General features: G+C 49.6%; 114 protein-coding genes and 3 tRNA genes (1 of these 117 cut by a window edge). 63 read left to right on the forward strand and 54 right to left on the reverse strand.

Annotated features, from left to right (window positions below):
- The 7 genes from Q8P05_02945 to Q8P05_02975 form a co-directional block, all read left to right on the forward strand.
- Positions 1-656: PD-(D/E)XK nuclease family protein (locus Q8P05_02945; GenBank protein ID MDP2666431.1), on the forward strand; the 656-nt coding region annotated here is incomplete at its 5' end.
- A gap of 294 nt (positions 657-950) precedes the next feature.
- Positions 951-1,289, forward strand: a complete 339-nt coding sequence (locus Q8P05_02950; protein ID MDP2666432.1) for a hypothetical protein — start codon at positions 951-953, stop codon at positions 1,287-1,289.
- Between the two features lie 114 nt (positions 1,290-1,403).
- Complete coding sequence (locus tag Q8P05_02955) at positions 1,404-1,859, forward strand: hypothetical protein (protein ID MDP2666433.1); 456 nt, start codon at positions 1,404-1,406, stop codon at positions 1,857-1,859.
- Between the two features lie 515 nt (positions 1,860-2,374).
- Positions 2,375-2,446: transfer RNA gene (locus Q8P05_02960), tRNA-Ala, on the forward strand.
- Positions 2,447-2,618: 172 nt separating this feature from the next.
- Positions 2,619-5,594 (forward strand): DUF853 family protein, encoded by a 2,976-nt coding sequence (locus tag Q8P05_02965; protein MDP2666434.1) that lies wholly within the window; start codon positions 2,619-2,621, stop codon positions 5,592-5,594.
- Position 5,595: 1 nt separating this feature from the next.
- Entirely contained in the window at positions 5,596-5,898 is a 303-nt protein-coding gene (locus Q8P05_02970; protein ID MDP2666435.1) for a hypothetical protein, read from the forward strand.
- Positions 5,899-5,948: 50 nt separating this feature from the next.
- Positions 5,949-6,275, forward strand: coding sequence for a hypothetical protein (locus Q8P05_02975; GenBank protein MDP2666436.1), 327 nt, complete (start codon positions 5,949-5,951; stop codon positions 6,273-6,275).
- A gap of 282 nt (positions 6,276-6,557) precedes the next feature.
- On the opposite strand, the gene Q8P05_02980 is transcribed toward Q8P05_02975, so the two are convergent.
- Entirely contained in the window at positions 6,558-9,452 is a 2,895-nt protein-coding gene (locus tag Q8P05_02980) for a penicillin acylase family protein (GenBank protein ID MDP2666437.1), read from the reverse strand.
- Between the two features lie 121 nt (positions 9,453-9,573).
- Here Q8P05_02980 and Q8P05_02985 point away from each other — a divergent pair, with 121 nt between their 5' ends.
- Positions 9,574-10,809: a hypothetical protein gene (locus Q8P05_02985; GenBank protein MDP2666438.1), complete on the forward strand. Its 1,236-nt coding sequence runs from the start codon at positions 9,574-9,576 to the stop codon at positions 10,807-10,809.
- 401 nt (positions 10,810-11,210) lie between these two features.
- Positions 11,211-11,765 carry a hypothetical protein gene (locus Q8P05_02990; GenBank protein MDP2666439.1) on the forward strand — a complete coding sequence of 185 codons (555 nt, stop codon included), beginning with the start codon at positions 11,211-11,213 and terminating at the stop codon, positions 11,763-11,765.
- A 70-nt stretch (positions 11,766-11,835) separates the two neighbouring features.
- Here Q8P05_02990 and Q8P05_02995 read toward each other — a convergent pair.
- Positions 11,836-11,918, reverse strand: a tRNA-Ser gene (locus Q8P05_02995).
- Between the two features lie 108 nt (positions 11,919-12,026).
- On the opposite strand from Q8P05_02995, the gene Q8P05_03000 reads away from it, so the two are divergent.
- Positions 12,027-12,575, forward strand: a complete 549-nt coding sequence (locus Q8P05_03000) for a hypothetical protein (protein MDP2666440.1) — start codon at positions 12,027-12,029, stop codon at positions 12,573-12,575.
- 24 nt (positions 12,576-12,599) lie between these two features.
- On the opposite strand, the gene Q8P05_03005 is transcribed toward Q8P05_03000, so the two are convergent.
- The 4 genes from Q8P05_03005 to Q8P05_03020 all read right to left on the reverse strand — a co-directional run bounded on the left by Q8P05_03005 (position 12,600) and on the right by Q8P05_03020 (position 14,747).
- A complete protein-coding gene (locus Q8P05_03005) occupies positions 12,600-12,962 on the reverse strand; it encodes a PIN domain-containing protein (GenBank protein MDP2666441.1) in 363 nt (120 codons plus the stop codon).
- Positions 12,955-13,176, reverse strand: a complete 222-nt coding sequence (locus Q8P05_03010; protein MDP2666442.1) for a hypothetical protein — start codon at positions 13,174-13,176, stop codon at positions 12,955-12,957. Before Q8P05_03010 ends, Q8P05_03005 begins: the two co-directional genes overlap by 8 nt.
- A 63-nt stretch (positions 13,177-13,239) precedes the next feature.
- Positions 13,240-14,289: a hypothetical protein gene (locus tag Q8P05_03015; GenBank protein MDP2666443.1), complete on the reverse strand. Its 1,050-nt coding sequence runs from the start codon at positions 14,287-14,289 to the stop codon at positions 13,240-13,242.
- Between the two features lie 173 nt (positions 14,290-14,462).
- On the reverse strand, positions 14,463-14,747 hold the full coding sequence (locus Q8P05_03020; GenBank protein ID MDP2666444.1) for a 50S ribosomal protein L44e: 285 nt from the start codon (positions 14,745-14,747) through the stop codon (positions 14,463-14,465).
- A gap of 55 nt (positions 14,748-14,802) precedes the next feature.
- Between Q8P05_03020 and Q8P05_03025 the strand changes: the two genes are divergently transcribed.
- Both Q8P05_03025 and Q8P05_03030 read left to right on the forward strand, forming a co-directional pair.
- Positions 14,803-15,690, forward strand: coding sequence for a hypothetical protein (locus Q8P05_03025; GenBank protein ID MDP2666445.1), 888 nt, complete (start codon positions 14,803-14,805; stop codon positions 15,688-15,690).
- A 3-nt stretch (positions 15,691-15,693) separates the two neighbouring features.
- The gene (locus tag Q8P05_03030) at positions 15,694-18,012 is read left to right on the forward strand and encodes an AAA family ATPase (protein ID MDP2666446.1); all 2,319 of its coding nucleotides are present in this window, start codon (positions 15,694-15,696) and stop codon (positions 18,010-18,012) included.
- A gap of 51 nt (positions 18,013-18,063) precedes the next feature.
- Here Q8P05_03030 and Q8P05_03035 read toward each other — a convergent pair whose 3' ends face one another.
- Positions 18,064-18,792 (reverse strand): hypothetical protein, encoded by a 729-nt coding sequence (locus Q8P05_03035; protein ID MDP2666447.1) that lies wholly within the window; start codon positions 18,790-18,792, stop codon positions 18,064-18,066.
- A gap of 76 nt (positions 18,793-18,868) precedes the next feature.
- On the opposite strand from Q8P05_03035, the gene Q8P05_03040 reads away from it, so the two are divergent.
- From Q8P05_03040 to Q8P05_03050, 3 genes are all read left to right on the forward strand, one after another.
- Complete coding sequence (locus tag Q8P05_03040) at positions 18,869-20,335, forward strand: DHH family phosphoesterase (GenBank protein MDP2666448.1); 1,467 nt, start codon at positions 18,869-18,871, stop codon at positions 20,333-20,335.
- A gap of 14 nt (positions 20,336-20,349) precedes the next feature.
- The gene (locus Q8P05_03045; protein ID MDP2666449.1) at positions 20,350-20,901 is read left to right on the forward strand and encodes a hypothetical protein; all 552 of its coding nucleotides are present in this window, start codon (positions 20,350-20,352) and stop codon (positions 20,899-20,901) included.
- A 170-nt stretch (positions 20,902-21,071) separates the two neighbouring features.
- Positions 21,072-22,622 (forward strand): sulfatase, encoded by a 1,551-nt coding sequence (locus Q8P05_03050; GenBank protein MDP2666450.1) that lies wholly within the window; start codon positions 21,072-21,074, stop codon positions 22,620-22,622.
- Between the two features lie 109 nt (positions 22,623-22,731).
- On the opposite strand, the gene ispE is transcribed toward Q8P05_03050, so the two are convergent.
- Together ispE and ispH are read right to left on the reverse strand one after the other, a co-directional pair.
- Entirely contained in the window at positions 22,732-23,625 is an 894-nt protein-coding gene (gene ispE / locus Q8P05_03055) for a 4-(cytidine 5'-diphospho)-2-C-methyl-D-erythritol kinase (protein MDP2666451.1), read from the reverse strand.
- 13 nt (positions 23,626-23,638) lie between these two features.
- Positions 23,639-24,652: a 4-hydroxy-3-methylbut-2-enyl diphosphate reductase gene (gene ispH, locus Q8P05_03060; GenBank protein MDP2666452.1), complete on the reverse strand. Its 1,014-nt coding sequence runs from the start codon at positions 24,650-24,652 to the stop codon at positions 23,639-23,641.
- A gap of 229 nt (positions 24,653-24,881) precedes the next feature.
- Here ispH and Q8P05_03065 point away from each other — a divergent pair, with 229 nt between their 5' ends.
- The 4 genes from Q8P05_03065 (at position 24,882) to ispD (ending at position 27,853) form a co-directional block, all read left to right on the forward strand.
- A complete protein-coding gene (locus Q8P05_03065) occupies positions 24,882-25,496 on the forward strand; it encodes a hypothetical protein (GenBank protein MDP2666453.1) in 615 nt (204 codons plus the stop codon).
- Between the two features lie 152 nt (positions 25,497-25,648).
- Positions 25,649-26,839, forward strand: coding sequence for a 1-deoxy-D-xylulose-5-phosphate reductoisomerase (locus tag Q8P05_03070; GenBank protein MDP2666454.1), 1,191 nt, complete (start codon positions 25,649-25,651; stop codon positions 26,837-26,839).
- A 4-nt stretch (positions 26,840-26,843) separates the two neighbouring features.
- Complete coding sequence (locus Q8P05_03075) at positions 26,844-27,119, forward strand: hypothetical protein (GenBank protein ID MDP2666455.1); 276 nt, start codon at positions 26,844-26,846, stop codon at positions 27,117-27,119.
- A complete protein-coding gene (gene ispD / locus Q8P05_03080; GenBank protein MDP2666456.1) occupies positions 27,119-27,853 on the forward strand; it encodes a 2-C-methyl-D-erythritol 4-phosphate cytidylyltransferase in 735 nt (244 codons plus the stop codon). The genes Q8P05_03075 and ispD overlap by 1 nt, the downstream gene beginning before the upstream one ends.
- Here ispD and Q8P05_03085 read toward each other — a convergent pair.
- Positions 27,846-28,028 carry a hypothetical protein gene (locus Q8P05_03085; protein MDP2666457.1) on the reverse strand — a complete coding sequence of 61 codons (183 nt, stop codon included), beginning with the start codon at positions 28,026-28,028 and terminating at the stop codon, positions 27,846-27,848. The genes ispD and Q8P05_03085 overlap by 8 nt on opposite strands.
- Here Q8P05_03085 and Q8P05_03090 point away from each other — a divergent pair.
- The 3 genes from Q8P05_03090 to Q8P05_03100 are packed head-to-tail and all read left to right on the forward strand — an operon-like array spanning position 27,960 to position 29,758.
- Positions 27,960-28,397 (forward strand): NUDIX domain-containing protein, encoded by a 438-nt coding sequence (locus tag Q8P05_03090; protein ID MDP2666458.1) that lies wholly within the window; start codon positions 27,960-27,962, stop codon positions 28,395-28,397. The two genes, Q8P05_03085 and Q8P05_03090, sit on opposite strands and share 69 nt — an antisense overlap.
- Before the next feature lie 4 nt (positions 28,398-28,401).
- The gene (gene ispF / locus Q8P05_03095; protein MDP2666459.1) at positions 28,402-28,893 is read left to right on the forward strand and encodes a 2-C-methyl-D-erythritol 2,4-cyclodiphosphate synthase; all 492 of its coding nucleotides are present in this window, start codon (positions 28,402-28,404) and stop codon (positions 28,891-28,893) included.
- 22 nt (positions 28,894-28,915) lie between these two features.
- Positions 28,916-29,758, forward strand: coding sequence for an inositol monophosphatase family protein (locus Q8P05_03100; GenBank protein ID MDP2666460.1), 843 nt, complete (start codon positions 28,916-28,918; stop codon positions 29,756-29,758).
- Positions 29,759-29,905: 147 nt separating this feature from the next.
- Here Q8P05_03100 and Q8P05_03105 read toward each other — a convergent pair whose 3' ends face one another.
- Positions 29,906-30,700: a BET domain-containing protein gene (locus tag Q8P05_03105; protein ID MDP2666461.1), complete on the reverse strand. Its 795-nt coding sequence runs from the start codon at positions 30,698-30,700 to the stop codon at positions 29,906-29,908.
- Positions 30,701-30,880: 180 nt separating this feature from the next.
- Here Q8P05_03105 and Q8P05_03110 point away from each other — a divergent pair, with 180 nt between their 5' ends.
- The 11 genes from Q8P05_03110 (at position 30,881) to Q8P05_03160 (ending at position 39,551) form a co-directional block, all read left to right on the forward strand.
- The gene (locus tag Q8P05_03110; protein MDP2666462.1) at positions 30,881-32,731 is read left to right on the forward strand and encodes a 1-deoxy-D-xylulose-5-phosphate synthase; all 1,851 of its coding nucleotides are present in this window, start codon (positions 30,881-30,883) and stop codon (positions 32,729-32,731) included.
- Between the two features lie 223 nt (positions 32,732-32,954).
- Positions 32,955-34,226 carry a flavodoxin-dependent (E)-4-hydroxy-3-methylbut-2-enyl-diphosphate synthase gene (gene ispG, locus Q8P05_03115; GenBank protein ID MDP2666463.1) on the forward strand — a complete coding sequence of 424 codons (1,272 nt, stop codon included), beginning with the start codon at positions 32,955-32,957 and terminating at the stop codon, positions 34,224-34,226.
- Between the two features lie 101 nt (positions 34,227-34,327).
- On the forward strand, positions 34,328-34,858 hold the full coding sequence (locus Q8P05_03120; GenBank protein MDP2666464.1) for a hypothetical protein: 531 nt from the start codon (positions 34,328-34,330) through the stop codon (positions 34,856-34,858).
- A 115-nt stretch (positions 34,859-34,973) separates the two neighbouring features.
- Entirely contained in the window at positions 34,974-35,258 is a 285-nt protein-coding gene (locus Q8P05_03125; protein ID MDP2666465.1) for a hypothetical protein, read from the forward strand.
- Positions 35,258-35,476, forward strand: a complete 219-nt coding sequence (locus Q8P05_03130; GenBank protein MDP2666466.1) for a hypothetical protein — start codon at positions 35,258-35,260, stop codon at positions 35,474-35,476. Before Q8P05_03125 ends, Q8P05_03130 begins: the two co-directional genes overlap by 1 nt.
- Positions 35,477-35,488: 12 nt before the next feature.
- Positions 35,489-35,749, forward strand: a complete 261-nt coding sequence (locus tag Q8P05_03135; protein ID MDP2666467.1) for a DUF3850 domain-containing protein — start codon at positions 35,489-35,491, stop codon at positions 35,747-35,749.
- 71 nt (positions 35,750-35,820) lie between these two features.
- Positions 35,821-36,609, forward strand: a complete 789-nt coding sequence (gene tpiA, locus Q8P05_03140) for a triose-phosphate isomerase (protein ID MDP2666468.1) — start codon at positions 35,821-35,823, stop codon at positions 36,607-36,609.
- Positions 36,610-36,646: 37 nt separating this feature from the next.
- Positions 36,647-37,114, forward strand: a complete 468-nt coding sequence (locus tag Q8P05_03145) for a hypothetical protein (GenBank protein ID MDP2666469.1) — start codon at positions 36,647-36,649, stop codon at positions 37,112-37,114.
- A gap of 40 nt (positions 37,115-37,154) precedes the next feature.
- A complete protein-coding gene (locus Q8P05_03150) occupies positions 37,155-37,748 on the forward strand; it encodes a sigma-70 family RNA polymerase sigma factor (GenBank protein MDP2666470.1) in 594 nt (197 codons plus the stop codon).
- An 85-nt stretch (positions 37,749-37,833) separates the two neighbouring features.
- On the forward strand, positions 37,834-38,889 hold the full coding sequence (fni, locus tag Q8P05_03155) for a type 2 isopentenyl-diphosphate Delta-isomerase (protein ID MDP2666471.1): 1,056 nt from the start codon (positions 37,834-37,836) through the stop codon (positions 38,887-38,889).
- Between the two features lie 59 nt (positions 38,890-38,948).
- Positions 38,949-39,551, forward strand: a complete 603-nt coding sequence (locus tag Q8P05_03160) for an NADPH-dependent FMN reductase (GenBank protein ID MDP2666472.1) — start codon at positions 38,949-38,951, stop codon at positions 39,549-39,551.
- Between the two features lie 128 nt (positions 39,552-39,679).
- Here Q8P05_03160 and Q8P05_03165 read toward each other — a convergent pair whose 3' ends face one another.
- On the reverse strand, positions 39,680-40,156 hold the full coding sequence (locus Q8P05_03165) for a hypothetical protein (GenBank protein MDP2666473.1): 477 nt from the start codon (positions 40,154-40,156) through the stop codon (positions 39,680-39,682).
- Positions 40,157-40,327: 171 nt separating this feature from the next.
- Between Q8P05_03165 and Q8P05_03170 the strand changes: the two genes are divergently transcribed.
- Genes Q8P05_03170 through Q8P05_03185 form a run of 4 tightly spaced genes read left to right on the forward strand, consistent with a single transcriptional unit; the run spans position 40,328 to position 42,058 of the window.
- Positions 40,328-40,687 (forward strand): hypothetical protein, encoded by a 360-nt coding sequence (locus Q8P05_03170; GenBank protein ID MDP2666474.1) that lies wholly within the window; start codon positions 40,328-40,330, stop codon positions 40,685-40,687.
- A 24-nt stretch (positions 40,688-40,711) separates the two neighbouring features.
- Entirely contained in the window at positions 40,712-41,002 is a 291-nt protein-coding gene (locus Q8P05_03175; protein MDP2666475.1) for a hypothetical protein, read from the forward strand.
- A gap of 56 nt (positions 41,003-41,058) precedes the next feature.
- Positions 41,059-41,775, forward strand: coding sequence for a hypothetical protein (locus tag Q8P05_03180; protein MDP2666476.1), 717 nt, complete (start codon positions 41,059-41,061; stop codon positions 41,773-41,775).
- Positions 41,776-41,809: 34 nt separating this feature from the next.
- Positions 41,810-42,058, forward strand: coding sequence for a hypothetical protein (locus Q8P05_03185; GenBank protein ID MDP2666477.1), 249 nt, complete (start codon positions 41,810-41,812; stop codon positions 42,056-42,058).
- Positions 42,059-42,134: 76 nt separating this feature from the next.
- Here the strand turns inward: Q8P05_03185 and Q8P05_03190 are convergent, their stop codons facing one another.
- The gene (locus tag Q8P05_03190) at positions 42,135-42,458 is read right to left on the reverse strand and encodes a hypothetical protein (protein ID MDP2666478.1); all 324 of its coding nucleotides are present in this window, start codon (positions 42,456-42,458) and stop codon (positions 42,135-42,137) included.
- A gap of 1,097 nt (positions 42,459-43,555) precedes the next feature.
- On the opposite strand from Q8P05_03190, the gene Q8P05_03195 reads away from it, so the two are divergent.
- The gene (locus Q8P05_03195; protein ID MDP2666479.1) at positions 43,556-43,975 is read left to right on the forward strand and encodes a hypothetical protein; all 420 of its coding nucleotides are present in this window, start codon (positions 43,556-43,558) and stop codon (positions 43,973-43,975) included.
- Positions 43,976-44,131: 156 nt separating this feature from the next.
- Positions 44,132-45,598, forward strand: coding sequence for a hypothetical protein (locus Q8P05_03200; GenBank protein ID MDP2666480.1), 1,467 nt, complete (start codon positions 44,132-44,134; stop codon positions 45,596-45,598).
- A 123-nt stretch (positions 45,599-45,721) separates the two neighbouring features.
- On the opposite strand, the gene Q8P05_03205 is transcribed toward Q8P05_03200, so the two are convergent.
- The 3 genes from Q8P05_03205 to serS are packed head-to-tail and all read right to left on the reverse strand — an operon-like array spanning position 45,722 to position 49,580.
- Positions 45,722-47,422: a hypothetical protein gene (locus Q8P05_03205; GenBank protein MDP2666481.1), complete on the reverse strand. Its 1,701-nt coding sequence runs from the start codon at positions 47,420-47,422 to the stop codon at positions 45,722-45,724.
- Between the two features lie 36 nt (positions 47,423-47,458).
- Positions 47,459-48,250, reverse strand: coding sequence for a glycosyltransferase family 2 protein (locus tag Q8P05_03210; protein ID MDP2666482.1), 792 nt, complete (start codon positions 48,248-48,250; stop codon positions 47,459-47,461).
- Positions 48,251-48,296: 46 nt separating this feature from the next.
- Complete coding sequence (gene serS, locus Q8P05_03215; protein MDP2666483.1) at positions 48,297-49,580, reverse strand: serine--tRNA ligase; 1,284 nt, start codon at positions 49,578-49,580, stop codon at positions 48,297-48,299.
- A 108-nt stretch (positions 49,581-49,688) separates the two neighbouring features.
- Here serS and Q8P05_03220 point away from each other — a divergent pair, with 108 nt between their 5' ends.
- The gene (locus Q8P05_03220) at positions 49,689-49,961 is read left to right on the forward strand and encodes a hypothetical protein (GenBank protein ID MDP2666484.1); all 273 of its coding nucleotides are present in this window, start codon (positions 49,689-49,691) and stop codon (positions 49,959-49,961) included.
- A gap of 36 nt (positions 49,962-49,997) precedes the next feature.
- Here the strand turns inward: Q8P05_03220 and Q8P05_03225 are convergent, their stop codons facing one another.
- From Q8P05_03225 to Q8P05_03235, 3 genes are all read right to left on the reverse strand, one after another.
- Positions 49,998-50,846: a hypothetical protein gene (locus tag Q8P05_03225; protein ID MDP2666485.1), complete on the reverse strand. Its 849-nt coding sequence runs from the start codon at positions 50,844-50,846 to the stop codon at positions 49,998-50,000.
- Between the two features lie 97 nt (positions 50,847-50,943).
- On the reverse strand, positions 50,944-51,324 hold the full coding sequence (locus Q8P05_03230) for a helix-turn-helix domain-containing protein (GenBank protein MDP2666486.1): 381 nt from the start codon (positions 51,322-51,324) through the stop codon (positions 50,944-50,946).
- 264 nt (positions 51,325-51,588) lie between these two features.
- On the reverse strand, positions 51,589-52,368 hold the full coding sequence (locus Q8P05_03235) for a PD-(D/E)XK nuclease family protein (protein ID MDP2666487.1): 780 nt from the start codon (positions 52,366-52,368) through the stop codon (positions 51,589-51,591).
- Positions 52,369-52,728: 360 nt separating this feature from the next.
- On the opposite strand from Q8P05_03235, the gene Q8P05_03240 reads away from it, so the two are divergent.
- The 4 genes from Q8P05_03240 to Q8P05_03255 all read left to right on the forward strand — a co-directional run bounded on the left by Q8P05_03240 (position 52,729) and on the right by Q8P05_03255 (position 55,294).
- The gene (locus tag Q8P05_03240) at positions 52,729-53,301 is read left to right on the forward strand and encodes a hypothetical protein (protein ID MDP2666488.1); all 573 of its coding nucleotides are present in this window, start codon (positions 52,729-52,731) and stop codon (positions 53,299-53,301) included.
- 7 nt (positions 53,302-53,308) lie between these two features.
- Positions 53,309-53,905 (forward strand): hypothetical protein, encoded by a 597-nt coding sequence (locus Q8P05_03245; GenBank protein ID MDP2666489.1) that lies wholly within the window; start codon positions 53,309-53,311, stop codon positions 53,903-53,905.
- Entirely contained in the window at positions 53,899-54,444 is a 546-nt protein-coding gene (locus tag Q8P05_03250) for a hypothetical protein (GenBank protein ID MDP2666490.1), read from the forward strand. Before Q8P05_03245 ends, Q8P05_03250 begins: the two co-directional genes overlap by 7 nt.
- Before the next feature lie 88 nt (positions 54,445-54,532).
- Positions 54,533-55,294: a hypothetical protein gene (locus Q8P05_03255; GenBank protein ID MDP2666491.1), complete on the forward strand. Its 762-nt coding sequence runs from the start codon at positions 54,533-54,535 to the stop codon at positions 55,292-55,294.
- 39 nt (positions 55,295-55,333) lie between these two features.
- On the opposite strand, the gene Q8P05_03260 is transcribed toward Q8P05_03255, so the two are convergent.
- From Q8P05_03260 to Q8P05_03275, 4 genes are all read right to left on the reverse strand, one after another.
- Entirely contained in the window at positions 55,334-55,609 is a 276-nt protein-coding gene (locus Q8P05_03260; protein ID MDP2666492.1) for a hypothetical protein, read from the reverse strand.
- A 6-nt stretch (positions 55,610-55,615) separates the two neighbouring features.
- Positions 55,616-55,879, reverse strand: coding sequence for a hypothetical protein (locus Q8P05_03265; GenBank protein ID MDP2666493.1), 264 nt, complete (start codon positions 55,877-55,879; stop codon positions 55,616-55,618).
- A gap of 129 nt (positions 55,880-56,008) precedes the next feature.
- The gene (locus Q8P05_03270) at positions 56,009-57,127 is read right to left on the reverse strand and encodes a hypothetical protein (protein ID MDP2666494.1); all 1,119 of its coding nucleotides are present in this window, start codon (positions 57,125-57,127) and stop codon (positions 56,009-56,011) included.
- 1 nt (position 57,128) lies between these two features.
- A complete protein-coding gene (locus Q8P05_03275) occupies positions 57,129-57,764 on the reverse strand; it encodes a hypothetical protein (GenBank protein ID MDP2666495.1) in 636 nt (211 codons plus the stop codon).
- 52 nt (positions 57,765-57,816) lie between these two features.
- On the opposite strand from Q8P05_03275, the gene Q8P05_03280 reads away from it, so the two are divergent.
- The 3 genes from Q8P05_03280 (at position 57,817) to Q8P05_03290 (ending at position 63,806) form a co-directional block, all read left to right on the forward strand.
- Positions 57,817-58,356: a hypothetical protein gene (locus Q8P05_03280; protein MDP2666496.1), complete on the forward strand. Its 540-nt coding sequence runs from the start codon at positions 57,817-57,819 to the stop codon at positions 58,354-58,356.
- A 127-nt stretch (positions 58,357-58,483) separates the two neighbouring features.
- Positions 58,484-63,088, forward strand: a complete 4,605-nt coding sequence (locus Q8P05_03285) for a hypothetical protein (GenBank protein MDP2666497.1) — start codon at positions 58,484-58,486, stop codon at positions 63,086-63,088.
- Between the two features lie 52 nt (positions 63,089-63,140).
- The gene (locus tag Q8P05_03290; protein ID MDP2666498.1) at positions 63,141-63,806 is read left to right on the forward strand and encodes an SOS response-associated peptidase; all 666 of its coding nucleotides are present in this window, start codon (positions 63,141-63,143) and stop codon (positions 63,804-63,806) included.
- 34 nt (positions 63,807-63,840) lie between these two features.
- On the opposite strand, the gene Q8P05_03295 is transcribed toward Q8P05_03290, so the two are convergent.
- From Q8P05_03295 to Q8P05_03320, 6 genes are all read right to left on the reverse strand, one after another.
- A complete protein-coding gene (locus Q8P05_03295) occupies positions 63,841-64,731 on the reverse strand; it encodes a PAC2 family protein (GenBank protein ID MDP2666499.1) in 891 nt (296 codons plus the stop codon).
- A gap of 42 nt (positions 64,732-64,773) precedes the next feature.
- Positions 64,774-65,706 (reverse strand): type II secretion system F family protein, encoded by a 933-nt coding sequence (locus Q8P05_03300; protein MDP2666500.1) that lies wholly within the window; start codon positions 65,704-65,706, stop codon positions 64,774-64,776.
- Entirely contained in the window at positions 65,706-66,263 is a 558-nt protein-coding gene (locus Q8P05_03305) for a type II secretion system F family protein (GenBank protein ID MDP2666501.1), read from the reverse strand. Before Q8P05_03305 ends, Q8P05_03300 begins: the two co-directional genes overlap by 1 nt.
- Positions 66,264-66,291: 28 nt before the next feature.
- On the reverse strand, positions 66,292-67,641 hold the full coding sequence (locus tag Q8P05_03310) for an ATPase, T2SS/T4P/T4SS family (GenBank protein ID MDP2666502.1): 1,350 nt from the start codon (positions 67,639-67,641) through the stop codon (positions 66,292-66,294).
- 324 nt (positions 67,642-67,965) lie between these two features.
- Positions 67,966-68,319, reverse strand: a complete 354-nt coding sequence (locus Q8P05_03315) for a DUF192 domain-containing protein (GenBank protein ID MDP2666503.1) — start codon at positions 68,317-68,319, stop codon at positions 67,966-67,968.
- A gap of 62 nt (positions 68,320-68,381) precedes the next feature.
- Positions 68,382-68,651, reverse strand: coding sequence for a hypothetical protein (locus tag Q8P05_03320; GenBank protein ID MDP2666504.1), 270 nt, complete (start codon positions 68,649-68,651; stop codon positions 68,382-68,384).
- A gap of 97 nt (positions 68,652-68,748) precedes the next feature.
- Between Q8P05_03320 and uppS the strand changes: the two genes are divergently transcribed.
- Positions 68,749-69,450: a polyprenyl diphosphate synthase gene (gene uppS, locus Q8P05_03325; protein MDP2666505.1), complete on the forward strand. Its 702-nt coding sequence runs from the start codon at positions 68,749-68,751 to the stop codon at positions 69,448-69,450.
- Between the two features lie 39 nt (positions 69,451-69,489).
- Here uppS and Q8P05_03330 read toward each other — a convergent pair whose 3' ends face one another.
- Positions 69,490-70,671 carry a hypothetical protein gene (locus tag Q8P05_03330; protein MDP2666506.1) on the reverse strand — a complete coding sequence of 394 codons (1,182 nt, stop codon included), beginning with the start codon at positions 70,669-70,671 and terminating at the stop codon, positions 69,490-69,492.
- Positions 70,672-70,812: 141 nt separating this feature from the next.
- Between Q8P05_03330 and Q8P05_03335 the strand changes: the two genes are divergently transcribed.
- Entirely contained in the window at positions 70,813-71,211 is a 399-nt protein-coding gene (locus Q8P05_03335; GenBank protein MDP2666507.1) for a hypothetical protein, read from the forward strand.
- A gap of 19 nt (positions 71,212-71,230) precedes the next feature.
- Here the strand turns inward: Q8P05_03335 and Q8P05_03340 are convergent, their stop codons facing one another.
- Together Q8P05_03340 and Q8P05_03345 are read right to left on the reverse strand one after the other, a co-directional pair.
- Positions 71,231-72,010 (reverse strand): hypothetical protein, encoded by a 780-nt coding sequence (locus Q8P05_03340; protein ID MDP2666508.1) that lies wholly within the window; start codon positions 72,008-72,010, stop codon positions 71,231-71,233.
- A 175-nt stretch (positions 72,011-72,185) separates the two neighbouring features.
- Positions 72,186-72,452: a ferredoxin gene (locus Q8P05_03345; GenBank protein MDP2666509.1), complete on the reverse strand. Its 267-nt coding sequence runs from the start codon at positions 72,450-72,452 to the stop codon at positions 72,186-72,188.
- Between the two features lie 153 nt (positions 72,453-72,605).
- Here Q8P05_03345 and Q8P05_03350 point away from each other — a divergent pair.
- The 3 genes from Q8P05_03350 (at position 72,606) to pyrG (ending at position 75,517) form a co-directional block, all read left to right on the forward strand.
- Positions 72,606-72,678 (forward strand) — tRNA-Gln (locus Q8P05_03350).
- Between the two features lie 196 nt (positions 72,679-72,874).
- On the forward strand, positions 72,875-73,810 hold the full coding sequence (locus Q8P05_03355) for a sulfatase-like hydrolase/transferase (protein MDP2666510.1): 936 nt from the start codon (positions 72,875-72,877) through the stop codon (positions 73,808-73,810).
- Positions 73,811-73,843: 33 nt separating this feature from the next.
- A complete protein-coding gene (pyrG, locus tag Q8P05_03360) occupies positions 73,844-75,517 on the forward strand; it encodes a CTP synthase (glutamine hydrolyzing) (GenBank protein ID MDP2666511.1) in 1,674 nt (557 codons plus the stop codon).
- Here pyrG and Q8P05_03365 read toward each other — a convergent pair.
- Both Q8P05_03365 and Q8P05_03370 read right to left on the reverse strand, forming a co-directional pair.
- Positions 75,474-78,527: a CARDB domain-containing protein gene (locus tag Q8P05_03365; GenBank protein ID MDP2666512.1), complete on the reverse strand. Its 3,054-nt coding sequence runs from the start codon at positions 78,525-78,527 to the stop codon at positions 75,474-75,476. The two genes, pyrG and Q8P05_03365, sit on opposite strands and share 44 nt — an antisense overlap.
- A gap of 168 nt (positions 78,528-78,695) precedes the next feature.
- On the reverse strand, positions 78,696-79,844 hold the full coding sequence (locus Q8P05_03370; protein MDP2666513.1) for an NAD(P)/FAD-dependent oxidoreductase: 1,149 nt from the start codon (positions 79,842-79,844) through the stop codon (positions 78,696-78,698).
- Between the two features lie 80 nt (positions 79,845-79,924).
- Here Q8P05_03370 and Q8P05_03375 point away from each other — a divergent pair, with 80 nt between their 5' ends.
- Entirely contained in the window at positions 79,925-80,197 is a 273-nt protein-coding gene (locus tag Q8P05_03375) for a hypothetical protein (GenBank protein ID MDP2666514.1), read from the forward strand.
- 165 nt (positions 80,198-80,362) lie between these two features.
- Here Q8P05_03375 and Q8P05_03380 read toward each other — a convergent pair whose 3' ends face one another.
- Complete coding sequence (locus Q8P05_03380) at positions 80,363-82,999, reverse strand: Ig-like domain-containing protein (protein ID MDP2666515.1); 2,637 nt, start codon at positions 82,997-82,999, stop codon at positions 80,363-80,365.
- 223 nt (positions 83,000-83,222) lie between these two features.
- Between Q8P05_03380 and Q8P05_03385 the strand changes: the two genes are divergently transcribed.
- Both Q8P05_03385 and Q8P05_03390 read left to right on the forward strand, forming a co-directional pair.
- A complete protein-coding gene (locus Q8P05_03385; protein MDP2666516.1) occupies positions 83,223-84,077 on the forward strand; it encodes a zinc metalloprotease HtpX in 855 nt (284 codons plus the stop codon).
- 148 nt (positions 84,078-84,225) lie between these two features.
- A complete protein-coding gene (locus Q8P05_03390; protein ID MDP2666517.1) occupies positions 84,226-85,218 on the forward strand; it encodes a lysylphosphatidylglycerol synthase transmembrane domain-containing protein in 993 nt (330 codons plus the stop codon).
- Positions 85,219-85,468: 250 nt separating this feature from the next.
- Here Q8P05_03390 and Q8P05_03395 read toward each other — a convergent pair whose 3' ends face one another.
- Positions 85,469-87,076: a hypothetical protein gene (locus tag Q8P05_03395; GenBank protein MDP2666518.1), complete on the reverse strand. Its 1,608-nt coding sequence runs from the start codon at positions 87,074-87,076 to the stop codon at positions 85,469-85,471.
- Entirely contained in the window at positions 87,069-87,956 is an 888-nt protein-coding gene (locus Q8P05_03400; protein ID MDP2666519.1) for an NAD(P)-dependent oxidoreductase, read from the reverse strand. Before Q8P05_03400 ends, Q8P05_03395 begins: the two co-directional genes overlap by 8 nt.
- Positions 87,957-87,991: 35 nt before the next feature.
- On the opposite strand from Q8P05_03400, the gene Q8P05_03405 reads away from it, so the two are divergent.
- Positions 87,992-88,795 (forward strand): glycosyltransferase, encoded by an 804-nt coding sequence (locus Q8P05_03405; protein MDP2666520.1) that lies wholly within the window; start codon positions 87,992-87,994, stop codon positions 88,793-88,795.
- Here the strand turns inward: Q8P05_03405 and Q8P05_03410 are convergent.
- From Q8P05_03410 to Q8P05_03420, 3 genes are all read right to left on the reverse strand, one after another.
- A complete protein-coding gene (locus tag Q8P05_03410; GenBank protein MDP2666521.1) occupies positions 88,783-89,886 on the reverse strand; it encodes a DegT/DnrJ/EryC1/StrS family aminotransferase in 1,104 nt (367 codons plus the stop codon). The two genes, Q8P05_03405 and Q8P05_03410, sit on opposite strands and share 13 nt — an antisense overlap.
- Positions 89,887-90,048: 162 nt before the next feature.
- Complete coding sequence (locus Q8P05_03415) at positions 90,049-90,819, reverse strand: glycosyltransferase (protein ID MDP2666522.1); 771 nt, start codon at positions 90,817-90,819, stop codon at positions 90,049-90,051.
- On the reverse strand, positions 90,819-91,214 hold the full coding sequence (locus tag Q8P05_03420; GenBank protein ID MDP2666523.1) for a hypothetical protein: 396 nt from the start codon (positions 91,212-91,214) through the stop codon (positions 90,819-90,821). Before Q8P05_03420 ends, Q8P05_03415 begins: the two co-directional genes overlap by 1 nt.
- Positions 91,215-91,299: 85 nt before the next feature.
- Between Q8P05_03420 and Q8P05_03425 the strand changes: the two genes are divergently transcribed.
- Positions 91,300-91,914, forward strand: a complete 615-nt coding sequence (locus tag Q8P05_03425; GenBank protein ID MDP2666524.1) for a hypothetical protein — start codon at positions 91,300-91,302, stop codon at positions 91,912-91,914.
- A 53-nt stretch (positions 91,915-91,967) separates the two neighbouring features.
- On the opposite strand, the gene Q8P05_03430 is transcribed toward Q8P05_03425, so the two are convergent.
- From Q8P05_03430 to rfbB, 3 genes are all read right to left on the reverse strand, one after another.
- Positions 91,968-92,639 (reverse strand): hypothetical protein, encoded by a 672-nt coding sequence (locus Q8P05_03430; protein ID MDP2666525.1) that lies wholly within the window; start codon positions 92,637-92,639, stop codon positions 91,968-91,970.
- 323 nt (positions 92,640-92,962) lie between these two features.
- Positions 92,963-93,730 (reverse strand): sugar phosphate nucleotidyltransferase, encoded by a 768-nt coding sequence (locus tag Q8P05_03435; protein MDP2666526.1) that lies wholly within the window; start codon positions 93,728-93,730, stop codon positions 92,963-92,965.
- Positions 93,727-94,740, reverse strand: a complete 1,014-nt coding sequence (gene rfbB, locus Q8P05_03440; protein MDP2666527.1) for a dTDP-glucose 4,6-dehydratase — start codon at positions 94,738-94,740, stop codon at positions 93,727-93,729. The genes Q8P05_03435 and rfbB overlap by 4 nt, the downstream gene beginning before the upstream one ends.
- A 143-nt stretch (positions 94,741-94,883) precedes the next feature.
- Here rfbB and Q8P05_03445 point away from each other — a divergent pair, with 143 nt between their 5' ends.
- Together Q8P05_03445 and Q8P05_03450 are read left to right on the forward strand one after the other, a co-directional pair.
- Positions 94,884-95,912, forward strand: a complete 1,029-nt coding sequence (locus tag Q8P05_03445; protein MDP2666528.1) for a glycosyltransferase family 2 protein — start codon at positions 94,884-94,886, stop codon at positions 95,910-95,912.
- A 20-nt stretch (positions 95,913-95,932) separates the two neighbouring features.
- Entirely contained in the window at positions 95,933-97,504 is a 1,572-nt protein-coding gene (locus Q8P05_03450; protein MDP2666529.1) for a radical SAM protein, read from the forward strand.
- 16 nt (positions 97,505-97,520) lie between these two features.
- On the opposite strand, the gene Q8P05_03455 is transcribed toward Q8P05_03450, so the two are convergent.
- Genes Q8P05_03455 through Q8P05_03490 form a run of 8 tightly spaced genes read right to left on the reverse strand, consistent with a single transcriptional unit; the run spans position 97,521 to position 106,749 of the window.
- Positions 97,521-98,195, reverse strand: a complete 675-nt coding sequence (locus tag Q8P05_03455) for a class I SAM-dependent methyltransferase (GenBank protein ID MDP2666530.1) — start codon at positions 98,193-98,195, stop codon at positions 97,521-97,523.
- The gene (locus Q8P05_03460; GenBank protein ID MDP2666531.1) at positions 98,195-99,283 is read right to left on the reverse strand and encodes a glycosyltransferase family 4 protein; all 1,089 of its coding nucleotides are present in this window, start codon (positions 99,281-99,283) and stop codon (positions 98,195-98,197) included. The genes Q8P05_03455 and Q8P05_03460 overlap by 1 nt, the downstream gene beginning before the upstream one ends.
- Complete coding sequence (locus tag Q8P05_03465) at positions 99,264-100,211, reverse strand: lysylphosphatidylglycerol synthase transmembrane domain-containing protein (GenBank protein MDP2666532.1); 948 nt, start codon at positions 100,209-100,211, stop codon at positions 99,264-99,266. Before Q8P05_03465 ends, Q8P05_03460 begins: the two co-directional genes overlap by 20 nt.
- Before the next feature lie 2 nt (positions 100,212-100,213).
- On the reverse strand, positions 100,214-101,812 hold the full coding sequence (locus Q8P05_03470) for a hypothetical protein (GenBank protein MDP2666533.1): 1,599 nt from the start codon (positions 101,810-101,812) through the stop codon (positions 100,214-100,216).
- An 8-nt stretch (positions 101,813-101,820) separates the two neighbouring features.
- The gene (locus Q8P05_03475) at positions 101,821-103,344 is read right to left on the reverse strand and encodes a radical SAM protein (protein ID MDP2666534.1); all 1,524 of its coding nucleotides are present in this window, start codon (positions 103,342-103,344) and stop codon (positions 101,821-101,823) included.
- 55 nt (positions 103,345-103,399) lie between these two features.
- Positions 103,400-104,083 (reverse strand): class I SAM-dependent methyltransferase, encoded by a 684-nt coding sequence (locus Q8P05_03480; GenBank protein ID MDP2666535.1) that lies wholly within the window; start codon positions 104,081-104,083, stop codon positions 103,400-103,402.
- Positions 104,076-105,803, reverse strand: a complete 1,728-nt coding sequence (locus Q8P05_03485; GenBank protein MDP2666536.1) for a hypothetical protein — start codon at positions 105,801-105,803, stop codon at positions 104,076-104,078. Before Q8P05_03485 ends, Q8P05_03480 begins: the two co-directional genes overlap by 8 nt.
- On the reverse strand, positions 105,796-106,749 hold the full coding sequence (locus tag Q8P05_03490) for a glycosyltransferase family 2 protein (GenBank protein MDP2666537.1): 954 nt from the start codon (positions 106,747-106,749) through the stop codon (positions 105,796-105,798). Before Q8P05_03490 ends, Q8P05_03485 begins: the two co-directional genes overlap by 8 nt.
- Before the next feature lie 32 nt (positions 106,750-106,781).
- On the opposite strand from Q8P05_03490, the gene Q8P05_03495 reads away from it, so the two are divergent.
- The 4 genes from Q8P05_03495 to Q8P05_03510 are packed head-to-tail and all read left to right on the forward strand — an operon-like array spanning position 106,782 to position 111,867.
- Positions 106,782-108,230, forward strand: coding sequence for a hypothetical protein (locus Q8P05_03495; GenBank protein MDP2666538.1), 1,449 nt, complete (start codon positions 106,782-106,784; stop codon positions 108,228-108,230).
- 1 nt (position 108,231) lies between these two features.
- The gene (locus Q8P05_03500) at positions 108,232-109,317 is read left to right on the forward strand and encodes a glycosyltransferase family 4 protein (GenBank protein ID MDP2666539.1); all 1,086 of its coding nucleotides are present in this window, start codon (positions 108,232-108,234) and stop codon (positions 109,315-109,317) included.
- Complete coding sequence (locus Q8P05_03505; GenBank protein MDP2666540.1) at positions 109,305-110,426, forward strand: hypothetical protein; 1,122 nt, start codon at positions 109,305-109,307, stop codon at positions 110,424-110,426. The genes Q8P05_03500 and Q8P05_03505 overlap by 13 nt, the downstream gene beginning before the upstream one ends.
- 16 nt (positions 110,427-110,442) lie before the next feature.
- On the forward strand, positions 110,443-111,867 hold the full coding sequence (locus tag Q8P05_03510; protein ID MDP2666541.1) for a radical SAM protein: 1,425 nt from the start codon (positions 110,443-110,445) through the stop codon (positions 111,865-111,867).
- Between the two features lie 279 nt (positions 111,868-112,146).
- Here the strand turns inward: Q8P05_03510 and Q8P05_03515 are convergent, their stop codons facing one another.
- The 3 genes in view from Q8P05_03515 to Q8P05_03525 are tightly spaced (each overlapping or abutting the next) and all read right to left on the reverse strand, a layout consistent with a single transcriptional unit that may run on beyond the window.
- Positions 112,147-112,902 (reverse strand): class I SAM-dependent methyltransferase, encoded by a 756-nt coding sequence (locus tag Q8P05_03515; protein MDP2666542.1) that lies wholly within the window; start codon positions 112,900-112,902, stop codon positions 112,147-112,149.
- Positions 112,899-114,221: an oligosaccharide flippase family protein gene (locus Q8P05_03520; protein MDP2666543.1), complete on the reverse strand. Its 1,323-nt coding sequence runs from the start codon at positions 114,219-114,221 to the stop codon at positions 112,899-112,901. The genes Q8P05_03515 and Q8P05_03520 overlap by 4 nt, the downstream gene beginning before the upstream one ends.
- Positions 114,218-114,463, reverse strand: the end of a protein-coding gene (locus Q8P05_03525) for a glycosyltransferase family 4 protein (protein ID MDP2666544.1). 888 nt of this gene lie beyond the right edge of the window; only the last 246 of its 1,134 coding nucleotides appear in the window; the start codon falls outside the window, past its right edge; the stop codon is at positions 114,218-114,220. Before Q8P05_03525 ends, Q8P05_03520 begins: the two co-directional genes overlap by 4 nt.

The following is a 114,463-nucleotide window of genomic DNA, read 5'->3' on the forward strand; positions in this document are numbered from 1 at the left end:
GCGTGAAAAAAATGTCTTATACTTTATCACCAACTTCTCTCTCGTTGTTTAAGGATTGCCCCCGTTGCTTTTGGAGACAGTTCAAAGAAGGAGTAAAGCGACCAAATGGAATCTTTCCATCTTTGCCGTCTGGAATGGATAGAATTTTGAAAGAACATTTTGACTATTTTATGAAACGCGGAGAACTTCCTCCAGAATTACATACATTGAAACATATGCGATTATTTGACGATGAACCTATTTTGAGTCAATGGAGAAATTTTCGTAAAGGAATTCGCTGGAGTGATGAAAAGGGAAACGTAATTTGTGGAGCAATTGATAATATTCTGGTTCATAAGGAAAAATTAGTCGTGTTGGATTACAAAACGCGAGGTTTTCCTTTGAAGAATGATACACACGAATATTACCAAGACCAATTGAATGTTTATTGCTATCTACTTCATCAAAACGGGTATGAAGTCGAGGATTACGCCTATCTTTTGTTCTATCACCCCAACAAAGTAACAACAACTGGCGAAGTTCTTTTTCACAACGACCTAAAGAAAATCGAAATTTCAACCGGTGATGCTGAACGACTAATCCAAAAAGCCATTAATCTACTCAATGGCGACTGTCCGTCTAAAAAGTGTGTATGGTGTCAATTAAACAAGGATTAAAGTATGGCCGACCACGAAGAAATGCCCGTAACCTGCCCAAAATGCGGGGAGAAAAATACTATCCTTTGGTTTCCCGCTCGACACCATTACGTCCGACAAAAAGGAACAACAGGTGGTTCCGAACTCGCATTCAGAGGAAAAGGCGAAAGAGTAAGCGGAACCTGCAAATGCGGATATGTTTTCAAACCAAAAGACCTCGATTAATGACCAAAACCATAGAATAAACAAATATCCTAAAACTGTATTTATTCACGAAATAGGAATTATTTAAATAATGTATTGTTCACCAGTAGTATGGGTGGTCGAATGACTGAAAAAGAAGGGAACAATACCATAAAATTGTCAGTATATTTTCACACATCAGGGGCAGGCGTGGAATTACGACCAAAAACAGCCTTCAAAAGTGGATGGGTGCAGATGCCTACAAACCATAAGCACGGAATTCGAGCCTCGGATGTAAAACCAATCTACTTTGGGTCTGGATTTTCACAAGGCAACCTTCTCGATGCAATTAAAGCCTGTCTAAAGGCCAACAAAATCAACTTTATTGACTCTGGCAAAGTGAAGGATTACAAAAAGTTCTTGGAAATGCAGAAAAAAGAAGAATTCTTCGACAATAACGGAGAACTTTGACTTTGTGGGCAAAAAGCCCACTTTATGGGCAGAACCCACTTAGTAGGCAAAGCCGGTGGGATGAAAACGTTTATATATTCGGGTCTTTTCGTAGAGGCAGAGGTGAATCTTTTTATGTTCAAGAGGAGAGGACAAGGAACGACCGAATACCTGATCATACTTGCTATCGTGATTGTGATCGCGTTGGTCGTAGTAAGCGTATTGGGAGGCATTCCCAGCATTGGAACATCAGTGAATGAAAACACGAGCCGATCCTATTGGGGAAGCGTCTCACCATTGGCGGTAACCGAGTGGATATCCGCTCCCACGGCCGGTGGATCATTGGTCATGAAGAATTTGACCTCCCAGACTATTACGTTAACCCAGGTACATTGGGGGGGGACCACGATAAACGTAACGGATGTCGTTTTTGGACCGGGTGGAACACAAACCGTTCAAAATGATGCGTTCGATTGTGGAACGACGTCAGGTCAGCAATATAATCTGACGTTGGGTTACGAATATGACAGCCCCAATTTGACAGGGGTCGACGTGAATGGTTCCCAGAGCATTGTGGGTACCTGCCAATAGCTGGTTTCGTCCAGCTGGTTCGAAGGACGTGGGAGGTTTCCAACCTCCCAGCGGCCGTTCCTGTAGTGGCGACCTCCCGGTTGCCTTTTCTTTTTTCATGAGCCGTGAGAATACCAAAAAGTTATTCGGATGCGTGAAAATAGAACTTTTCTCGCATTTTTGATAATCCGTGAGCGCGAAATGAAATCTTTTTATAGTTCGACACTGAAAGGGGTGCACGTATTGGGAGTTAGGGAGGGAAGCCATACTGCGGAACGCAGATCCCTGGCTTCTCCCCTATTCATCTTTTTCCACTCCCAATCTTCCTCTGTTTTTCCCTGTTTGTTGAATTCTTTTTAAACGCTCCGGCACCCAATTGCCTTTAGCCATGGATGGGTTGATTCATGGGCTTCGCTCATAAAACCCGCACCTTTGTAGAAAAAGGTGCACGAAAAATTGATTCACAAGGGGTGCCGCGCAGCGGTACCCCGGGGACGAGCGGCCTATGTCAATGGCCAGCCTATGTTAATGGCCCTGGGCAGGTGGCGCAATGGTAGCGCGTCCGCTTCGCATGCGGAAGGTTAGGGGTTCAAGTCCCCTCCTGTCCATCATTATTTCATCCGACTCCTTATGGAGGAGGAAAGTCATACCTCTCTGGCATTCTAATGGGGGTTCAAATAAATGGGAAAATCCACGGGAAGGAATATAGGCTGATTTTTTCCTTTGAAAAAGGGGTTGAGGATATATCATTTAAAGCGTGGGAATCGTCATGGGGTCCTTATGGAAGATGATAATCCGAGGGTGCATGTCGTGAAAAGCCGGGGTAATCCCTTTGACCGGCTGTTGGGAACCGCTCTTCCTCAATCGAAGCGGGTCCGGGAGGATGACGATGAATCCCCTCTCAAGGATGAGGATAAAGAAAACCCCCGAGAGGAGGACGACTTGGCAGATGAGGAGGATTCGGTGGAGGAAGATTTGGTTGACGAGAATGATCCCATGGAAGAGGATGAAAATACCCCCTTGAATGACGAACTTCCCAATGATGAAGATTCTGAGGAAAACGGGGAGGATATTCCTGAAGAAAATGAAAATCCGGAAGAGGAAGGGGGAGATAAACCGGCGGAAGGAAATAGAAATGTTTCGCCCGGGGACCTGCGGGATCCCGAGTTATTAGATGAGGTGGGGGAGGAGATGGAAGATTTGCTCGTGGAACATGGCACCCATGAAGAAGGGGTGACAAGCGCGGATTCGCCAATGGAAAAAATAAGGTTGGTGGATCCGTCCCTGGTTGAGCGTCGCGAAAGGATCAAAGATCATCTGGTCCGAAAATCCCAGGGGCATTCCCTCCAGAAGGATGGAACGACCATCAAATTGGATTTGCTTACGCATCCCAAAGAAAAAGTGGCCTTCATTGGGAGAAAGAAATCCCTGCTGCAGAAATTTGGTACGAAAGGAGGTTTGTTTATTGGCCGGGTCGCGGACGAAGAAGGATTACAAGATCATCAATTGCAATTGGATTCCCTCAACCCCCACGTGGTTTTCGTTTGCGGCACCCGCGGATCAGGGAAGTCCTACGTTCTTGGTGTCATCGCGGAGGAGTTAACGCTCAAAAACCCCGATGTGGGGATCATTGTGGTGGATCCGGTAGGGGTTTTCTGGTCCATGAAATACCCCAACAAGGATGAGAAAGAGGTGCGCGCCCTCGCCAACTATGGGTTGATGCCCCAGGGGTTGGAAAGCCTCAAGGTTTTCATCCCGGAAGGGAGCAAGAATGATACGCCCCGCAACACGTATGACGCGTTGTATTCCATTCCCCCCTCCTTGCTCACGAGCGAGGATTGGTGTTTGACATTCGGGATGGAGCGGTTTTCCCCCACCGGATTAGTATTGGAGAAGGCCTTGAAAAAGGTGGAGAAGGGATTTCGAACCCTCACTGGAGAAAGCGTGAAAGGGAAAGGAAAGGGGTATGGATTGGAAGACCTCATCATCTGCCTCGAGAAGGACGCGGAAATTAATTCAAAAGAGCGGGGGTTCAAAACGGATAGTGTGCGCGCATTAGTGTCACGTTTCGAGGCGGCCAAGGGATGGGGGATTTTCTCAGAAAAAGGCACGCCTCTATCGGAGTTGTCGCGAGAAGGCCAATTGTCAGTTATCGATACCAGTTTCCTGGATGACACCGTAACAGCACTTGTCATTGGAATACTGGCCCGTCGTCTCCTGGCCGCGCGGAAGATCCAAACACGGAAAGAGGCGGCCAAGAGATTCAAAGAGGATGATATGGAAAGACTCCTCGAGAGTGAAATTCCCCCGACGTGGTTATTCATTGATGAAGCCCATACGTTGATCCCTAGTGGCAACGTGTCTACTCCCGCGAGCAATGCCATTGTGGAATACGTGAAGCAGGGGCGAAGACCTGGGTGCAGTCTTGTGTTCGCTACGCAACAGCCTAGCGCGATTGACACGCGTGTGCTATCCCAATTGGATGTGATTCTGGCCCATAAGCTCATCTTTGATGATGACATCAAAGCCATCATGAAACGCACCCCCACCATTATTCCACAGCGCTTCCGGCACGCTCATTTTCTCAAAACCCTGCCCGTAGGAACGGCATTGACCGGTGACCGACGGGAGGAAACCTCGCGTGCCTTTGTATTAAATGTGCGGCCGCGCATGTCGCAACACGAAGGAAGAGACGCTGAAACGAGCGAGCGGCACACCCAACTTGCTCCGGAGGAAGTGGAGAATCTCGCGGTGGAATTGCTCATGGGAACGATCGAAAAACAAGGGTCCATGGAAAAAAAGACGGTGGATGATGTCGTCCAGACGCTCAATCAAAAGTATAAGAGCGACGCTCAATTGTCGCACGTGCTGGATGGCATGGAGGAGAATGGAGTGGAAATTAATCCTAAAACCATGGTGCTGCGTTGGCCACCCTATTTCGAGGCATTGCAAACCGAGAAGGAAGAGGCCACTGACCAACGGTTGGTGGATGATTCCTTTCTCCCGGACGAAGGGGAATCAACCGCCCTCTTGGCGTTTCCCATCAAGATTTCCAATGAGGAAGTGGTGGCTTCCTTCCAGCGGGCGGCCAATAGGTCCATGTTGGGGTTAGGAAAACCGGTCGAGAAACTGGATAAAGTGGATTTGACCTACCGCCCCCTCTACAAGGTGGAGTATCGCCAGTTCACGGGGAAAACGAGTTACATCCCAAAGGAGTGTTTTGTAGATGCCGAGAGCGGGGAATTTTTGCACGTCGTGAAGAATAGGATGGTTTCCTCCCGCGGCCTGAATGCGTTGCATGGGTTGAAAGAGGATCATTATCATTTGTTGCGTGAGGTGGCACGAAAGGGGGGGACGATCCCCCAATTGGCCAAACGGATGCGGTGCGAGGGGAAAGAGCTGGCAGCTCCTCTCCGCGTGCTCCAGAATAATGGGTTGATTCGCATGTCCAAGGATAAAGAACCCGTTGTGTCCTTGTCGCCGCAAGTGGATATTCCTTTATCCGGAATGGAGAAGACCTTATCTTCCCTGACGCACGTGCCTTTGGTTCACGTGGATAAAGTGACGCGGACTCCATCGAATTTGAAACCTGAAGAGCTGCACACCCTCCTTGCCACCTGGTGGCCGGATGTGGTGGTGACGCAGGTTAAGGAAATCTTCCGCCCCACCTTTGACGGGCTGCTCATCAACCGCCAAACGGGCGAACACCGGGTGGTGCGCCTGGATGGGATGACGGGCGAGCGGCTCGAGGAATAGCATGCTGCGCGGGGATTTCTTTGAAGCGCGGCTCTGCGACTCGCAACTCTCCTATGAGTTTGTCCCAAAACAGTCATTGAAGCTACCCCTCTTTACTTTAGGAAGGGAACTGAAGGATGCGGGACTATATGTGGAGATCAACACTCCCTTCATCGTGCAGGTCAAGCTACAAGACACCAAAATAAGCCTCTATCCCTCCGGCAAGGTATTCGTGAAACACGTATCCGAAAAGAAACAAGCCCAAACCCTATTCCGTCGCATGGTAAAGGCGCTTAATGCGTGTCCGGCGATGGCAAAGATTTAAATTCGCCAAAATGCGCGTGAGGATACATAATCCCTTGGAGGAGCCTTCCCATGACTGAAACCCCCACCCACGAAATTACCTTTTTGGATCCCCTCACCGCGGGGAAAGTGAATGCCGTCTTTGGATTAGTGGCGGGTTTGATTACGGGGATAGTGACATTGATCACCTCGGGGATACTATCTACTTATTTGCAAACCCAAACGTGGGCCTCTCCGGAGGTCATTGCCACCGCGCAACAAGCGGGATTCATCGGGTTGCTGTTGTTCCTCGTATTAGGTATTATCACGGGCTTCCTCGCCGGGTTCGTGGGAGCATACATCTTCAACTTCACTGTCAAACTGGTAGGCGGTGTGAAGGTGGGCGTGAAGGACGAATAAAATAGGGAATTCTTTTCCCCATTCGTGCCTCCCCCTCCCAAAAAAAATAAACAAAAAAAAATTGTTTATTTTTCGATGTTGAATATTTTTGGATCACCCATATTGGTTAGTCTACTGAGTTGATTTAGCCAAATAGTGTGCATGAACGTCACTCGGCTCGCGCGATCGCTCGCCAAAAAATGGGCGACACGAGTCGTCCTGAAGGGCAAATTATGATCCACTTTTTGATGAAACTTATTTCTAAAAAGTCCGTTTTTTGATGAAACTTTTTTCTAAAAAGTTTCATCGGATGTAATTCAGCGTCACCGTGGATTCGGTGATATTCTGCAACCGGCTTTGGGTGAGGGGGGCGGAATAGAAGTTTTCGCTCGTCCAACGGGAGGCCAAATCATTAAAGTGCACATTTCCGGGGTTCTCAGAGTTGCCTAGAGGTAATAGCGTTCGCGCATCATCCGGTCGTGACAAATCAACGAATAGGGAATAGGATTGGGTCAATTGACTCCCAAGCGTCCCGATATCTGGATTCGTCCACCCGGTGTAAGTGCGATCTTTGGAGGGGTCCAAACTCCCGAATCCAAAGAAAACCGTATTGAAGTACTGCACCCGGTGTGAGGCACCTTGGGACACGTATTGGGAGGACCATTGCGCGGGATCATTCCCAAACTGGGAGGTGGTGAGGGACCACGCGGTGGATAATTTGTTTTCCAGCAAGGTTATTTCAAACGGGCGGAAATTCTGGTTGTTGGCCATTACTAACTTGGCATGCCGTATCCAGGCTCGCATCCCGGGTTCGCCCTCCCCATAAACATTAGTGATGCCCAACGAATCGGACGCGCGCAGACGACTCCTGAAATTGGAAACCAGGGCAAAATAGGGCTCATTGATGGATGAGTGGGCGCCATCCTCATACCATTCTTCCAATAGGTTGAGGGCATTGATGGCCGTGGAACTGAATTTGTCTTCCCCCTGATTATCGCGAACATAGCGGGCTATTTCCACCAGATCGCGGCGGAAAATGCTCACGTCATCGAAATGAATATCTAATACTTCAGAGGGGGTGAATTTGGCTGGATGAGTCTCCAAGAGGAGCTCGCGCAAACGGTAGGATCGGGCCGTATCCCCCCCACCGCCCCAGCCGGGATTATAAAAAATAGGATACCAGGCTCCCGCTGAAAGGTTGTTGGCGGAGAATAGGATACCGCTGCTCGGGTTGATCACATGGGGACGCAACGTATGAGGGATAAATCCTTGCCAGAGATATTGGGAGTGGCTCCCATCCTGCGCCACCATCCCCGCAAGAGGAGACAACGAAGAGCGCGTGGGCACGGCGGCCAAATGCCAGTAACCGATGTTCCCTTGGGAATCCCCGAAAATAATGTGTACCGCAGGACTCCGGTATTTGGCTAACGCATCCCTGAATTGATACACGTCATCGGCGCGCATCATGGCAATGAGGGATTGAATCGTGTGAATATCTGAATCCACTAAAGGGACGGCCTGCACAATGTATTCCTCTCCCGGAAGCGCACTTACCATCGGAGTTATAATCGGGCCCAAAATGGTTTTCTTCACCGTGATGGATTGGGGGTTGCCATTCTTCACAAGAATGGTTTCATTTCGGGATTCGATAGTGTAGGTTTGGCCATTATACTCATACTGGTCGGTCCCCACCATCTTCAATTTGAACACGTCACTCAAATCCCCTCCCGCGGCGGTGATGCCCCAAGCCACCCGGGGATTGAACCCCACATAGATGCCCGGGGCCCCCGGAATGGCGGCCCCGCGCACGTCAAAGGTGGCCCCTTTCACGTGGATTTCATGCCAAGGGGAGGGGGAAGTAACATCCAGTTGGGGAGAGGAAACCAATATGGCGGCTCCCGTCGTCGAACGGCTGCCCCCCACTACCCAGGCGTGGCTCATTTTGGGTACTTCAATGAGATTCGTTGAATAGCCCCCGAAGGGAGAGTGTTGATTGGCATAGGTCTGCATGGCTTGGAGGGTGGCGGCGGGGACATCGCTTTGCTGAACCACGGCACCATCACTATCTACGTACGCCGTGGGTTCCATGTCCGCGGCCGCGGCATCAGCGGAACCCAGTTGGGCTACTTTTTGGTCAAACGTCCGCCTATTCGTCACTTCCGTGGCATCCACTCCGGCTCGAACTACTGAATCCCAAACTAAGAGAGAATCCACGGGGGTCCAGGGTTCGGGGACAGAATCGAAAAGATAGAGCAGGCTTGTTTTATGGGTCTCGAGGTAGTAATTTACTCCATCCGAATAGGCCTGGAGGAAATCTTTGGTCTCGGCATCCAGGTTAGGGTAGCGCGCGGCCGCGTAATCCGCGAACTGGAGGCGGCGCATCTTGATATCCAGGTTGATGGTGGCCCCCCCTCCCATACTCCCATTCAATTCAGACAACCGCCCTTTCATAATCATGCGGGTGCGATGCATCTGGTATATCCTGTCTTGAGCCGTGGCGTAGCCCATCCCATAGAAAGCGGAATAATCCGTGGTGGCAAACACATGTGGCACTCCAAATTGATCACGGATGATTTTTAGGTCGATCCCGCAAGTTTGGGAAAGGAGAGGTTGGTCAACTTGGGTGCCGCAGGCATTCAAATCGGTGCAGGACCTGGTTTGCGTGCCATTCGTGCAGGGCCCCCAGTCCGTGCAGAACCAGTTCTCGGTACACTCACACACCCCACAATCAGATTCGCACGTGCTGCAGGTTTCGGTGGCATCACACACGCTATCCCCGCAGAAAGGTTGACAAGTCCCACAATCCTGGGGACACGTGAAACAATCCTCGCTTGATTGGCAGGCGTTGTCACCGCAGAAAGGGGGGATGGTCCCGCAGTCCGCGGGACAATTGGTGGAATTCTCTCCGGCTTCGCATATCTGGTTGCCGCACACCGGGGGGGAGACACACGATTGTTGGACAGGCGGTTTATCGTCTATCGTGCCACACGCATTCTGGTCGATACAAACTCGAGTCTGGATGCCATTGACACAAGCCGACCACCCGGAGCATTCCCAATCCTCCTCGCATTCAGGAGGCGGGGGAATAGGGGGTTGAGCGAAGAACAGGAACCAAATGCCTCCTGCTAATAGCAATAAGATAATGAATCCCACCACGAAAGGAAGGATGGGGGTTGACTCGTCTTCCGCGGGGAACATGTGTCAGAAAATGGTATTTCCTTCTTTAAAAGGGACCTCTGAACCGGAAAAAATAACCCTATTCATACCTTCCTGGTTGAAAGAAGGCAACTCATAAAATACTGTTAAATAGGTCAGGCGCATGACAGGTCGCATGACCAAGCCGGTTCCCTATCGTCCTATGCGTGGAAAAACGCATATGCGTCCCCGGCGCTCCCTTTACCCAATAAAGCGGGGGGAAGTACAAACCCCTTTCCCCGCGGCCAAAAGGAGCCTAACCGCATTGGACATCATTTTCCTCCCGGATGGAAAAGTGAAAATCCCTTTTTACAAGGAAGGAAAAACCCCGGATGAATTGCTCCGGTTACGCCATGTCGATTTACCCAATCCCTACTCGGCCGTGCGGTTTTCCCGTCATCAAATGGATAGTGTGGCTCTGGAGTCAAAGCGGTTGGATGACATCTACCGCCTCACCGCGGGCACCCATTTTGGGATCGAGCAGCAATGGAAATCGTTTAATTCGGAACAGAAAGAGAGCGCCCGGAATCTGATTATGGCGATGGCCGGCGCCATCGGGAATCCCAACCAGTTGCGGAGCCATCATAAGAAGAATATCCAGAAACGCTTAGTGCGCGCCGCGGAGTTGCTTTCAATGGGAAATGATGGAGCAGCTTTGCTTACATTGAGCGGGGCAGGCAATGATATCCTCGCGCGTCGCAATCAATTGGTTAGGCAACGAATTTTCTTGCGCCGGCGGCATTCATTACTGAAGGATCGGGCCACCATCGAACAACAGCGTTTGGAAGATTATCTAACGGCCAATTTCAGGCGCCTGGACACACTGCGCAGTCCTCGCGTGGTCAAATCGGATCTGGAAAGATTGGCAAACGAATTGGATAGAGAAACACGCAGCATGCTGAAAAAGCGCGAGCCCGAACTGAAGCAGGCGGGGGGAATCCTGTCAAAATCCCGCGAGGCCATTAAGGAAAACCATTTACGAGAGGCCTATGGCATGATCCGTGAGGCGAATCGCCTGGTAATTCGGGCGTTGGCTCGTCAATATCTTCTGACCGGGACATTCATTCAGGTCGTGGTAAACTCCTCCCAATCCGAATTGAGGAAAATGGTTTTCCAGACGCAGTTAGCCATGTTAGCGGAGAATGCCATTTTCTGGTTCGATCGCACATCCCATCGGGATAATATGGTGTATCATCTTGAGACATTTGCCCGGGCCTCCGCGCGAGACCTGGGAAGGGAAACTGCCCAATTGGTAAGGGAAGCAGCCGCGGCGGCCAAGAATAATATGGGAACCCTCATGGAAGAGAAACTCATGCTCGCCGCCGGCATCATACGTAAAACACATAAACCGATGGTGTAATGCCAGAACCCCTTACAGCGGGATCGAGGAACAAGACCCTCGACGCGGAGTGAGAGATTCAGAACCAACCTTTTGGAAAAAGGTTGGCGAAAAAGTATTTCACGATTTGTCTGGGCTCCTGCAAGGAGCCCTAACCCCGCAGCGATTCGATGGAACAGGCTAGAGGTGAATCCGTTTTTATTCTGGCCTACTGGGGGTTGTTAAACCCCCATTGTAGTACTTCGTTCCGCACGCGCGAAAGCGTGCCGACGGAACGGGCCGAGCACGGGGTGAGAGATTCACTTCCGGGGTTCAAACGCTGTTTTTTCGAAGCCTTTTCATAACTCAGAACAAGACTATTGGACTTAATAAAATTGATTAGATGGTACTCGTTTTTTTAAGTCCTAAATAATTTTAGATTTATGCCATTGTTGCGAAATGGGAAGGGCGTCATCAGAAGATTGGTAGAAATTAAGATCGGAGCTAAATTAGGCAGGGGGGGTGAAGGTACTGTTCGTGAAGCAAAATTTGTTTTTAAAGTCGGAGATCGAGTTCATGAAAAAAGATTTGTCATGAAAAAAGCGCATTGGATTCATGCATTTTCAGGTCTTGATATTGGGCAAGGTAACAAAACATTTGGAAATCTCGAAGTCCAATTTCACACGATAAATGAACTTATTGAATTAAATCGAGTCAATCATCTTGGATTGCGGTTACCTAGTACAGTCGCACTACAAAAAAAACTATTAAGACGGGACAGGTTGTTTTCAACTCGACGTGATCTTATTCCATATAGACAACTCAGCCCTGAACAACAAGATGAGTATTGGAAGGATGTAAAACGACAAACCGAAATACTCAAGCAAAACGGATATTTCACATTCCCTGAGACATTTCATCCTTCGAAAAATTCTAATTCAAAAAAAATAGAAGCGATTATAACTGATTTTGGAATGGTGTTAAAAAGAAAAAAGTGAGTCCATTGTAAGATTAAAGACTATTCGTGTGGATAAAAAGGCTTCGAACGCGATGGAACCCCAAATATGACGCGGAGTGAGAGATTCGAACTCTCGTAGCCTTTCGGCCCCGGTTTTCGAGACCGGTGCATTTGACCGCTCTGCCAACTCCGCAGGTTTGATAGTATCCACTGGGGGGCCGTACGCCTAAAAAGGGGAATAGCCCCTCCGGTGAAGGGGGGAGACACCCAGGTATATATAGGAGATTTTTTTCTTGCAGGTATGCGCGCGCGCATCATCCTCATCCCCCTCCTCCTAATGCTCCTCGTGAGTGGGGGACATGCTCAATCCATCAGTGGGGATGTGTATGTGGTCAAGCGGATGGCATTCCAAACGCCATTGCTTGAAGGGCAACCCGTCATCGTGGAAATCGAGGTAGTAGATGTACGCGGGGTGGGGGGTTCCGTCACTCTTAATTTCATCGTCCGCGATAACCAGGGAAATCAATTGCCCAATTCGTTTTCGGATTCGACCCCCATCTCTCTTCCCCCAGGGGGCGGAACCCACTTTTATACATCCCCCGACCTTACATTTGAATTCGACCCGAATGGTTTGGAGACCGGTAAAACGTACACGCTGTTCGTGAGCATCCCGCTGTATACCGGGTCACCTGGAGAAATCGTCACTGGAAACAATAGCGCCCTGGAGACATTTGTCATCCTCACCCCAACCGTCCAATTGAATGTCCCAGATACCCCGTGGTGGATGTTTTTGGTGGTGGGAATAGGAGTAATGGGTTTTCTTGGGTTAGGATTCCGACGGGAAAATTAAAGAGTCCACCATTCCCTATTAATCCTATTTTACGAATTCGACATTCTCAAGATATTCAAACCCTTTGTCGCCGGTGAGAAAGGGGATGCCATACCTCCCGGCCACCGTATAACCAATGACGTCAGGAATGGATAATGCCCTGTTTTGGAGGCGCAAATCCATGGCGATGGGAATATCCTCGGGTTCGACCGGAACCTGAATGGATGCATACTGTTTCACCAGCTGATCGGCCATCATTTTATTATCCCGTTTGAATGCCCAATTGAGTTCAGCTAGATTGAAAATAGTGAGAATACCGTGAGCATTTTCATACTTCGCATAAGCGGGATCGCCCACCAGGAATTTGGCGATGGCATAGGAGTCGAAAAAATAAATTGGGCTATTCATCCCATGCCTCTCGATTGGTATCACTAAGGATTTTTTCAATGGGGTGAGCTGTCTGGATACTCCCGAACATCCCTTTGAGTGGAGGTTTCTTTGGCAGGATTAGGATTCGGATGCGGTCACCGGGGTGGAAATGGGCTTTCTTCAATTTCTCCTTGGAAATGGTCGCTCCCCAAGATCCACCCCATTCCCGCACCGTGGTTATTTCTTCGATCATTATTATACTGAGTATAATTACTTTAAGAAAGTATCTTGAATACTACATTAAATAAATTTACAATCAGCTGGCCCGTTCCCCTTCCTCTTCATCGTCTTCCGGTTGGGGTTGGGGAGGGGGAGGTTCGGGTGGGGGAGCGGGTTCGTGTTCAGGGGGTTCCTCGGGGGGTTGGTCGGGTTGAATAGGGTGTGCGGGAGGAATGGGGGGTGGGGAAAAAGGCATGGGAAGCTGATTGGAGGGATCCTGGACCGGGAACATCGCATTTTGAGGCGGGGTTTGGGTTTGGGCGTTTAGGAGGCGCTCCATCAAATGGCTGGGGCCGCGGATGACCACGTTTTCACGGTGCAGGTCCAATGAAAATAGTCCCAGATAGGCCTTCATCCCAGGGAAATTCCCATCCTGGAGTTGGGCGAGGCGCGTTAATATCGTGGGAAAATGGGCGCTGGCGATAGTGAAGCGCGTGCCTTTGGAAATAGGATCTAACCCTTCCAGGATGGGGAGTACAGGAGCGGCTTCCGTGATGCCCAGAGCGGGTTCTACTTGTACTTCCGGAGTATTGGAGAGGGTGAGCAAATGCCCGGATAAGGGGCGCATCTCCTCGAGGGAAAGTTTGTGCGCCGAAGGAAAATTGAGTTCCTTGAGCGAGGCGACCTGATGGTCTAATGTTTTTTCGAGGTAATGAAGATGTTGGATGTGGGTGGAGAGGAACTGTTTCACCTTGTCGATGTCCGCCACCGAAAAATTGACGGACGCCCGGGCATTATCCAGGAGGCGCTGGTCCTGCTTGCCCCGTTCGAGGAGGATGGAGAGATGCTGCACTAACGCATCGGGATTGTGGCCCAACCCCCGGGTCTGCATGAGCTGGTTGAGCTTGAGCACGAGCTTGTCGTGCATCTTCACCTTGAGGGAGGCCATCCCCTTGTCCGTGAGAAAGAGCTGATGGTCGCGCCGCTGGACCATGCCAAAAGAAACCGCATCCTTGAGCACCCGGGATAAAGCCGCGCGGGCTGAATTAAGGTTAGAATAATTGGGGGCTATTTTAGAAAGGAGAGATTGATAGTCCATCCCCGGATTCTGCTGAATGATTAACAAGATACTCGTCTTAGAAGTCATGTGTTAAGGAACGGGTTTGGAGAATAAAAAACAGGCGGGTGGGGGGGATCAAATTATTTTAAGGAAAAGTGTTGCTTGAACCCCAAACAGATGTTATCCAAACAAAGTATTTCTAAAGAAAAGAAAATTCCAGAAGTTGATCCTGATTCGGATCGATAGAAATTACTTAAAAATCACGCCGTGGCCAGTTCGGCTTTCTTCATGCGCTTGGGGATGACGTAGTATTTCTTCATCTTGCATACCCCGCATTCGGCCAGGAAAACGGGTTTTTTGGTCTGCTTCTTGACGGGGATGACGAACTTGGCTTTTCCCCCATAGCCCTTTTTGTGCTTGCGGATATTCCGCCGTTGACCAATGGCCATAACCCGAGGAGAACCTGATTTGAAGGCCTTGAGCTTATGGTCAGAATGGGCATTGCATTTCTTGCAGTAGAGCTTCTTGGAGCGAGGAATCTTCATAAGTAAAACCGGTATCTCAAAAGTCGTCCAAGAAACCCTTAAAAAGAGAGGCCAAATGGGGCAGTGGGGGAATGGGGAGAAAGAAGGATTATTTGGGGGTGGGGAAATAGGAAAAATCGGAGGTTCGCTTATATACGACGCGGGGGTAGGAGATAGGGGTAAGGGAGGATCCATTCGCATGCTCGTGTCGCTGGGAGGGGGGGTAACATTTCTCCTTAGGAATCCCATCCTCTACATTGGAACGGTCTTCCTATTGCTAATTCAAGGGGGAGTACTCCTGATCGCCGAGCCGTTTATCCAACCCCTCCTGGATTTGGGGACGCTAGACATCCTTTTCACCCACCCCCTGAATGGAATTATTGTCTTACTCGCTTTACTGATTAATGCGAGCATTGCAGTGTTCATCGTGGCCTGGGTGGCCCAGAGGATGCATCATCCTTCCTCCCAAGGATTAATAGGAAAGGCCGTGCAGGGTGCGCTCGTGATGGGATTGGCAGTAGGGGCGTGGGCGTTCATCCTATTAGGATTGGCATCGGGATCGTTGAGTGATAATAGTCTCATTTCTTTGGTGAGCCTGGTGGCAGGAATAGTATGGATGGCCCTGGGTATTTTTGCCGTGGTTAAATGGATGTTTGTTTTTTCTTTTTTGGGAACAGGTTCCTCATTGAAGGAAGCCCTGGCGCAATCGTGGCATTACACCCAGGGGAGGTGGATAACGACGCTTATTCTTGGATTGGTTTTAGTCGTGATCGGGGCCCTATTTGGAGGGATTACTGAAATTCTCGCACTCGCTTTTGAAAATGATATTTTGATCCAAATCGCCATCGCCGCGGGGGTGCAAGCCATCCCCACGGTATATGGCGCCGCCGTCCTCGCGCAGGCCATGCGCCTCTACACATGGCCCGCCGAGAAGCATTTTGCTAACCATGGGAAGAAGGGGTAGGGTATGCGTCTCGCCCGATTACGATTGAAGAATTTCAAATCATTCAAACAAGCCACCCTTCCCTTTGCCAATGGGTTCACGGCCATCGCGGGGGCCAATGGTAGCGGGAAGAGCAACATCATGGATGCCCTCCTCTTCGTTTTAGGAGAAACGAGCTTGAAATCCTTGCGCGCGTCCCGGTTAACAGATTTGGTGCTTACAGGTTCCCCGGATGGGTATGCGGTGGTAAACTTAACCTTGGAGGGGAAGGAAAGGAATTATGAGATTTCGCGCACCGTGGACAAGCATGGGAAATCCGTGTACCGGATGGATGAGAAGCGCGTCACATTGGGAGAAGTCCAAAATCTCCTGGGAGAATTGGGATTGCGCGTGGATGGCCATAATCTCGTGGGGCAGGGAGATTTGTTGCGGGTCATTGACATGAATGATTATCAGCGCCGGGAAATGATTGATGAGATTGCGGGACTGCAGGAATTTGAGGAGAAGAAAAATGAGGCGTTGAAAGACCTGGATAAGGTGGAGCGTAAGATCAAGGATGTGGCTATTGTCCTCAATGAACGCATGGCGATCATCCAACAGCTCGCCAGAGAAAGGGAGGTGGCGCAACGATTCACGGCCTTGGAGGACGAATTGAAAAAATCAAAAGCCACTATTCTTCATCTGGAAGAAAAGGAATTATCCGCGCGTCTCCAGGTCCTCGTGGAAAGTCAGGTCGAATTAATAGGGAAGAAAGAAACCGCACGGGAATCCCAGATGAAGAGTTTGTCGGAGGTTAAACAGTTAGAAGAGGCCTTTTCGGGTTTGGACAAACAGGTCATTGGAATCAAGACGCAGGCATTTGCGGGAGATGAAAGGAGTGTGGAGAAGGTTGAGGCCGATATCCGGGTGAATGAGGAGCGAATTTCCCAATGCAAGAAACGGTTGGAGGAGTTGGCCCACCAGCGCGTGGAATGGCAATTGGATCTCACGGAATGGGAGAGACTATCCCAGAAATATCCGGCTATTGATGAGGAAAAAAGGAAGATTGGAAATGAAATGGGTCAGCTTGAAAAGGGTATAGTTGAGCGTGGAGGGATGGCTTATGCCCACCTTCATAGTATTCAGGAATTGAAGAAGGCCAAATCCAATTGCCCGGTATGCGCCCGGGAGCTCAGCGCCAAAATCAAAACCAAATTGCTTGCGGAGAAGGAAACATTGCACCAGGAGGCGCAGACCCAAACGAATGCGTTGAAATTAGAGCGTGACCGTTTGAGGAAGAAATGGGAAGAGGTACAAGGTGAAGCGGTTCTCCTCACCCAATTGGCCAAGAGCGATGAAAAAGTGAAACAGCTCAACACGGATGAACAGCGGGTCGAGAAAGCCTTGAAAGGATGGGTTAGAATAACCCCCCAGTTAGAGAAGGAAAGGGACGCCGCCGCCAAGAGACAAGCCTCTTTCGTGAAAGAGAATGAAGCCCTCCTGGGGAAGCGGGACAAAATAGGGGAGCGTCTCCATTCAGAGAGAGAGAAAGAGCGGGCCTTCCAGGAAAAAGTCATCCGATTGGATGCGCAGCTCTCCGAGATCAAGATTGAGCAATCCAAATTCGACACGAGGTTGCAGGACGTGAAAGAGGAGATGCGGAATTACCAAGGCATTCCTCCCCTGGAAGGGGGGGATGGCCCCACCCTCAAGAAACGCGTGCCGGTAATCGAACATGAAATGCGGCAATTGGGCACCGTCAATCTCAAATCGCTCGAGGACTTCGGCCACTATGAGAAAGAGGTCATGGAGATCAAGCGGCGTTCGGATACCTTGGATGAGGAAAGGATGGCAGTCCTTGACCTAATCCAAGGGATTGAAACTAATCGTACGGCGGCGTTCATGATGTGCTTTGATGCCATCAATGCCCATTTCAACCGGTTGTATGAGAGTTTCTTTGATGGAACCGCGCGATTAAGCCTGTCTAATCCTGAGAAACCATTAGAGTCCGGCCTCCTCATTGAAGCCATGCACGGGGAGGATAAACGGATGAAGGCCATCGATTCCATGTCGGGAGGAGAGAAGTCATTGACCTCCCTGGCGTTCATTTTTGCCATCCAATTGTATGAGCCCGCGCCCTTCTATTTCTTTGATGAGGTGGATGCCGCGTTGGACATGACTAACTCAAAGAAAGTGGGGCATTTGATAAAAGAGATGTCCAAGGCCTCCCAATTCATCGCCATCACCCACAATGATGCGGTGGTGAAAGTGGCCGATCAGATTTTGGGAGTCGCCAAGCGCAACACCGCCTCTACTGTGATCGGGTTGAAATCGGCGGCGGAAGCACGAACTTTGGAAGCGTGACTTCTTTCAAAAGAAAAATACTTATCCTACTTGACGCGAAAAATCCTTTTCCTATTTTAGGCGCAATTTCTTCAAATCATCCAAAGCGGATTGGGCGTCATCCACGTGCTTTTTGGGCGCGTGTGACGGTTTAGAAGGAGTGCCCAGCAGGACCTCGAGGGCAGCCCTTTCTTTCCGCCATTCGGCCTCCGCGGCCTCGTCCCCTGATAGGGGTTGAGCGGTTCGACGATTCGACTTTGCTAAGGAAGTATGCGTCTTGGAATGTGTGTGAGTGGGAGTAATTATTGGGGAATGAGAATGAGTGTGGGAGGTGATGAACAAATGGCGGAAATACCAGATCCAGGCCATCGTTATAATGAATTGGATGAGGTAGGCGATTTCCTCATAGGGGAGTTCCCCAGGAAGCAGGCAACACGTGGAGAGTATCGCGGTGGGATCCCCAAAGTGCACGCGAAACTGAGTAGGATGGCGGAGAAGAATAAGATGAACGATTTCATGCCCAATGCCCCCCACCAGTATACCTGAAAGTGCCACCGCGATAAACCCGCGCAGGGCGAATGGAAGGTCATCCTTCCCCGAGTGATGGGGTAATGTGGTGCGGAGGATGAGGGCCGCCACTAAAACGATGGCGAGGAGGGCGAGATAGAGTACGGGGGTCTGCTTGAGCCCCCCCTCCGGGTCGACGAAGGCGAATATGTCATTCTGGAGTAAGGAAAAGAGAATGGCGATGGCAAAGAGGAGAAAGAAAGCCAACCCCATATAGAGCCACGTGCGCCGCATGGCACGAAAAATGGGATGGAGCATATAAAACCGTCTTTGGCGGAATGGTCTCCCAAGGATTAAAAGAACGCGGGATATGATTCGTCTCATGGACCTCTCCCCCCAATCGGCATGGACCGAGCGGGTGCGCGCCTTCGAGGAACGCATGGCGGGAGCATCTGAACGGTTAAAATTATTGGATAAGGCTGTAGTGTGCACCCATCACGATTGTGATGGGATGACAAGCGGGGGGATCATGACCCAAGCCCTGCGTCGGGCGGGGGTTAAAGTGGACACCATCACCCTCAAACAATTGTATTCGGAGGACATCGCGCGCCTGGCGCATTTCAAATCCACCATTGTTTTCACGGATTTCGGCTCGGGATACATCCCCCTGCTCCAGAAGGAAATGCCCCAGCCATTCTATATTTTGGACCATCATCAGAAGGGGGAGGGGGATTTCGAGGGCCATTTGAATCCCATGCAGTTCGGTTTGGATGGCGGCACGGAGATTTCAGCCGCGGGCATCGCGTATTGGGTGGCCAAGGGGATGGACCCCAAAAACAAGGATTTATCTTCGATAGGAGTCGTGGGAGCCGTGGGGGATATGCAGGATGCCCGCACCTATGGGTTGCAGGGGATGAATGCCGTGATGCTTCAGGAAGGCGTGGCGCAGGGCGTGCTCGATGTGAAAAAGGATCTGCGGTTATATGGTCGAATTTCAAGACCCTTGGTTCAATACATCAGCTTCTGCACCAATCCTATTTTGCCTTCCCTCACAGCGAACCCAGAGAATAGTTTGCGCTTCCTTCAGTCTTTGGGAATCCCATTGCAGACGCGGGAAGGGAAATGGCGATCGTATGAGGAATTAGACCCGGACGAAAAAAAAACATTGTCCACGGCGCTCATATTACATCTCCATGAGCATAAGGCGCCCCCCTGGAAATTGGATGAGCTGGTGGGGGAAGTGTATACTTTAGTCAAGGAAAATGAGAAATCCCCCCTCCGGGACGCCAAAGAATTTTCAACAGTATTGAATGCTTGTGGACGAAATGGCCAATCCACTATTGGTTTTGAGGTGTGCATGGGGGATAGGGAGGACTACTATGCGCGCGCCATGGGATTGCTGCAGGAGCACCGCCGCAATCTCGCGGAGGGCATCCGGTTGATGCAGGAGGAAGGGTTGAAGACGCATGCCCATTTCTATTTCTTCGATGCGGAACAGCGGATCAAGGATACAATCGTGGGAATCGTGGCGGGCATGCTGTATGGATCAGGAACCGTGCCCACGGATAAACCCATCGTGGCCTTCGCGCGCCATACGGATGGAAGCATTAAAGTGAGCGCCCGGGCGACAAGCGAACTGGTAAGGGGTGGAGTCAATTTGGGTTTGGCGCTGAGGGAGACGTGTTTGGAAATAGGAAAGTCGGCAGAGGGGGGCGGTCACAAAATTGCTGCTGGATGTCGAATAGAAGCGGATCAAGCCGAGGCCTTCCTGAAGGCCTTTGATACCAAATTGGGGCAGCAAATGGATGGGAACATAAAATCATTAAAAACGGGTTAGTCCTCAATATAGGAATGGCAACCCGAAAAACAATCATTTCAATGACCGTCATCCTTTTTTCATTGGTACTAATTGGTTCCATTTTCTCCATTAACGCATGGGCACAACCCGCATCCACCATTCCCCAGGATTTATCCCCTTATTTCGACGCGGAAGGTGAGGCGACGGCGCTCACCCAATCATTCTATGGTGAGGCTAGTGAAGTTTTGCAGCAGCTTCCAGAGCCCACAAAAAGTATCTTTGGAAACCAGCAGATGCGCGTGGAAGTAGCGCGAGGGGATGGAACCACCCAAGTTTTTGGCATCACCACCTCTTCCGAGCGGGTGCAGCGTATCACGTCTTTCCCCCCCTCGAACCCTACTCTCGTGGTTAAGACAGATGAGGCTACGCTTCAAGGAATTGTAACGAGTGAGGATCCCGTTCAGGAGTTTTCCCAAGGGGTAGTGGGAAAAAAGATAACGTATACCTCCACCGATGCCGGGACCAATGCCAATTTGTTTGTCCTGGATATTTTCGCCTGGCTCAAGATCATCGTCGATGCCTTTGCCCACTTTTTGGGAATATAGGATTCGAATTTATTGGAAAATGAACCTTCATCAAAACAACCACCCATATTTTGCAAAATCCACTTCTTTTTTTAGCTAACCACCGAATACCAAAAAATAGCAAAACACCCTTTATGGGCAAAGCCGGTCCGGGCAGAATATTTATAACCCCTCATACACCCTTTCCCTGTATGCGTAGGTTCCTCCCCCCTCATATTCGAAACAATTTGCTGGTTGTTTTTGGGATTCTGTTTCTTTTGGCTGCCTTCTCGGGCTTGTTTCTGCCACCGGTAGAAAAGGTGCACGCGGCCCCTTATGAGCGGGGGTCGGTCTCCAAACAAGACCCTTCGAGACCCAACATTATTTTTATCCGCACGGACGACCAGGACTACAACTCTATTTTCACCCGATTGCCAAACTCCAATAAATACATCATGCAGAATCTACATAATCAGATCATAAGTAAGGGGGTCTTTTTCACCAATTCCTATGTGGAATTCTCCCTCTGCTGCCCTTCGCGCGTTACCACGCTCACGGGGTTGTATTCCAAGAATCACGGGGTGCTGGGAAACAAGCTGCCATATGGGGGGTATCATAAATTTACCAACACCCATAATACGCTCCCCGTCTGGCTGCGGAACGCGGGCTATTACACGATTCTGGTGGGAAAGTACCTCAACGATACGAACGTTTACGACCCTCCCCCTCCGGGGTGGAATCGAACGTATTTAACGGATGGGGAAGCAATGCATAAGTACTATAATTACAAGGTCATGGAGGACGGCACCACCCTGCATTCGTTCGGCCAGGCGCCGGGGGACTACAAGACGGATGTCTTGACCAACAGGGCGGTGCAGTATCTGGCGGACAAAGAATACGGATCCTCCCCCTTCTTTCTGCAGATTGATTATACCGCCCCCCATGCGAGTCCCGAGGTATTTGGCAACACCATTCCAGCCCCTCGTCATGCGGGAGCAATGGATGGAGCACCCTTTCCTCTCTCTCCATCCTTTAATGAGGCGGATGTTTCGGACAAGCCCGCGGCCGTTCGATCCCTCCCATTGATTGGGCCGGTGCAACAGGATGCCATCATCACGCGCTATAAAAAGCGGCAGGAAACGCTCATGGCCGTGGATGAGGGGATTGGGCGCATTATTCGGAAGCTGAAGCAGACGGGGCAATACGACAAAACCATCATCGTCTTTGCCAGTGACAATGGATGGATGCAGGGGGAACATCGCATTGAGAAGGGAAAGCAGGTGGCCTATCAAGCCGCGGGACGCGTGCCGCTGGCTATTATGGGACCCGGCATCCCTCAAAACGTAACCATCCATTCGCTGGTGAATAACGTGGACTATGTGCCCACCTTCCTTGAATGGGCAAACGCCACCTCCACGCTCGTGCCGGAGGGGCGTTCGCTGGTTCCATTAATGCAGAATCCCAATATTCCCTGGAGAACCGACTTCCTGATCGAGAACCCCTATTTGGACTTCTATTCGGGACTGCGTACGCGGGACGCGAGTACGGGAGAAGAGTACAAGTACGTGGAGTATGATTACGACTTGGACGGTAATGCGGATGAATTTGAACTTTATGCCCTTACCCCCAATGCGTGTTCGCCGATTGGAGACCCGTATGAGTTGGAGAGTCAGCACAACAACCCATGCTATGCACCCCTCCTTCAGAATCTCCACAATGTGCTCATGCAGCGCTTGGCATGCGTGGGAAGCACCTGCAGATAGCCAACCTTTTTCCCAAAAAGTTTGAGCGGCTCCACATGGAGGGGCTGCAAGCGGCACCCTATGGAGAATTTATCCAAGTAGTATGCTCAAAACTCCCTTTCTCCAATGGTTATTCTTCAGCGCCCGCCGTATGCGTGACAAACCCGATCCATCCCCGCGCGCGGAAGGGTTCGATGACCTGATGGGCGAGTTTCCGGGTTTCGCACACGATGGCCACCGTGGGCCCCGCCCCGGCAAGCACACATTGTAGGACACCCGGCATTTTCCTCATTTCTTCAATCAGGGAGAAAACCGGTGCATACTCGGGCAACTCCAGGGTCTCGAAGACGTTGCCCATGCCGTGAGCGATGTCGGCCGGATCCCCGGTTTCGAGCGCCGCGATCAATTCCAAGGCCGAGGGATGAAAACCCACTTTATCAACATCGAAGGCCCCGTAGATCCATTTCGTTTTGGCGGGGGGCACGGGCACGGGAGGCACCAGGAAGGCGATTTCCAGGCGCGGGCAGGAAGGGAGGAGGGTGATGATTTCCCCTCTACCGGTGGCGCGGCAGGTTTTTCCATAAAAAAAGAAGGGGACATCCGAGCCTATTTTTCCTCCCAAAACGGATAGCGCGTCCCGCGACAACCCCAATCCCCATGCGTCGTTCAAGCCCGTGAGCACGGCGGCCGCATTGCTGCTGCCTCCCCCTAATCCTCCGGTCGCGGGAATTTTTTTGGCGAGATGGATCCGCACCCCCTCCATTGGTTTTCCTTTTTTCTCACATTCAACTTGGAGGAGACGCGCGGCTGTGTGGCAGACATTCCTCTCATCCGTGGGAACCGTGGGATCGGTGCACGTAATGGTAATGCGGGGATCATCGGGAATGGTTTCAAGTGTTACGTCATCATGCCAATCCAGTTCCTGCATCACCAAATCAACCTCATGATAGCCATCATCCCGTTTCCGGAGGATATCCAATACGAGATTGAGCTTGGCGGGAGAACGAAGAATAAGAGGGGGCATACTACCGCCCGTATCAGTGCACCACGTATTCGGGTCGGATGATTTCGCTTTCCGTGTGGTTGGTTTCTTTATCTAAATCGGCGATCCAGGAGACCACGTCCTCGATGTCCTCATCCGGGGTGCTCGCCCCTGCCCCGATGCCCACATGGGGAACATTCTCGAACCACTCGGGTTTCAATTCTTCCGCGGATTCAATCCATTGGGTTTTGGTTTGCTGGCCGCAGAGTTCGGCTTGGCGCTTGGTGTTCCCCGAATTCCTTCCTCCAATAATAATCATGAGGGGCACGCGCATCGCTAAATCCACCGCCCCAGGCTGCATCTCGTGCATGGCGTTGCAGATGGTATTGTATACGCGCACTTCCCGGGCTTTGCCCATCAGCTCTTGCGTGATGAGGTGCACATTGTCATTGCTCTGCGTGGTTTGGGACACAATCCCTATTTTTGTTAACACGGGATAATGCAATTTCTCCACTATTTCTGAATCCGTTTTAGCTTTCATGAGTTCATCATTAGTATAATATTGGGTTTTCTTGGGAAACAGTTTTCGTGCCTCCTCCGGATTGGCCACTACAATAGCGTTGGGGGCATAGCTCTTAATCCCTTCTACTTCCGGGTGGCCATGTTCCCCCACGATGATGACCTGATAATGTTCATCGTTCAATACTTTGGCTGTTTTGTGGACCATGGTGACGAAGGGGCAGGTGGTGTCCACAACATTAAAACCTTTTTCTTTGGCCTTCTCTAAAGATTGCATCCGCACCCCATGCGCGCGCATCAATACGGTGGATCCATCCGGGATCTCTTCCATGGTATTCAAGTGAGCAAATCGAGATATCTTGGAGGCCGCATAAGGATTATCTTCCACCAGCTTCCCCCCCGCGTCCATAATTTTTTGGACCACCCTTTGATTGTGGACGGGCATCCCATAGAGGTAGGCTTCTCCTTTTCCCAAGGTTTCCATGGACAGCTTGACACTGCGTTTGACACCAAAACAGAACCCGGCGGCGCGGGCGATCTCGATTTTCATGGGGATGGTTCCTCCTAAGGAATAGTGATACCTATTCCAATGGGAATAGGGCAGCCTGTTGAACCAGTAGGTGAAAAGACCCAATAAAAAACAATCGGAAAAAATGGACAATCGTCAAAATAAAGAACGGCGAATAGCGTAATCCTTAATCGGTAGGTAATTGGGTGGACCAAATGAATAAACGGGGTCTTTCAACAGATTTATATGATGCGTGGAGATTCAAGATCGTATGGAAAAAAAATGGATTATTCCAGGAATACTCATACTAGTTGGAATATTAGCCGTGGCATGGGCGTTGTTCCCCATGGAACAAGCCAACCCTGATCCTAATCATACGCATGCCGATTTTGCAGTATATATACATAATGAGCGCGTGGACTTTTCCCAACCCCAATACATGTCCACTGAAACCCAGAAGCGCTCCCCTTACACCCATTTGCATGATGGGGATGGGGAGGTCATGCATATCCACGCCCTCGGGGTAACACTCGGATTGTTCTTCCATACCCTTGACATGCGCCTCACCACGGATTGTTTTACCTTGGATACGGGAGCTTCTTACTGCACGGACGAAACCAATTCCCTGCGTGTTTACGTGAACGGCCAACCCATAGCAGATGGTATGGCTTACCAGCCCCAGGATTTGGACCAAATACTCATTACATTCGGCGATGAATCCCCGGATGAAATACAAGTCCAATTGGATTCCCTCACCGACAAAGCCTGCATCCCCTCCAAGGTATGCCCCTGGCGCGGCACCCCTGAAGATGAATCCTCCTGTTCCTCGGACGAAGGATGTCTTATCGTTCCTCCGTCCGCTTATCCTGATTATTCCACGGAATAAAAAATAGTTTTGGTATGCGGTTTAATATATAGCCCAAATACTACACTCCCTTACGGCCGCGCGGGATAAAAATCGTGATACAACGAAGATTGGAATACGTGTCCTAAAAATTTAAGATAGGCCTTTATAGGGATGCAATCCCTCCTTTGCCGATGGAGACCAGGAACATCTCATTATTGGGCAGCACCGGAAGCATTGGCACGCAGACATTGGATATCGTAGATAGGAATCCGGGCCGATATACTATCAAGACGCTTTCCGCGCATTCCAATATCGAATTATTGAAAAAACAAATTGAAAAATTCCACCCGGAAGCCGTGGGGGTGGTGGATGAGGAAAAAGCGGAAGCCCTCAAAAAGGAAGTGGGAAACCAAACTCATGTTTATTCAGGCTATGCGGGATTGGATGAATTGGCCCGCTGGGAGAGCGCGGATACATTGGTCACCGCGGTCGTGGGAAACATCGGTTTGAAACCCACGCTGGAAGGCATTTATGCCGGGAAGAAAATTGCTTTGGCGAACAAGGAAACATTAGTGAGTGGGGGCGCCGTGGTGATGCGGGCCGTAAAAAAAGCAGGGGTGGAATTGGTGCCTATTGATTCAGAGCATTCGGCGATATTCCAATGCTTGAAAGGTGAAACCACTAAAGAAGTGGAGAAGATCATCCTCACCTGCTCCGGAGGCCCTTTCAGAGGAAAAAGTTGGGGGGATTTGGAGGGCGTCACCAAAGCCCAAGCCCTAAACCATCCCACTTGGAAGATGGGGGGAAAAATTACTATTGATTCAGCTACGCTCATGAATAAGGGATTTGAGGTGAACGAGGCCATGTGGTTGTATGATGTGCCTGCCGATAAAATTGAGGTGGTGGTGCACCCTCAATCCATCATCCATTCCATGGTGGAATTCGTGGACCGGAGTATAATAGCACAAATAGGAAGCCATGACATGCGGATCCCCATCCAGTACGCCCTGACCCATCCGCAACGCCTTCCCCTCGATTTGCCCCGGTTTGATTTCGTGGCAGCCAAGGAATTCACGTTTGAAAACCCGGATACAACGACCTTCCAATGCCTCCAGATGGGAATGGAGGCCGCCGCGCAGAAGGGAACGGTGTGTTGCGTGCTGAATGCCGCCAATGATACGAGTGTTGACGCGTTTTTGAATGATCGGATTGAGTTCCTGGATATCCCCCGCACCATCCGGAAAGTAATGGATAAACATGCCAACATTTCCCAACCCTCATTGGAGGATGTGCTAGCCGCGGATGAATGGGCACGGAAGGAAACGGAGAAGCACTTAGACGGGTTGCAGGAACAACGAAACGCGACCGCCCAATCGACGTGAGATCATGCCCCGGAACAAAAACGCGGGAAACCGTGCCGATCCCAAAAAAGGGGGTTCAATTCCACGACTCATCAAGGGAGGACACCCTTCTTCTAAACTCTCGACGGGAAAAGGTCTTCTTTTGGGCGGGCATTGGTACCCGGGTCTGGTTGAGGTCCGGATGCCTTCCGGGAAAATAAGATATATCTCCCGCGGCGCGTATGAGAGGTATGTGAAAAAAAGCCGTGCCCGGAATAAAACAGTGGGGGAAATGGTCGCGGAAGCCCTGGGGGATGCATAATGGCCGTGCATGCAATCATATGTGGTGGGGGCTCGGGCACCCGCATGGGGGGAACCACCAACAAATCCTTCATCCTATTGGAGGGAAAACCGGTCATTGCGTATTCTCTGGAGCTGTTCCAGAATCACCCCCAAATAACCACCATTACATTGGCCATGCATCCAGAATGGGTGCAGGAAACCATGCGCTGGATCAACCGGTTGGGCATCACCAAGATGAAACGCCTCGTGGAAGGAGGAAAAGAACGCCAGGACTCGGTGCGTCGGGCGTTGGAGGCGGTGGGAAACGCCCATCCGTCCTCGGAAGATATCATTCTGGTTCACAATGCCGCCAACCCTCTGGTGGAAGAAGCTACGATTACAGAATGCATCCGGGCCGCCCATTTGCATTCGGCGAGCGTGGCGGGGTACAAGGTGAAGGATACCATTCGAAAGGTGGGGGAGGATGGGAAATCGATTAGTACTGTGGATCGAAGCGGGTTATGGGGGATGCAGACCCCCCAATGCATCCGGTATGGGGTGTTTGTTCAAGCCCATAAGCGGGCCGCGGAAGAGGGGTTTTTAGGCACGGACGATGTGCAATTGGTGGAACGGTTGGGGATATTTCCAGCCGTCGTGGATGGCGGATATGAGAACATCAAAATTACCACGCCCGAAGATATCCTCTTCGCCCAGCAAGTTATCCAAAGGCGGAAGGCCAAAAGGGAAGCGGCGTCAGAAAAAGACATTAATTAATAGTGCAACCAATTCGGGGGATGAAACTATTGAATATGTTGATTGGCTCGATCCCACTGGCAAGCCATTTGCTCAAGTAACCAAAAAATTCGCCCATGATCATGGATTGTTCCACGCGGCCGCGCACATATTTGTTATAGACCAAAAAGGAAATCTCATCCTCCAGAAGCGCCATAAAAACATGCTCCTTGTGCCGGGAAAATGGGATGCTTCCGCGGGGGGGCACATCAGCGCGGGAGAAACGTCCCAAGCGGCCGCGGCACGCGAGACCAAAGAGGAGATAGGGGCGACCGGGGTATTGCATTATCTGGGTAAGATTGAAATCCATGATACAACGGAAAAATATGATAATCGGGAACGATTATTCTATTACGCCATGAAAACCAAAAATACCATTCGATATCAAAGAAGCGAGGTTGAGAAAATCGCGCGCCTCCCTTTAGATAAAGTGGATGCCTTCCTGAAAACCCACTCCCACACCCCCTGGATGGGTAAAGCCTGGGAGAAATTTAGATTTCGCATAATTAAATTAGGAGGAAACTAAACGCATGTTCCGCATTGGATTGGGGGTGGATTCCCACGCGTTCGAAAATCCCCGTACTGAAAAGAAATTGATAATGGGAGGGGTTGAGGTTCCCCATCATGTGGGCATGCGTTCCCATTCGGATGGGGATGTGGTGTTGCATGCGCTTTTCAATGCCTTATCCTCCGCCCTCGGGGAAAAATCCATCGGACAATTCTTCCCCGATTCGGATACGGCAAACAAGGGCAAGGATTCCCGCCAATTCGTTTCATTCATCATGGAACGGGCGCGTGATAAAGGATATGGAGTGGAAAACGTGGTGGTTTCCTTGGAATGCCAAACCCCTAAAATAGCTCCGATTGAAATGGATATCCGAAAAAATGTCTCCCAACTCCTGAATATTCCTTTGGATGCGATCGCCATCCATGCCACCTCGGGAGAAGGATTAACCCCTTTCGGCCAGGGAAAGGGGATTTATTGCCAGTGCGTGGTGCTATTGCACCAAACCCATAAATAAGACCCCGCTCCTCTTTCTTGACGTGCCACACGATAAAAAACTGTTTGAATTACTCAAAAGATTGGCCCCCCGATTAGGGAAGATGGCTTTGCCATATTATGGTAAAATAGAATCAACCACTAAATCCATCAGAGTCCACGATCGTGTGCATGAGTCCCCGGTCACGGCCATCGATCATTGCCTGCAGGAATTGGTGTTGGCGGAACTGGTCATGCATGGATACACGGACGTCGCCTTTAATGGGGAAGAAGACACGCATCTCCAATTCTTCTTCCCCCATTCCTTTGAAAGAGAAAAGGGGATAACGGTACACTGCGACCCCATTGACGGTACCCTTTCGTATGTGAGAGGGGATAATCGATTTGCAGTTGGCTTCGGCCTTTCCCGTTACGTGGAGGGAAAGCATCATTTCTTTGGCACGGTTATCTATTCCCCGCTCGAGGATGATCTATTTTGGGCATTTGAAAATGAAAAGAGTTCCCATACCAGGGAAAAAAACATCCCTCGTACGATTGCCGCCCGACGCCGATTCACTCAACCTATAAAGGATAAATTGCAGGACGCGGGGTACCGCTTGGTCAATCCCGGGAATGCCCACTTGGGTATTGTGGATGTCGCCCTTGGGCGGGTCGGAGCCGCATTCTATTCCGCTCACGTGCACGATGTCTTGATCCCCTTTGCGTTCGCCGCCAACCATGGGGTATTTCCCTTGGATGAAAAAGGGAAACGAATGGACCCATTTGAGTTACCCATCACTAATGGCCACTTTTCCCGGATTCCCATCATCAATTATTTTGCCTCCAAGGAAATTCAGGAGGAGCTGATGCCCATCCTTCAGAATCCTAATTATATCAAAAAGCAATAGTGGATGACCCTCCCCCCCTTAACCTAAAAACCGCGTTTCCAGGCTGGATGTAATCGGGTGGTTATCGACTTTTTGAAAAAAAAAATCGATTGATTGACGATTGGACAACAATAGTTCATTCAGTGGACGGGTTTTTTGAACAACGAGTTACTTTTTAATTTTCCTGTTCACAGATGTCACCAATGCAGCCATAGCAGCCCCAACCATTAACCCAAACAATACAGATCCAAACCTAATCCTTGGAAGTTCCGATCTGATAATGTCTTTTATTCTCTCTAATCGTGCTTCAGGTAAGGAGGCGATACTTTGTTGAATTTGCTTCTTTTCTTGCGGAGAAAAAACTTTTTCCAATTCCGATGGGGATAGGGATAAAAGGTATTGGTGGACATCCATTTTTCCTACGCGTTTGACGATTAAATCTAGAATGTCAGGATTTTTCATAGCTTCTTGTGCAATGGCTTCAGCTCGTCGGTCAACAATGGTTTGAATCGGTTTAAAATATACGCCCATAAATTTTCGAATGGATGTCAGCCGCCTCATTTGAAAAAGATCGAGGCTGAGCTTTTCGATTGTATGTTTATCCGGGTGAACATAATAAACCGTTCCAGGTTTTGCATGTGCATTTCTTCGTCCAACCTCAGCGAGAATGGCACTCCCTAAAGGGTTAGAAGATAAATCGGTTCGTCTTTCAATATCCCTTGTCGTTGTGTTATATGTTTTACCAGCCAAATCACTTATTTCTGAACCTGTCCCTAATCGATATAAGACTTTTTGAAACCCCACTCCTGAAGCAATCGGTATACTCGCCAATGCGGCAAACGTTACCGCTTTTTTGGTGGTTTGCCAGGCTTTACGAGCACGCTCTCTGGCTTTGGACGGAGGCCTAATTCGTATTATTCGCGGTTTATCAGGTGATCTTCGTCTTGAAAAAGGGAATGCCATGGCGCCATAAATGATTGAAGATATATAAGTATTCCTCCTTTCCACCTACTTTCTGTACAAAACTAATTAATCGTCAATCCCCAATTTTTGTTGGTACGATTAACGTAGGGGTTTATAACGTCCTTTTGGGAGGAGTTGGTCCTGCCTTTTGGGGCGGCGATCATGAGCAGGGGGAAAAACATGTACACCGAGAGCCAGCATACGACTAAACCCAATGGGATGGTGATCGCCAAAGCGACACTCAAGGATGTCTATTCCCCCAAGGATTTGAGAAAGATCCCCGTGGATGAGCTGCCAGCTATCGCCCAGGAAATCCGCCAATTGCTCATTGACACCTGCGCCACCAATGGGGGGCATATCGGGGCCAATTTGGGGGTGGTGGAATTGACCATGGCCACGCACTACGTGTTCAACACCCCTAAAGATAAGGTCATTTTCGACACCTCGCACCAGTGTTATACCCACAAGATTATCACCGGTCGCCAGGAACAATTTCCCACTTTATGCAAATATCCCGGAGGGTTATCCCGATTCATTGTGCGGGGAGAAAGCGAGTACGATTTGTTTTCCGCCGGGCATGCGTCCACAGGTTTGAGTGCATCCATGGGGTTTGCGGAAGCGGCTAAGCTCAAGAATGCCGATTACCAAACCGTGTGCATCGTAGGAGATGGCGCCCTCACTGGGGGAATGGCCTTTGAAGCCCTGAATAATATGGGGTACAACCAGACTGACATTACTATCATTCTCAATGACAACAAAATGGGCATCTCCCATAACGTGGGGGCCATGTATGAGTACCTCAAACGCCTTTCTGAAGTGTCGACGGAGGAGCAGGGGAGGCGGGGCATCGGAACCATATTTGAAAAGCTGGGATTCAAGTACTATGGTCCCATTGATGGACACGATTTCCACGAATTGATCCATCATTTGGATGAGATGAAGCACATCAAGGGGCCTAAGATTTTGCACGTTCTAACGGATAAGGGTCGGGGCGTGGAATACATGCAGAATGACAAAGTGACCTGGCATGAGCACGCGGCGTTTGACATCCCTTCAGGAATGGCCAAGACCAAAATGGACAAGACCAAACCCCAGCATGCCAGCATTGAATCCATCGCCGTCAATACGCTTATCAAACTGGCTGAGACGGATGAAACTATTATTGCCCTCACAGCGGCGATGGCCACGGGAACCGGAATGGTCAAATTCGGGGAAAAATTTCCCAAGCGGTTTTATGATGTTGGCATCGCCGAGGAGCATGCGGTGACCTTTTCGGCAGGATTGGCCGCAGAAGGGATGAAGCCCGTGGCGTGTATCTATTCGCCTTTCCTGCAAAGAGGTTTTGATCAAATCATGCACGATGTGGCCAGCATGAATCTCCCGGTAAAATTCCTCGTGCCCAAAGCGGCCATTACCGGAGACGGGTGGACGCAGGGAGGGATCATGGATCTGAGTTACTTGCGCATCATCCCCAATATGGTCATCATGGCCCCCCAGGATGAGAATGAATTGCAGCACATGGTGAAGACCGCGGTGGAATATGATAAAGGTCCCATTGCCGTGCGCTTCCCCAAAGGGACGAGTGAAGGGGTACCTCTGGATGCGGAATGGCAATCCATTCCTATCGGGAAGGGGGTGGTTGTGCGGGATGGAAATGACATCACACTCTTGGCTATCGGGTGGATGGTGCAGGATGCGGTGAAGGCCGCCGCCCAACTTGAAACCTTGGGAATTTCCGCCGCCGTCATCAATGCGCGATTCGCCAAGCCTGTGGATGCCCAGCTTATTGCCACGTATGCCAAGAAGACGGGAAAAATAATGACTCTTGAGGAAAACACCCTCGTGGGGGGATTTGGGAGTGGGGTGATGGAAAGCCTGGAGCAGCAAAATCTTCTGGGCACCACTCAATTGGTTCGCGTGGGCGCGGCCGACGCCTACATCCCCTATGATACCCCGGCGAATATCAAGAAGTCCTATGGGTTATCGTCTGACCGCATCGTCCAAAAAGCCCGCGAGATGGTGGGGCGATGAGGTCCAGAAGAATGAAAAGGAATATTTTTTCGTAAAACTGAAAAAATAAAAAATTAAATATTTTTTTGAATCGGAAAAGAGTTGACAGCCAATAGAGGAGAAATAATATTAGTTGAAGAAATAAAAAAGATCAAAAAAAAAAGAAAAGACATTAACAGCTACATAATATGAATATGGGATTATTTTCCCTATCCATAAAAAAAGATCGGATCTGGTTACACGTATGCAAAAACTGGAAACCATCAATGGATTTGCCAAGCGGAATACCTTTCCCGTAATGGTGGGCAAAGTGGGAATCGGCGGCCCTAACCCCGTGCGGGTGCAGAGCATGACCAACACCGACACCGCGGATGTCGCAGGTACGGTGAAACAGATCAAAGAGCTGGCCGACGCGGGAAGCGAACTCGTTCGCTTCACGGTGGAGAAGGATGTCATGGCGCAGGCTGTTCCTGAGATTAGGAAACGCTTGCATGATGAAGGGTATGAGGATACCGCTCTCATCGGGGATTTTCACTACAATGGACATATTTTGTTATCCAAGTATCCCGCGCTCGCGGCGGCATTAGATAAATACCGCATCAACCCGGGGAATTGTGGGTTTGGAGAGAAGCATGACGCCAATTTCGATGCCTTTATCAAAATTGCCATCGAGCACGACAAGCCCGTGCGCATTGGGGTGAATGGGGGGAGTTTGGACCAGCAATTGCTGAAGAAGCTCATCGATGACGATAATCAAAAACCAGAAGCCGAACAAGTGGGCGCCAATATGGTGTTTCTGAATGCCATGGTGGAGAGTGCCCTCATCTCAACGGAACGCGCATTGGAATTGGGGATGAGCAAGAACCAGATCATCATTTCCACCAAAATGAGTGGGGTGCAGGAGATGGTATACTGTTATTCCAAACTATCCACTCTCACCCAACAGCCCTTGCATTTGGGATTGACGGAAGCCGGGATGGGGGACAAGGGGATTGTTTCCTCCACTGCGGCACTAAGTTTGTTGCTCAACCAGGGCATTGGGGATACGATTCGCGTGTCATTAACCCCGGAACCGGGAGCCCCCCGATCGCGCGAGGTGTTGCTTTGCCAGCAGATTCTGCAAAGCCTAGGGATGCGCTTCTTCCTCCCTCAAGTAACCGCCTGCCCGGGGTGCGGGCGTACCACGAGCATCACCTTCCAGGAGCTGGCGCAGGAAGTCACCCAGTATTTGAACACCCAGATGCCCGAATGGAAGAAGCAAGGGTATGAGGGGGTGGAGAACATGCATGTCGCGGTGATGGGATGCATTGTTAATGGTCCAGGAGAAGCCAAGGATGCCAACATAGGTATCAGCCTACCTGGAAGCGGTGAGAACCCCGCGGCCCCCGTGTTCGCCGATGGAAAGCTCGTGAAAACCCTCCAGGGTCCCACCATGAAAGCCGATTTCAAGAAGATGGTCGCCGAATACGTGGAAAAGAAATACGGGAAGAAGAAGGAAATTCCGGTTCTATCCTGAAGCTAAAAAATTCAAAACTCCAATAACAGAAAGACGCCTAGTCTTCCAGTCCCACCAAACAAACCTGTTGTTTTTTATATCCTAGAAACATTCTCGCACCTATGCCTCGAAGGAATCCGCGTGAACCCATCCAACGCCCCATGAAAAAACCACGCATTGGATCGGGCCGGTGGATGATGCAAGGGCCGAAAAAAAGATTGGAGGCAGCTCAAGGTAAAGTAGGCAGAGCTCAAGGTAGGGAAAGTATTAGGAAAGGAAAATTAATGATTGCGATTGAAGATCTCCAAGAAGCTTCTTTGGCAAATGGTAAGTTTCCCGAAAGTAGATTTCCCCATGAAATACCACTTGAATTTCTATCTGGAAAAGCAAAATATTATGTTCATATTTATAATGAATATGTAAAAGCGTTAATAGATAGTGGTAGGGCATCTGAAGCTTTGGGTTTTAGGACGTGGATGATCCAAAAGCGAAGGGATTTTGCCAAATCACCAGTTGGAAAGACCATTCGCCGAGCCGCTCTCCCGAAGCGTATGAAACGGCGCGGCCGAAGCCTGTGGGATGCCATGAACCGAGCGGCTGCCGTCGAGAAGGAAAAGCGCGCCCAGAGCAAAAAACCTTCACCCAAGAAATAATGTTAGAACGAAATTTTATTTGTCCTCCTCCCCCACTTAAAAGACGAGTATTTCCCGCTCCGGCATGCTAAAAATTTTCCATATTAATTTAAAGTTCGCGGCTCTATTATAATTTATGACCTCCATCGCCAAAGACGCCTCGCTTGTTCAGGAAATGAAAATTCGGATTGAGCGATTGGAAACCCAAGTGGAAAACCTTCATCAATCCCGCCATAAATCAGAACTCTTTTCGGATGACCAAGCAAAGGAGCAAATTGAAAATTATTTATCCCAAAAGAAAATGGAAGGTAAAACGAAAATAAGTTTGCTGGATATCTCTCTGGACTTACATTTGCCCGTTTCCCAAGTTGAACCCATCATGGAAAAGCTTAAACATAAGGGAATTAGGGAAGTGGAATAATGCCCGACATTTCCATCCCCGTTACGGAAATCGATGGAGAAAAGTGGGTTTTGCTCAAAACCGTTTTGGGTGAAAAGGTTGTTTTTCGTGCCGCCTCCATTGAAAAAAGAAATCAACGCGTAAAAGAAACTTCAGGTCATCGTGTGGATGAAGCGGTAGGCGAAGGCAGTGTAAAATGTCGGAGCAAACTGTACGACATTACCCCATACGTAAAATAGAGGAGAATGAACATGCGCTTCGAAAAGAAAGTCTGGCCCGAATTTTTCCAAAGCGTTTTGGATGGGATGAAAACGTATGACCTGCGTCTGGCCGACTTTACCATTTCCCCAGGCGACATACTTGTTTTACGGGAGTGGGACCCCATCTCTAAAGCGTACACCGGGAGGAAGATTGAAAAAAACGTCACATATATTGGCAAAACAAAAGGCACACCCTTCTGGCCGGCCGACCAGATCGAAAAATATGGGTTCCAGATTATCGCGTTTAAATAGTGCGGCGGGACGCGGGACCAACGTTTTAATACACAAAGACCATTCACCTGCATGGGTTGGGAGGAATAGGTATGCGTCCAAAGGTGATTGTCGGGAATTGGAAGATGAATCTTACGATAGCCGAGGGAAAGGCGCTCGCAGAGGACGTGCGCAAGTATTCGCAATTGCATCTCCCCGGCACCCCCATCAAGGTAGTCCTGTGCCCGCCCTTCACGCATCTCATTGAGGTGGGAAATACGTTGAAGGAGAGCGAAGTCGACGTGGGAGCGCAGGATTGCCATTATGAGAATTTTGGGCCCTACACAGGTGATATTAGTGCCGCTATGCTCGCGGGGGCGGGGTGTCGATATTGTATTTTAGGTCATTCTGAACGACGGGCGGCCTACAAGGAACCCGGGCGCATCCTCAATGCCAAGGTGCTCGCCGTGTTACGACAGAATATGATTCCCATCTTCTGCATCGGAGAGACATTAGAGGAGAAGAACGCCGGTAAAACCAATGAGGTGCTGGCGCAACAAATGAAAGAAGGATTGGCCGCTATTCCCAGAGATCAAATAGGAAAAATCATTTTGGCGTACGAACCGGTGTGGGCAATATCCACGAGCAAGGATAACCAGGGGGCTCCCGCCACCCCCGCAGGGGCGAATACCATTCACCAGTTTATCCGCGAGCAGATCAAATTATCATTTGGCAATGAGGCCGCGCAGGGCATTCTCATCCTCTACGGGGGGAGTGTTAAGTCCGAGAACGCGCGAGGGTTCCTTATTCAAACCCACATCGACGGATGTTTAGTGGGAGGCGCCTCCCTCAAGAAGGACTCCTTCTGCGGCATCATCGATGCAGCCAACATCCCGCAGTGATGGTAAGCCTTTTAGCTGGGGGAAGGTTTCCTTTCCAATGCCACACCTCCCACAAAGACCATTGCCCCAAGTCCGGAAGCGGCTCCAGCGCTTCAAGGCGGGCGCGCGGCACCTCATCCGGGCCTGGCAAACCTTTCGCACCGATGCCCGATTAAGGAAAATAAGAAAGTTGATGGAAGCGGGAAGGTTCCTGGGGCTCGCGGACAAGACAAGCAGCATCTTAGCGATAGCCATTATGGACCTCAAAATCGTCCCCCGGGAGATGCGGCCCACGCAGCAGCAAATACGCATCGTGAAAGAGGCCGCGAAATGGGCCCGAAAAAGAACGAAGATCGAGGACCAATTGCGGGCATTCAAATGGGAATTGGAGCGCATGCACTCCCGCCTCTCCAAGACCGATCGCATGGTCTACCATCATCGTATCAGCGATTTGGAAAACGCACTCAAAAAAATCAAGGTGATTGAGATTCATCTCAAAGAGGATTGGAGACGCGCATCGGGGTGAAAACAGCGTTCTATAAAAATAATGGATTCCTGTTTCAAGAATGCCGCCCCCTCCATCCAAACGCCCTCGGAAGGGCAGGGTAAAACAACATAAGTTCGTCCATCGACCGCCGGTGTTGACGATGGATTACATAATCGAACACCACATCGACTTGATCCATGACCCCGCCAAGCGATGGGAATCTTCATTCGCCCCATTCAACATCGACAGGGAGGATTTGGCCCAGGAAGCGTTGGTCGCGTTGATCAAGGAAGCTCCAAAATATGATGTGAACAGGGGCTCCTCCAACACTTTCGTGAATCATGTGGTCAATTCCCGATTCAACAAGATTCTACGAACCTTAAAAGAGAAAAAGAGGCATCCTGGAGGGAAGAAGGTTTCCTTCCCCCTGGATTTATCTTCCTCCCGATCCTCCGAAGGAAGCCATCGGGCGCTGATAAAGTATTGGCGGCGGCTTTATAACAAATATTCCCCGATACTTTCACCAAAGGAAAAAAAGATCATGGAAATGCGGATGCAGGGGATGAACTACAGGGAAATTGGCGCTGTGTTCAACTTGACCCAAAACCGAATTCAGCAGATCGTTAAACTATCCATCCAAAGGATGCGCGATCGCTTCTTGGAGCTGGAATAAGGAATTTTTTCACATATTTCCCATCCGCAGGAAAAACGAGGGACCGGAGCAAGCATTATTAATCCCCCTAATCCTACCCTTCTTCATGCCCTCCGACAAAGGCACGAGTTCCCGGAAGCTCGAGCATGTGAATATCGTGCTGGGGAAGCCCGTGCAGTTCACCCAAATGACCCCGGGTTTCGAGGAAATGGAAATAGAATACCTCACCCTCCCCGAGCTGGATGCGGAAAAAATAGACACGCGCACTCATTTTTTGAAGCACCCCTTTTCGTTCCCCTTCATGGTTTCTTCCATGACCGGGGGGCATGCTAAAACGACCAAAATAAACCAGGATATTGCCACGGCCTGCGAGGAAGTAGGCATCGGTATGGGTTTGGGAAGCACCCGCGCGGCCATTGAGGATCCCAAGACCTTTTCCTCGTTTGACGTTCGGAAGCACGCCCCCTCCATCTTCCTCGCGTGCAATTTAGGGGTGTCGCAATTGAAGCATTATTCTACCCCCAAAATTCAGAAGCTCGTGGATGACTTACAGTGCGATGCGCTCATCCTCCATTCCAATGCCGCCCAGGAGATCGTGCAGGAAGAAGGAACCCCCCAATTCGGGGGGTGTTTGAATGAAATTGCTCGAGTCGCCCGGGAGTTGGAACAACCGGTTTATGTCAAGGAAGTGGGGAATGGCATTTCCCCTTCCATAGTGAAAAAATTGAGCGAGACCCGCATCGCGGCCATCGATGTGGCGGGGGCGGGAGGAACGAGTTGGACGGCCATCGAGAGCCGGCGGGGGACTCAAAATAATAAGGCGTTGGGCGAGCTATTTTGGAATGTGGGCATCCCCACTATTCCCGCTATCCTGGGGGCGCGGAAATATGGGAACAAGCCCATCGTGGGAAGCGGGGGCGTGCGGAGCGGAGTGGATATCCTCAAGTGCATGGTCTTGGGATGTTCCCTCACCAGCGCGGCCATTCCCGTGATCCACGCACAACATGGAGGAGGAAAACCAGCCATCGTGGCGCATATCGAATCGTTAAAACGAGCCTTCCGCGCGGGCATGTTCCTCGTGGGTGCGGCGCGCGTGCCCGACCTTAAGGGCAAGAAATATTATTTATTCGGCCGGACAAAAGAATGGGTGGAGCAGATATGAGCCGGCATAAACCCTGACGCGACCTCCCCCCTTTTTTACTCCAGGGAACCCAATCTCTCATGGCCTCTACGAAAAACCAACCGTTATTCATCCCCGTCATCTACGGTTCGGTCCGCACCGCGCGGCGGGGTATCCGGGCGGCTCGTTTCTGGGTGAATGAAGTGGAGAAGCGCGGGCATGAGAGTGTGTTGGTGGATCCTAAAGAAAAAAAATTTGCCTTACCCCTGTTGGACAAGATGTATAAGGAATATCCGAAAGGAAAAGCCCCTGAAAACATGGAGCGCATTGGGAAAATTATGCGTCGGGCGGATGCGTATCTCATCGTCTCCGCGGAATACAACCATTCTATTCCCCCCGCGTTGAGCAACACCTTGGACCATTACCTCGAGGAGTATTTTTTCAAGCCCGCGGGCATCATCACGTATTCCGTGGGAAGTTTTGGAGGCGTGCGCGCCGCGGTGCATCTGCGGGCCATGCTGGGGGAGATGGGGATGCTCACCATCTCCAATATGTTCGCCATCCCCAAGGTACAGGAGGCGTTTGATGAGGATGGGAAACCATCCGATGCTAAATATTTCGATCGGTCAAAGAATTTCCTCGAGGAACTGGAATGGGTCGCCCGCGCCTTGAAGGCGGCGCGGGAAAAAGGAACGCCGTATTAATTCGATCCATAAAATAAAGACCGGAGAAAATCCATAAGGAAAAATCCATTTTTTTTTAAATATTCCATATTTAGATAGCCCTAATTAATGATCCTTTTCTCAATGGAGACACCTTCAATTGTACAATTCTACAAGTAGGTCTTGCGCAATTCCTCTAATGCGTTCTCTATATTCTGGGTGGAGGAGATGACCCCGCGGGAGATCCAGTAGTTATAGGAGGCCACCACGTCCAATGGTTCGGCATCCGGCGCGGGGTTGAAGCGGTAGTGTTGTTTTTCGCGAACCAGTAAACGTGAATCCAGGAGGCGTTTGAGATGGTAGCGCAGGAGTTTCTCGGAGATGGCTTCTCCCGTCTTGTCAAGGATAAACTGTTGAATCTCCTTAGTTGTGGGCGCGGCCTTTTGAGAGAGGTGGAAATGGAATAAGGCATCCATCACATCTAAGATGGTCTGCCGGGACTCCTGTTCTGAAAGGAGACCGGAGGCGAGGGCGAACCAGCGGAGGAGACCGCGCTTAGTCATCCTAACCTGAGGGGGGAGGTCCACTTCCTTGATGGTGAAGGTGCGCCGCACCAAATCCGCTTCGGGAAGCCTTATCTTCGACATAATAGATTCCTCCAAAATAGTATTTCCTTCGGAAAGAAATTCTTTTTCTTAATAAACCTCTCCTTACGCCTACCAACCATTGGTTTTCTCCCCTCCAAGGCCCTAAATTAAAATAGGAGGATAGCCTGTTTGGTTAATCCTACATTGTTAGGAAGAGAGGGGGAATCATTCATGGTAACTATTCGAACCAGTTTTTTGCCCTTGCGGCTCGTCGCGGCGCGGAAGGAACCCGTGCAATTGACGGTTGATATTATCAATAACCATCCCGAGACAAAAGCGTATTCTATTGAAGTGGAATTGCCCCGGGGATTAGCATTGGATCGGGCGGGACCCAAGGCCTCGGATAGAAAACAGGTGGGGGAACTCCCCCCCTCTCAGGAGAAGCGACTCTACTATAGTATTTTCGCCAAGGCCGGAGTGGATGCGGATGAATACCCGATCACTGTCATCGTCCATGAACACCGCAAGGGCAGCCGGGACGTGATCCAATCCTTTACTAAGGAAATTTCCCTCATGGCCCAAAACCGATAAATAGCGGGGAGATATAGTAATAGCATGCCCCCTATTCCATTCAAAGAAATATCCTGGAAGGACGCCCTCGCCGAGGGAGAAAAACGCATCCAGGAACGCTTCCTCGACGCATTAGTGCGCATGGATTCCCGCTCCCGGGCAGGGATGCTGGCCCAGAGGGAAAGGCTGGACGCCCAAATCAGGGAAGCCATTTCCAAAGAACAAGCCCTTCGATTCCCCCGCCTCTTCCGGAAGCAGGTGCACCTCCTCTGGCAAATCGAAAGGGCCCAATCTATTATGGATTTTTCACCCGCATCCAAACCCATGCCCGCCTGATGAGAACGGCCATTTGGTAAACAACCTTTTTTATTTCCAGGTCTCGTGGGGATAGCATGCCCGTTCCTCAACCCTCTAAGCGCGAACTCGAGGAAGCCAGACGATGGAATGGATACCGGAATTCCCTTTTCAGGGCGACTAAATTGGTGATTCCCAAAAATAAAATGACGGATAACGAATTGTGGCAACTCATTCACCTCATGGGGGAAGAAACGAAAGCGTATGTTCGTGTGCTCTCTCAGAGCCGCGTGTTCTCGACGGCGGATGCCAAACGAAAAGCCATCGCTATCATGAGCTACCCGGAGAATCTTCACAATAATGGATTCATCCCGCCCCGTTTAATATTAGACGTCCGGGAAATCATGGACAATTTCCATAGGCAATACGCCCAGGCGTTTCCCCACCACCTAACCCTTCAAGCCTACCTCCCTCAAATCTCCCAAGAGGCCACGCGTCGACGGAGAGGGAGGCAGGTGCGTACGATAAAAGCCTTCATGGAGAAAGCGCGAGGACCCCACAACGAAGAATATACTATCACAAAGAGAAGCATCTTTGACCGGCGGCCCTTGTTGTCCCAAATACCGGAGAAACAGTGGCATTACCTCCAGGCCGCCGCCACGCGAGACTATGATGCAAATCCGCGACAGCGCCAGAAGAAGGCGGGGTTATCTGCCATGAATATTTTACTCACCAAGATGAACGTGATGGGGGTCCTCCGACCCCCCCGGCGCCGGGACAAGAAGCAGCAACAATTGAACCTCCCTTTCCATTGAGAAGGATTTTAAGGGAGGATTTTTTCCACCCATCATGAAACAGAAGTACAAATACACCGAGGCCACCCGCGTCCTCACCCAAGCAGGAATGTCAGTGGGAGAATATGCCCGCTACGTGGACACCCGGGGGATGATACGGTTTGTCCCACGTAAAGTAGGAGAATGGAGCGTCCGCAACCATGGCTGGAGGGAAGTTTCCCGCACGGAAGCGGAAAGGATCCAGCGCGCCAACGCCGGGCTAAACCGCCAATACATGAAGCCGCGCCAAAGGAAATATTTTTAGGGATGATATTTGATCCAAAAGGACGTGTAAAAACACCCATTTTAGGACAGTCAAAACTATTTAGGCCAAGCCAAAACTATTTTTTCTTCCAAAAAATGATCCGCAATAACACCACCGCCCCTATGGCCCCCAGTATCATGAAGACGATTTGGGCGCCGGGAAAGGTGGCCCAAAACCCCTGGGCCACGAAGGTAGCTAGTACACCCATGAGTACGGCCAGGGAGATCTGTTGAGTGTGATTAAACTGGTCAATGGGGTAGTGCCCATGGTAAAAATGCGTGGTCACCAAGAAGGTTGCCAGGATAACAATCACCACCCACATCAAGAGGTGCAGGCCAAACAATCCAAATCCAACAGCCAGGAGGGCGAGGAACCAGAAAATTTCATCGTGCAGGTCCATACTCTATTTTCCTTTACCGGATGTTAAAAGCTGCCAGGTTTGTTTTCCCTTAATTATTCCTGCCCACTAAATACTACATAAATGATAACTTTATTTCGATCATCAAAACCCCGTTAATTTTCAACTCCATTTCCAGCCCCATCTCCAAATATTTCAAAAAAATCAATTTACAAAATTCCCCTATTGTAGAGATACAGGATAATTGTGATTATCCGGCATATTAGGGGAATAATGGGGGTCTCCAAATGAAAAAGGGCTAAGAAAGGGCAATAATGGTCAAATTCGATGAAACGAAACAAAAATCATGGGCATCTTCAAGAAGGGTCAATCCTATTGAAAAAGCTCGTATAACGCTTATCTGATTAGCAGGTGAAATAAATAGAAGCGGGATAATTCGTCGAATGGTGGTTTATCACGGTTTTTTGTTTCAAGGGGGCTCAAGGTGGAAAATGTTAATTCAATTTGTAAGTTATGTATAAGTATGAGGAATAGTTCAAAGGTTGGGATTTTTTTGGGGAAGAAAGTTTACCCTTAATCGGAGAAATTTTTCTTTTGCCAAATTTTCAGGTGGAAGATAAAAAACAATTAATTTAGTTTCAGGCACCGGGTTAACGAGAAGACGGCCATCCAAAGTCGATGTATTTTCAAGTGCCTTCCCTCACGAATCACCGAGGGAAACACCCCACCAGAAAATACCATTTAACATATCTGCCGCGATATCTAATCTGTTGTGTTCAATTTTTTGATAGAGTTTAAAGATACTTCCTACTTTGCCACATTTTTGAAAATCCTTGAATCCATAGAATTACCTTGGAACGGATAGATACTGCATGAAATGGATAGATACGGCATTAAATTGAAAGGAATATTATTTTGGCTTAACTAATATATTATTTCCATCATTTGGGGTCCTCAGGAGTACTCATCTACTCGTTTCGGTGTATCATGCCCTCCATCTCTCCGAAAGGCTAACTGGATTACAATTCCATGCCAGAGGCATTGCAGAAGAAAAAGTTCCAATCCCCTTTGGCTAAGCGGCGATGAACCAGAAGTGATTCACCCTTTCGTTTAAATGGAATAAAGCCCAATGCAATCCCATGGCTTCCTGGAGAAATCGATTCAGTCAGTTTCTAAGGAAAAAATTGGAAAACCTAAAGCGAAAACGTCTTGATCGCCGAGCGATGCGCGAGTCGACACGACCTCGTCTTTCGCCTCGATCCAGAATTAACCGGAATATAGCTCGCAAAGCCGTCGAAGAAATAAATAAAAACTGGGCAAATGACCCAACCCTCATCAGTTTAACCCAATATCTCGTGATGGCTGAAAAAGCGAAGAAAACAGAAAATGGGGACAAGGAAGGCGCACCCAAAGAAAATGGGCAACCGGAAAATGACCCCAATTTTAACCAGGCCATTATGGCACTAAGGGTTGACCTTCGCCACCGTGGAGTTTCAAATGATCTCGAGGTCGCCATGAAAATTCTTGAAAATATAAAACGGGCCCTTCACAAATTCTAAAGAACAACCCATTATCGACAATAAAAAAGGGGACCCAAATTAAGGTGGACGGCATTTAGATAGAAAACAACCGCTTGGTCAAAGCCGGAAAACTTTTTTTCTTTTTCCAAAAGTGTTTCAGTCGGTTTTATTTAGCCCCGCGCGATTCCCTCTTCTATGCGCTTCCCTCAATCGTGGCCTTTCCGTTTAGCTTTACTCTTTACCCTCATTTGGACGATATGGGTGGGGTATTGGTGGGTTCAGACACCCCTGATTGGCACTGGGGATGCGGCCAGCTATGTGTGTTCAGCCCAATCCATTATGGAAAATGGATTCTTTCCCGGGGAATGGTACCCTAGCGGATTTGGGTTTTCCCTTCTGATCGCCGCCCTGCATCTGGGGGGGATGGAATGGGTGACGGCGGCGCGCCTCCTATCTTTCTTGTTGGGGGCCGCGGCCATCCCTTTAGCAGGAGCGGTTCTATCGCGTTTCTTTCAGGACGATCGAGCGTATGTCCTGGTACTTCCCTTATTCCTCCTCCCCGAGTATATCCATCATGCTCTCTTGGGGTATGTGGGAACGGTGTCTTTCTTCTTTCTTTTCGCTTCTCTTTTTCTCTTACAACGCGCTCAAGATGCGCCCCACGAAAGAAAAGACTCATCCCTCTGGCAAGCCGCGGGACTGTTTGGTTTTTCCCTGTGGACACGCCTGGCGACCCTGGCCTTTCTCCCTTTTTTCTGGACAAAAACAAAAAATATCCCTCCCAGGAAAAAAACAGTGTTCGGCGCCATCATCCTCTTTTTCGCTCTCCTATTTTTTGTCGCACTGGCGTTCAACCAGAGGGACGACACCTCGCTGCGCTATCTTAGTGTTTCAGATTTTGCCAATGTCATCATCCCCAATGCGGTCATGTATCTTCTACAAATTTCCTATACCTTTCCATTCCTCCTGTTCACCTTCCTCCTGTGGCCGCTCGCATTGAAACCAGGGCAGGTGAAGGACATGCTCTGGTGGTTCCTCCCCTCCATCCTATTCCTTCTGCTCTTCCCTCTCGGGAACAACCTATATTATGTGTTCCCCCTCCTCCCATTCTTCCTCGTGGCCGGGTTCAAGTCCGTGGAAGGGGTGGTGAATCGTATCCATTCCCCTCAAACGGGGAGAATGGTGCTCCTTGTCTTGCTTATCCTCCAATTCCTCTGGCTGGCCCCTGCTTTAACCCAAGTGGGAGATCGCGTTTATCGTTATCAGGATTTCCATGCCGGTTTTCAGTATATCCAATCCAATGCCCCCGCAGATGCCCTCATCATCACGGGTCGGGAAGGCGAATCCATGGGAGTTTTCTTTCAGAATTGGGGGAGTTGTGACCAGGGGAATAAACCAGAAATGCTCGTGCACCCTTACACGGTTACCCACCTTTTCAACAATAAAGATATGAACGCGCACCGCGCATACGAAGAAGCCCGGCTCCAAACCGCTTTGAATTCCAATCGCACCGTCTGGATTACCTCCGAGGCCTATTGGTTTGCCCGAGAGGGATGGTGTCCGGTGTTAGATTGTATTCCCCTCCCTGAAGCTCCAACCCAACCCATTTGGGAGTATCGCAGCTATGCCATCTATTCCAGTTCCATTCCCCCAACCAATTAATCTGGTTACGCGCGACCAATCCAAAAAAATGACCAACCCTTAATAATGACCAGCCACTCACTCCCCTTGCGTGGAAATGCCTATTACAAGTGAGCGGAAAAAAAAGTTGATCGATTCATTTAATTATTCAATCATTTTTCCAATCCCGATGCCGTAAATGGTATCTTCCAATATCAGTACGTCCAGGCACGTGGGGTCGCGGAACTCCATTCGACTTTGTTCAAAAAATTCGGGGTATCCATGATCCAATTGGATTGAATTCAATTGGAATTTCCAGAATAAGATGTGGGTAATCCCTTTATCCCGCCAAAAATCGCACGGGGGCTGTTCATAGGATGAAAACGAGGTGTGGTCATAGAGAGTTATTTTCTCAAATCCGCGGCGGATGGGATTGATGTTATTCATGAAGAATAGGGTGGTTTCTCCCGTGTTCGGAATGTATTTATTCATGGTGTCGTAGTAGTTCAATATCCCAAAATGGTACCCGGAATTCAGGAATACTAGAGTGAGAAAACCCGAGTAGAAACCAGCAATCACGATGCCGATAATAAATAGGGTCCCGAGATGGCGGGTAATGGATGTCGTTTTCGCTAGTAATTCAAGCGTCCGCGCAATCATGAGGCTGGTCAAGCCGATGAAGGCGAAGACGTAAATCGAGAGGTGGGTGTAGGTATACGCGTACAAATCAGTCAGTCCCAACGCCAATAGGAACGCACCTAGTGCGACCCATAAGATAGTGGCCAACATGCGCGTTCCATTATCGCGCCAAATCAAGTAGAGGGCAGCTGCTAATCCCACCCCCCAAACGCTTACAATCACGCTTTCCATTCCGGAGGACATTAACGCCAACCGTTGCGCCATGGAAATGGGGGTAGCCTGATAATACACCGCTTGCGTGATTTTCAATTCCGAGAGAATGTCAAACCCGCGCCACATGGCTGGGAGAAAATTCAATCCAACCCCCACCGCTCCACTCCCAGCGATAATTGCCATTTCCTTCCATCGTTTAGAATACCACGCGTACACCATTCCTGCCGCCAGCACGACTACGACGGCATTGATTTTGGTCAAAGACAGGCTCAAGGGTAAAAGCACGAGTAGCCATGCCGGTCGGGACTGCTCGAGCAACACGGAAAGAAAACACAGGAAGAGGAAGAAAATGGTCTGTTCCACGAAAAAGGCTTTGGTCAAGCCCAACGTGGTACTAAAACCCAAAAACAGGAGGCCAGCCAACCAGGGATGGTGGATTCCGCTTTGCGCGGATAACCGGCCCAACATTCCGACGGTGCCCATAACGATCAAGAGTTGCAGGAATCCCTGCGAATAGGGTACCAGCGCGTGGGCCAACCCGAACACCATCTCTACTCCCTTGGGGAATATGAGATGAACATGATCCACCCAGTTAGTGGGTTCAATAGGCAGGGCAATCTGGCCATCCGCGGCGAACGAATCTATGAAGATGCCATGATAGGATAGCGTGTCGAATGAAAAATCGGGATATCCGAGCAGCGCAATGGCAAAAATGACCAGGAACGTGAGGAGGATGATGAACGAGGGGGTCCATTTGAATCGGGGGAATGGGAACCGGGATCGGCCGTCCATCACCCACATACTCACGAAAAGCAGCCCTCCCGCCAGGAGAAAGGGTGGGGGAATGGGTATCCAGGTGGTGACAATGCTGAAAAGCACGGTCATGCCAGCCACCGAAAGGCCAAAGGCCATCGCGGGGTGGTGAAAGGGTTTTGTTAATCGCCGGGTGAGGAGCGTCCCGGCACAGTAAAACCATCCGAAAGACGCCAGTATCCCTAGAATAAGTGCCATCATGCCGCATTCCCCGGGCATGGAGGAGTCTTCTGATTTTTATTCCTGCCTCCCATTCGCAATCTGGGGGGACTGGTACAAGTCATTGACCATTCCGGGGATTGGAAATGGTGCGCGCCGGAGCGCCCAATATTTCAGGGCTTCCCCTATCACGCGTAGACCATATGATACAATCCGCACCCGGGATATTTCATCCCCATAGAATGTGGGGATGGAGACTTCGTGTATCCGGAAGTGTCGATCAAAGAAGAGGATGAGGATTTGCGTGTCGAAATGAAATCCGGAGGTGCATTCGGAGAGGGGGATGTCCTGAAAGCAGCGGGTTCGAAACGCCCGGTATCCGGAGTGAAATTCCGAGAAACGACTCCCAACCAATAAGTTTTGAATTTGAGTGAGGGCTTGGTTGCCTATAAATTTGTGGAGTGGCATCTTTCCCCGGAGAGGATTTCCCGTCATGCGGGATCCAAAAACCAGGTCCGCTTCCCCCCGCATGATAGGGGAATAGATTTGGGAGAGCAGTTCCGGGGCGTACTGCCCATCTCCGTGCACCATCACCACGGCCTCCAATCCATTCTTGAGGGCGAATCGATAGGCGTGCTTCTGGTTGCCCCCGTAGCCCAAATTCTTAGGGTTGGTGTGCACGTGTATTTTATTACGGAAAGCATGGGTGCGTGCGCACGCACACGCCACATCGCTCGTCCGGTCGGTGCTTGCGTCGTCGAAGATATAGATTCCTTCAGCTGCTCTAAATGTCTCCTCGGGAATCCGTGCCAATACCGACGCGATCGTATCTTCCGCTTGATACGCCAGAATGAGGATGCCCAATTTCATGGATTAGGGATGGCAAAAAGCTATAAGGACTTTTCTTTTATGTAGATTATTGGATGGGTGGAAATTCTTCTACGCCCAACGTATACGGGTGAAGCGCTTTAGGTACACGCAATCCCCCTTCTTGGGTCTGGTGGTTTTCAAGAATGGCGCGGATCATCCGGGCGGTGGCCACGGCGGTGGCGTTGAGGGTGTGCACATATTCCTTTCGTCCGTCCTTGAACCCTTTTTTGATCCCTAATCTCACTGCTTGGTAGGTGGTGCAGTGGCTCAGGGAGGCGAGTTCGAAATAGTTTTTTTCCCGCGGGGAATACCCTTCGATATCATATTTCTTGGCGGCAACGATCCCCAAATCCCCGGTGCACACATTCATCACGCGATAGGGGATTTCCAATCCCCTGAAAATCGTTTCGGTGTTCGCCAGCAATTTTTCATGCCATTCTTTACTTTCCTCCGCGCCGCAAATAACCACTTGCTCCACTTTATTGAAATGGTGCACCCGGAACAATCCTCGCTCCTCCAGTCCATGTTTACCCACTTCTCTCCGGAAGCAGGGGGTGATGCCCGCCAATCGAATGGGCAGTTCATCTTCAGGAATGGTTTCTTTCATATATTGCGCGACCAATGGATGTTCACTCGTGGCGATGAGATGCAAATCCTCATTTTCTATCTTGTACAATTGATCATCAAACTCATTCAAATCCGTCACCCCCTCATAGGCTTCGCGCCGCAGGAGGAGGGGAGGTAAAATGGGATCGAATCCCGCGTGGATGAGGGTGTCCAATGCGTACCGTTGGAGCGCCAAATCCAATAGAGCTAATGGTCCTTTCAAGGCATAGAATCCTGTTCCCGCGATCTTCACCGCGCGCTCGAAATCCACCCCTCCGATGTTGCGGGCGATCTCCGCATGGTGTTTCACGTCGAAATCAAATGTCCTCATTTTTCCATTTTTCCGCAGTTCCACATTCTCAGAATCATCTTTCCCATAGGGTACGTCCCCCATCATCACATTAGGTAACCGCATCAAAATCCCATTGATCCTTTCTTTCACCTCATCCTGGATGCGCTGGTTCTGGGTAATGAGTTGCCCCACCTGCTTGCTTTCCTGGATCAACGCCTGTTTTTGTGTGGGGTGATCAATGGCTTTGGCCACCTCTTGGGATAAGGTATTCCGCTTCCCTCGGAGGCGTTCCACTTCCTGCAGGGCTCGTCGATAGGCCGTGTCGTCCTCAACCAGTTGGTCGAATGATTCTAAGTATTCTGGCACGTGTCGTCGCGCGAGGTTTTCCCTAATAGCCGCCGGATTTTCCCTAATCACATGGATGTCGAGCATACGCACTCCCTATTCTCCCAGCCGGTTAAAAACCCCTTTTTCCTTCAATTCACCTTGTGGCCTTTTCCTTTATATATCCGGGGATACCAGGAATGGTAGGGATCGCCTATGGGAACCGTCGCTGAATTTTTCAGAGAAATAGTAAAAAGCACCCACGTTTTTTTCCAGAAAGTGGGCGCATTCGTCCTCCTCGTGTTCGTGTTGGGAATGCTCGCTGGGGGATACATCATTGCCGCTTCCCTATCCCCTTTATGGTTCCTCGCGTTCGCCGTAACCATCGTGGTGATGTGGAATGACTTTGGAGAGGGCGTGGCCATATTCGCCCTCATCCTTATCCTATTCCTATTCGTCCCGGAGCTACTGCCCCCGTTCTCAATCTAACGTGTTATGGGTTGCTAGGACAACAAACACTGCTCGCTATCGACTTTTTCGTTTTTTGCTTTCCAACATCCGGCGACGTTTTTTAATTGCCGCCCCAAAAGCCATAAGCCCCGCGACTACCACCACCGAGCCCAAACTCCACTTCCTTTGAGCCCGGACATATTCTTCAGCCGCTTTTTCAATCAACGGTTCGATATACGCGATCCGTTCCTGAGGAATGTCAGAAACAAGTGCAGCTAATCGTTTCATTCCCTCTGGTGAAATTATCCTTTCAAGATGAAACAGATTAATATCCAATTTTTCTCTTACGAATTGTTTTTTCGATTTCCTACGGAATTCTTCCACGAATTCAGCCCCAAGCTTTTCAGCTACCTCTTTCTCCATTTCCAGAATCCTTTTGACTTGGTTGCGTTCAAATACATCACCTACGCGTTCCAAATCACTTATCATCCGATTAAATTGCCGTTCTAATTCAAATTCGAGAATGTCTCGATATAAGGTCTTAGATTTCTGAGGCAATAATGAATAAAGTCTTTTTGCGGCCCTTTGGTCAGGCGATCGTATAAATCCACGTTCTACATTTAATAGACGAGTAAGTTCGGGGGACATAATCCGATATAGAACTGCGGGTCTCTTTGGGCCCGCCTCGTCCATGGTCTCTGCATAGCGAACAGCTCTATCGATATTTTGTTCATATGTTTTTTTATTAAGTGGATAACCAGCAATTCGCCCACCCCAATAGGCCGCGGAAAGTGCCGCTGCAATTAGGGCAGACCGTGTAGCAACTTCTTTGGTGGTATCCCATGCCTTTCTCCCACGGCCAGGTTTATTTGCGACGTTCTCAGCGGCTGGTCTTCGTCTTCCACTTGATCCACGTGTCCCCATGATTTCACCTGCCCAACAATACATTTAGTCATATATAAAGAAATCGTCGAACCCGTTTGATTTACCCTCTACCTGAAAATAAACACGTTAAACACACCTATGAATAATGGGGCAATACGGGGATGGTCAGCGCCTGTTTTTTCTTCCCCATTCCGCAATCCACGCAGTTGGTGGTTAGGCAATCTTCGGGGACGTTTTTCCATTTGATGTGGAAGCGCTTGATGGCGTCGACCACGGCGCTCAATTCCATTCCTTTGGGAGTAAGGGTATAGTGGTGGCGCGCATTCCTGAACACCAATCCTTCCTCCTCCATCTCTTTCACCCTCTGGGAGAGCATCTTGGGGGACGCGTGGAGTTTGCGGGCGAGATCATTGAATCCTACTTCCTTGGAGATCTTCAACTCTTCCAGCAGGGGGATGGCGAACCGTTTCCCAAGGGAGTGAGTGGTGGTGTGGACAAGGCATTCCGCGGGAGGCATCACTATCCATTCCGTTACCCCTCTTTTTAATGCATCCCACTCAAACTATCCTTTTAGTAACTGCCCCTTTTTAGTAAATCAAGCATTCCAAGTGCTCAGCGGCGTTGCATCGCGAGGGCTTTTGGGGTGGCTCATCACCATCCCCATGTCATCCTCTACCTTCCGATGAGCCCAACTGGTGGTGCGGTGCACCCGCTATTTCTTTCTTCTTGAGAGGATGTTCTCCCCTCAATGGCCCCTTTTTTTGAACATCGTTTGTGAACACTATCTCTGGGCGTGCGCCGGACACATAGTGATGAACTCACAATTTCCGCAGTGCCGCCCCACTTTGGGGGGAAACAGCCCCACCTGTTTGTGGCTCTCGATTCCGTCCGCAATATGTTGAGCTTTCCCCACCGCCTCCCGAGCGTTTTCGGGCTCGAGGAGCGTCGTCACCGTTTTTCCATGGGATAAGTAGTGCCATTGCAGTTCTACTTCTTGCAAGGGCGCATACTGGTGGGCGGCCATGGCCCCATACAGGGTGGCCTGGAAATCATTCCCCAGGGTTTTGGAGGATAAGGTGAGCGCCCCCGTCTTGTAATCATGCACCACAAGTTTCCTATCTTGAGGTTTGGACACCCGGTCGAGGAAGCCCATGAGCCATTGCTTGCGTCCCGGGTTGAGGGGATACATGATCCTTTTTTCCACGTCGATAGTAACCTTTTTCTCGGCCTCGAAATGGGTTTGGAAATACCATTCCACATTGGCGATGCTTTTCTGGACGAAAGGGAGGGCCTCTTCTGGAGATATAGGAATGGGGGATTCCTTCAATGTTTGTTCCCATAAACCGGGGAGGGATTCCAATAGGTTTTCTTGGGTAACTGGTTTATTTCCCAGCGCAGCCAAGTGGGCGTGCTCCAGAAGGGTATGGACCACACTCCCACATGTCATGTATAAGTCAAGGGGTTGTTCGGGAATAGGGGATTTCCACACATACCGGTGGGCGTATTGCTGAGGGCACCGGGCAAACATCGATAACGACGTATAGGAATAGGGAGATGGCATGGACAGAGAACCAAAGCCACCCATTTAAGCCTGCGGAGAGTGGGCCGCCGCGCCCTTTTTAACCCTCGATTCCATGAACGGGGGTATATGCCCTCCCCCCCGATCATACCATTGTCCGCCCGGCCTTTCCCCAAAAATAGAAATTATTTTTCCCCATCCAACCCTTTTTCCCATCCATCACAATCAGCAACAATAGCGGAAAATAGTCAGAGGCGTTCGGCCAATGGGAGATTCCAAAAATCCCCTCGTCCCTCGGTGTGGCTGGGCGAAGCAGATCCTACCTTTTCTTCAGGGGTATCGAGGATACCCCGGGTTCGGGGCGGCCGGACGAAAACGGCCATCGAAAGCGGCCGCGGGCAGATGAGCGCGCCTTTCGAATTGCTCATCGCGGTCATCCTCATGGGATTTGTTCTCTTCGCCGGGTTTACCGCCATCCAGCAGCTCCAGCAACAGACCTGCGTGAACACCATCCATTCCCAGCTGGAAAAATTGGGTCGGAATCTCCAGAATGTCGCCACTGGAAAAGGCAGCGCGCAGTTCCAGTTCTCCCTGGAGGGGTGTTCGGCCCGAATCAATGATTGTGCCCAGTTTTCCCAATTAGCCTCCGCCGGGCAGGAAGTGGAATGCATCCAGCTCCAGGATTCCACTGACCCCAATATTTGTTCGAGCTATTGTTCTTCCGCCCGTTCCGTGTGTTCCCTCCTCATCTACCGTTCGGCCAAATATGATACCACCATCAAGTGCGTGGATATTTCTCCCTCCACTGTTTTCCCGGCCCAGGGCAGCCAGCAGTGTCCTGACCGTTCCCTGGAGGGCTGGGTCCTCCAGGATTTTACGACCTCAACCATTCGACAAGGTACTTATTCCCTGCTCAAGGGATCAGAATTAACGGCCACCGTACCCATTGTGTGTGCCTATTACCGCCAGGGGTAGACCGTGCATGATTGAGTTCACTCTTTCCAAAATAAATCTGCTCATTCTCGTCGTGGCTTTGTTTGGAATCATTTCTTTTTTCACTTTCAACCTGGGAGGGGTTTTCCTGGTAAATGAGGTGAAGCAGGAATTGGACACCTATTCCGCCACCATCAATGCGAGTCTCATCGCTCCCACGACATGCGATAGTAAGCCCTTTTCCATCCCCCCCAAATTCAAGTCGTTCGGGAGCGATGTATTCTATACCCTTTCCTTGTCCCAAATCCCTGATGGGTTGGGTAACCGCCTCATCTTTTCGGCGTCGGACATTCGCAAACCCGATTTGGTGTTAGCCGCCTCCTCCCTGGCCACGGATGCCCGCATTGTTATCTTCTCGGATGCCGGAGGAACATTTTTCCCCCTTTCTCCGGGGGAGGAATATGTTTTGGATCCCCAATCCGTGCCTCCCCGGAATGCGTTTTATATGGTGAAGAGTGTGATGCGTGGTAACACGACTTTGTATCTCATTCCATGCGCTATTTCCGCGCATGCCGAAACGTGCCAAACGAATAAGCAATTGGTAAATCAATTTCTCACGTCCTCGGGAGAAGGATTTGTATGCTAACCCTTTTTTTGGGCGATCGGGGCTATTTGGGTCCCGTGGGGGATGACATCCCCAGCCTTATCCCCATTGTCGTGGCATTGGTCATCTTCTTCTCTGCCTTCACATTCACTCTCAATGAGTTCAATTCGCGAGGCCAAAGCTTTAACGCGGACCGGGATGTTCTTATTATCGCTAACGCGTTGAAAGGGGATAGCTATATTGCCTCCTACCCTGAATTTGGGAGGGCTTGTGCGGGGTTACGAGTGCGGGGGTTGAATTACGTGGCGGGTCTCGTGGAGTCCTCGCGTTGGCATTCCATGTCCCAACAGGCCGCTGCCCAGCCCGATCAGCCAATTTTGAGTTTCATCGCCGATGCCTTCCACACCGAGAACAACCAGGAATTCTCCTGCCTTGGCGGGATTCAAGCCCCCCTCACGCAGGGGGGTTTGGCTTCCCTTCTTTTGGATAATCAGCATATCGTCCTCTCCTTTCCTGTGGCCCTGGAGTTGAGCACCGCGGTGGTCCCCGCGACTTTGGTGGTGATTGCTTGGAGAGTGTAAGGCTTTCATTTCTTTGTCTGGGTTCCAGGAGTCAACCTGGAACCCTAACTCCGCAGCGGCCCGACGGAACGGGCCAGGTGGTGAAATCATGGCACGCGTAAGACGTTCAATTTTTGTTTCATCCGAGAGAACAGGGCAGGCCGCCGTTACGGATGCGTTGTTCCTTCTCGTCATCATCTCGGGTCTGACGGCGTTCATGCTTTTATTTTCGGCCAATTATGGCAAAGGCATTTCCGATCAAGTCAACCGGAATGATTCATTCGAGTTCGTGGCGAGCGCGCTTAAAACCATCATGTATCAGAGCGTGGCCCGCAACGCGGATGAGATCATCAACCCTTTACATCCTGATCCGGAGCAGGAGGTGGACTATCTCATGGCCTTAGTTAAAGAAGATTTTGCGGACGACACGCAGTTATCGGTGAACACCCAGAAGAATCTGGCGCGCTCCGTTTTCCACGTGATGCGTCCCATCGCCGACTCGCACGATTATATTTTTGCTATTAACACGGCCCAGAAATATGTATTTGTTATCCTCTGGCGCACCGAGTTCATCCCTTCCCCTAATCGATTTGGTGACGTGCAAGTGGATCCCCAGAACTCCCACCGCATGTATTCATGTGCTCCCTTGTTGAGTGATAATGCCCTCCAACGCCTCGCCCTGCGTGTGGGGAATACCACGGAAGCCCAGGCCCTGGTGAATATGGTGGAGTTTACCGGAAATTCGTTTCTTTTATCCCAGGATACCACGGCGACCCGCGCGGGAGTGACATTGGCCACGTGGACGGCCACGGTGATTCCGGATGCAGAGTGGCAGTTGCTGAACTGCACGCCTATTGCGTTCACGGTGTGAGAGTTGGAGACGGGATTCACAAAATCCTGCCGAACCGTCCTATGATTTCTTTTTCAAATTCTTATACCATTTTTCGTATTGTTTATGGTTTCCGGAAAATCGAATTTCTTTTTCTTTGGTCTTTTCTACTATTTTGAGTGCGACCCGGTATTGGCCGATTTCTAATACGGAAAATTCAATTCCATGATTCAAATGTCTGAGTGATGTTTCCTCTTTTTGTTGTTGTATTTTTTTCCATATTCTTTCTTGGACTTGCCGATCCATTTTATCAAAATACTTGTCCCATCCGGGATAGTATTTGAGTACATATGGCATTATGCGTCACTTGAATCCGTATTTTTTCTTTACATTTTCTTCCGTTTCAAATTGCATGCCCTTATTTTTCATTTCTTCATCTTCTAGTTTCATTTTAAAGGCTACCAGTTCTAACTCTAATTCTTTGGGGTCGTCTAGCAAATGGTATTCTTTTCCAAGCTCTAGGACGCCGGCACGTAGCGCTTCCGTCTTGGTTTTGAAATAGCCTTTAGCTATCAGTAGGGTGAGGATGTCTTCAGGAACCCCGCTCATTTTTACTAATGTTTCCATATAAACCACCTTTTTTATGATTATAATATGTATTCAGTAAATACTTTAATCATATTTAACCCTTTAGGTAAAATGGGAAAGAAATGGTTCTTTTGGCCAGCGAGCATAAATACGGTGATCAATCCCCCATTAATCATCGTCATCGAGCAGAGGTAGGTCGGCCATCTCCTCATCGGAAGGCAGTTCCAATTCGTCTGTTTTCTTCTTTTTTTTGGGCGATGTCGGGGCTTCCCCGAGCAAATCCTTCACATCCAAATCGGGGGTGGGGGTTTGACTAGTATTTTCAGCAGCGGGAGCAATCGAGGGACGATTGTCTTTCCCTTCCTCCAGTTGCCCGCGTTGGCGGCGGTAGTGGCGGGCATAGGCCTCGGCCGGATCATCGTTTGAGATAGGGGGGGATTGTTTGGGAGCGGAAGATGGGGGAGTGGAAGGTTGTTCTTTGGCGGCCCGCGCCCGGCGTTGTTCCATGCGTTCGCGGGGGGAGAGGCGTTCCTCTCCCACGGGGGTTTCCTCCGAGGGGTTTGATGAGGTAACCATTTCTTTTTCATCCCGCGCCGACCCAGGAAGGGTGTTGGAAAATTGGAATCGGGTGAGGGATTTCTTTTCAGGAGGGATTTCTTTTACTGTTTGAGGAGGGGGATTAATCTCCCGAGGAGGGGAGGGGGATCCAGGTTCTTTTACCGTGCCAGAATGCATGTTGCGCCGGAGTTCGGCCAACGTTTGCTCGATCTCCTCGGTGGAGGCAGTGTGGGTTCCGAGGAATGGGGATGATGTAGATTGAGTATTTTGATTGGTTGATGATGAAGAAGACGGGGTTTGTTTAAGTCCAAGAGCATGGTGTAGGGGGGGTTTCTTTCCCCCGAATAGATTGGAAACCCGTCCGAATAAACCGGATGAGGATGGTTTCCCATTTGGGTTTATTTCGGGGGAACCAGAATAGATTGATGCGCTTGAAGAAGACTTCTCATCCGGGTGCTGGCGTTCATGCCTATGTTTTCCACGCGCGGCCTCCACATTCTCGAATACTCCCCTGCTCGGCCCGCGCATCCAGGGTTCCGATTCGTCATGCTCATCCGAATCAGGAGAAACTTCCGGTTGGGAGTTGCGTTTCCATTTGACCGGGGTTCCACGGGGGCCACTATTTCTTTTTTCAGCGGATGGGGACGAAGCCATTTGGGGGGGGATAGGCTCGCCATGGCGATAGTACCGCCGCAGCCGGCGGGGAACCTTGGATAACGAGGTTTCCATGTCAGGCACCCGGGATTCCCGGTTTCTTATCCAGGCTCTGGTTGAAGGCCTTTATATCCTTTCTCAGCTGCTCCATGGTGGCATCGAATCCTTCGAATTCGCTCGTTTCCAATCGGAATCCCAGATCGGAGGATTTCTTTTTTCTTTCTGAACGGGAAATTTTTTCTCCCGATTCTTCCTTGAGGAGTTCAAGCACATCCATGGCATCGTTCTCGAGAATAGGAGGGGCGAGTGGTGACTCCGGTTTTCCCGTTCCCCGCAGGCGGGAGGCCTTGGATACCGCATGGGTGGGGGAAGGGATTTGGGTTTCAGGCGTTGGTACATACGTGTTCCAGTGCCACCATCCCCGCGTCACCAATCCTGTGATGCCGGCGGACAAAATCAGCAGGAGGATGAGCCAGAATCCCTGCTCCATTAATGAAAGAATGGCCGATGGGGTCAATGTTGACGACCGCTGCCAGAACACCCACCCCACACCCCCCCATCCCACGATTAAACTGGCTCCCATTCGTTTCCATCCTTTCCAGTATTCGCTCCCCCCGATGGCGCTGCGCACCCATACATAGGCCAAACCCGGGCTCCCTAGGAAGACGAGGCCTTGCAAGAGGGTAAAAATGAGGCTTCCCGATACGACCATACCCCCAACAACCGGGCGCTCTTTTTTATTCTAGGGGTCGATTCTCCCTTTCATGGTCGTTGATCTCCTCGGACAAGCCCTTTCGTATTTGGGGGGGTGGATTCTGGCGCTTTTCATTCCCCTCTTGATGGGTGTCCTGGTGGGAATCTTGGTGTTCAATGCGGTGCAGCACCGCACCGGATGGAAATGGGTCCCCGCGGCGGGATTCACCTTGTTGCTCCTATGGACCTTGCTTTTCTTCTTGGTGAACACGAGCAACCTCTTGAATGGTCTCCAGAACACCGACTTGAGTGTTATTCCTCCCGACGTGCAGGGGGATAAGGTTTACCAGGATTCGCAACCCCACCCCATTCTCTTTTTTTTCCGGGCCCTCTTCCAAAGCATCCTCGGGGCGTTCGTGTTCACTATTCTTTCCTTCCCATTTGTTTTCCTTGGAATGATGTCATATGAATGGCTTTCCAAGCGCACCAAAAATGTGTGGTATCGCCTCATCGGAGTAGCGGGAATCTGGTCCCTCCTCCTGGGGGCACTATTAACTGCGTTCCCCTGGATCCTCGTGGGAGTGATATATTTGGCGTTCTTCGGGCTATGAATTGGTTTCTGGAAAAGGCCTCTTGGGTTTGAAAAAGACCTTTGATAATTGAAGGCTGGGGTGATTTTTTTCCGGAACCCCGAATAAGCCTTAAATAGGCCTCTTTCCCCTACCCTGCGCGAGCAATATGACGAATGGACGCGAGCGATGGGGATGTGTTTTCCTTCTTTTCCTGTTGGTATTCAGTCTCCCGGCCGCGGCGCTCTCGCGCGGAATGGCGAATAATGGTATTCAGGATGGTTTGGATGATTCGGATAATGAAAATGCTTTTCTGCCACCCCATCCCCCGAACCCTGTTTTGGGAATTGTCCCACCCGCTGAAAGCGTTCCCCTGCGTATCCAATTACAGACTTCCCCCTCCGGCGCCCCGGCGTGCCGCCTATCCCAATTAACTCCCAGCGAGGTGCAGGCGTTCAAGGACACTATTCTCACCTCCGGATTCCAGGGAGAAGAGATTTCCGCGGGCACGCCCCCCAATCTAAATAGGGAAACGGTGGCGGATGAGAATACATTAATTGTCCCCGATCCCGCGCGCAATGGCACAGCGATCCAGAAAGAGGTGCCCACCCAGTTCCTGGAGCCGGAGGAATTATCCCCTCTTCTCAATAAGCACATCAAGAATGGCACCTTCGCCTTCGGATTATCCATGACGGATTCCCTCCGCACCGCCCGGTGTTTGACTCCCGAGCAATGTGCGGTTTCGGGAGAGATGCTCCGTCTCCGTAATTCGGGGGAAGGATTCACGGGGAACATTCAAAATATGTGGTCGTCCATTAAGGGGGATTTAGGGAAGCCGGATTCCTTGTTCTCCGAGGAGGAAGCCGACTACTTGTTGGGAGGAGTGGAGGCGGAACAGGAATTGGGAGAAGCGGATGCCAATTACATCCCGGTGGAAGGATTTTCCCGCATTCCTTCTAACGAGCTGATGAATTGGATTGCCGTGGACAACACCTTCTCCTCAGCCTTGCTCACCAATTGCACCGACAGTTCGTGCATCACCATGCTGTATTCCATGTTCGACAAATACTTCAACGCCTGGTTCTCCGGGGAAATGGTTATCGGCACATTCGGTCCTACTGCGTGGGGAAAATTGCGGTATATGATTACCCGGGGAAAGCGCATCAACCTTATTTCAGCCAATTGGGCGGACCCCCTGCGGCGGAATATCGATCTTGAAAACAGATGGAAATTCCGCAATATCGAGGGCATTGGTCTGGGGGGGAATAAACCCATCGCCCCCTCCGAATTTTTTTCCAAGAGACGCCCAGGAGGTACTATTGAAGGGAAAGAGGTATTCAAGAATTACAAACGCACGATGGAACGGGAAGTGGGATCGGAGAACGTATTCAAGGAATTCTTCGTCGACCGCAAGGTCATTTCTCCCGGAAAGTCCGCCAACTTTGAGGATGAGGCCTTCCGCTCGGGTGCCTTGAGCAAGATCACCGATTTTGATGAACAGAAGAAACTGTTCACCTACATGGGGAAGATTCGCGAGCACGCCATGGCCACCAAACATGTGGCGAAACAACTAGATGACGAATTGAAATTGGGCCGCATCTCCCAAGTGGATTACGCGCGGGGGTATTCCAAGATCGCCAAGGACCTGGATGATGTCCTCAACCTGGATATGCCCGCTTTTATTCGGGGGGAAAAAGCCACTGGTCTCCAGCGCTTCCAAGTAATTGATGTGGGCACGGGTCAACCCGTCTCATTGACAGATGGGGCGGACGGGGCCTATTTCAATAACGTGTTCGACGAGTTCATCAAGACGGGAAATTTTAATGATGTCAGAACGCTGAAAAAGGTGGGAGAAAATATCGAGTTGTACGAACTCAAACCCCAGAGGATCATCAATGAAGCCGTTCTTGAATCCATCGAGAAAGGGGAATATGCGGACGATGTTTATGTCCTCCTCAGCGATGGGGTTACAACGGTGCCCGCCACGAAGACCCAATACAAAACCATTTTCGACGATTTCAAGGCCTCGGGGATAAAGCCCCGGATCGTGGAGGGGGGTCGTACCTTGGTACCGGGAGGCTTGTCCCCCGAGCTGTTCGGAAAAGGAATCGTCGGAGGAGATGTGCTCAAGGAAAAAATAAAGTGGTACCACCGCAATGTCGAAGCGGTCCATGATACCATGATTTCGCGAGATTGGGGCCGCGGGAATTATACAAACCTTCTCTCCCGCTCGATGCAGGGACAGGAAAAGCTGATCAAGAATTACGTTAATGTGTTAAATCCCGATGTGGCGGCCGGTCCCTTGGGGTGGACGGCCAAAACCTATGGGTATTGGTGGGTCACTCGCGGATTGGGATTCGACGACTTTACCCTTTACCGGTTGCCCGATGAGTTCACGGAGATTGCATTCTCCACGGGGGATGTCCCCATCTATGATGATGCCTACATCGATTTTTTCGCCAATGAAGGATCAGATACGGGCGACCTGTTCCAGCGCCTCATATCCAAATTCCCTTTTCCCGCTTTGGTAATTGACCCTCTGGCGTCCCGGTTCGAGCCTCTGGAAAAGGCCTGGAATTTCTTCAGTGGGAAACAAGCTCGCACTCAACCAGATAATCTCGCCCTATTCATGTTTGGAGGAGAATCCTGTCCCACCTGCAAAGCCACCATTGCTTCCCCTTCCCTGGAGCAGGCTAATGTCTATTTCCAGAGCCCCGAGAGCCTCACTGGTTTTCTCCTCGAGGATGGCCAATCTAAAGATGCAAGGGAATTAGGACAATTACTCGTCGCCTATGCCCACCACCTGGATATTGGGGGCCAGCTCAGTGGGGAGGTGTTGGATCAAATCACCCTCTCCACGGCCCGGGAGAAAGGCCTCGCGTGCGATCAGGTGATTGAGGATGTTTTTCTCTGGGGAAATGTATCCAAACTCATCGGGGCGGAGCGTATTGGAGCCGCATTGGCCGTAACCGAAAACCTCTCCTATTGGGTGTTGGGTTATGGCGGCACGTTGGTCACGGCGATCAACCAGATTTATTTTGCCCAGCAGATGAATGAATGCGTGGACGATAAGGAGGGGTATTTCGCCCACATCTTCGTCCCGCGGGAAGTGGAAGGACAAGGGAAATCCCAGGAAATCCAGAATTCCGCCACCCAGGAAGCATTGGATGGGATTCAGGCTTTTGCTGGTCGCGTGCAGGCCGATGCCACGGATGCCTCCCTCTCGGATAAGGCGTTGGCTGAGGCCACAGGGAAAGTGAAAGAATTGGTGGATGATGCCCGCAAGCGGGATGTGGTGGAGGCCGAGCTCCGCATTTCTGGTGCCTCGTATGGGGGGATCGAGTCGAAGAAACCTATCTATTTTTGGGTGGGCCCGCAAGCAGAATTGGATGTGAGTGCGTATTCCACGGATGGGAAAACCGTTCTTTCTAATGCGGATGGGGATACGTTGACTTTAGATAACCAGTCAGGCACCCTCACGGTGAATGGGCAGCCGGTAATCGACAGCAGTGAAGCCGATCATGTCCGCCTGGCCAGCACCAACCTATCCATCCCCGCGGTGGAGGTGCCCCAGCGCCTCAATGCCTTTTCCCTGGATGATTCCAACCGATTCATCTTAGGGATAAACGTTCGGGGGGAAACAATTGTTCACGACCCGGCGCTCCTCGATTGTATTCGACAAGCCGTTTTGTTTCAGAGCGGGGTTCCCCTTAATTCTCCCGTCATGAGCGAGGCTTTTGGGGTAGCGGAAACCGTGGTCACGGATGCGTATCCCACCATCTCTTTCGATCCAACCCGGAATCGCATCGTCATGGCCGGGCTATCCGCGCAGACCGCCAGTGGGGCCGCCGCGGGAGTGCAGCTTTTTGCGGATCGCACCGTTTTAGTTACGGGCGCGCCCAATCCCAGAGCGGGAAACCTCAATAGCATTATTTTCGAGAATGGTTCCCTTGTGTATAAGCCCGCGACCCATGAATTGATCATCTGGTTGAAGCACCATGCCAACGCCATTGTTTCAGATCAGGAAGTCAAAGATTTCTCCGGCACGCTCACGAGCACCTCCAATCCCACCACGTTATGCGAGGAACCCGCCATTGATTTGCGTGTGGAAACCGACCCCTCAACCCCCGCCACCAAATTGAAGGGCGACAATCTCACCGCCGGCCTTCAAAAAAACGGCCCCTTCCAGGTATTTGAGACCGAAACCAAGCGCTTCATCCTCTATTCCAAATTAGTGGAGGGGGAGTGCAAGGATTTTTTCAAGGTCATCGATAAACTGACGGGTGAAGAGTACGATCAGGAGATTAATTCAATTTCACAAACGGAGGACGGGACCATCCGCATCCAAACCAAGGATGGGTTGGATCATACATTGAAAATTTCAGACGAGAACGGGAAGCCCGTGCTAACCTACGATGGAAAATCCGAAGTGTTGCGTTCAGCCAGTGGGCGAGGAGGCTCATTCTATTACGATCCCAACCGGGGGTTGTATTTCGCTGAGAACGCCCAATTCATCCCCTTGAATGATCAGTTCAGGAACCAGGGCCTAGCCTTCCAGGCCAACCCGGATGGCACCGCCAGCGGAAAAGCAGCCTCGAATGTGTTCAACATCAATACCGGTCAAGGCGCCCCTGGATTATTCAACATCCCTTCCCTGCCCCCCACCATAGCCGGGCTGGCCATCGCATTACTCGTACTCGGCATCGTGAGTGCCGGCATCTATGTGGATTCCCGCCGGCGAAAGGATAATGAAGTGTCTTCTTCATTGGTCTAAAAAGACCAATACAACGATATCCATTATATTTTTCCGAGGCCTAAAGATTTCCATGTGCGGCCGCTATGCCATGACCCATTTCCTCAAGGAGCTCCTTCCCAGGTATGACATTAACAGCCTTCCTGAAGGGAATTGGAAGCCTTCTTACAATATCGCTCCCGAGCAGAAAGCCCCCATTATAATTCAAAATGAGGCAAAAAAACTGGCCATGGCCACATGGGGGTTTGTCCCCTCCTGGGCGATTGAAAAAAAGGATTTTCATCCCCTTATCAATGCCCGCTCCGAGACGGCAGCCACGAGCCCGGCCTTTCGGCATGCATTCCATCATAGTCGATGCCTAATTCCCTTCACCCATTTTTTCGAGTGGAAGAAAGGGAAGACCAAAATCCCTTTCGCCATCGCCCTGGAAAAAGGGGGAATTGGATCATTCGCGGGCATTTTTTCTGAAAAGGAAGAGAAAATAAGGTATGCCATCCTCACCACCTCTCCTTCCCCCGCATTGCGAAACATACACGACCGCATGCCCGTCATATTGGCGAAAGCAGATGAGAAGAAATGGTTATCCCCTACCGATGACCCAACCAAATGTCAGAAACTGTTGAGGACATTCCCCGGAAAACTAAAAGCCTTCCCCATTTCAAAAGAGGTGAATAATCCCAGGAATGATTATCCCCAAATTCTGAATCCTTTGTCTTCCCTCATCAAAAAATGGGAGTAATTTCTTTCAGATAGTATTACCACTTCATTCTCATTCACGCATAATACGAGGGCCCGCGGGCCCGGGTGTCGTCCCCGTCATCGGATTGTTGGGCTTCTTTGAGACGCTTCATCTGTTCCATGATGTCCTTCTCCGTCTTCTTGGCCTGCTCGTATAGGGGCTCCACTTTGATGTCCAGGTCCAATAGTTTATTGAGCCGCTTGATGAGCTCGGCCGCGGCCTTGTAATCCGCACCGATGGTGACATTCCCCAGCATGGAGAAGGCTTTCACGTTGCTCTCCTTGAGGTGCATGAGCATGATGGCCGTTATTCCCGTGGTGATACCTTCATCAATGATCTCCACATCCAAATCCTTGAACATATTTTTGCTCGCCTCATTCGCCGCGATGGCATACACCGTGAGATCGTTCTTTACCCCCGTCTGCAACCCTGCGAGAGAGATGAGGCGGGCGATCTTATTCTTTAAAATCCATTCCACGATCGTGGTGGCGACACGGGGGATATGCTGTTTGGGGATGATCTGCTCCGAGATGAGCACCCCAAGTTTCCGTTTGTCATTTACATATAACCGCGATGGAAAAATGGGTACTCCTTTGTGGATGCGGATGATGGGTAAGAATAGTTCGGAATGGAGGTGTCCAACTTCCTTAAAATCGAGGTTTTCAACCAGGTATTTGGCGGTGATGGTGCCCACTAAACCCGTGCCTGGAAATCCTTCAATGAGCGTATACCCATTCCAATCCCGATGCTCCGTTTCAACGAATCGAACGATGGGACTGTGGGTGGTTGATAGGTTTGTGGGAGCGGTAGGATGTGGTTTCCTGGGAGGTATTTCAGGTACCCCGATGTCACCGCGCGCTCGACTCCCCCCCGGGGGCCGGCTAATGGGCATGCGGGGCGGGGTAGGCATGGTGTTTCGGGCCATGAGGTTCTCACTGACTCCATCTTTAAATAAGGGCGGGTTTCCTCACCCGCGCACGTACCATTGCCCCAAGATGTAGGCCAGTTGGGACGCAGGGAGAAGGATGAGGATGTAGATCCCAGCAATTCCTTGACGTTCTTCCTGGGCTCCCAAGAAAAGCCCGGTGAGCACGGCGTATTCAAATAAGTAGATAGGGATAATCTGCACCGCTAATGTGAACAATTCAGCGCCACTGGCTTCGGCCAGGGAGAGCGGCAGCCGCGTCACTACCCCCACCAATACCCCCAGCAATATAGGCACCATGATCCCTCCCGCGAGGAGAAGCGTATATTTTTCCACCATCATCGTGGCGCGCCTTTCCTCGACAAGGGATTGGGCTTGCATCATGTCCTGGGCCATGGCCACCGCGGCCTCTATTCCGGGGGCGCCACTCTCATACAAGCGTCTGAGCAGCCGCTTCACCGCTGAGAGGGGCCGGGAGGCTCTTCCCACCCCCAACCCTTCCAATGCCTCCGGAATGGATTCCCCTTTGGCGATGCGCCGGTGAACACGTGTCCATTCATCACGGATGGGAAGAAAAGTGGATTCTGCCAACCATTTTATTTTTTTAGGAAAGGATTGTTTAGGAGGAATAGCCGCATACAAGAGCAGGCTGTCCGGGCACTGCCGTTCGAGCGTGCGCGTGTGTTGGTCAAACCGCCAGAGTTGGTACATGATGTTGGCCGCTAATGGAAAGATACCTATTCCCACCCACACGGCCGCCCATTCGGCTCCCGACCAGCCAAAATAAAGGTACGCGGACCACGCCACTAAAAATAACCCGGCGCCCTCGATGACGCTCCCCAGGATTACTCGGGATAACCCATTTTCAACTCCATTCTGCTGAGAAATATAGTCCAACCTTTCTTTCGTCTCGTTAGCCACAATTATGAATGTATTTACATGACGATTAATCATACGCAAATCAAACAAGGGCATCACCCATCCCTCACAGGGACAATGGGATTCTGGACCCACACCAAGAGTAAGATGAGGGCGTTCAGAAGGGGAATTCCCACTAATGCGGTCCCCCATACATGCTCGGGTGCCAGTGTCAAATCAAGGAATTGGCTTCCCACGGCGACAAATCCAAGGAAGAGAGTGGGAACTAACGTGGATGTGCCAATGAATACGACGGATAGCAATGTCAATTGGCTCGCGAATCGACGGAGTTCATTGCGGTGGTGCAAGCGGATGTCTTCCGCCATGTGTCGCAAAGACTGTTGCGTGGTGGGGGAATTCCCTTGCACGTGCAAATGCATTAGTACGGCCGCGACTCGATTCAATAATGGGCTTTCGTGAGAGGTCTTCCATTCCAAGAGACTTTCATCCAGGGGTTCTCCCTGATGGACATAGCGATCCACGGCCTCCTGCATGCTCGTTCGCAGGGGTCCCCTAACCCCCCCTGCGGCAGTGGCGAGCGCTCTTTCCAATGATTGGTGCAAGCTGAGTTCCATGGCAAGGAGGGTGAGAAAAAGATCCATCTCCTGTTCCATTCTCCGAATCCGACGGGAATGATGAAAATCATTTATCCATTTTTGGAGCATCCGGTTTCCCTTTTTTTGGTGTTGACATGGATTTCTTTTTTTTAGAGGAAAAAATCCATTGCTTCCCTGGAAAATTCCAGCCGAATCGTTCTCGGACCAGCACGCTCTCCTGTTTAGGAAGTAGTTTTCGGTGCGTGGGACTCCAGGTGAATACCGGATGCACCACTAGCTTATTGGCTGAATCAAAAAAAACCTCGCCTATTTCGCATATCGCCCGGCGATCAATCGTTTTCCCTCCGCGGTGTTCCCCCCAGCGCCGTTGCACCACTAAAATGTTGAGCCATCCCAAATCCTGTTCGGGTATCCCGAATCCGCGGAGCCGCGCAATAGTTTCATGGGAGGAATGCCCATGAAAGGTGGCATAGGTTCCTTTTCCCTGTCCCGCGAGCACCGCTTCGATGAAGGCGAAGGCCTCTTCCGGATGACGGATTTCCCCCACGACAACTCGATCTGGGCGCATCCGTAATGTTTCACGGATCAGACGGGGCATCCCCGCATTCCCCTCCGGATCAGGAACCAGGCGAACCGTATGGGGTTGCTGGAGTTCAAGTTCAGGTGTCTCTTCGATAACAATGAATCGTTCATTCATGGGGAGGCAGTGGAGCAATGTGTTGAGCGTTGTCGTTTTCCCACTCCCAGTATTTCCCGCGAGGAGGAGGTTGCAATCCAACTGAAGGGCCATTTCCAGATACACCAAAGCGTCAGGGGAAATCACCCCATGGTCGACCAACCATCTCGTATCCGTGGGCCTATGAATCATCCTCCGGATGGTGGCTTCCACGGGTTCAAGGCAGACAGGGGCGATGGAGGCGTGCATTCGCCCATACCCGGGGATGGGAGCGTTGAGGAGCGGGGTTCCCGTGCTCAATCGTCGACCCGTTTCAACGACCATCCGGTTGAGTAAGGTAATGAGGACGGAAGCGGATGTGAAATAGAGCGGCGTCTCCATCCAGCCGTGGTCCGTATGGTATACGCGCACGGGAAAGTCTTTTCCTATCCCATATATCCCAATTTCTTCAATCTGGGGATGCTGAAAAATCTCCGTGAGGGGGCCGGCATGAAAGGCATGCAAAGTGAGGGTATGCCCCATCTCCTCACGCTGTTGGGGATCCAGAGCAATGCGATGCTCCCGGCACCACTCCTCAAGGAGATCCTCCAATTGATCGAGCGTGGTGGGAGGTGGAATGGCATAAAACCGTTCGAGCACGGATTGGCAGACCTGCTTCTCTTCCGCGGACAAGGGAGGGAGTTGTGACAGGGGAAAATGGGAGTCATGGAAAGGATTGAGGTCCCAGCCTAAATCCTTATTTTCATCCCTCTTTCCCATTAGGGGGAAGGTGACCGAGAGGGTTTTAAGGAAACGGAAAACCCTATTATGTAGTATTTAGTTCGGATGCTGAACCATTCCTCCGGGCGCGTGTTCATATTCCACGGGAAACAAGTATTTGTACTCTGGCATCATCCTAAAGGTCGGGAATCCATCACCCCATTTGGAATCCCTCACGTAGGCAACGAGCAAAAAGAGGCAAAGGGTCGGGATGCCATGCATCCCGCCCACATTCTCCTAGTTTGGTTTTGGGTTTTCTCTTTCAAATTTTTTATATTTAGTTTTCCTTATTAGAAAAACACATCTTCCTAATCAATTCTAAACTTAGTTCCACTCCACCCCATCCCCCACTCTAATAATGAATTCCCGAATGGTCCCCGCGGGCAGTTCTACCACCCACTTCGCCGGCGCGGAAGGGGTGTAATTGAGTATCCATGGGCGGAGCGTCGCTATATCTACGATTTTTTTTTGGGCATCCAGGAATAATACATCGATGGGCATGCGCATGAATAGCATGTGCAGGCTCGCTCCCCTGCGGGTTTCCTTTTGAAGGTGGAACAGAAGGACATAATCGAAATCCACTTCATGTACCCCTATCAACCCCAAGCTTTTTTCCCAGAATGAACGCGCATGCTTCACGCGCTGGAGAAAAAGGGTGTTCCCTTTCCGGGTGATCATGGATTTTTTATTTTTGGAGATTGATGAATTGGAATTTTTTTTCCGTTGAAGATGGGTCATACTCAATGCACGCCTGCTTTCACTTTCTTCTTAATGGGTTGGTCTTCCAGCATCTCCAGGGGAGGGACTCTCAATTCCTCGATGGCCTCGCGCACCTCGCCCACCGTGGTATCTTTGGATGCAATTGGGTTGTTCCCTTTTTCCCCATCCTCATCTTCTTTCCCCCCCAATTCCCGTGAAAGTTCTTTAATCTCCCTAAGGCGCTGCTTGAGCTCCTGCAGTAGCTTTTCTCTCTGGGCCTTGTCCATGGGCCTCTCATCGTTTTCGGTCATACCTACCTTCTTCCGGGTCCCCAGAACCCGTATGAGGCACTCCTTTAAATGTTCCCTCCCCCTTTTTCCATCACGAGGAGCCCGTGGAACCACCTTTATGCCCAGCCTGTCTTCGATCGCCTTCATCCCTGACGGGAACCGCAGGTTTGCCCTATCGCAAGGACTGAACCTGGCCGACGCCTACCAATTAGGCACCCAGAAGTCGTGGGATGTCATGCAGTGGCTGGTCCAATATCCTTCTATCAAGGTAGGAACGTTTTACACCCTCTCCCTCGAGAACATCACCCGCTCCTCCACCGAGCTGAATATCCTTTTTTCTATATTCGAACGGGAGGCCGACCGCCTCCTTAAGGATGAACGATTCAAAACCCATGAGTTCGCGGTGAAATTCCTAGGGCGGTTGGAACATTTTCCCGACTCATTACGCTCAAAAATGATGACCATCCAGGAGCGTTCCCAGGACTATGCCAAGCGCCTCATTAACGTGGCCATCGGCTACAATGGAAGAGCAGAAATCGTGGATGCCGCCAAGAGGTTAGCGGAGGATGTCCGTATCGGGAAAGCCAATCCCTCAGACATCGATGAGGAGAGCTTCAAGGATTATCTGTATGGAAATTTCCAGGACCCGGATATGATCGTGCGCACGGGACACACGCAACGCCTCTCGGGATTTTTGACGTATCAGAGCGTGTACTCCGAGCTCTATTTCCTCAATAAGTTTTGGCCCGAGTTCGGGGAAGAGGACCTGCGCACCGCCATCCAAACATTCGAGAGCAGGGATAGGCGCTTTGGGAAATAGGATTCATTTTCATTTCAATCTCTCAGGGCATTGCCAAAATTATTCCTCCACCCTCGCTTGGTCGAAATCGATGACGACAACCTTAGGCCATTTCTTTCCATCTTTTTCTGCCCAAGTCACGATCATATTCCTGTAGTGCAGATGCCCATGAATGATTCGTCGCCGAATGAAACTCTTTTCGATAGATCCCATCTGACGCAATACTTCATTCCTCCACTTGCGTCCTGAGGGCCCACCAAGAAAATCAATGAGAGTGGGACCTTCAATCACACGACTATATACCAGTATGTCCCCCTCTGACACGAACCTATCCAACCTGTTTCTTCTGATCCGATGAGCACGCAACTTCCCATTTTTCCAAATAAGGGGTTCCACTGGAATGCCCGCTTTTTCCGCTGCAACCCAGGCTTTCAGATTTTCAGTCGATATCGCCCGGGCTATCACTTTCCCGAAAAGCTTTCCGCCGAAGGCGAATCCAGCCGATCCCGTTCGTGCAAGCCTCGCACGCCGAATCCTATTGGACGGGTCTAAAAAAGCAGCCAATTTGGGAAGATCCTCTTGGAGCCCAAACAACGTGAACGCACCTTTCGCTCCCAACACCCGAAGCGTTGCAATAGCTCTAACCCTCACAGAACGCCACGGATCCCTTACTAAAGGCCAAACTTTTTCCGCCGACTTTGGATTCCTATCATTATATACCCAATCCAACGCGGCATCGCGAACCTCCCAATTTGGGTTTCTCAGCAAAGACCATACAACCAAACGATCCGCTGGTCTCGGCTCCTTTGCGAGCATTTTGGTCGCGAACTTAACCGTTTGCGCGTTGACCCTTTTTTTCCTGATTATCCTCCGCGCCTCTTTTACCAACTGATGGGAGTCGATTATACGTAATGCCTCATACGCCATCATTTGCACTCGTTGGTTATTATACTCCAAAAATGGCACGACTGCATTACTAAAACGATTTGTCCTCTCTGTTTGAAGAGATATTAATGTTTCAGCGATAATCCCAGGATCATTACTTTCCAAATACGAGGTCACTTTTTGCACATACTCACTCGAATGCCCTTTCTCCCGCAACTGATCTAATTCATCTACTATTCTAGTCAGCCTCAACTCGTATAAAAACCGATGCCCTGAAACCTTCTCACTATCCGATATGCGTAGCCTCCTTGCCGATGGCTTACGCACCTGAATCTGCTTAGCTCTCCTGTGCCCCATATCCAAATCTCACAAAATCTTTATAGATAAACATTCCTGGCACCCTTGAAAACCCATATCCTCCAGCCCCATCTTGGCGCTCCACCCTCTCTTCCGGCAGTAAAATAGCCCATCATTCCCTCCCTTTTCCGTGGTGGGAACATGGTGCTCTATCTCCCCTGGAAAACCTTTTCAGAATTTGAGCAGAATCTTCGCGCCCTCATCCGCACGGAAGCCTCTCATGCGTCCACCCCCATCCCTTTTCTCCATTGCCAGCACCCCATGACGCGCGCCCTGCTCAACCAGAGGCACTGGCAGCCTTTTCTTTCCCACTTGGAATTGCTCCTTATCCACGATCCGGAGGACCTTCTTTACCTCCTCAAATCCCTGGGCTTTCGAAAAAAACTCGGCGGAAAAAATATCATCATCCTCTCTCCTTATGCTCATCTGTTGGAAGGACTATCCCTCCGCTCGGAAAAGGAATGGGTGGAAAACCTTCAGAGGGAAATAGCTAAGCTGGAAGAGAAATATACCATTCACGTGGTGGTAGCGGAGAATTGAAATTTTAAATCGGGCGCTATCAGCGTCGTCGATATGGGGATTTTCCTTGCCCTATTGGTTTTACTTCTCTTTTTTTATCCGCTTTCACTTTCAAAGGTCTTATTTTAGTTTTACCTGCAGGTAATCGGATATCTCTCCTTTTTCCTCGTCGTTGTTTCCGTGCCCCAATTCCTATTTGGAATCCGATACCGATGCGCTCATGCCCATCCGGCCCTTTCTCCCCGAATAACATGAGATGAGATTTTCCATCTCCCAATCCATAGGCGATGCGGCCAATATTGACTTGATTCTCCAAATTGTGTGCGAACCCGGCTGCCCATCTTCCCCATGCGTGCTCAACCCCAAGAGTGGTGTCCAAGTGCTTCCCATTATTCGCTACGATCAAAGAGGTCACCGGACCATTCCAGTTGAAATCTTTCTTGACAGCCAGTTGTTGGGAGCGACTTCCAAAATCGGGGACGAGAGAATAGTATAGGTTTGTATTACCAGGCAGCCCCCATTTGGAAGCGAGCCGGGTGAATGTATCCGTTGGAGTTCCGAAAACGCGAACGCCGAGCGTCACTTTTTCATTAATCAAACTCCCGGCGATTCCCATCGCCATGAATTGGGTTCCTGGGTTGTTGATATCGGTCGCCGTAAGATAATTCAAATAGGTCCCCTTCCACCCGGTTTCATGCCATCCCAGAACGGCTGGAACCAAGGCTGTCTCATTCGTTTTAGGATTGTAAATGGTATCGAAAGCCAAGAGGTGAACATTCGTTCCCGTGCGCGTAGGAGCCGAGCTCGGAGGGATTAACATTGGCGCTCGTTCCCCCGGCCCACCACGCTGGGGCGCGGTGCACGCAATCAACGCAAAGGGAATAATCCCGGCACGAAAAAAACGAAGTGTTTTTCTTTTTTGTATGGGGCGCATGGAAGGTGAACGCCCCCCCCTTTAAATCCTTTGGGTTGTCTCGAAATTATTAGGCCAAAAACTAGATTAATTTCTTCCCATCCTTATCAAAAAGGTGAATCACATTCACCGGGCAGGAGTCGGCGGCCTCTTTGTTAGAAACGTATTTGTCCTGGTCGATCTCCCTTTCTTCCAGGGTGATTTGCCCTCCTTCCTCAGTGTGCTTGCTTTCCTTGAGGTCGGATTTCCCGTCGACGGGGGACATCTCCCAATAGTCAGGGGCCACCGCGGCGCAGGCGCCGCAGCCGATACAGTTGGGTCGGTCGTGCTGGATCTTGAAATCGGACATCAAAAAAGTCTCCCTTCTGGCAAAGGTAACCAAAGGGAGACCCCGAACTGTTTTAAAGATATGGGAACAGTGCTCCAACCTTCCGTTGGTTCCCGAAAGGAATGGCATTTTGACGGTATTTATAACCGTTTCCACCTTGGGATTTTGAGGGAAAGCCCCGTCGTCTAGTGGTCAAGGATACGAGACTCTGACTCTCGGGACCGGAGTTCGAATCTCCGCGGGGCTATGAGGAGGCTCCTACTTCACAGGATGTCGTACGCTTTTTCGCCGGCCTTTTTCTAAAAGGCCGGTTCCCGAATCTCCGCGGGGCTATGGGGGGGTTTCTGCTCTACAGAAACCCGCACGCTTTTTCGTCGATCTTTTTAGGAAAAAGGTCGGTTCTTAAATCTCCGCGGGCTGTCCATTTGATGGAGAAATAGCTTATGGATAATCCATTGCTCGAGAAGAATGTCCTTTTCCTGACCATGGATTCGTGTCGGTTTGACACCATGGTCAAGGCCCAGGCGCCAACGATTAAGAGTATTGGGCCTCTTCGGATGGCTAAAACCCCCGGGACATTCACTATTCCCGCGCATTTGGCTTTCTTCACCGGCCATCTTCCCAACGTTTTCAAGGACCCCCTGCCGTATTATTCACAGCAAGTGAAAAAACTCTGGTTTGTTCGCCATTCCCCTCCATTGTTTTCTGGAATCAATTGTGGGATACCATTGTTTGGGCGCACTATTTTCGATGGGTATGCTCGGGAAGGATTCCACGTCCTGGGAGTGGGAGGGGTTTCTCCTTTCCATCCAGACGGGGTGCTTCGCCCCCATTTCCCGGGAGAATTTTTGTATTATGGATTGTCTTCCCATCAGCATCCCTTCCAATCCGCCCGCAAATCCCAGTTCGCGCTTACCCACGTCAATGAAATCGTGGACCATTTGTCACCCCATGATAAGTGGTTTCTTTTTCTGAACGCCCGGGAGACGCATTACATGTATGACACGGGGAATGGGATTCCTAAAAAAATACGGGACTATTTTCCGGCACTGAAAACCGCCTATAACCTCCGTGAGCATACGGGAATGGAATTCCCTTCCTGGTTGGGGAAACGCCTGCATCGCCTGCAGATTGAAGCATTGGAGACCCTGGATGCCCGTTTAAAGACATTGATAACTCACCTCCCCGGGGAACAGGATATCCTGATGGTCATCTGTGCTGACCATGGGGAGAATTTGGGGGAAACCTATTTGGGGAAACCCCGATTCGGCCACGAAATCGCCTCTCCTCACGTGATAAATGTGCCCCTCCTCATTGGCACGCGTAATGGAATGAGGCCGGGCGGTTTCAAACATGGGGATTGGCCCTCAACGCTTTAATACCACAAAACCCTTCCATGCGTCCGGATTCCTATGGCTCCGGATGCACCTTCTCATTCTACCAAAAAAACCAAATACATCGTCGTCACCGGAGGGGTTCTTTCGGGATTAGGAAAAGGGATCGCGGCGGCTTCCATCGGCCATTTGTTTGCTTCCGCAGGGCTAAAGGTCATCCCCATGAAGCTGGATGGCTACTTGAATGTGGATCCCGGCACCATGAATCCCATCGAGCACGGAGAGGTATTTGTTCTGGATGATGGGGGAGAAGTGGATATGGATTTTGGACACTATGAACGTTTTTTGGGGGTTACATGCAAATCCGAATGGAACCTCACCATGGGAAAGATTTACGATTTTGTTCGACAGAAAGAGCGGCGGGGCGATTATTTAGGAAAAACGGTCCAGTACATCCCCCACGTCACCAATGCCATCAAAGAGTTGCTTCATCAGGTGGTGGAGGAAGAGCATCCCGATATCCTTCTTATCGAAGTGGGGGGAACAGTTGGGGATATGGAAAACGAGTTGTATGTGGAGGCAGTACGGCAACTCCGGAAGGAAGTGGGGGAAACCAACATTGCTTACGTCCATTTGACGTATGTCCCCATTCTCTCCGCGGTGAAGGAACAAAAATCCAAGCCCACCCAGCAGAGCGTAGGTTTGTTACGCCAGCGGGGCATCCAACCCGATATCATCATTGGTCGGTGCAAGGAAAAACTTACGGATGCGGTGAAGGCCCGCATCGCCATGTTCTGCGACATCCGGAAGGAAGGGGTTATCACCGGCTTGGATGTGGATGACGTGTACAAAATTCCTATCGTGTATTACGAGGAAGGGATTCTCACCCAGCTCAATAGCAAATTGGGCTTGGATGCCAAACCCTGCATCCAGGATTGGGAACCCTTCCTCCGCCGCCACTCCGAGAAAAAGGCCCGCATTGCCATCTGCGGGAAATACACTTCATTAGGGGATTCCTATGCCTCGGTCATCGAAGCCATCCACCATGCGGCCGCGCACCAGGAAGTGGATCCCATCATCCAATGGGTGGAGACAACCGCTATTGAGGAAGGGAAGGTGACGGTGAGCGAGGCCCTGAAAGGGATAGATGGGATTGTCGTTCCTGGAGGATTTGGCGGGCGAGGCACTGAAGGAAAGATCCAGGTTATCCAATACGCAAGGGAGCACCACATCCCCTTCCTCGGGCTATGCTATGGCATGCAGTTGGCGGTCATCGAGTTCGCCCGCCATGCCTGCCACCTCCATAATGCGCATTCCTCTGAAATTAATCCCGGCACCCCCCATCCGGTCATTGACCTCCTCCCCGAACAGGTCGAGATAAAAGAAAAAGGCGCCACCATGCGTTTGGGAGGGCAGGATGTGGCCATCCAAATAGGAACGCGCGCCCACGCCCTTTTCGGGGATACCACGCGCTTGCGTTTCAGGCACCGGTATGAGGTGAACCCAAAATACATTCCGCTCCTAACCCAGTATGGGATGATCTTCTCCGGGAGAGCCCCGGAACGAGAAATAATGCAGGTCCTCGAACTCCCTAATCATCCTTTTTTCATGGCCACGCAGGCCCACCCCGAGCTGACCTCGCGCCCCGATAAACCCAACCCATTATTCCATGCATTCGTGGGCGCGTGCGTCCCGATAGAAAAAGTTCTCACGGAGCGACAGACACACAACCTGGGCCCGCATTTCCCGTAGAAACGGATCGCACACGTTGGCAGAATTGGATTTGGGCACTGGCCTTCTCATTCGAGTAATCGTAGTCCGGGAAGGCATTGGAGGGGCTGGGGAATACGGTGAAATTATACGAGCCATCCCCGCTGAAAGGATGAGCAACGGACACCGACTGCCCGGCCGGAATGGAAATGATCTGCGTCCCAATGAGCTGCCCTCCATCAATAGGGTCATCATCCCAGAATTCAATAGTGGCATTGGACGCATCCGCATTGCCGATGTTTCGTATGGTCGCCCTCACCGTAATGGTTTCGCCTGGCAAGGGATAGGAATTGGAAAACTGAATTGCATTCGGACCTATTTTCAGGTCCGGGGCCACGATGAGGGAGGTGGAAATACGCTCTTCCAGATAAAAGGGGGCCCCATTCCAAACCCCGTTCGCATTGATATCAAGGAGATAGGGGCCGGCGAGGCTTCCTAAATCATGCGGTGCGGCATAGAGCCCGTCATTCGCTCCCCCGTCGGAATGGTTGCCGTCGTCGAATAAAGGAATACTGTGGGTGACCCCGTCGGGTTGGATTAAAGTGGTTATAACCGTCGCGCCCAACCCCGGGGCATTCGTATTAAGATCAAATATCCGCGTGGAGATGACCATGGTTTCCTGGGGGAAGTATTCCGTTTTGTCCACGCCGGATTGGATTCCGATGGGTCGACCGATGTAGGCGATCATGTTGAAATCCGCTGGAGTAGCACCGCTGTACAGATTGGCCTGCGCCATCCAGATGCCCCCGTTGGCATCCAAATTTTGGGGATGCGTGATATGGAACTCCCTATAATAGACATTCTGGTCGAAAACGGAAGTATATTGCACCCCTGGAAAATTAAAGTAATTCCAGCGGGAAATGGTCCCTCCCTGCGGAAGAAGGAGGATAGGGTAGAAACCACCGGCGCGGGAGGTAGTGGCAATGGTCAAAACATCCCGGGGGAAGGGGATGGGAAAAACATCGATGGTTTGATTGGGATCCACTACCCCGCTTCCTTCCTTGATTTCCAATGATGGAGTTTGAGAGTGAGAAGCGAGGGATGCGGGGCAATTCCCCAGCGTCGTGTTCCCGTCCCGCATCAATGAAAGGATTTGCGTGAGGGTGGGGGCGTGGGAATAGTAATTGGGATCATACTTCCCGTGCACAACATCCGCAAGATAACATTGCGAGGTGAACGCCTGCACGCTGGCCACCGGAACGACATTGTCATTGGGAATATGGGAATCCGCGGGGTAGCAGAAAGAGGGCAAAAACTTGCATAAGGGCCACCGGGTCACCAAGGAATAGAGCCGCGTCCCCGCGATCCCGATGTGCGGAACCCCTTTGGAATCGTACGCCCGATTCAAAACATTGAGGAAAAAGGAATAGGGAATCATTTGATACCGGGCCGTATCTTTCGGGTCGTCCCCGCTCTTCATATTCAGCTTCTGCCCGAAGGGGTGGCGGGCCATGTTCGTTCCCTCATTGGGAGTGCCGAGCAGGAATAGACGATTAATATCCCCCCGATACCCATTGGAGGCGATGTATGCGCGCGCGGCCAATCCCCCCATGGAATGGCCCACCACGTCCACCTTCCTATTTCCCGTATTCGAATGGATAATGTTGAGGGCTTCCGCCATTTGATCCTTCAACGATCCAATGTCCCCGTTGTTGGGCACCAATCCCTTCTGACTCAAAACACGGCCCACGCGGTAGGTTTGGTAGCCCACCCGTCCAAGCAAGGTTTCCAATGGGTCCCAAATGTCATCGTCCGCATAGATGCCATGAACGAATAGCACCGGGAGGGGGATGGATTTTTTTTGGTATAATTCGCTTCCCCCGCTCGGGTGGTTTATACTGAAAACAACTTCCACCTGATTTTTTGAATCGATATCCATATTGACGCCATAAATCAAGCCCGAGGTGGATTGGAATATAATTTTTGAACTGTTAAGATAGAACAAGGTCCCCCCATCAGAATAGGCTTTATTATAGTAGACGCGAGTGGTGGTGCCGCTCACGTAATATTGAATAAGGTGGAGATCCCCATGAAAATCCGGTTTGATTTTCGGAGCGCTGTATGTGGATCCACTATTTCCGATTTGGGTGAACGGAGTCAGGGCGTTCCCGTCCAGGTCGTATTTTTGGTAATACCATTGCGTGCATCCAATATACCAACAATTATTCCGGTTACCCCAGATGAGGGCCAGATTCTGTTGGGGATCAATGAATACTTTCACATCATAAATTTCCAAACGGTAAATAGGAGGGTTGATGATTTGATTCATCAGCAGGTTTCCAACATTATCCAATCGGACCATCACGATCCGGTTATCCGGCCACGTCCTGTTTTCGCCCCATGCGGCGCTCACGAAGCCGTTTTCATCTACGTCGAGGGAGGGGCGATTATGATTACCTCGGGGGATATTCAGGCTGGTAGTAGGGATGAGTATGTTTCCCTCATCATCTATTTTTTGGAATTTTACAGAGGATTGGGGATATGGCATCTTATCAATCATGATCAAATGGATGTCATCGTTTCCATCTAGCGCCATTCCAAAAGAAGAAAACCCATTCGAGTCGTTCGTGATGGGAATAATAGGGGTCGCCATTTGGCCATCGGGGGAAATTTTCCGGTATTGGAGTTGGTAGGGGGAAATCACCCCGCTCAACCAAATCACATGGACGGCATCCGATTGATCCACTCTCAAATCGAATTCAGTGGTGTTGTTGCCGAGCGTGTTGCCCGATACCCGCAGAACCGTGCCAATGGGATTGCCTTGCGAATCCGTCTTCTTGTAATAAAGCGCATTTTCGATCCGGTCGCGCCACAGGATGTTCACATTATCCTGGGAATCCGTTTTCACGATTACAGATTGGAAGACCCAATTCTGGTCCGAACCAAGAATAACCTTTTCATCCTCCCAGCCGAAGGGTTCTCCCGCCGCGGGGGTGCCGAAAAGCAAACCTATTCCGAGAAGCAGGTAAAGGATTTTGGGGAGAAAGGCCATTATTATTTTTCCCGCCTTCCCCTATATAAATAATGTAGAAAACGACCCCTTTTGAGAAGGAATTGACCTCCTCCCCGCCCCATAAGGGCGTGGTCTCAGCCATTTTTTGATAAATCTTTTTCTAAAAAAAGTTGTTTTTGATGAAACTTTTTTCTAAAAAGTTTCCCCTCATTTCGCCAAGGCGAACCCGAGGGCTTCTGGCAGCAACGTGATCATCCGGGGGGTGCGGAGGAGTTTGCTTATGAATCTTGAGGGCTCGTCCATGTCGCCTTCCCGGGAGAGGAATTCTTCCATGCCCGCGTCCTTGAGCTTGAGGAAGAGCTTGTCCAAATAGGTATCAGTGAGGGATGCTTGATATTGGTGAATGCGGTGATGCAGCTCGAGTTCGCGAAAGATGGGGGCCATTCGTTTTTCGTATTCGGTGAGTGGGGTATCGTGCGCGATATTCTCCTGGATGACCTTTCCTAAAATGTCCGCGGCCTTGGTGTTCATGATAATGCCCCCGCCCGTGGTGGCTTTGGTCTGGAAGGCGGCGTCCCCCAGTAATACCAATGGGTCCGCGTAAAGTTTTCGGATGGGCCGCGCGCAGGGAATGAGAAAGGAGTTCTCGCTCTTCACGTGCACACTCAATTGTTTTTCCCGGATGAAATGCTTGAATACAGTGGCGGGATTCATCCCCATTCTACATCCTAATCCTACTTTGGCGCTCTCCTCATTCTCCGGAATGACCCACGCGAAAAAATGCGGAGCAATATCAGTGCCGAAATAGAGTTCCACCATCCGGGGGTCGAAGCTTCCCGCCACTTTCGCTTGGTAGGAATGGATGAAATCCGTAGCTTTCGACTCGATGCCCGCGCTCTTTCGGAGGCGGGAGTTCACTCCATCCGCGGCCACGATGATGCTTGCTTTCCGCACCCCTCCGCGTCCTTTATTCTGGGTAAATACACTATTCCCCCGCACGCTCATCACACTCGTGTTCAATTCCACGGTGGCGCCCGCGTCGAGGGCTTCCTTGTACAGGGTTTGGTCAAATTTTGACCGATCCATCACGTGCGCTACGGGTTCCTTAGATTCGATGCGAAGTTGAGTATTATTAGGGGAATACAATTTGGCACCATATATATGATTAGTCCGGCTGTCCGAAAGATCAAACCCCAGTTCCTTCGTATTGCGCGCGCTGATGAGTCCCGAGCAGTGTTCCGGTACCCCTATTTGGGGGTGGTCTTCCAAAACCGTCACGGGAATATCATTTTCAGCAAGCCGTCGAGCCACGCGCAATCCCGCGCACCCCCCTCCCACCACGATGACGGACTCCATAACCGGAAAGGCCGTGGAATGGTTTTAAACCCCACTCGGAGACCCGCACCCATTATTAGCTGGGAAAGAATAAGGATGGGATGAGCGGGGCGGGTGGACTCATCCTATTGGGTGTGGCCTTAGTGGTGGCCGGGGGAGCAAGCCAGTTATTCCTAAATCCTCCAAGTCGTACACCCGGCCACCGGCTTTTGCCTCACTGGGAGGAAGGACTCATCTATTCCCTCCTCTTGGGCCCCTTCATTCTCTTTCTATTGGGAAAAATGGGCTTTCGTATGTCCATCACCACCCTCCTGGTTTTGGTGTTGGCCGCCCTGCTGGGAGGGTGGATGCTCCGCTTTCGGGTGAAGCGGTGATGGGATGAGCGGTTGGATAATCCGCTTGAATGATGGAGATAATCCTATCCCACCATACAAGATAATTCATACAATGGTTTGAGATTTTTTTAATGGAAAATATTCCTCGGACATTTTAAAAAAAATACCAAGGGAGGACCAACCAATTTCCAATGTCCAAAGTTATCACCGCTTCCATTTAACCGTGCGGAAGGGAGTAGGTTCAAACCGGCTGGGCACGATGGGTTTACCATGCATCCTATCCGAGCGCGCGCTGCTCCAGAGGATAGGGTTGTCCATTCCGCGCGTATCCGTGGGAATCATGCGTCGTCCCATCAGGATGATGCCGGCAATCACGAGTATTCCGATAATGGGCATCGCCATTCCGGAGGCGGCCGATACTAATCCTGAAAATAATGAAGGCTGATCATCATTCAATTCTCCTTGCAGGATGGGCGGGCTTGTCCGGGCGCTCAATTGGGCGGCCAGGAATTCCGCCTCTTCTTGAGTGAACGAGGCAATGGTCTGATACGAGAATTCCACGGCTTCCCCTTCCCTTAAATCCAAGGCTTCAAACTGGATGATGGGATCATCCTTGAGGGTGGTGAATCCATGCTCGGATGTCAATTCCGAAGTGAAGTTGGCCATCGCTTTGGGCACGTTTTCTATCAACCGAATAGTCGAATGGCCATTGCTTTCGAGCCGATAGATGATCTTGAGAACATATTTCCCTGTTTCCGTGGGAGAAGGAATGATTTGGATGAATTTACTGACATTCCATTCGTCCATCAATTGGGTGGTTTCCGCGAGGGTGTCTTGATCCTCCGGGTTGAATCCCGCTTCCTGGAGGATGAGGGGGAGCATCCCGGAATCAATGGACATGAGTACTTCCTCATGGGAAACACTTTCCACAGGCGGAGCAGGCTCTGAAACCGGGGCGGCGGTGCGAGCCGCCGGATCTAAAATAATTCCCGTTTTCACGGCCGCGGAGCACTGGTCTGCAGTAAACTTGAGGGTGAATGTATTTCCGATTTCCAGTGGGATGGGTATGGTAGCCCCCCATGCCCGTTGGGACAGGTTGGTTTTCCCATGGTTTTGAGTCAGCTTTCCCGTGGCGAAAGAAGATAGTTCGCCTCCGGTATAGGATTGGGATGACTCCACTTCGACCACAATCGAATCCCCCGCATACCAGGGAGTCTCAACGTCAAAAGTGACGGCACACGCGGGGAGGGAGCCACCCGAGTTATTGGAGGAATCATTGTTGGTATTGTTATTGTTGCTGCTGCTCGCGCATCCTGAGGTTTTGGCTTCCAATCGGTCGCTCGCATTTCCTTTGTTTCCCGCCTTGTCAATGGCTTTCACCCAGAAATAATACGTGGTGCATTCATCCAGGCCAGTGATAGAAGTACTCGTCCCACTCGTGGTTCTGGACGAACTATCGGGAATGGATGAGCTGGTGCTCCGATAGACTTCGTATTCCTTGATCCCGGATCCGCTGTCCGATCCTGAGTCCCATTCGAGATCGATGGCTTCATCATCCACCGAATCCAACTCAAGATCATTCACTTTTCCGGGAGGGGTCACATCGTAGTACACATTCTTGGTTTGAGTAGGCGATACGTTCCCGGCGCGATCCGATACATAGGTCTCAATGGTTCGGGACCCCTCTCCCGAACTGCACCCATTAGAAAGAATACTGAATGAATCGATGTTCACATTGTGAGTCATTTCGGTAAAATTCCCGCTGGTACCGCAGCGCATATACAGCTTATCGATTCCCCCTGCGTCGCTGGCGGATAATGTGAATGAAGGAGTGGGGTCATTAGTAAATTCAGCCACCGAAAGAGTGAGGGTGGGAGTCGTAGTATCAATGGTAAAAGGAAACGTTTTCGTCTCCTCATTCCCCGCCAAATCTTTTACTAATGCCACGAGCGAATGGCTCCCTTCCCCTAACGGGGAGGAGGGGGTGAATATCGCTTGGTTGCCTTGCAAAGTAGAATTGGTGGCCGTCCCATCGAGGGTAAGGACAAAAGATAGGTCATCGATGCCACTTAATACGTCGTCCACATCAATGGTAAACGTGAATTGGGTTTGTGTCGTATACCCATGCGTGGGAATGGATGGACTGCTCGTGAGGGTGAGGGTAGGTTTCAATGTGTCCACTTGGACAGCTGGTCCCACCCATTCGGTTTCATTCCCGGCTGCATCCATGGCTTTCACCAGGAGGAGACCGTCCACATTCTCGAGAGCAATGGTCCCAGGGAATGAAATGTAGGCCCCTAATTCGATGGCGTAATGCAACGTGCAAGAGGAGGTATCCGTGCAGGTCGCAGTGAGTTGGATGGGACTATTCATCCATCCTCCCGCGGATGGATCGGGAATAAGGGTGGGGGTGGGCAGGATCGGGGAAATCGTGTCCAATACGGTTTCCCCAAAATCCACGCCATCCGAGGCCCCTTGGAAAAAGGCTTCAATGAAAAAAGTGACATTCCCATCATTCAACCCATTCGGGATGGCATCCCAGGTATACGTGCAGGGGCGCGGCGTGATATAATCGGAAGGGTTTCCGCATAAATCATTCGCGAGGAGACGCGTGGATAGGGCGGTGGCATTCGCCAACGTACCATCATTCCCCGCCCACATCACGAGTTTAAGTTGATCAGTAGAATTCAGATCCACATTCATCACGGTGAACGAAATGTCTATTCCCCCATTCCCGGGGTTGACATACGCAGGAATAGCCCCCATCTCAACCGTTGTCAGGGCATGGGCCCCAACCCCCAATGATAGGATGATAGCTAAAAAGACGATTCCCCGTTTCATGTGATAATTCCCCCTTAGCCTTTGTTACACTTCTATCATTTAAAAGCGTGTTGAATCCCATTTGGAATAAGCCCCAAATGTTTACGGGACGACGAAGATAAATGAAACAAGTAATGTAGAAAAGAAATAGATGGGGTGCAGAAGAATAATTAGGTAAGTCAATTAAGTAATTTTTGAATGGCAATGTGGGAAAAAAAACCAAAGGAACAGGAGCGTGGAACACATGGCACTCGAGTGGGCGCGGACGGTATTCTTCTTGGGCCTCCTAACGGGCTTGCTCATTGTCATTGGAAATATCCTCGGTGGCACGGAGGGTATGATCGTCGCTTTCATCTTCGCCGCGGTCATGAATTTCGTTTCATACTTCTTCTCTGATAAGATCGTCCTGGCCATGTACCGCGCCAAGCCCGTGGAAACTACTACAACTCAGGGGGCGCGCATCGAACGATTGGTCACACGCGCGGCCGGGAAGATGAATATTCCCATGCCCCGGTTATATATGGTTGAATCCAAATCCCCTAATGCGTTCGCCACCGGAAGAGGGCCCAAGCATGCAGCCGTGGCGTTTACGGGGGGGATTTTAGATCTGTTGGATGATGAGGAATTGGAAGGGGTCATCGCCCATGAATTGTCGCATGTCAAAAACAGGGATGTGCTCATCTCTTCCATCGCCGCGACCATTGCGGGAGCCATAGGAATGCTGGCATTCATGCTCCAATTCGCCGCATTCGGGAGTAGGAATGGGGAAGGGAGAAATCCCATTGGACTATTATTGATGGCCATCGTGGTGCCCATCATCGCCACGCTCATCCAGCTCGCCGTATCGCGTTCGCGTGAATATCATGCGGATGAAACCGCCGCACACACATTGTCAAATGGCAAAGGTCTCGCGCGGGCTTTAGGCAAGCTCGAGCGGGGCATTCACCACCACCCCATGCGTTCTGCCAACCAGGGCACGGCCCACCTCTTCATCGCCAATCCTTTTTCAGGAAAGGCCTTGCTAGGCCTTCTCGCCACCCACCCCCCGATGGATGATCGCATCGCCCGGTTGGAAAAGATGACGTTCGACAAAAGATGAAGTCTCACCCGCTCAACAAAGGGACAGTCCGGGTCCTAAAAAACCAACCCCATCCACCCATTGTCTCCTCCATGCGAACAACCCATTCCTTTTACCCATGCGGATGGGAGTTGGTACTATTTATTAGGTCCAAGGGGATGAGAACGCTATGAAATGGTCCTGGCTCTCCTTCCTGGTCACGCTGGCTATCTTATACCTGGCCGCGACTCGGTTGGATTGGGTCTCGTTGTGGGATGCCCTCTTCCTGATCGACCTGTCATTAGTAGCCATGGGCATGCTATTCTGGGTTTTCCTCATGATCTGCAAGGGACTAAAATGGAAAACCCTCGTGGGGGCCTTGGGAGGAAAAATAGGGATGTGGGATTCCATGAAAGTGTTGTGGATTGGATTATTCGTGAGTGTCATTACCCCCGGTCGTTTAGGTGATTTCGTGCGCGCCGCGTATGTGAAGAAAGACTTGTCCACGGGCGGGGGAATTATGGCGGTGGTGGTCGACCGCATGATGGATGTGCTGACCCTCCTCCTGTTCGCCACGCTCGGACTCCTATTCCTTTCACAGGAGAAAGGGATCAATCTCCTGTCCCCCCCGCTCATTTTAGGATTCATCATTGGGGCGTTCGTGGGGGCCTATTTGATGCTCAATCGTCGGTTCGCCCGACGCATATTCCCCCTTTTCATGCGCATCCTCCCCCCCACTTATGCCCAGATGCTCCAAAAATATGGCCGGCAATTCTTTGACAGCCTCCCCGCTCTCAAAAAGAACACGAATGCCATTTTCCTGACCCTGCTCGCCAGTACCGGCGCGTGGATTGGATCTATCTTCTTCGGGTGGTTTCTGCTGCAATCCTTCGGATTCGCTGTTCCCCTTGAAGTGGCTTTGTTGGTCGTCCCCATCATGTCCCTCGTTGAAATCATCCCCATCGGGGTCGCGGGATTAGGAACACGTGAGTTGGCCGTGGTCATCGTATTGGGGGCGTATGGCATTCCTCCCGAGCCTGCTGTATTATTTTCCCTCCTCTATTTCACGTTGGGATATATCCCCAGCTTCCTCATTGGGGCCTGGGCCTTCAATACGCACCCTATTCCCATCGAAGGGGGCTTGAAAGGCCTCATCGCCAAATACCGTTCTCCCCGCGGGTGACTATTATTTTCCTCATTCAAATAAAATCCACAAAAATCCCAAAATGACTTCCTCCCCACCTTAAAGGGTGGGGTATCCAACAAATAGAAAACGTCACCTGCTCGCGTGATCGCTCGCCAAACAATGGGCGACGAATGTCGCCGGCCAGTTTCGGCTGGCCGCTGCGATTTTGGTCAACCTTTTCCTAAAAGGTTGAGGGCGAGGAATCCACCTTTTTCCCCGGGCTTTTTTCTAAAAAGCCCGATTCAATTCATTGACCCCGGTAGACCAGGAACCCGTCTTTCTCATAGAGGAGCACATGATCCGGGAGGAGAGGGAATACGGATGTATTCACCACGATGAATGCGGCATCGAATTCTTTTACACATGAAAGGCACCGGTTGGCCAGGGTTTCCTGGAAGCGCGCGGCATCCTGGGATAACATTAAGGTCGCCTCATTCGATACGGTTTGGAAAGTGAGACTCGAGAAATAATGCGTGCTCTTAAAATCAAATGGAAGCATGCCCGCATACTCCCCCATTTTCCCGTGGCCGGGGGACAGGAACAATACTTTGGATCCACCCGCTTCTCTATTTCCAAACCACTCCGCGAACCGCGCTTCCGCAATGGTCGCTTTGGATCCGTAAATAAAATGGGTCGCGCTGGAGGACGTGGCCCAGATTCCGAGGATGAGGACGAGAAGAATAATCCCCGTTTTCTTCAAATGTATTGGAGAAACCCCCGAAAATATACCTCCGGTGGCGGCAAGCATAACCCCGATGGCGGCCAGATAAATCATTTTTCCCCCGAAAACGAATGCGGGAAAAAAACCTGCTAACCCGTAACCTAAAACCCCTCCCCCCACCAAGAGGGCCGCAACCCGCTCCCAATCCCGCGGTTTCCTTTTTCTATGAAAGGCCGCCCAGATCAAGACCCCCACCCCCAAGAGGAATGGAATTATTCCCACCAGGGAAGGGATGGCAAGAATGGTTCCCAAAGAGGGAATGCTATTCCCAACTATTCCCCCCATCCCTTGAATTTGTCCAAGGAGGGGAATGTATTGAAAGATTAGCGCCGGCAAGGCCACGATTCCTATCCCGACCCCACTCCTTACCCAATCCCGGATAGGAAGTCTATTGAAAATCCCATGAAAAAGGAACCCCACCATACCCGCATACGGGTGGGCCAGGAAAGCGGCCCCCAAACTGAGGGTTGACCAACCAGGGGAGGGTTTCCATAACCAGGCGGCCCCCAATCCCAAACCTATGCCCAGGAGAAGCGGGTATTCCCCGGTGAGCAGGCTGAGAAAGGGGATCCTTAGCCCCAGGAAGAGAAGGGGGGCCAGGACAAAAACCTCCTTCCTCGGAATGAAAAAATGAATCCAGCGCGTGGCATAAAAGAGGAGCAATAGAATTCCTATCACCCCTCCCGCCCATGCGAGGAGATGAAGGGGGGTGTCCAAGAATGTGAGCTGGGAGAGGAGTACCGGTAGCCCCACCGGATAGGAAAAGGGGATGCTGGGGTGCGTGGGATAGGCCAGGGGGATGCGATTTTGAATGGATTGGGTCGCGAAAACCGGAGCCACATCCGCACTAAGGTCAAATCCGCCCTGGAGACCGAAAAGGATGAACGCCAGGGCGCCAAACAGAACGATTATCCATATTCCCAAATAGTGTATTCCTGTTTGAGAGGTGGGCACCACATGGCGGTGGTTCCTGAAATAAAAAAACCCCATTCCCAATGCAAGAAGCAGGAGAATGGGATGCAAACCAAGCGTGTAACCAAAAAATACCGAGAGCACGACCCAGGCGGACAAGGCGATTACTCCCGCATCGAGGATGACCGTCCATGGAAAGCGGGGTAACATAAGATCATTCATGCCTCAAGCACTCCTCAATCGCTTTTAGAGGTTCCCGGAAAATATCCCCATAGTCCCGCTGGAATTTTTGGGGGTTAACTTGATACGAAGAACTAATGGCTGCGCCGCCATGAATGAAGGAGGGGATGGGAATGCGGCTGGCGCGGGAGAAAAGCCCAATTCCTTTTAGGGGGGCCGATGGAAGAGAAAAAATCGTTTTGTTTTGGTGATGCACGCGAAGGGAGGTTTCGACGCACGCCCGCAAGGTGGCTCCGGTCAGAGGACACAAATCATAGGTTTCGGGGACTCGGGGGAAATTTTTGATCAGCTTCAGCAACGCATGCCCGATGTCCTCGGCGTGCACCGGATGCACATCCCCTTTCCCCCCATCGGGAAGAAAAACAAATGGAAATGGAGTTTCGGCTATCCGCCGGAGCAATCGAATAAATCGGGTTTTTTTTCCATAAACCAACGTGGGTCGGATGAAAAGCGTTTCGTACCCCGCTTTAAGTACCTGGGTTTCCATCTCCAGCTTGGACCGCGCATACGGGGTCAAATAAGTATGAGTTACAGCCGCGGTGCTGGCGACAATCGTTTTGGAGCATCCGGCTTCCCGAGCTGCTTTTAACAATTCAAGAGTACCTTGCACGTTCACCCGATGCAATGCTTTTTCATTCGTTGATTTAGTCAGGGCACCCAAATGAATAAGGACATCAACCCCCTCCAGGTTTTTCCTGAAAGACAATAGGGAAGTCAAATTCCCCTCTACCCAAGTGACATCGGAATGAGTAAGTGGAATGGTTCCGCGGTGAAGCGCCACGACATCGTGATGCTGCCCAAGAATGGGCAGGATGGTTTGTCCTATTTCTCCCGTAGCGCCGGTTAGGAACACTCGTGGCATGCTCCATTTTAATAGGTCGGGGATTTAGAACCCGTATGCCCACTCCCCGACGCAGAGTCGATATCCTCATAGCCGTCTATCCTGGGAATACGGAGGATATCACGCGCAACTTCCCCCTAATCCAAAAAGCCTGCCGTGAAACCCTCCCCTTTGTCAGATGGCGAATAACATTGGCCTATAATGGCCATCCTTCCTCCCTGGAGGAGATAAAACGGCTCGCCCAAAATGAGAAGCATGTCCGGGTGACTTACGTCAAAAAACCCGGGAAAGGAATGGCCTTGCTCAACACCTTGATTCGTACCGACGCCGATATCGCGGCTTACATGGATGCGGATCTCGCCACTTCCCTAAAAGACCTTCCCACCCTTATTCGTGAAATCGAAAAGGGGGCGGATTTGGTGGGCGGCTCGCGATACCATCCCCAATCTAAAATTACACGGGATCTCATCCGACGAATCGTGTCCTGGTGTTACACCCGCATTCTCTTGCGTGTATTCCTAGGAGCCCGCTTCACCGATCCCCAATGCGGGTTCAAGGCAATGAGGATGAAATCAATGATTCCCATCCTCCGCCAGGTGGAGGATTCCTGGTTCTTCTTCGAAACAGAATTTACCTACCGCGCGCAACAAAAAGGGTTGCGCATAGTCGAAATCCCGGTTGAATGGGAGGAGCGTGCTAACAGCTCGGTAAAATTGGTTCCGACGATTCTCAATTTCACCCGAAACCTTTTGCGCTTGCGGGGGGATTCTGTCAATTCATTGAAAAAACCAAATTCGTTGAATAAACCAGTATGGATGGAACCGGTAAAAGTAGTCGTGGACGCCCCTTATGCTCGTTGATCGCCTATCCCTCGGATGGCATCCGCCACATACGCGACTTGATCATCGGTCAAATTGGCCCCCATGGGAATCATGAGACCGGTCGCGGAACAAATATCGCTATTGGGAAAATTTCCTTCCGCCCGATATGGAGGTTGAACATGCACCGAGTAAAAGGCCCTGCGCGTGTCGATGTTCTTCTTCCTCAATTCGACGGCCAATTCATCTCGAGATATGGGAAACTCATCCGTAACGAGGATTTGATACATCCAATAGGAATGAGTGGCATATTCCCGTACTGTGGGCAGGATGATTCCTTTTACCCCCGATAATAGTTCAGAATACATTTTGGCAATCCGGTGTTTACGTTCCAAAAAGGCGTCAATCTTCTCCAGCTGCGCCACTCCAACGGCCGCTTGGAGATCCGTCATACGATAATTATACCCAATCACTTCATGCCAATACCTTTTTTCAGGCCGCATTCCATGTCCACGCTGCAGCCGGCATGTTTCGATAAATTCGTGATCGTCGGAGAGGATCATTCCTCCTTCTCCTGAAGCGATGGTCTTGTTCCCATAGAAGCTAAAGAACGAGATGGGCGCGAGCGATCCGGCCTTCCTTTTCCTATAAATGGCACCATGCGCTTCAGCCGCGTCCTCGATAACCCGAATGTCATGCGCGGCCGCAATTTCATTTATCTCATCCATGTCCGCCGGGTGACCAAGCATGTGGACAGGCACAATGGCTTTGGTGCGAGGAGTAATGGCTTTCTCCACCGCCACCGGGTCGATATTAAAAGTGTCCGACTGCACATCCACCGGAACGGGCTTGGCACCCGCATGCAGGGCCATACTGGCAGGAGTAATGAAGGTGTTGTCTGGCACGATGACCTCATCCCCGGGTCCAATGCCCAAAACCTTGTAGATCAGATACAGCGCATTCGTCCCGTTGGAGACGGCGCACCCGTATTTCATGTCGCAATATCCAGAAAAAGTTTTCTCGAACCGTTCCACGAAGGGTCCTCCCCCCAGCCATTTGGATTCGAGAACTTCTTGGAGGTATTTCAGTTCGTTTCCGGCATAGGTGTATTGGGTAACGGGGATCAGATTCATGCTAAACGTGAGGGCGCAAGGGCATTAAATCCATTGGTTTAAGTCGAGGATTGTACGAGAACGCTGTTGTTTGATAGGCGATTATTTTCCCCGGCGTGGAGGTTTTCGCGGCCCCCGCTCATTTCCAGGTTCATGCCCGCGTCCACGAAGTGATTTGGGGGTTTAAAAATTGCCGAGAACGACTCGTTCTTGTTTTTCGGACCATTCAATTTCTTCCATGCGCTTATTCATGTTTTCCTTGAATACTGGTTCCATTTTTTTATCGTAAAAATCAAGTACGGCTTTAGCGAGTGCTTCGGGGTCCTTGGGAGGAGTTAGATATCCTTCCTTTCCATCCGTAATCCAATCCACGTTTCCCCCGACCGCGGTACAAATAACGGGCACCCCAAAACCCCAGGATAAAGGTATGATGGCCGATTCGGAAATATTTAGGTACGGCATGACCACCACGTCCGCAGAATAAAACACACGCGCCCGGTCGTCGCCCGCCACATACCCTTCGCGGATGAGAATGTGATCTTTCAGGTTGAGTTTTTCTATCTCGTCAAAATACTTTTGTCTATCTTTCCAGAAAACCCCTTGTATGACCAGTTTAGTATTGGGTTTGTCTTTCAGTATGCGGGGCATAGCCCGTATGAGGTAAATCAATCCCTTGTAAGGGCGGATAAATCCAAAAAATAAAATTATGTCGTCTTTTACTCCCAACCATTCCCGCGATTCTTTTTTGGAAAACACTTTGGCTTCGGACGCGGGATTGGAATACGGGGGTTCGATCCAGAACTCCACTTTCTTTCCGGGCAACTCCGCTTCCACCATTTTTTTGTCCGCACTGGACATGGCGCATAAGTAGTCGGCTTTATCCAGAAACTTTTTGGCCAATTCCTTGTGCAGTCCCGAGAAGGTTTTTCCATGGAAAAATTCAACGAAGCCCATTATTCTTCCCCTCCCATGTGGGGGAAAACGTTCTGAAGAATAACACCTGTTTTAGTGTTCTTTTTGATACGGTTTTGGATGTACCAAAAACAGGGCATCAAATAAGTAGTCCACCATTGAAAAAGAACTCGATCCGGTTTTTCTCTAATAATATAATCCGAAGCATCTTTCCACGTCAGGGGGTTGGTTCCATCCAACAGGGCCACGGTTTTGAAATTGGGATTTTCGCTGGCCCCTTTTTCATGAATGTCCTTGAACATGAAAGTGGGATAAATTTTCTTGAATGAGATAGCGGTAACATCATGTTTCTTCGCCAGATTCTGACACAACTGCGTACCGGAATGCGAAATTCCTCCTTTGAACGGGGCTACGGGTCCAATAACAAATATTTTCATTTAGATTTACTCTTTGAGACGATTTATAACCATGACCCATCAGCCCAAATTCTATTTTATATATGGGGACATTCCATAAGGGAACATGCCCACCCCTTTACGCTATCATGGATTCTCCCAGCGCAAACTCACCGAGAAATCCCCCACTGGAAAGCGCCGCCTGTCCCAAAAAGGAAAGAATCTTTTATTAGGAAAACGGATCCGGGAGATCCGGCGAATCTTCAATTCCCCTAATCCTGTTTTGACGACCAATCCCAATATGGAAAAAGCCCGCACTCGGGTGTGGGAGGTATTTTCAGGTAAAAGACCCGCGATTGAGATATATGAGGCAATGCATGATGTCATTTTAGAGCAATTGAAAAGGAAACTCCTTTATCATCGGAACCTTGTAAATTTGATTAACTATTCAAAGAAGGTGTACGACCATTATTCGATCCATTTCAAAAATGAGAGGCAATTTGGATTGGCTCATGAGATGTTGAATATCTACCGGCAACACAAAGAGATCGAATATTTATCTTTGGAAGGATTGCAGAAATTGGAGTACGCCCTCCGTGAGTCCACCCAATTAAAAAAAATGGTAGAAACCGGGCAACTTAGGCAGAAGGATGCCAGACGGTTTATCGCGTTTATTCGTTCCGCTCCTCCACAGTCTTTTTTCCTTGAAGATCCCAAGTCGGCAGATAAAAATAAAATGTGATTCCTCAAGAAATGGAATGATTTCAATTCCAAATTAAAATAGTCGATTTATCCTTAATCAAGAATGCGTTCGATGGTGTATTTGAGGACTGGAGTCATTTTTCCCTTATTTCGATGGTAGAAGGCCCGCAGGGCCGTCGGGTTATTGGGAATGAGCATGAAATGAGTGGCTTCCCATGCTTCGCTTGGGGACGTTTTCAGCGAATATCCTTTGTCGGCATTCTTTGGATCGATGGGGCGGAAATGGTTGCGGATGAAGGACTCCGCATCCACCCCCAACTTGGCGGGCTGCACGACGTTGAGGCCAAGCCCTTCCGGTTCGAGTGTGATATGCGTACCCAATGGCTTTCCGAAGGTGAACTTTTTCCCAGTAACCCCTAACTCATCCCTCAATTCCTCTGTCACGTTTTGCCGAAGCATCTTGTTGGTGGCCCGGCGGGGTTTGGCATGAAATGGAACGCCCCCGATCATATGGTAATACCCGGGATAGGTACGCACCTTCTCGCTGCGAAGGGCCAAAACGATATATTTCTCTCCGATAGTCAACCAGGTGGACTGTCCGAATGTGATGGGCACGTGTTCTGGGATGGCGAGTACACCATGCCCGCGTGCTACAATTCTTTGGTAGTCGTCCCGTATCCGTTTCACGTCCGCCAATGCTTTAGGTTCCTTTTCCCGCAACCGTTTGAGGAAATTAATTATCCATTCGTAATTGGAGGGAATCATTTTAATTCTGATGGAGGAGGAACCGCCCCTCCCTTTTGCAAAACGCACCGACGTGGGTTAGAATATGGGTTTCCCCCGGGATACGGGATAGCCACGGGACAGATCAAGCGTCTTTCGTCCTCCGGTGCGTTTTCTCCCGGAGGTTATGCGGACGTGGGTCTTTCTCATCGTCATAGTTTTAAATCCATTAAAATCGTCGGGTTTGATGGGTTGATTGTTTAGGCACAGGAAGCCACCTGCCCATTTCACAATTTGGTATAATTTAAGGTTAACTCCTGGGTTGTATACTTGACTCGTGATTCAAAAACTCAAAAAAAACCTACTTAGATACGTTGGTATTTCGACGCGTATTTGGCGAAGATGCTGTTCTCGAAGTGTTCCTGCATGTAGCGGGTGGTTTGGATGAGGTCGTCGAATGTCCCGGCATCGATCCACCCATTTTGGAGCTTGGTGGTGGCGAGGGTCTTCCGGGAGAGGTAGCCATTGTAAAGGTCAGTAGATTCCAATTCACCCCGCTGACTAGGTTTGAATGTGCGGATGAGATCGAACACGTGGGGGGTAAGCATGTACATCCCGGTCACCACCCACTGACTCGGAGGCTGGGGGGATTTCTCAATGAACTCTTTGACGTCTCCTTTCGCATCGAATGCCACAACGCCACTCTTCTGCGCCGCCTCGGGAGTGGCCTCCACGAGCACAAGGCGACATTCCTCTTTCCCTTTGGCGAATGTCTGAACGTGCTCCCGCATACTGTCAAGGAGGATGTTGTCTCCATGGATGGAGACGAATTTTTCCTTGCCCACAAAGGGTTCGGCAATTGAAATGGCATGCGGGATCCCCCCCGGAAACATCTGCACGCGATAGGTCAAGTCCACCCCAAATTCCCCCCCGTCCCCAAGCAAGTCGATTAACTCGGGCAGCGTGTCGGGACCCGATACCACAAGAATCTGGGTAATGCCCGCATCGATAAGGGTGTGCAGGGGGTAATATATCATGGGCCATTTGTAGATGGGAAGGAGGTGCTTGTTCGTCACTTTCGTCAGCGGACGCAGACGCGTTCCCGATCCGCCAGCGAGAATAACCCCTTTCATGCGCGTTCTCCCACCTTTGCCATCGTATTGGGAACGAATGACGCTTTCGCCGTAAGCAGAGGCGTCCACCAGGAAGGATGAGCAACATACCAATCAATGGTTTCCTTAAGTTTCTGATCGAAAAGGGTATGCTGGGGCGTAAATCCCAATTCCTTTTGGATCTTGGTGATGTCCAAACTGTACCGCCGATCATGACCGGGCCGATCCGGCACCGAGTGGATCATGTCTTCCTTCTTCCCCATGAGAGCAAGGATTTTCAGTGTCAATTCGCGGTTAGTCATCTCGGTTCCCCCACCGATGTTGTAGACTTCTCCTTTCTTCCCTTTCTCGCGCACCAATTCAATCCCAAGGCAGTGGTCAAGCACATAGAGCCAATCCCGCACATGCTGACCATCCCCATACAAAGGGACTTTTTGTCCATTGAGGAGCTTGATGACGAAAACCGGGATCACCTTATCGGGATACTGGTAGGGGCCGAAGTTATTAGAGCAGCGCGTGATGGAGACATCCAACCCATATGTTTCGGAATACGCATAAGCCAATCGTTCCCCCCCCGCTTTGGAAGCCGCATAGGGATTGCGGGGATTCAGTAGGCTTTTTTCGGTGAAACTGCCTTCCAAAATATGTCCGTATACCTCATCGGTTGAAATGTTCACGAATTTTTTGGCATCCTGTTTCCGCGCGGCCTCGAGCAAGGCATGCGTCCCCATCACATTTGTTTTGAGAAATAAAGATGGGTCCACGATTGCTTTATCCACTTGCGTTTCGGCCGCGAAATGCACCACCTGATCGCACCCATTTATGGCCTGATTCACTATTTCAGAATCGCCAATATCCCCATGGATAAAAATATACCGAGGGTCCTTCTCGATATCCTGGAGGTTTTCCTGGCGCCCCGCGTAGGTGAGCTTATCGAGATTCACAATCTCATCGTCGGGATAGCTTTTCAGATGTTCCCGGATGAAATGACTGCCGATGAAACCGCAGCCGCCCGTTACCAGTATGCGCATAGAAGGTCTCTCCCCGGATAGGTTCAAAAAGCATCCTCCCCAGAGCGCGTTATATAGGCTATTGGTACAAGCCTCTCCTCTCTTGGGGGAGATTGGCTGGATGAGGGATTGCTTTTAATAGACCTTCTTGGCCCATCCTAGTGATGCGCACGTCAGCCACTCTTCGTTCACGTGAAAGAAACGACCTCCTTACCCCACCTAAAGGGCTGACGCTCGTCGTCATGATTCCAGCCTACAATGAGGAACACACCATTCACCAGGTCGTTGATTCCATTCCCCGCCAGATAAGAGGAATTGACGTGGTCATTCCCCTCGTCATTGATGATGGGAGCACCGATCATACGGCCACCCGGGCCACGGAAGCCGGGGCGGTCGTCGTCTCCAATGCCACTAACCAAGGGTTGGCCTATTCTTTCCGGAAAGGGGTGGATACCGCGCTCCAATTGGGTGCGGATATCATCGTGAACACGGATGCTGACAACCAATATGATCAATCCCAAATCCCTGATCTGATCGAACCAATATTGCGTAAACGGGCCGACATGGTGTTAGGATCCCGGTTCAAGGGGCATATTGAACACATGTCATTCGGCAAGTATTGGGGGAACCGTCTGGCGACGTTGGCAGTGAACGTCGTATCGGGAGGGAATGTGAGTGATGGGCAAACGGGTTTTCGAGCCTTTTCCAGAGATGCCATCCTCCGGTTGAATGTGCTTTCCAATTTCACGTACACCCAGGAGACCATCCTGGAGGCAGTCGACAAGAACCTGGCCATCGAGGAAGTTCCTATTACCTTTCGCAAGCGCGTGGACCACAACCGCCTCTTCGGGTCTATATGGACCTATGCCCGGCGCGCCAGCTCCACACTCATCATGGGAATGCTCCGCTACCACCCCATGCGCACCTTCTTCACCATAGGAGGCCTGGTTGTGCTCGCGGGGCTCCTTGTTGGAAGCCGGGTAATCCTCCAATTTATCGCCACCGGCGCAGTTGAACCCTTTCTCCCGAGCGCCGTCTTTACAGTATTATGCATCCTCTTGGGTGTTCAGCTCGTCTTAATGGGTTTGGTTGGTGCGATGCTCAAACAGCAGCGCCAATTGATCGAATTACAGGTAGTAGAACAACGGAAAAATATTCACTCGCCTCTATTGGGAATGCGAACAGATAAATAGGCGGATTCCCCCAGATATCCATGGAACAAAACTCTCTCTGCTTGATTTCCCCTCCCTCCCGCGCCCATAGCACACGCCCTCCTTTGGGTTTGATGACCATCTTAGCCTATCTCGAAAAGAATGGGATCCGCACCGAACTGATCGATATCAAAGTGGATGACTTGAAAGTGGTGGAGTTGGGATCTCCCAGAGCCCAGGAAATAGAGAACCAGATTTTCGACAAGGTTAAACAACTCAAACCCCGCATGATCGGGTTGAGTGCCTATACGCATGAGGTCTCCTATATTATCGATTTCGCTAAACGGTTGAAGGAGGTGTGGCCCACGACCATCATTGTGGGAGGTCAGCATGCGTCTTTGGCCCCTCAAGATTTCATTTTCGAAGACAGCCCAGTGGCATTTGCAGTAATCGGGGAGGGAGAAGAGACCTTTCGTGAGCTATGTCAAACAATCCTGGAGAATAAACCTTCTTCTACCTACGATCACATCCAGAGTCTCGCGTTCTGGGATGGAACAGTAATGAAAAAGACCCCACTTCGTCCTCTTATCGAACCACTGGATGAGGTTCCCATGCCAGCCTATGATCGGGTGGATATGGAATTTTATACGCGCCCTCATCCCTACGCCATCCGATACCTTCCCCTTTCCTCAATGTTCGTTTTCGCCAGTCGGGGATGCCCAGCCCGATGCACCTTCTGTGCCATTCCGTCTGTTTGGCGGTACAACGAGACCAAAAAACCAATTCGTTTCCGTTCTCCGAAAGCCGTGGTGGATGAGGTTGAACACTTGGTAAAGAAATACAAGGTAGATGCCATTTATTTCTATGATGACGATTTTTGTGTCTGGAAAGAACATGTGATAAAGATCTGCCAAGAATTCATCTCCCGCGGCCTTCCCTTCGTGTGGGGGTGTGAGACGCGCGTGGATAAAGTGGATGACGAATTAATGGGGTGGATGGCCAAAGCGGGGTGTATTCAGATTGACTTTGGGGTAGAATCGGGGTCACAAAAGATGCTGGATGCGGTCAACAAGAATTGTAAGGTGGCCGATATCCATACCGCTTTCGATTTATGTAAGAAATATGGCATTCGGACGTTCGCAAATATGATGTATAATCTTCCCGGCGAGACGGAGGAGGATGTGAAGGCTAATCAGGCACTCATCCAGACTATTCGCCCAACGACCGTTTCCTTCGGCCTCATGACCCCATATCCTGGAAGTGTCATCTACGATGAATTGTCGGATGGACCTGAGGATTACCACTATTTCAAGGATGCCGAGTGGGTGCTGCCCAAAAAATTTCAGGTGGCCAAACATGAGATGGATCTCAACAAACTGGTTTCCGAGGACAACATCCGGTACAATAGCCCATTAAGACAATTCGGAAATACCCCAGCGATGGTAAAAGTGTTAGCTCAGGTGATTAGAAGTCGCAGGAAGACTGATTATGCCATGGCAGTCGTCCGATTAGGAAAATTTTTCCTTTTCGATCGCATTCCTCGGATGGTGGCCAAAAATGTTTCACCGTATGGAATTCTAGCCAAAAAGGAGGTCATTTCACCCGCATCCCCGACTGAATCCCCCGCTTCATGAAGGGAATGGGATGAGTTCATTTTTTTTCGACCGTGAAGGTGAATCCCGGAGCGAATAGGCTGGGAAATAAACGGCTCAACCATCGCGTGGTCAGGTTGAATGGCAGATGATAATAGAATAGATCCTCATACTCTCTTACTACCACGAAGCCTCCTTCTTCCAAGAATTTTCTAAATCCATCGCGTGTAAAAAAACGGACATGTGGAAAATCCCATTCTTCTGCTCCGGGGAACCAGCGTGACACGACCATGTTCCGACCGAATACTATTTGAACACGATCGAGGAGAGTAAATTGATTGGGCACATGGGCGTATAATCGCCCTCCTCTCCGGAGGGTACGGTGGATCTCGTCCCGTAATCGATGGGGATGCACCAGATGTTCAAACACGTCTTTACAAATGGCATTATCCAACGAAGCACTGTCTAAGGGGATCCTCCCTTCGAGGGAAGTCTGGATCGTCTTTAATCCTCTTTTTTGTGCCTTTATTAAAGCACTCTCTTGTTCATCAATCCCAATGACAATAAATCGGTCCACGAGCAGGCCTCCAGCGGCACCGCTGCCGCATCCGAAATCAGCGACATTTTTCCCATGCATCCCTGAAAACCATTCCTTAAGAGACGGTACTAGTTTCTGGGAGGCTCGTTCATCCCGTTCAATATGAGGGGCATATTCCTTCGGATCGAGCGACATTATTTATTCCTCCATACTTCCAGATATACTTTTTCGACCGCTTTGCCAACTTTTTCCCAGCTCCATACGAAAGAACTGTACGTGGAGGGTGAGGACCGAAGCAATTTTATCAATCCTTTTGCAACCTCATCTTTTGAATCAGGATTCCTAATTCCCATGGCAGCGCCATGGGCCACATATTCATGCATAACCCCTTTATCGGCCAGTAGGATAGGCAATCCGGCCGCGGCGGCTTCCCCGAATACGATCCCTTGGCTTTCCGCATCCGTTAGAAGAGCGAAAACTTTCGCGCTACGAAATAGTTTAATCAAGCAAGGGCGCTCGGAGAAATGATAAGACCCATGAAATATGACCCTGTTTTCTAATCCTAATCGCCGAGCTTGTTCCTTCAATGCATGTTCCTCCGGCCCGGTGCCGACGATGTGGAGTTCCGCTTGAGGAATAGAATCTTTCACCATCGGAAGAGCTTCGATAAGCCGGTGCATCCCTTTATTACGAACCAAACGTCCAACACTCAAAATTCTCCCCGGCACGGCTTTCCGGGGAACGCGATGAAATTCTTCCACATCGATTCCATTGGGGATGATAATAAACCTCTCCGAAGGAAGGGGTAGTTTTTGCTTAAAATATTCATATTCCCATTTGGATACGCAGATGACTCGGTCAATCTTATGAGAATAAAATTGGTAGAACCACAGCAAGGGGAATCGCAATGCTTTTCGTAGCCATGAGGTCGTTCCACTTGAGTTCATGGTGATGATGAGCAATTGACCTTTTTTCTTGGCGAGAATCCCAACAACGCTTACGAGATTATTGAACCCGTTACAATGGATTATTTCCCCATCGAATGAAAGAAGGACGGAATAGAGAGCAGGTGAGAAGAAGTAGGTTTCACTGGGCGCGAAAGCGGGAAACTCATTAATTTGTAATCCTTCGAATACGGTTTTTCTTTCTGGTTTGGGGGCGGTACAGAAAATTTCCACTTTATGTCCTTTGCACTGAAGGTATTTTCCTATGTGGAGGACATTCTGTTCGATTCCAGCCGCTTCATGCCGGATTGTCCGCGGGCTAAGAAGTGCTATTTTCATTTACAATATCCCTCCATTTTGGAATGGGAATGCGAGATAGCAATAAGAGAGTCAGAATAAATGATAAAGCAATACCGACTCCGCTGTTAAGCGCTCCCACAGCCAATGCGATATCGCCTGGAACCCCGAATCCTTCTAACAAAACTACGAAAAGTCCTTCCCTTAATCCCAAACCGTTGAAAGAAAGGGGTACCATCCCGATGAGGAGCACCAGACTCACTATGGAAACCATGACTTCCAAAGGGATGTAAAAGCCTGCCTGCCCTATCAGGAGATGAGCCACCAATGCCTGAGTCAGGAGTCCGCTTCCTACCAATCCAATAAAAACGAGCAGTCGCAAGGGGTTTCGTCCGAGTCGCTGTACGAGACCCCCAAATCCAATGAATAATCCCGTATGGTGTCGCAGGATAATTCGTTTGACTACGTCCCGACCCCTTTTCGTGAAGAATGTCCAGAATGTGACTATTATGAGAATGCCCGCTATCATCAAATAATGTTCTAATCCCCCTACCCATCCCCAAGTGGCCAAACCGGCAATTCCGAGGCCGAAAGCAAGGGTCACAGTAGATAATTTTGTCAGCATTACAATAGCCGTACTTTGACCGACAGTAACATTTTCTTTCTTGAGGAAATAAGCAATGGAAAAAGCGCCCAGCTTTCCAGGAAAATAGAATTCGGCTACCCAGCTATACAAGTAATAGCGGAGCATCTTCAGGAATGGGATGGGAACCAATCCATTTAGTAGCCACCACCCGTTCAAAGCATTCAATAGGATGATGATTCCAAAACCAGTGGCTGAAATCCCTATCATGAGAGGCGCCACTCTAATCAATTGCGCAAAGGCTTCAAGAGGTTGTGCATACCAGAAAAGAAATGCCAATAGGATTAGACTGAAACCGATGCGTAATCCTTTTTCTGAAAATTTCATTTTCAATGTTTCACCTGTAACACAAGAATATCCTCACTCCTGTAGATGGGTTCACCCCACCCAAGCAGGGGATTACCTATGAGACGTTCCTCTGGTCCGATAAAAACATAAGCGATGTTTTCTTCAGCCAAAAAATGGCGCATTTCATTAAGAGATAATCCCCCTGAATAGAATCTCTGCACATCCGCTTCTTTCGAGCCTCGTTCAAGCGTCTGGTTCCAGTGACCTAAATAGACAATATGATGAGTCATCCATGCGATATTATTTCCCGTCTTGTAGGAGGAAAGGACCACCCCCCGTTCAAAAGTGTTCAGAAATTGGATCGCGTCGATCTCACTTTGACTCAAGTAGGGGCCGCTTTGAAATGAAACTTTGGTCACATCGAGGGTGTGTTGGTATATTACTCCTCCACTAGATGGGAGTGTGGCCAATAGGAATAGAACCCCCAACATCATGGGATTGATTTTAAAGAAATTTCCCCACCGTTTTCCATCTCTCTCGATGAAAGTTTTCAATCCATTCACTCCCAAGATGACGAGAGGGATAAAAAGTGCGGGTTGGAACCGTAATCCTTTCCAAGGATTCAATGTTAATATTAGCGCCGCCAGAACCCAACCCCAGAAAAAGGCGCTCTTCCAGTGGTTATCGAATTGAATGTGGCGAATGCCATATAGGGCGAATACGAGGATGGCTCCATATCCGATGAACCACCAAAATGGATTTTCACTTCGGAGCCAGCTTCCGTAGCTAAAGAATACGGCCTCAAATACAGCATCCTGGAAGGCCCAAGCCAGGTAGATAATGATGGGTATCGATGCCAGGACACCAGTGATAGCGATCTTACGGATATGTAGGAAAGTTTCCTTAGTTGGATTGCCTAAAACGGCAATTACTATTCCAGCAATTATCACAGGAACATAAGTGATAAAACTGATGGGATGGACAAAGAATAGTAATATTCCCATTATTCCGATGCCAACCAAATACTTATTCTGAGATTCATGGATATATCGTAGAAGCAAGAGTAGCATCCCGAGGAAAATTACTTGCCCAGCAATGGCGAGTATGGAAAAGAGGTTTCCAAAAAGGGAATATCCGAGGGTGTATGTTACATCACTCGAATAGAGTACCGGCAAACCGGAAATTATCCATCGGGCCGCAAGATATACCCATCCCACCCCTCCACCCAAAGCCGTTACCCCAAAAGCGATGCGTCTCCATTTTTCGTCATGGAAGAAATGGCCTAAAAGATGCCAAACGAGCACCAAGAGCGCTACTCCAAGGAGGGTGCGCACAAGAGTTAAAGCGAGAGGGATACCGAGTGGGATGGAAATGATTCCGATGACCCAGAACAAAGGAAAAAAGAACCGTCCATCCTGGGGTTCGGAGGTCATTCGATTGGCGATAAATATGTCGAATGGATTTTCCTGGTAAGAGCGGATGTAGCTCCCATAATAATGAAAATCGTCAATGAAATCGAAACCCATGAAAATCTGTTGAGGCGGTTCGCTAGAGGCGTATCCTACAAGTAGTGGCACATTGGCTAATAGGATAACTGCCAATGCGAAAATCCAAACTATTTCAGGTGTCCTGAGTATCATGTAAGTTCCTACGCAGAAGCCGTATCGACTTTCTTCCCCAGGATTCCCTTGAATACGGTTAATCCTTCCATGAGTGTTCGTACATCGCTCAACGACCTAATCCGGACGAATTTCTTGATGAGTATGCGGGGTCGAAGATAGAATTCTCGGAAAGCCTTTTTCTGATATTGGATAAGCGTCTCATAGGGAATTTGACTCTGTACAAGTAAGGGTTGTTTTGTCCCAAGAGGGATAAATTCTTCCCAAGGTGTCTGGGGGGTAATCAAGCCGCCTTCCAATGAAACAGAATACAAATCAGTTCCGGGGTAGGGGGACGTAATGAAGAAAGTGGCGTTATCGATATCCAATTCCTTGGCAAAATTAATCGTGTCCTGCATGGTGTCTTTAGTTTCTCCAATATTCCCGAGCATAAAAGAAGAATGCACCTCAAATCCATGTTTTTTCATGAGAGCGATTCCACGACGCACTTGGTCCAACCGCAACGATTTACGCATTTTATCCAAAACGTCTTGATTTCCGGATTCGATCCCCATACTGATTTGCACGCATCCCGCCTTCTTCATGGCGCGGAGCATGGGTTCAGTAACGGTATCGGTTCGAGCGAACGCGACCCATTTTGCTCCAAGATTTCGTTGCGCAATCTCCTCACAGACCTCGATGACTCTCTTCTCATTGATACCAAAAAGATCGTCCATAAAATTGAATTCTTTCACCCCAAATTCATTGATGCAGTATTCCATCTCATCCGCAACATTCTGAGGAGAACGAAAACGCATTCTTCGTTTCCATGTGGTCTTTGAAATGCAATGAATACAATCGAATACACATCCCCGTGAGGTCATGATGTTCATGGTGCTAGAGCTGTTTGATAACTTTTTGGAGGGGGCCGTGTGGTACCTTGTGACATCAATGAGATCATAGGCCGGAAATGGTATTGTATCCAAATCCTGTATTAACTCGTGCGCTGGGTTCTGCACTGGGTCACCGGATCCGCTCTTGAATGCGATTCCTGGAATATCGGAGAAATCATCCCCTCCATCTCGTAGTCTTTGTACCAATTTCCGGATGATCTCTTCCCCTTCCCCTATCACAGCGTAATCAACACTGGGATGTTTAACGCATTCCTTCGGGAACACCGTGGGATGCAATCCCCCCCAGACAACAATGGTTTTTGAATTCACTTTCTTTGCCAAATCGGATATCCTTTGGCAAATATTGACGGTCGGAGTGGGTACTGTGAATGTGACGAAATCAGGTTTGATGGTACGGAGTCGTTCCTCTATCTGACTATCGGACAAACCATCTATTTCGCAATCTAAAATAGTCGTTTCGATCCCTGGTACGTATTTCCGGACATACGAGGCTATGTACATGAGCCCTAGGGGCATGGCATGCCCACCCGATTCCTTGATTCCGAATGACGTGAGAAATGGGGGATTCAGCAACAGAAATCGTAGGGGGCGTGACACAGAAACCATGGATGAGGAGTCTGGGGACCGCATGTTAGTTGAATCGGATAAGGAGGGGGCCATATAGCCACACACCCACTCACCCTTTTTAACAAAATCCCCTCGTGAGAGCGATGTACTAATATTCGAGGGAATCCATCCGGTCGCCGATGAAAATAGTATAGAATCCTCGACCTACTTCCTTGTTGAAGGGTCGAAAAAATGGCAATGCCCATTTGGGTGTTTTGTTGGGAACGATGCTCCCATGTTCAGATAGATATAATTCTCGTAAACCGGCATTATGGGCGACACTCTCCAGAAACGCGGGCGTGAATTTGAGTGCCCCCCGTTCTTCAGGTACCACAAAGGAGAAGGCATACATCAATGGGTTCCGCGCATTCGGTTCGGATAGCACAACGTATTTTTTGGAGACGCGTACCATCTCTTTTACCACTTCCAGCGGAGTTTCTACATGGTGAAGAAGATTGGAACAGAAAACCAAATCAAAACTCCTATCCTCGAACGGCAATCTTTCGGCACGCCCCCGTATTAGTGACCGGTTTTCGTTGGATCCCAACATGACCCAACTCAAATCCAACCCGACCACATTTGGGGTGATCTCATGGAAATAATGGGTGAAGAATCCATTACCGCACCCGATATCCAATACCTTGGAATGGCCATCCAACCCCGTTTCTTTGGAAATGATCGCCACTTTAGGTTGGGCGAAAGCTTGCACGGCGGGATGAGTAGGATGTCGTTTATCACGAGGTTTCTCCCACCACGCCATTTGGTCTTCAAAATTGACGCGAGCTTCAATCATGGCTAGCCTCGATCAAGCGACCGGTTTGTATATTATATTGTCGAGATATTGAAATCTTTTTTTCGCGGTTCAGTTTTTCTAATATGCCATGGGGACATTCAAAAGCATGACTTTCTAATTCAGGCTCTTGGAAATACAGGCTCTGGGGGACATATCGCACCGAGAATTCATCACCCAAAGTGAGGCGCATTATAGAACTATGAAAATCCACGGTGTTCAAGGTATCAATAATCTCGCATACATTGTCCTCGAAATGGATTTTCCGGGAATAGGGGATGGAAAGTGGCTTATTCTTCAAAATGATGCGCTCCCGTATCTTCCCTTTGATACGATAGGCAGCCGAGGTATTCGATCCTATGGTCAATAGGATTGAGCGTAAGACTATCATCTTGGAAGGGGTCGGCAATTCATTTACGATGCGATGAATTCGCCCTTTTGCATGTAATATACTAGTATCAACCGTCTTCTGAGATTTAGGATCGATCCATTGGGAAGAACCTTGATTCCCTTTTTCGTCGAGGAGGCGAATTCCGCAATCGTTTATTGTCAGTTTTCCGGATGGTTTTGAAAACACTTTAATTACTCCCCCTTTAGAAAAATTGATGAGCGCATAAAAATGAGGTCCGTTCCGTATCCAAATTCCAGCTTCTGGGAAAAAACGAGTGAATGGTTTTTCTTCCCATGGCAGCTTCACCGTCGATCGAACATTGTGACAATCAATGGAGGATACCAGGAATTCATTGATGCGGTACGCTAAATATCGTCCCGGCATGATTCGCGGTGAAACCAATGACCCTTTTTCCAATCCCATCCGCATGAATTCGGCCATTCGGGCGGCCACTGGATTCTTTCCCGCCCATTGTTCAAATCCATGCGGATAAAAATGTAAGGTTTGCCGGCTCCCCATAGTGCCACCATAGTATCCGTTTGGATAAACGAAGTATTTGGCAAATTCAATAGCCTTTTCGATCGATGAATCAATTTTTTCTTTCCATGCCTTATCAACCTCAATTCCTGTCATAAAATGGGATAATTTGCTCATGAAACTGATGCTGGCTGAGAGATACCCCATATCAGCTCCATCGTATTCCAGATACCAACCTTCCTTGGACTGGAGACTAAGGAAAAAATCCAATTTAGCCCCAAAATTAGAGAGAACAGTCCGATCTCCCGTAACATGAGAATAATGGTAAATAGGCAACAAGGCCATGGCGTGGTGATTGGCAAGGATACCATGTTCATCATACGTCGACAAGAAAATCGCGGCATTTCGACAGGTCGCTAGAAAAGATTTTTTGAATTCAGGATCCATCTCATCTGACAGTAATTCAAAGGACCCCATCATGGCATGCAAGAGGAATCCCGTGGGACCGGCCCAACCATGTTCATTTGGGTAAAATTCATCAAAACTGCCATCTTTATTCTGAATTTTTTGCCAATACCTCATCATGGCAAACGCCCAATCACGAATTTTCGGTTGTCGATAAAATGGATTGTTGACATAGGAGTACGTGTATACTAATGCAAGGGCATGAACACCATATTGGTAGATGGAGGAAGGAAAATCGATCGCTTTATCCAACCAGAACATCCGGTCTCCGCACCCAAAAGTTTGAGAATAGGCATTCCGGTCTATCATGCTGAGCAGTCTAGGTAATTGATCCAATGCTTCCCGCGCATAAACATCATTCAATTGCTTCAATGGCACAATATCAGACATGGTATCCTCGATTCTTAACAATTAGTTGGGCCAAAATAGAAAAAATGAACATTTGGATTCCTCCAAGAATGAGGAGCGTGACAGTGGCGTCCATAAATTGTTCCAAATAAAAATAGCTGTAAACTCCAATGCTAACCCCAAGTATAATCAAGCCTAAACCGAGAGGCAGTAGAGTTTTGCTAGGTTTGAAATAGGTAACCACTCTCAGGATTAGACCGATGAAATTCAACCCATCCTTCACCACATTCATCTTTGATTTTCCCTTGCGTGCCGCATATTCGATAGGAATAAACTTTACAGAATAATTGTTCACCATCGACCCTAAAGTAATTGTGATAGTGAATGAAAACCCCTGAGGATACAAATGATAGAATTCCATTCCTAACTCCTTTCGAAACAGCCTCATGCCCGAATTTAGATCAGGTATTCGTTGTCCGACCAGGTATTGAGCAAGTGTAGATAGGACCATTTTACCTGGTTTTCTGAATAAAGAAATATTCTGGCTCATCGGGTCCCGGGCACCGACGATCATATCATATCTATCTTTCCATTCCCAAAACTCAATCAACTTTTCGATAGGATAGGTCCCGTCCGCGTCCGTTATAAATATCCATTCCCCAGCGGCTTTTTTTAATCCTGTCTTGAGAGACGCTCCATATCCTCGATTCTGGGGATGAGATATGAGTATTATCCCCCCCACTTTTTTCAACACTTCAAGAGTGTTATCGGTTGACCCATCATCTATGATAATAATTTCCGCGTTTAAATGGATACGATCCAGCGATTTTTTTACTCTTCCGACGGTATCAAAAATCCCATGCTCCTCATTATAGGCTGGAATGATTATGCTCAATTCAATTTTTTCTATTGATGTTTTTGGATTGGCCATACTCATCATTTGAGCGTTGTACGAAAGATGTCCGATGATATGATCATCGATCACCATATCTATATAAACGAACCGATAGACCCATCTTGGTGTACCTTATGGATTTTCCCATTCCTGCTCGTTGGTTTTTACTTATAACCGGACTCATTTTCATCTCCATTTTTATTCTATTTTATCCCCCTTTTTACATTGGAATTGATGAGCATGAGTATATCAAGAATGCTTTTCTCCTCCGGAATGGTTCTCTAAAAACGGATGATCCATTACTTTATTGTGGAGGTATTCAAACCCCAACTGGAGAATCCATTTCATCCTACCCAATCGGTAAATCCATTCTTCTGATCCCTTTTACATTTCTTCCTTTTGCAGGCATTTTTATTTTTGGTTTAATCACACACTTGCTCAACCTCCTTCTGCTTGGAGGAATTTTACGTCAGCAAGCGATTGATATTCGATGGGCCGCTCTCTATCTTTTCATTCCCATATTTCAATGGAGCAGTCGGACCCTTTACCCAGAATTGAGTGTCCTGACATTGTTCCTCGCAGCTTATTTCTTTTGGGGGTGGAAACGACCTACAGCCCCATTTATCAGTGGTCTGCTTCTAGGCATTTCCTTGTTCGTACGGTATGATGCAATCATAGGCATAGCTGGATTCGGATTGCATTCATTGTTCGCTGACCGTAAGAGATTCCTCCCTCTAATTTTAGGGTTCATTCCTCCATTCCTATTGCTTTTTGGGTTCAATCATTTCACATATGGTGATATTTTTTCTACGGGCTATGGTGCCATTGGGGAACAATTCCAATTAATGATTCCTTCAGATTTCTGGATCAATTTATTCACATATGGAGTATTACTAGCATTGGTCATCCCGTTCTCATATTGGGGGGCTATTCGTCATCCTCACAAGATCCTTTTTCTTACAATGGCCGCAGGGTACATCGTATTTTTTTCGTATTTTACTCCATTTTGGCATTTTTCATTCTCCTGGCCGCTTACTTTCACGGCCCGTTTGAGATATTTCATCCCGGTGTTAGGCATGCTTCTCATCCCAACACTTACATGGTACCATGGTATTTTGGGTAGATATTTTTTTAGAATCTCTGGAACACATCGGAAATGGGTAGCCACAATCCTGCTCTTTGTAATCATTGGTGGAAGCATGGCACTCCATTCATCCCACCAACAACTGTCTGAACCTAGAGCTGAAGTGTCTGAAATAATATTGAATAATATCCCTGTACAGTCACATGTCATTGGAAGCGCAGACGATTGCATCTATTTTCTACCCGAATATTTTGGAAAGTATTTCTATCACCAGGCCAAAATCGATTCGTCTTTCATCAATCCAGACACAGGGTATTACATATTGGACATCGCTTATTTGACCCAGATAAAAAACGATTCAACCCGTCAAGATGTGATTAATCGTGAAAGAGGGGTCATAAAGGCGTTTATCTCGGAAAATAGGGATAGATTGATTCAAGTCTATTCCAGTTCAGAAAACGCTCGAGTTACTATCTGGAGAGTAGCATAGGATGCCAAAAAAAGTAGCTAAAGTGAACAGAATTCACCTCGACACGTTCAAGAATCCAGTTTTGTTAACCCTGACTCGATCGTCGCTGCGGGGAGGAATGGAAGCGTATTCGGATTACCTAAAAAAAATTATTCCCTCCTTGACAATATGGAGTCGCGAGGATATAGAAAATAGTCCCCCATTCAATCTCCCTTTCATGAAAGAGGCGTCGTGGTCTATTGCTTACGCGCGAAGGGTTCATCTCGAACGCGATCGGCCCGACTTGATCCTTTCGAGCGGCATGCATGGATGGGCGTTCGGTCCGACTGAACGAAATATTCCTTCCCTATCTATCCTCCATGGAACGTTTGCCGGTTTATCCGATACGGCTTACTCGCCAACCAACCTCCAATATTGGCGAATGCGATACGCTTATAGTTTTCTTGAACGGAAAAGCGCGCAAAACGCTCACGTTCGAGTGGCTAATTCTCCCTTCACGCAAAAAGAAGTGAAACGATATTATGGGTTGAATTCACGGGCCATACTCCCACCCATAGATTCCCAAAATTTTAGACCCGGTTCCAAATCAAGTGCTCGGAAAGAATTAGGTTGGGATTTGGGGGATCAGATAATTTTGTTCGTTGGAAATCCCACCTTTTCCAAGGGGTGGGACATTGTCATCGAATTGGCTCGTGCCTACCCGGAATATCGGTTTATCTGTCTTTGCAATCCAGTTATCTCTTTCCCATTACCCAATTTGTTTGTTTTTCCTTTTGTTTCTCAAGAACAGTTATCAACCTATTACCGCGCTGCTGACCTGCTCCTATTCCCTTCCCGGTATGAAGGGTTTGGCTTCGTACCACTGGAGGCATTAGCCTCCGGATGCCCTGTAATATCGTCTCGCGTCGGCATCTTCCATGATTTCCATTCCGCTGGAAGAGTAGAAGTAAAACATTCTCCTCAGGCATTCAATCATGCATTGCGGGAAACGATGGAAGGTAAAGTCGAAAAGGTGGACGCAAAGAAAGTAGCCAAATCCTTTTCATTTAAAGCGTTTTCTCAATTATTTGACGAGGCGATCACGGAGGCAGAGCGATGCATCCTGTGAAATCGACTCGTGCAGTCGTTTACTCCCCCTATCCATTATCAACACCAGGAGCGGCAGGTATGCGAGCTTTTTATTTTTTAGAGGCCTTGCGTGACAAAGGGGTAGAGGTCTCATTATTGACCCCTCGCGATGCAATGGGAATATATCTCATCATTAAAATCATGAGTCTTCGTCCCAATGTCGTGATTGCGACTTCTCCACCTTTGACACCCACATTTTTCACTTGGATAGGCGCCCGATTGACCGGAGCAATTTGGGTTCTTGACGCGAAAGAGGATGGACATGCCATCAAAATCCAGAAAAAAGAAAAACGGAATCTCAAAGAGAAACTCTTCTTGGGACTCCGTCAATTTCTCTACGAACGGACCAATCGAATATGGTTTTTGACACAGTCTGATAAAGTGGAGGCAACGAGTACATATTTCATACACCCTTCACGGATTCAATGGGTACCTAATGGAGTGGATGGGCGCATCCATTTCAATGCCAAAAAACGACTTTCTAAACGCAAGAAGTGGAATATTCCTCCTCGTGGACATGTGATTATTTATGCTGGGTCAATAGGTGATGAGGACGTGACAGGGCTAATCGATCATTTTCCACTAGGCAAAAAAAACCTCTACTTAGCTCTTGTCTTGGCGCATGAGACCACGCCGGAGGATCTTCTCCGATTGAAAATGTTAAAGGATAAAATCAGAGAAAAATCAATTGGTCTGAAGGTAATCATCGAGCAGAATGTTCCGATTGAAGACATGTCGGCCATCCTTTCAGCATCGGATACAGGCGTCATCCCTTGGCGGGATGAATTGCCAACGAGTCTTCCTGTAAAGGTATATGATTACGCCGGAGCCGGATTGCCTATTGTCGCGAAATGCCCAAGGGATGGGGAATTAGAAAAATTCCTCCAGCAGAACCCAAAACTAGGACGTTGCGAATCATCGTGGGAAAACTTTTCAACAGTCCTCGAAAAGGCGGTGATGACAAAGTTATCCCCTTCTCAGAGGGAACGCCTTGGCGATGAAGCCCATAATCGGTGGTCACGAATCCGCATTGCGGAGGAAGCTATCGCATCCCTTTTACCAGCCGGACGACATGCATTTAAGCCTTGACGTCCCCCTCTTCATCATGCCATACTCAAAAGCCCTCCTGATTCCAGTCGCATACTACAAAAGTGCCTATCGCCCAGGGGATGTGCCGGATCTCGCACTGGGATATATTGCTGAATACCTCCAGGCGAATGGGGTAGATTACGAGGTGCTCGACCTTAATTTGGGCTACGGATTTCCTGACATTGTGCGCAAGATTGAGGAATTCCGTCCCGATATCATCGGTATCGCCATGAAAAGCTACCGTTACAAAGATAGTTATGCCCTAATCTCTCGAATCAAGAAAGCTTTTCCACACATCCCTATTGCCGTTGGAGCGGCCCATATTTCGACTGAAAAAGAAAAGGTATTACAAGAATGCGAGGCCATTGACTATGGTATTGTTAAGGAAGGAGAAGATACCTTCCTCGAACTATGCCAGGGGAAACCGTTAAGCGATATCAAAGGGTTGATATTCCGAGAGAATGAAAAAATAGTTTTCACAGGAGAAAGGCCTTTCCGCCGAAATATCATGGCGCTCCCTTGGCCTAAATATGAACGTTTCGAACTGGACAAATACTGGTATCCCGCCATGATGGTCCTATCCTCAAGGGGGTGCCCAGAAAAATGCACCTTTTGTGCCGTTCCAAACGTGAGTGGAAATTGGTGGCGTTTCCGCACGCCTGAAAACATGGTGGAAGAAGTGCAATACTGGTACAATAAAGGATATCGGCGCATCGAATTCCTAGATGACAATTTTACATTGGACGGAAAACGCATTCTAAGGTTTTGCGAACTGGTACGCGAGCGGGGTTTGAAAGGACTAATACTGAATGTGCCCCAAGGAGTCCGGGCGGATAGGGTGGATCGAGAACTGCTTCAAGTCATGCGGGATACGGGATTTATCTCCATCGCTTTCGGTGTAGAGGTTGGTAACGAAAAAATGCTTGCCCGTGTTAAGAAAGGTGAATCCATGGCCACCATCGAGAAGGCGGTATTAGATGCCATCGAGGTAGGATTTGATGTGCATCTAAACATGATGGTGGGTTTCCCCGACCAAACATTGGAGGATGTGGAAGACACATTTCAGTTCGCACTCAAGCACCCTATTCGATGGGCGACATTCAATAATTACGTTCCTTATGCTGGGACGGAGGGATTTTCGGAGGCATCAGAACGTAATCTTTTCCTAATACAGCCCGAGGAATACTTGAATGACCTCAATCCCAAATCCGAACGCATTATCGTACACACCCCTCATATTTCTGCTGACGAAAGAAGATACATCGAACGAAAGATTCCTAACGTCCAGGCCGAGATTCGAAAACGGTATCATGTACGTCGTCTCCTGCGCGATTATGGGGCCCCTGGAAAAGTCATTGGCACCTTATATTCCCGAGGAATCATCCCCAAATCCGTCTTTAATTTGGCAGTTAAAGTGAAATCGGATGCAGGCATCCAATGACTTCCTCCCCGGCCTAAAAGCCAGGTATCCAATAAAAAAGAATGTCAAAAGGCTGACGAAAATTTTTCGCAAACCTTTTTCAAAAAAGTTTCTTTTCTATGTAGGCCAAAATGACTTCCTCCCCGGCCTAAAGGCCGGGGTATCCATGTTGTGCATGAACGTCAATCGGCTCGCGCGATCGCTCGCCAAAAACTAGGCGACGTATGTCGCCCTGAAGGGCGAGGCATATCACCTTTTTCGCCGGCCTTTTTTCTAAAAAGGCCGAGTGAAATATGAGGGTCACCTTTTGATTCCGACGGCCAGCATTCCAGTGCAGACATTAGTGGGACCAACCCCTATTCGATCCCGATAAAATCGAATCAGACCGATTCGGGCACCGCGTAAAAAAGGGACTCGATGTCGAAAGGGATGTAAAAGAAGAATTAACCGGCGCCCAGTTTCGAACACCATCCTATTTAGATCCTTTTTCCCATATCCAATGACTTTCACGATTTCAACATGTGGTTTCAACAAATCGATCAATGTCGATTCCGTGAAATGACAGTAATGCTTGGCCACCAATTCTCGTTTTACGGATGGAACCGTCACGATTAATTTGCCACCGGGATGAATACGGGAAACCACTTCTGTTAAGAAAGAATTCACATGAGAAGGAGGAATGTGCTCCAATACTTCAATCAGGGTAATGGCATCCCATTTCTTCCTATCAGGAAACTGTTTCAAGGAGCCAACATGGAAAAAAACGTGCGGATTGAAGGCGCGGGCGAATGCGATTGCCCGTTCAGAAAGATCAATCCCGGCCAGATTGGAACCCTTGCCGCGCAACTCATAGATAAACCGTCCATCCCCGCACCCAATATCAAGCACTTTCTTCCCATGCAATGGAGATAATTCATCTCGGACTAGGTGAAGGTAATCCAAATATTCAATCGCCCTCAGGGCTTTTTCTTCAGAGAAAAGATCTTCATAATGATATGGAAGGGCATATTCTTCTTCCTGAATGGTCTGTTTATCAATTTTCCCAAGGGAGGTCATAGGTGTCCACCTCCCCGGATACACGCAACTCCTTCTCGAAATATTTTTTTTTCAGATTCCGAAATAAATGAAATATCAGGTCGAATACCCAGTTGCCAGTGCATATACAGCATTACCCACCCTCCTAATATAAGAAAAGTGATGAGATTCGCCTGCGCTACGCCCAGTGCACCAAACTGTTGGGCGGAAAAGTAATAGATGGGAACGGCCATTAAACTGGGAATTAGGAATAGTTTGAAAAAAAAATCCTTCGCAGGAATCTTGGATACGGCCATTGCCGCCCAGGGTCGGGCGATATTGAATATCGTCAAACCCCCTACGATATAAATTGAGTATTCAAACACTCGCTCTGGGTGTTCGGGTCCCAAAAGGGATATGAGGAATGTCCCCATTATCAAATATCCAATGAGTTGGGAAATGGCCATCAGTGTATTATATCGTATCGCTATCCCGAAAACCTGGGATAATTCTTTTGGAGTTTGAATATCCGAAAAGGTAAGCGAAAACACCTTCTGGATCATCTGGGGAAAGATAAAGAATACGTTCGCCAATGTCAGCGCCACCGCATAATCCCCAATAGTCGCTAATCCAACGAAGAAACCAAGGATGAGAATATCAATTTGGTAGACTAGACGTATAACGACGCCCGCCAGGTGATTCCATAATGAGAAACGCATCATGGCTTGAACCGCAGGGCCAATATCCCATTGATGCATCCACCGAAAATCCAAATGAGAACGGGCGTTCCAATACCACCAACCCACCCCGATAAGGGCCACGATGACTTGCAATGCTCCATACACCAATACCTCCCGATGGAAATAAAGAAAGGCCATCGTCAATAACAATAGAATATTAACCACAATATCCACAAATGTAATGCGGGCTTGCCGATAAAATCCGTAGAAGGCTTCCCGGAATGGACCATTCAGGCCATTGATGAGGTTCACACCTAGGAGTAGCATGAAGTATATGGACAATCGAGGGTCCTGCTGGAGCGACTGGATGTAAATGGCTACCGGGATCCCTATTAGGAATAGGAAAATTCCTCGAGCCAGGCTGAATTGGAGAAAAGAATTCATGAATACATTAAGGTTCTTTTTGATTGTCATGAATTCTCGGATGATAATATTTTCTGGAAGTATCATGAGAATTCCGAATAGGGCCATGTAGCCTCCCGCAAGCCCGATTATGCCTATTTCTTCAGTAGAGAGGAGGCGGACGAGAATGGCGAAATTGATGAAACTGATTAGTTTGGAAACGACGGTTTGCATTGTTCCGAATGTGAGCACTGAAAACACGCGCTCGAAACGGGTCATATGATAAGACTCCGGTAGAAATGGATCTGTTTTTCGATGATGGTGTTCCATCCAAAGCCGCAGGCGAAATCACGGCATCTCATACGTTTTTTCTTTAATTCATCTGAGGAAATATTCATCATATCATACAATAATTTACCAGCCTCATCGGGATAATCGAAATTGGTTAGTTTGACCTCCTTGCATGATGCTGAAAAATTCTCGAATGGAGGAATCTTATTCAATACAGGTATACATCCTGA

The sequence above is a fragment of the Candidatus Diapherotrites archaeon genome (assembly GCA_030688545.1).
Taxonomy (GTDB): domain Archaea; phylum Iainarchaeota; class Iainarchaeia; order Iainarchaeales; family VGJJ01; genus VGJJ01.

Excerpts from the sequence above, each read along its gene's own strand:
- Q8P05_02950 (MDP2666432.1), top strand. The coding sequence starts at position 951 with ATGGGTGGTCGAATGACTGAAAAAGAAGGGAACAATACCATAAAATTG.
- Q8P05_02955 (MDP2666433.1), top strand. The coding sequence starts at position 1,404 with ATGTTCAAGAGGAGAGGACAAGGAACGACCGAATACCTGATCATACTT.
- Q8P05_02965 (MDP2666434.1), top strand. The coding sequence starts at position 2,619 with ATGGAAGATGATAATCCGAGGGTGCATGTCGTGAAAAGCCGGGGTAAT.
- Q8P05_02970 (MDP2666435.1), top strand. The coding sequence starts at position 5,596 with ATGCTGCGCGGGGATTTCTTTGAAGCGCGGCTCTGCGACTCGCAACTC.
- Q8P05_02975 (MDP2666436.1), top strand. The coding sequence starts at position 5,949 with ATGACTGAAACCCCCACCCACGAAATTACCTTTTTGGATCCCCTCACC.
- Q8P05_02980 (MDP2666437.1), bottom strand. The coding sequence starts at position 9,452 with ATGTTCCCCGCGGAAGACGAGTCAACCCCCATCCTTCCTTTCGTGGTG.
- Q8P05_02985 (MDP2666438.1), top strand. The coding sequence starts at position 9,574 with ATGACAGGTCGCATGACCAAGCCGGTTCCCTATCGTCCTATGCGTGGA.
- Q8P05_02990 (MDP2666439.1), top strand. The coding sequence starts at position 11,211 with ATGCCATTGTTGCGAAATGGGAAGGGCGTCATCAGAAGATTGGTAGAA.
- Q8P05_03000 (MDP2666440.1), top strand. The coding sequence starts at position 12,027 with ATGCGCGCGCGCATCATCCTCATCCCCCTCCTCCTAATGCTCCTCGTG.
- Q8P05_03005 (MDP2666441.1), bottom strand. The coding sequence starts at position 12,962 with ATGAATAGCCCAATTTATTTTTTCGACTCCTATGCCATCGCCAAATTC.
- Q8P05_03010 (MDP2666442.1), bottom strand. The coding sequence starts at position 13,176 with ATGATCGAAGAAATAACCACGGTGCGGGAATGGGGTGGATCTTGGGGA.
- Q8P05_03015 (MDP2666443.1), bottom strand. The coding sequence starts at position 14,289 with ATGACTTCTAAGACGAGTATCTTGTTAATCATTCAGCAGAATCCGGGG.
- Q8P05_03020 (MDP2666444.1), bottom strand. The coding sequence starts at position 14,747 with ATGAAGATTCCTCGCTCCAAGAAGCTCTACTGCAAGAAATGCAATGCC.
- Q8P05_03025 (MDP2666445.1), top strand. The coding sequence starts at position 14,803 with ATGGGGCAGTGGGGGAATGGGGAGAAAGAAGGATTATTTGGGGGTGGG.
- Q8P05_03030 (MDP2666446.1), top strand. The coding sequence starts at position 15,694 with ATGCGTCTCGCCCGATTACGATTGAAGAATTTCAAATCATTCAAACAA.
- Q8P05_03035 (MDP2666447.1), bottom strand. The coding sequence starts at position 18,792 with ATGCGGCGCACGTGGCTCTATATGGGGTTGGCTTTCTTTCTCCTCTTT.
- Q8P05_03040 (MDP2666448.1), top strand. The coding sequence starts at position 18,869 with ATGATTCGTCTCATGGACCTCTCCCCCCAATCGGCATGGACCGAGCGG.
- Q8P05_03045 (MDP2666449.1), top strand. The coding sequence starts at position 20,350 with ATGGCAACCCGAAAAACAATCATTTCAATGACCGTCATCCTTTTTTCA.
- Q8P05_03050 (MDP2666450.1), top strand. The coding sequence starts at position 21,072 with ATGCGTAGGTTCCTCCCCCCTCATATTCGAAACAATTTGCTGGTTGTT.
- ispE (MDP2666451.1), bottom strand. The coding sequence starts at position 23,625 with ATGCCCCCTCTTATTCTTCGTTCTCCCGCCAAGCTCAATCTCGTATTG.
- ispH (MDP2666452.1), bottom strand. The coding sequence starts at position 24,652 with ATGAAAATCGAGATCGCCCGCGCCGCCGGGTTCTGTTTTGGTGTCAAA.
- Q8P05_03065 (MDP2666453.1), top strand. The coding sequence starts at position 24,882 with ATGGAAAAAAAATGGATTATTCCAGGAATACTCATACTAGTTGGAATA.
- Q8P05_03070 (MDP2666454.1), top strand. The coding sequence starts at position 25,649 with ATGGAGACCAGGAACATCTCATTATTGGGCAGCACCGGAAGCATTGGC.
- Q8P05_03075 (MDP2666455.1), top strand. The coding sequence starts at position 26,844 with ATGCCCCGGAACAAAAACGCGGGAAACCGTGCCGATCCCAAAAAAGGG.
- ispD (MDP2666456.1), top strand. The coding sequence starts at position 27,119 with ATGGCCGTGCATGCAATCATATGTGGTGGGGGCTCGGGCACCCGCATG.
- Q8P05_03085 (MDP2666457.1), bottom strand. The coding sequence starts at position 28,028 with ATGGCGCTTCTGGAGGATGAGATTTCCTTTTTGGTCTATAACAAATAT.
- ispF (MDP2666459.1), top strand. The coding sequence starts at position 28,402 with ATGTTCCGCATTGGATTGGGGGTGGATTCCCACGCGTTCGAAAATCCC.
- Q8P05_03105 (MDP2666461.1), bottom strand. The coding sequence starts at position 30,700 with ATGGCATTCCCTTTTTCAAGACGAAGATCACCTGATAAACCGCGAATA.
- Q8P05_03110 (MDP2666462.1), top strand. The coding sequence starts at position 30,881 with ATGTACACCGAGAGCCAGCATACGACTAAACCCAATGGGATGGTGATC.
- ispG (MDP2666463.1), top strand. The coding sequence starts at position 32,955 with ATGCAAAAACTGGAAACCATCAATGGATTTGCCAAGCGGAATACCTTT.
- Q8P05_03120 (MDP2666464.1), top strand. The coding sequence starts at position 34,328 with ATGCCTCGAAGGAATCCGCGTGAACCCATCCAACGCCCCATGAAAAAA.
- Q8P05_03125 (MDP2666465.1), top strand. The coding sequence starts at position 34,974 with ATGACCTCCATCGCCAAAGACGCCTCGCTTGTTCAGGAAATGAAAATT.
- Q8P05_03130 (MDP2666466.1), top strand. The coding sequence starts at position 35,258 with ATGCCCGACATTTCCATCCCCGTTACGGAAATCGATGGAGAAAAGTGG.
- Q8P05_03135 (MDP2666467.1), top strand. The coding sequence starts at position 35,489 with ATGCGCTTCGAAAAGAAAGTCTGGCCCGAATTTTTCCAAAGCGTTTTG.
- tpiA (MDP2666468.1), top strand. The coding sequence starts at position 35,821 with ATGCGTCCAAAGGTGATTGTCGGGAATTGGAAGATGAATCTTACGATA.
- Q8P05_03145 (MDP2666469.1), top strand. The coding sequence starts at position 36,647 with ATGCCACACCTCCCACAAAGACCATTGCCCCAAGTCCGGAAGCGGCTC.
- Q8P05_03150 (MDP2666470.1), top strand. The coding sequence starts at position 37,155 with ATGCCGCCCCCTCCATCCAAACGCCCTCGGAAGGGCAGGGTAAAACAA.
- fni (MDP2666471.1), top strand. The coding sequence starts at position 37,834 with ATGCCCTCCGACAAAGGCACGAGTTCCCGGAAGCTCGAGCATGTGAAT.
- Q8P05_03160 (MDP2666472.1), top strand. The coding sequence starts at position 38,949 with ATGGCCTCTACGAAAAACCAACCGTTATTCATCCCCGTCATCTACGGT.
- Q8P05_03165 (MDP2666473.1), bottom strand. The coding sequence starts at position 40,156 with ATGTCGAAGATAAGGCTTCCCGAAGCGGATTTGGTGCGGCGCACCTTC.
- Q8P05_03170 (MDP2666474.1), top strand. The coding sequence starts at position 40,328 with ATGGTAACTATTCGAACCAGTTTTTTGCCCTTGCGGCTCGTCGCGGCG.
- Q8P05_03175 (MDP2666475.1), top strand. The coding sequence starts at position 40,712 with ATGCCCCCTATTCCATTCAAAGAAATATCCTGGAAGGACGCCCTCGCC.
- Q8P05_03180 (MDP2666476.1), top strand. The coding sequence starts at position 41,059 with ATGCCCGTTCCTCAACCCTCTAAGCGCGAACTCGAGGAAGCCAGACGA.
- Q8P05_03185 (MDP2666477.1), top strand. The coding sequence starts at position 41,810 with ATGAAACAGAAGTACAAATACACCGAGGCCACCCGCGTCCTCACCCAA.
- Q8P05_03190 (MDP2666478.1), bottom strand. The coding sequence starts at position 42,458 with ATGGACCTGCACGATGAAATTTTCTGGTTCCTCGCCCTCCTGGCTGTT.
- Q8P05_03195 (MDP2666479.1), top strand. The coding sequence starts at position 43,556 with ATGGCTTCCTGGAGAAATCGATTCAGTCAGTTTCTAAGGAAAAAATTG.
- Q8P05_03200 (MDP2666480.1), top strand. The coding sequence starts at position 44,132 with ATGCGCTTCCCTCAATCGTGGCCTTTCCGTTTAGCTTTACTCTTTACC.
- Q8P05_03205 (MDP2666481.1), bottom strand. The coding sequence starts at position 47,422 with ATGATGGCACTTATTCTAGGGATACTGGCGTCTTTCGGATGGTTTTAC.
- Q8P05_03210 (MDP2666482.1), bottom strand. The coding sequence starts at position 48,250 with ATGAAATTGGGCATCCTCATTCTGGCGTATCAAGCGGAAGATACGATC.
- serS (MDP2666483.1), bottom strand. The coding sequence starts at position 49,580 with ATGCTCGACATCCATGTGATTAGGGAAAATCCGGCGGCTATTAGGGAA.
- Q8P05_03220 (MDP2666484.1), top strand. The coding sequence starts at position 49,689 with ATGGGAACCGTCGCTGAATTTTTCAGAGAAATAGTAAAAAGCACCCAC.
- Q8P05_03225 (MDP2666485.1), bottom strand. The coding sequence starts at position 50,846 with ATGGGGACACGTGGATCAAGTGGAAGACGAAGACCAGCCGCTGAGAAC.
- Q8P05_03230 (MDP2666486.1), bottom strand. The coding sequence starts at position 51,324 with ATGCCTCCCGCGGAATGCCTTGTCCACACCACCACTCACTCCCTTGGG.
- Q8P05_03235 (MDP2666487.1), bottom strand. The coding sequence starts at position 52,368 with ATGCCATCTCCCTATTCCTATACGTCGTTATCGATGTTTGCCCGGTGC.
- Q8P05_03240 (MDP2666488.1), top strand. The coding sequence starts at position 52,729 with ATGAGCGCGCCTTTCGAATTGCTCATCGCGGTCATCCTCATGGGATTT.
- Q8P05_03245 (MDP2666489.1), top strand. The coding sequence starts at position 53,309 with ATGATTGAGTTCACTCTTTCCAAAATAAATCTGCTCATTCTCGTCGTG.
- Q8P05_03250 (MDP2666490.1), top strand. The coding sequence starts at position 53,899 with ATGCTAACCCTTTTTTTGGGCGATCGGGGCTATTTGGGTCCCGTGGGG.
- Q8P05_03255 (MDP2666491.1), top strand. The coding sequence starts at position 54,533 with ATGGCACGCGTAAGACGTTCAATTTTTGTTTCATCCGAGAGAACAGGG.
- Q8P05_03260 (MDP2666492.1), bottom strand. The coding sequence starts at position 55,609 with ATGCCATATGTACTCAAATACTATCCCGGATGGGACAAGTATTTTGAT.
- Q8P05_03265 (MDP2666493.1), bottom strand. The coding sequence starts at position 55,879 with ATGGAAACATTAGTAAAAATGAGCGGGGTTCCTGAAGACATCCTCACC.
- Q8P05_03270 (MDP2666494.1), bottom strand. The coding sequence starts at position 57,127 with ATGGAAACCTCGTTATCCAAGGTTCCCCGCCGGCTGCGGCGGTACTAT.
- Q8P05_03275 (MDP2666495.1), bottom strand. The coding sequence starts at position 57,764 with ATGGTCGTATCGGGAAGCCTCATTTTTACCCTCTTGCAAGGCCTCGTC.
- Q8P05_03280 (MDP2666496.1), top strand. The coding sequence starts at position 57,817 with ATGGTCGTTGATCTCCTCGGACAAGCCCTTTCGTATTTGGGGGGGTGG.
- Q8P05_03285 (MDP2666497.1), top strand. The coding sequence starts at position 58,484 with ATGACGAATGGACGCGAGCGATGGGGATGTGTTTTCCTTCTTTTCCTG.
- Q8P05_03290 (MDP2666498.1), top strand. The coding sequence starts at position 63,141 with ATGTGCGGCCGCTATGCCATGACCCATTTCCTCAAGGAGCTCCTTCCC.
- Q8P05_03295 (MDP2666499.1), bottom strand. The coding sequence starts at position 64,731 with ATGGCCCGAAACACCATGCCTACCCCGCCCCGCATGCCCATTAGCCGG.
- Q8P05_03300 (MDP2666500.1), bottom strand. The coding sequence starts at position 65,706 with ATGCCCTTGTTTGATTTGCGTATGATTAATCGTCATGTAAATACATTC.
- Q8P05_03305 (MDP2666501.1), bottom strand. The coding sequence starts at position 66,263 with ATGGAACAGGAGATGGATCTTTTTCTCACCCTCCTTGCCATGGAACTC.
- Q8P05_03310 (MDP2666502.1), bottom strand. The coding sequence starts at position 67,641 with ATGGGAAAGAGGGATGAAAATAAGGATTTAGGCTGGGACCTCAATCCT.
- Q8P05_03315 (MDP2666503.1), bottom strand. The coding sequence starts at position 68,319 with ATGATCACCCGGAAAGGGAACACCCTTTTTCTCCAGCGCGTGAAGCAT.
- Q8P05_03320 (MDP2666504.1), bottom strand. The coding sequence starts at position 68,651 with ATGACCGAAAACGATGAGAGGCCCATGGACAAGGCCCAGAGAGAAAAG.
- uppS (MDP2666505.1), top strand. The coding sequence starts at position 68,749 with ATGCCCAGCCTGTCTTCGATCGCCTTCATCCCTGACGGGAACCGCAGG.
- Q8P05_03330 (MDP2666506.1), bottom strand. The coding sequence starts at position 70,671 with ATGGGGCACAGGAGAGCTAAGCAGATTCAGGTGCGTAAGCCATCGGCA.
- Q8P05_03335 (MDP2666507.1), top strand. The coding sequence starts at position 70,813 with ATGGTGCTCTATCTCCCCTGGAAAACCTTTTCAGAATTTGAGCAGAAT.
- Q8P05_03340 (MDP2666508.1), bottom strand. The coding sequence starts at position 72,010 with ATGTTAATCCCTCCGAGCTCGGCTCCTACGCGCACGGGAACGAATGTT.
- Q8P05_03345 (MDP2666509.1), bottom strand. The coding sequence starts at position 72,452 with ATGTCCGATTTCAAGATCCAGCACGACCGACCCAACTGTATCGGCTGC.
- Q8P05_03355 (MDP2666510.1), top strand. The coding sequence starts at position 72,875 with ATGGATAATCCATTGCTCGAGAAGAATGTCCTTTTCCTGACCATGGAT.
- pyrG (MDP2666511.1), top strand. The coding sequence starts at position 73,844 with ATGGCTCCGGATGCACCTTCTCATTCTACCAAAAAAACCAAATACATC.
- Q8P05_03365 (MDP2666512.1), bottom strand. The coding sequence starts at position 78,527 with ATGGCCTTTCTCCCCAAAATCCTTTACCTGCTTCTCGGAATAGGTTTG.
- Q8P05_03370 (MDP2666513.1), bottom strand. The coding sequence starts at position 79,844 with ATGGAGTCCGTCATCGTGGTGGGAGGGGGGTGCGCGGGATTGCGCGTG.
- Q8P05_03375 (MDP2666514.1), top strand. The coding sequence starts at position 79,925 with ATGAGCGGGGCGGGTGGACTCATCCTATTGGGTGTGGCCTTAGTGGTG.
- Q8P05_03380 (MDP2666515.1), bottom strand. The coding sequence starts at position 82,999 with ATGAAACGGGGAATCGTCTTTTTAGCTATCATCCTATCATTGGGGGTT.
- Q8P05_03385 (MDP2666516.1), top strand. The coding sequence starts at position 83,223 with ATGGCACTCGAGTGGGCGCGGACGGTATTCTTCTTGGGCCTCCTAACG.
- Q8P05_03390 (MDP2666517.1), top strand. The coding sequence starts at position 84,226 with ATGAAATGGTCCTGGCTCTCCTTCCTGGTCACGCTGGCTATCTTATAC.
- Q8P05_03395 (MDP2666518.1), bottom strand. The coding sequence starts at position 87,076 with ATGAATGATCTTATGTTACCCCGCTTTCCATGGACGGTCATCCTCGAT.
- Q8P05_03400 (MDP2666519.1), bottom strand. The coding sequence starts at position 87,956 with ATGCCACGAGTGTTCCTAACCGGCGCTACGGGAGAAATAGGACAAACC.
- Q8P05_03405 (MDP2666520.1), top strand. The coding sequence starts at position 87,992 with ATGCCCACTCCCCGACGCAGAGTCGATATCCTCATAGCCGTCTATCCT.
- Q8P05_03410 (MDP2666521.1), bottom strand. The coding sequence starts at position 89,886 with ATGAATCTGATCCCCGTTACCCAATACACCTATGCCGGAAACGAACTG.
- Q8P05_03415 (MDP2666522.1), bottom strand. The coding sequence starts at position 90,819 with ATGGGCTTCGTTGAATTTTTCCATGGAAAAACCTTCTCGGGACTGCAC.
- Q8P05_03420 (MDP2666523.1), bottom strand. The coding sequence starts at position 91,214 with ATGAAAATATTTGTTATTGGACCCGTAGCCCCGTTCAAAGGAGGAATT.
- Q8P05_03425 (MDP2666524.1), top strand. The coding sequence starts at position 91,300 with ATGCCCACCCCTTTACGCTATCATGGATTCTCCCAGCGCAAACTCACC.
- Q8P05_03430 (MDP2666525.1), bottom strand. The coding sequence starts at position 92,639 with ATGATTCCCTCCAATTACGAATGGATAATTAATTTCCTCAAACGGTTG.
- Q8P05_03435 (MDP2666526.1), bottom strand. The coding sequence starts at position 93,730 with ATGAAAGGGGTTATTCTCGCTGGCGGATCGGGAACGCGTCTGCGTCCG.
- rfbB (MDP2666527.1), bottom strand. The coding sequence starts at position 94,740 with ATGCGCATACTGGTAACGGGCGGCTGCGGTTTCATCGGCAGTCATTTC.
- Q8P05_03445 (MDP2666528.1), top strand. The coding sequence starts at position 94,884 with ATGCGCACGTCAGCCACTCTTCGTTCACGTGAAAGAAACGACCTCCTT.
- Q8P05_03450 (MDP2666529.1), top strand. The coding sequence starts at position 95,933 with ATGGAACAAAACTCTCTCTGCTTGATTTCCCCTCCCTCCCGCGCCCAT.
- Q8P05_03455 (MDP2666530.1), bottom strand. The coding sequence starts at position 98,195 with ATGTCGCTCGATCCGAAGGAATATGCCCCTCATATTGAACGGGATGAA.
- Q8P05_03460 (MDP2666531.1), bottom strand. The coding sequence starts at position 99,283 with ATGAAAATAGCACTTCTTAGCCCGCGGACAATCCGGCATGAAGCGGCT.
- Q8P05_03465 (MDP2666532.1), bottom strand. The coding sequence starts at position 100,211 with ATGAAATTTTCAGAAAAAGGATTACGCATCGGTTTCAGTCTAATCCTA.
- Q8P05_03470 (MDP2666533.1), bottom strand. The coding sequence starts at position 101,812 with ATGATACTCAGGACACCTGAAATAGTTTGGATTTTCGCATTGGCAGTT.
- Q8P05_03475 (MDP2666534.1), bottom strand. The coding sequence starts at position 103,344 with ATGGCCCCCTCCTTATCCGATTCAACTAACATGCGGTCCCCAGACTCC.
- Q8P05_03480 (MDP2666535.1), bottom strand. The coding sequence starts at position 104,083 with ATGATTGAAGCTCGCGTCAATTTTGAAGACCAAATGGCGTGGTGGGAG.
- Q8P05_03485 (MDP2666536.1), bottom strand. The coding sequence starts at position 105,803 with ATGTCTGATATTGTGCCATTGAAGCAATTGAATGATGTTTATGCGCGG.
- Q8P05_03490 (MDP2666537.1), bottom strand. The coding sequence starts at position 106,749 with ATGGTGATCGATGATCATATCATCGGACATCTTTCGTACAACGCTCAA.
- Q8P05_03500 (MDP2666539.1), top strand. The coding sequence starts at position 108,232 with ATGCCAAAAAAAGTAGCTAAAGTGAACAGAATTCACCTCGACACGTTC.
- Q8P05_03505 (MDP2666540.1), top strand. The coding sequence starts at position 109,305 with ATGCATCCTGTGAAATCGACTCGTGCAGTCGTTTACTCCCCCTATCCA.
- Q8P05_03510 (MDP2666541.1), top strand. The coding sequence starts at position 110,443 with ATGCCATACTCAAAAGCCCTCCTGATTCCAGTCGCATACTACAAAAGT.
- Q8P05_03515 (MDP2666542.1), bottom strand. The coding sequence starts at position 112,902 with ATGACCTCCCTTGGGAAAATTGATAAACAGACCATTCAGGAAGAAGAA.
- Q8P05_03520 (MDP2666543.1), bottom strand. The coding sequence starts at position 114,221 with ATGACCCGTTTCGAGCGCGTGTTTTCAGTGCTCACATTCGGAACAATG.